Genomic DNA, 115343 nt, shown 5'->3' with positions numbered 1-115343 from the left:
AAGGTCGCGCCAACTGTGCTGACCGTTCATGACTCGAATCCGTTCAACAACAATCCGAGCTCGCGGATACAGCGGATTGGCGCGCTCAAGATTCTGCATTGCTTCGACCATCTTATCGTTCATACGACCGTTGCACGCGATCGCCTATTGGGCGTCGGTATCCCGAACGAGAAGATATCCGTTATCGCGCACGGATTGCTGACGGATCATATCGCCCGACCGGCCGACGAGCCTTCGGCCGGGGGCGGGCGCGTTCAAATACTCCTGTTCGGCAAGATAAAGCCCTACAAGGGCGTAGACGTCATGCTTCGCGCGCTTGCGCTGCTTCCTCGAGAGGTCAGGAGGCGTGGCGTGGTGAAGGTCGTGGGCTGGCCGGAAATGCCGATGGAGCCGCTGTTTGCGATGGTGAAGGATCTGCAGCTCGAAGAGCATGTCGAATTCGACTTGCGTTTCGTTCCGGAAGATGAAGTCACTTCGCTGGTCGCGCGCGCGGACATCCTGGCTTTTCCGTACCGGGATATCGACGCGTCGGGTGTGCTGATGCTGGCGATCGCAGCGGGACGTCCGATTGTCGCGTCGAACCTTGGAACGTTTTCGGAATGGCTGAGCGATCAGGCAGAAGGGACGCTCGTTCCTCCAGATGATCCCGTCGCATTGTGCCGGTCGCTCGAGCGCTTGATCAGCGATCCTGATTATCGAAACTCCAAGAGTCAAGGAATGCTGGATCTGCGCGACTCCGTGCCGACGTGGACCTCGATTGCACGCCTGACCGAGTCCGCCTATGCGAAGGCGGGCCAGCGTGTGGGCGCAGATGCCAGCGCCCAGGTTCTTGAGGCTTCACGAAACTGAAGGGGTCATCTGCCAGGTGGTCTGGCGGATCGACAGGATGCCCCAGAAAAAGCCCAGCGCCCAGGCGAAATGCATCACGACAGCGGCAGGCAGGGCAAGCAGTCCGCAGATTGAGCGATGCTTTCCTGCAATCATCATTGCGGTCAGTGCCAGGATCGCCAGATAGGCCGCCGGCAATGCCAACAGCGCTGGCGCCACTGGAGACAGCAGGATGGCGCAAACCGTCAGCGCAACATGAGTGGGCACCAGGAACTGACGAAGTCGCAACGATCCGGGATGCCGCCTCACGGTTCTCGACCGACCGCGGCCGTAGTTGAAGTATTGCTTCGCCAGGCTCAGAAAACCCGACCGGGGTCGATATGAAAGGCGGATGTCCGAATCCAGAAATATCCGGCCGCCGATTGCACGCAGCCTGCAGTCAAACTCTGCATCTTCATTGTGAGTGAAGGTTTCATCGTAACCACCGGCCCTGCGGAAAGCATCGATAGTCATCGCTGCATGATGTCCGTGATCGACAAAGCCGCTTTGCTTTCCGCCGCGATGTGCCGATCCGCCCGAGCCAACCTTTGTATCCGAGACCCAGGCGACGGCCTTTTGCAGACAGCCGTCACCACGCGAGTCCATGGGGACCACGACCGAATCGGCTTTGCGCTCGTCCAGAGTCTTGAGGAGGCTCGAAACATAATGTGCCGGATATTCGCAATGGGCGTCACACCGCACCAGGGCCTGCGCGTCCGCACCGTAGACCTGGACGGCCAGATTGACGCCGGCGCTCTGTAGCCGCTTGGGATTATGCAGCAAATTGACGCCGTCAATCTCTCTGGCGAGAGCGCGGACAATGTCAGGCGTCCCATCCGTGCTGCCACCATCTGCAACCACTATTGTGCGGTCTTCGAGGAGACTGTCCCGGGCCAGGTTACGGACAACCGTCTCGATGTGGGACGCCTCGTTCAAGACCGGTATGACGATCAGGACTTTTCTAGACACGGTTTAGCTGCCACTTGCGTCTTTTGTTCAATCCGTTGGCAGGCGCGGGAACGCGATTTGTTGATGCACGCCAAGGGACACGCAATAGTCGGCCAAAACAATGGCCAACTCGTGACCTCTTGACTTGGTCTCTTGGTGCCTTCGGCAAAATGAGCGGGTATCAAAATGAGCGAGTATGACGACTGAGGTGCCTTAAAACCGGCGATCTATTTTGCGTATCTGCTGTGTAGCCGATCGCCTGAAGATCGGAAGCGAACTCGAATGGGAGCTATAAGTGAGAGTTGCCGTTGCCGTCTTCGCCTCATTGCTTGCCGTATCTCATCCTGCATCGGCTGATCCGATGACGCTGGACTTTTCATGGCACGGGGCGCAGGGCTGCGTCACGCTCTTCCCAAATCCCGAGATCCGTCTGCGCAACGTTCCTGCGGGTGCCACGTTGATGTCACTCACGCTGGCGCAAGGCGCTCGGGAAATGGGAGGCCAGGACGTCCCGGTTCCCGCTAATGGCATTTTGCCATCTGGGAGGATCCGGACATACGGTCCTTGCAAGCCCGGTCTATATGAATGGACTGCCCTGGCGAAATCGTCGACTGGGCAGGTTCTGTCAGAAGCGCATCAAGCACAGTTCTATCCCGCGGGCGAACCCACAACGGGACAATAGTTCGCAGCAACGTCGCCGTGCCGTGACCGCTGCAGCCTGCATCTGCACAACACCCTTGTTACTCATCATCTCGAGTCCGAACGCGATGCAGCCGAATGCTTTGGAACCGCCACCGAGTTCCGGCTCCCTATCTGGTTCCGGGAGAGGATCTCGCGCATTGGAACGACGCGGCGGCTCGTCTGGTTGAAGTCTCTTTGCTGCGGAACGCGCTGACCTCAAACGATGCCCCGTATTCTTACGATGCCCTTGAGCGATGCGCGGTCTTGAAGCTGTCACTGAATTCCTCTTCATGCTTCAAATTGTTTCGAATCCGTAAGGCCGTTTTGAACGCGGTTGTCGTTGGCTGACGTACAAAGGGAGCAAGCAATCACCATGACCGTAATCAGCGGCACCGCCGGTGCAGACATCCTGTTTGGCGGCACCGGAAACGATGTTCTGACCGGAGGAGCAGGGGCGGACACGTTCGTCATCTCGAAAGGGTATGGCTCCGACACTGTCACTGACTTTCAGGCGGGGGCAGGCGGCGATGTGTTGCGGGTGCAGAATTACGGCTTTGCGACGTTCGCCAAATTCCTGGCCGCAGCCACGCAAGTGGGCTCCGATATAGTCGTAACTCTGTCCTCGACCGAAACCCTTACACTGCAGAATGTCGCGCTTTCGGCTTTGGTCGCAGACAATGTCGCGCTGGACAATCCGTTGCCGGCAAGCGGTACGGCGTGGAACTGGGCGGGCACTGTCCCCGCAGGTGGCACGCTGACGACCGGAGCAACAAATGACGGCATAGAGGCCGGCGGCACGGGCGTTATCCTTATCGGCGGAGCCGGGGATGACACCTACTACGTCTACGACCACAACACCAAGGTCGTCGAGCAGCCCGGAGAGGGTATCGATACGATCCGTGTCTGGAACATCAATGGATACAGCCTCGTCAATGCGCCGAACGTCGAGAACCTGATCCTGACGGATAGCGTTCCGTCTCCGGCCACCGGCAACGATCTCAACAACATCATTATCGGCAACGCCGGCGACAACATGATCGACGGCGGTCGGGGCAATGATGTGCTGACCGGTGGAGCCGGTCGCGACACCTTTGTCGTAGCCGCGGGCAACGGAAACGACATCGTCACCGACTTTCAGGCGGGCGCCGGCGGGGACATCCTGCAACTCAACAACACGGGCTTCAAGACCTTCGCCGATGTCACGGCGGCCATGAAGCAGGTCGGCACCGACCTTGTGCTGACGATCGCCGGCGGCGAAACCATTAGGCTCGAGAACACCAGCCTCCAGGATCTCACGCCCGCAAATGTAAACATCGTCAGTCCCCCGACCGGACTGGTCCAGACCTTCAACGACGACTTCAACGCGCTCTCCGCGGGGCAGGATCCCAGCCTGACGTGGCGCACAAGCTATGCCTGGAGCGGAGCAGCAGGCTACGGGCTAGCCGGCGAACAGGAGGTGTATGTCGATCCCAGCTTTTCAGGGCTGCCGACAACTCAGGCATCAACGTCGCTTGGGCTTAATCCGTTCTCGATTCAGGACGGCCATCTTGTCATCACGGCGCAGCCCTTGCCTGCGAGCGCCACGCCTTATACAGGCAATGCCATTTTCTCGTCGGGCATGATCTCGAGCCAGAACAGCTTTACCCAGACCTACGGCTATTTCGAGATGACGGCCACGCTACCCAGCACAACCGGCGCGTGGCCGGCGTTTTGGCTGTTGCCCAGCACTGCCAATAATCTCAATACCGAGATCGATGTTCTCGAAGCCTTTGGTCAGGATCCTAGCCAGGCCCACTGGGCCATTCACTCACCGTACGCGCCCGCGACGAATGGCGGTTGGGCAAATACAGCCAACCTGACCACCGGAGAACACACATTTGCGCTCAAATGGACGCCTTACGACCTGACGTTTTTCGTGGACGGGAAGGAGGTCGCACAGCAGGCCACACCCGCCGACATGAATACGGCGATGTACATGATCGCCAATCTCGCGATGGGCGGGAGCTGGCCGGGCAACGCCGCTCCAGGATCGACGGCGACGATGACCATCGATTCGATCAAGGCCTATCAGTTGCCGGAGTACACGCTTGCCAACTACGCTCTTCTCACGAGCGGCACCCCGACCAACACGATCGCGGGAAGCGCGGCTGCGGATACGCTGACCGGCACTTCCGGCAATGATCTGATCGGTGGCGCCGGAGGCGCCGATACCATGACCGGCGGCGCCGGCGACGATACCTACGTGGTGACCGATTCGACTGCGAAGGTTGTCGAGGCCTATGGCGGAGGCGTCGATACGGTGCGCTCCTCGGTGACGTACGCGCTTTCCAGCTACGTCGAGAATTTGACGCTCACCGGCTCGGTGGCAATCAACGCCACCGGCAATATCCAGTCCAACATCATCATCGGAAATTCCGCGGCGAACGTTATCACCGGCGGACTCGGTAATGATATTCTGACCGGCGGCGGCGGCGCGGATACCTTCGTAGTCAACTCTGGCGACGGTTCTGACATCATCACCGACTTCTCGCCGGGATCGGGCGCCGGACACGACGTTGTGCAGTTGAACGGCTTTGCCTTCACCTCATTCGCCGACGTGCAGGCGGCGATGAGCCAGGTCGGGGGCGACGTATATCTGAAGCTGACGAGCCAGGATACGCTGGTGTTCCGCAACACGACGATCTCGGCGTTCAGCAGCGACGATTTCCAGTTGCCCGCAACGCTCCCTGTCGGCGGGACAATTACGTCCTGGATCAGCGGAAAAGCGAGCAGCCGCATGGTCTACGGCACCGCGGCGAACGACAAGCTCACGGCGGTGAATATTGACGACACGCTCGTAGGCTGGAAAGGCGACGATACCTATGTCATCGGCAGCGCGAACCAGAAGATAGTCGAGAATGCGGGCGGCGGTATCGACAGCGTGGAGGCATGGACATCGTACACGCTGCCGGCCAATGTCGAAAATCTGACGCTGTTGATGGGCGGGCTCACCGGCGTCGGCAACCAAATGGCAAACCGCATGGTGGGCTCGAGCGGTGACGACATCCTCGATGGCGCCGGCGGGAATGACTGGCTCTCCGGAGGAGCCGGGAACGATACGTTCATTTACAATGCAGGCAGCGGCAACGATACGATCGCGGATTTCCACGTCTTCACGGGCGCGACTGCCGAACACGACAAGCTGATCCTGAAAGGCTATGACAGCGGCGCCTATTTGACCCATGTGAACGACGTGTGGACCGTTCACTACGCGGGTGGAGCAGATACGCTGCGCATTGCAAGCATCACCAGCTTGACATCGGCCGACTATTCATTCGTGTCCGCGACGAATGTGCCGATTGCCACGACGCCTATCAACGTGCCGACGATCTCGGTCACCAATGACAACGGTTCGATCGCGTCCGGCCTTACCAACTCAAATCACCTGATCCTGACAGGCCACGCGCAGGCAGGTCTGACCGTCGAGGTGTTCGACGGAGAAAATCAGATCGGCACGGCGATCGCCGACAACAATGGCACGTGGAGCTATGCTACGGGAACACTGATCGATGGGAGCCATGCGTTCGCGGCTGCCGCAACGGACGGCGCGGGCAATATCACTGCGCGCTCAGCCAGTGTAGACATCACGATCGACACGGTTGCCCCGACCGTCCCCACTGTCACGTCGTTCTCGCCCGACAGCAATATTGCTGACGACGGTGTCACCAACGTCAATCATGTAAATCTGGGCGGGACTGCTGAGGCAGGAGGCACGGTGCAGATCTTCGACGGTGCGACGCTGATCGGAACCACAGGCGCCGATGCCAATGGAGCCTGGTCATTTGCGACGGGAACCCTGGCGGACGGCAGCCACGTCTTTACGGCCAAGGCCGCGGATGCCGCCGGCAATCTGAGCGCGCCCTCGGCTGCTTTGAACGTAACGACGGATACGGTTGCACCAATTGCGCCGACCATCGTATCGGGCGCACCCGCGGCTTCGAACAGCATGATCATTTCCGGTACCGCGGAAGCCGGAAGCTCGGTGAAATTGTACGAAGGTTCGAGCTTGCTCGGCACAGGCGTGTCGGGGACCAATGGCGCCTGGAACATCACGACCGGGTCGCTTGCGCAAGGTCTACATAAGTTCACCGCGACCACAACTGATGTGGCTGGCAATTTGAGTGCGCTCTCGAACGCCTTCAGCCCGACAGTCGGTACGGTGATTGAAGCGGCCGGTATGACAACGCTCACCCAAGTGGGAAGCTACTTCTATCTGTCGACTGGCGGTTCATCGGTTCTGCTAAAGAATGGCGGAGCGGCGGTTGTCGCGGGGCAGCAGGGCTCATGGGTGCCGGTGGGTGCGGAAGCATCATCGAGCGGCTACCTTGTCGCCTGGAAGATTCCTTCCACCGGCCAATTTGCGATATGGAATGCCGACAGCAACGGCAACTACCTATCCAATTACCTGAACAAGGTATCCGGCACCGACTCGGCTCTTGAATCAAGCGAAACGCTCTTCCACCAGGATCTCAACGGGGATGGTGTGATTGGTCTTCCACCAGCGTCCCAGCCGGTTTCAGGCACGACGATCGAGGCGTCCGGCTCGACTAGCCTGGTTCTGGTCGGCAAGAATTATTTGCTCGACTCGATGGCCAGCGGCACTGGGCCGAGCTTGAAATCTGGTGGTGTCGCGGTTGTGTCCGGACAATTCGGCGTATGGACGCCGGTAGGCGTGGAGCAGACGTCCAGCGGTTATGACGTGGCCTGGAAGATTCCGGCCACCGGCGAACTCTGTGTGTGGACCACGGACGCCAATGGCAACTATTTATCGAACCTTCTGAACAAGGTGTCCCCGACCGACCCGACTCTTAAGGCGGTCGAGACGACTTTTTATCAGGACCTCAACGGCGATGGCGTCATCAATACGTCATCGACCACTCTCAAGATTTCCGGAAATGTCGTATTGAACCTGGACAAGATGACGCAGGCCGCAACGATCGACGCCGGCGCTACACTTGAATTGTCCGGTGCGGCTTCCGGGTCGATCACTTTCAAAGCGTCGACAGGCAATCTGGTGCTGGACCATGCGGCGCAATTTACGGGAACGCTGATCGGTCTGGCGGGTGACGGCACCGCTGCCAATTCCAACCATATCGATCTGAAGGACATCGCTTACGGATCGGGAACGTCGGCATCGTTTTCCGGCAACACGGCCGGTGGCGTGTTGACCGTGGTCGATGCTCAAAATCACACCGCACAGATTTCGTTGGTCGGTGACTACACGAAATCGACGTTCAATATCTCAAACGACGGAAAAGGCGGCACGCTGGTGATCGATCCTCCGAAAGCCAGCTTTGATTTCGCGCCGGTTCCGGCGTCGCAGCCTCCTGCGGCCGCTCCGGCCGTAACCGCGGCGCGCGTGGGAAACGAAGGATTTGTTTTCGAGCAATCTGCCACCTCGAAGGGCGCCTATGAATTCGTCAACGAGACGTCCCATGAATTGCTCAGGTCAGCGCCCCTCGTGGAGACCAGTCGCCCAGATGCCGACCTCGGCCTTCATCAGGTCGACCTCGTTCACGCGGCGGCCCCGATCGATGCCCATCTGGCGGAGTTGCACAACTTCATCCTTCGCTGAAGGTCTTTGCCTTCCGATAAGCGTTGCGCAACACGCGTTTCGCGAGTCTCCTTTTTTGCGCGAAGAAGGTGATGGCCATGAGATATGACGCATAGGCAAGCGCCAGCAGTGCAGCCAGCTCAGCCGGAGAATTTCCATCCAGCAACGAGATGGTCGAAATTCTGGTGATGGCCGCTGCGACGAGACAACCGATCCAATGCGGGCCAGTCGTTTCGATCAAGCTCCACGCTGTCACGGGGCCGGTGCGACCGATCGATATCGCGTAAAGCGGCAACACGATGGCGCAGTTCACCAGTGTATACGCCATGGCAATCCCGAGGGCGCCCCAGGGGAGGCCGATAACGAATGAGGTCACGTTGATCAGGGCGGTCCAAATGCCAAGCCTGAAGTACTCCTGGCCACGGCCTTGACTGAGAAACAGCCAGGCTGCCGTCGCGGTCGCGACCTGGATTAAGCCCGCGAGGCCAAGCCACGAAAAAATCGGGGCTGCACCCACCCAATGCTCTCCAAGGACAAATCTGAAGAGCGGCTTCGAGAGCAGGATGGCGAAGACAACGCCCGGCTGACATGCAAGCATGACCATGGAAAGGGCATCATCGTAGGTGCTCAGATATTCCTCCTTGTCGAAACGAAGCCGCGAAAGAAGAGGGACAATCACCTGGCCGATGGGGTTGTGCAGTTGAATGATCGGAAACAACAACAGCTTATAGGCGCGATCATATAGGCCGAGCTCTTCGCCGCCCCGGAATTTTCCGATGAGAATATTGTCCGCGTTTCTCGAGAAATAGTTGACCAGATTGAACCCGGATACGTGCAGGCCAAATCGCGCCATATGGCGAGCCTCTTTGTCCAAGTGGGGATATCCAGGACGATAGCCCGAACAGGCCCAGATCCCGACTGTCGAAAAGAGCGTCAGAACGAGTGTGGACAGGTAAAGCGCCCAATAATCTCTCAAGATGATCACGGCGATGATCCCTGACGCTACGGAAGCGGTTGTCGCTATGACATCCAGGATGGCCAAGGCCTTGAACCGGCTCTCTCTGGCAAGCAGCGCGGCGGGAACTGCTGGAAGGCCCGCAATGAAGCTGAGCCCGGCAATTGCGAGGGTGAGTTGCTCGAGCCTGGGCTCATTGTAGAGCAGAGCAATAGGATATGCGCTCAACGCAAGAACGAGAGCAGATGCCGCTGAGGCGAGCACCGACAGCCAGAACAGCGCATCGAGCTGGCCTTTGGCGATGTCCGGGCGCTGAACGATGGCCTGTCCAACTCCGAGGTCCTTGAAGAGCCCGAGGAACGTTGCTGTTGTCGCAGACATCGCAAGCAGGCCGAAGTCGGACGCTGCGAGATTTCGCGTCGCGACGATGGTCAAGAGAAAGCCGGCGCAGAGTTTCCAGGCTTGCGACCCGCCTGTTATCAGGATGTTCGTTGCGACCCGTGACTTGCTATCTCTGTCCAAACGAGCTCACCCGGCGATATCGAACGGCTCTTGCTCGGCCTTGCATCTGGCGGCAGCAAAAGCCGTCGGCCGGTCAATGACGATGGATTAAACCGTCGCAGGTTTTTAGCTTGGCTCTGGTACGAACGGAAGACACGATCGAGCCGTGCGGGGTGAGCAGGCTCTGAAAGCGTTTGTCGTTTGCGTATTTTAAGGATGCCCAAATCTGATCATGAACAACTGCTTTAAGTGCGCCGCTGGCAACGAAAGAGACGCGCGGTCACATCAATGCCCGCAGTTCGTCACATTTCAATTCGCGGTGCTCAGGTTCCCGCGCGATGATTTTGTGAGCACTGCCACCCGCGGAAGGCCAAGCCTGCCCGCGCGATGTTTGCGCGGCGGAAGTGATCCGATAAGCTTCGATCGATTGCAATTGCGCAGGTTCCGGGTTCCGAGACAAAGGATGGCATTCTATACCGTCGCATCACAGCAAGGAACCCGGTCTGGTGTTTCCTCACTCGCGGGACCTCTCCTCCTCCTTGCAATAGCCGTCATTCTCTCCGCGGTTTCGCGGCGCGCCGTCACGCATCTCGCGCGCTGGTCCGATATTTACGCGCTAGTGCTGGTTTGCGCGGCTTTCGCCGGCGCGATCGCCTTCAGTTCGGTTCGTTACCGGGACATCTCGCCGCCATTGCGGATCACCGCCTTCGCGATCGGAATGGCGATCTTCGTGCAGTTGCTGTTCGATTCATTGGGGCCCTTCGCCGGTCCCGCCAATATCCTGTTCGGCTCCGGCGAGAAGATTATGTTCTTCCGCTACGGCGCGGTGCTTGCGGTTGTGGCAGGCGGGGCTGCGATTTGGCGTCCCTCATTTCTACTGCCGCTGCTCTACTACTACCATGCGTGGCGCGAAATGGTGAGCGTCGTGTCCGGCATCTTCGTGACCGAGACCGATTATCTCGGCATGCTCGATATCGGTAACTTCGCCGTCCTTGGCGTGCTCGGCACGATCGTCCTCACCAACGCCTGGGCGATGGATCGCGTGCCGTGGCTGCGAACTCTGTTCGCTTCCGCAGATAATGTGAAGCAGCTTCGCGATCGCACTTATGGCTTGATCTGGGCGTGCGCCGTCGGGGCGCATCTCGGCAGCTATTTCTGGTCGGGAATCACAAAGCTGCAGGCTGGTTGCGAGAAGCCATGGACCTGGCTGCTCGCAAATCCCACACAGACCTCGATCCTGATGGGGCTCGAACGTGGCGACGCCCCGCTCGGCCTGTGGCCGGGCGCTTTGCAGACGATCTGGGACGCGATCGTCAGTAATCAGCTGCTCTTCAACGTCTTTGTGCTGGGCGCGCAGCTCCTGTCGCCGCTGGCTGCCGTCTCGACGCGCGCGTTGTCGTTCTTCTGCCTGCTATTCGACGTCTTTCACGTCGGCGTGTACTTCACGCTCGGGGCGCTGTTCTTCTTCTGGATTGCGGTCAACCTGTTCATCGTTGCCGCGGTACGCACGCTGCCGCGCGATGGATTCACCCCGGCGATGAAGGTGGTGATGGTCGTGACCGTCATATGCGGCCGATTCTTCTTCTACACCAACTTCCTCGGATGGCTGGATGGGCCGAAGCTGGCAAGCCCGCGGTTCTTTGTCGAGACCCGGGATGGTCGCCAGATTCTCGCACCATCGACCTATTTCGGCATCTATTCGTACATGATCGGAACCGGAACCATGTACATCCCCGAGAACCACTTTCGGGCTCGCATTGGCGGCAACAACCACGATCTTGCGACTTGGCACGACGCGACCACCTGCGGCCCAGAGATCCTTCCGCGTCAGGACACAGGGGTAGCCATGGAGGCCGTGGAAAAATTGGTCCGCGAGACGGATCGTTTTTTCCATGTCTATCCCTGGGTCAAGGACAACAACAGCTTCTATGCCTATCCGCACCACATGCTCGCTAATCCATGGCTGTACGGCGAATTCAACAAGCTGACCATGGACGATATTGTCGCCTATCACTATGTGGTGGATTCAGTATGCCTCGGCCTGGCGGAGGGCAAACTTGTGCGCGATGTTCGGAAGCGAACGGACTATCGAATTGACCCATGGCGATGACGAGATCTGGGTGGTCTACGACGGCGAATGCCCGCTATGCAGCCGCTATGTTCTGCTGTACCAGTTGCGGGAGCGTGGGCAGCGCGTTCACCTGATTGACGCGCGTTCGGAGCATCCAATCGTAGGCGATATTCGCGCGCGCAACCTCGATCTAAATGAGGGCATGGTGGTTCGCTGGCGTGGGCAGCATTACTATGGGGCCCAGGCAATGCATCTGCTGGCAACCCTTGCCGGTGAGGCGACTTTCTTCAACCGCCTTAATCGGCTCGTGTTCTCCCGGCCGCGCTTCGCAAGGGCACTTTATCCGGCGCTGGTGCGCGGAAGGAAGCTTCTCCTTCGGCTTCTCGGCCGCAAGCTGATCGGTGAGATCAATGTTCCAGAACAGCGGGTACCGATCGGTCTTTCCGAGGAAAACATCAAGCACAACGATGGAGCCCGGTGACGATTGGAGGAAGGCCTCAAGCGTGCCTCCTATGTACAGGAAGGGGTGGGTTAGGGTTGTCGCGTCGCGGCCTCGTACGCCGGGGAGAGGCGCATCAGACCGCAACTGACGAGATCGTCCGACGATTGGTAGATCCGGCTTTTCGGATAGATGAGCTCGAATGACCGATTCTGTGCGAGCCGCTCCGCGTAGCGTTGATACTCGACCGATCCGAGGTAGTAATTCCCCTCGCGGACCGCGATGGCGACCTTCTCGGTGAAGTCGTGGAGAAATTTGAAATGGAGCAGGACCCCTGTGACGTCGCCTGGCTTGCCGGGTGGGGCCATCAGGTGACCGGCGGCGATATAGCGGCGGCCGGGCAACCAGCGCGCGAGCGGCACTTTAGTCAGCAGCGGTGGTTGCCAGCGCGTGATGTTAACTACAGGCAGCAGCCGCGCCAGCCCGTATGGCTCAAGCAACTGTACGAGCGCGTCGTAAAGCGCAATCTTTGGCGGCATCGGCTCGTCATAGAACAGCCTCGCTCGCGCACCACCAACCAGGTAGTTGGTCGGAAAGCCGCGCCGACGGCGCTTCACATAGGTATCTGAATCGAAGTTGGGGCAGAACGCGACGAGGCTCTCACCGGCATGATAGCGCTCCGGGCCGCCGAGCCAGCGTGGATACATATCGACCATCTCCGCAGTCATGCAATCCGCGCCGGTGCTCTCCAGGTAGCGGCACAGCCGTCGAACGTCAAAAGTTTCGTAGCCGGGATAGACAAAGAGCTCGTCGGCGTCGAGCATCAGCACCCACCGTCCCGGCGCGAATTGGTCGAGCACAGCGCTGGTCCAACGCGCGCCACCACTTGATTCTGCAAACGGCTCGCGGACCTCGAACACGTGAATATCCGGCTGATCGAGCAGGAATTCTCGCGTGCCATCTTCCGAACGATCATCGATTGCGAGGAAACGTTCGATCCCTAGCCGACGATGGTGGCGCAGGAAATCGGGTAGTCGCAGCATCTCGTTGCGGAATTTGCCGACCGCCACGATCTCATCGGCACCGATATCGAGCGGCCGGGTATCAATCCGGTGAACAACCGGATCGGGCCGCTTCGGCCGCAATGGTGTTGGCATCGAGAGAGTTACAGCCGTTTGGTCTGTGCCCGTCGACTCTTGCAGTGTGTCCCGTGCGCTACTGCGGCGTGCCGCTGCTCTCGCCAGCAGTTCCATCTTGGATCCTCCAGTCAACCAAACACACATTGGCGCAATCTTAAGACAGGACACGACAAAGACGGCGAAGATAGGTGCCATCGACGGCAGTCATATCTTCAGCGAATTGATCTGCATTTCATAAGCCCATTGGCAAGGCCATCTGTGCGCTTCTTCTGCACAATAGAGAAATATCGGCCGGGGATTTCACAGGCGCCGGTTCCAGATCCGCCTCGCCGTTGTCATCAATCCCCGACAGCGTGAGTCACTGCTGATATAATGCTATTAGTTCATTGAGGAAATCGAGCCCAGGTGGCGTTCAGTGTGGAATGCGGCGTGCGCTGAGGTGGCGCGGGACAGACTTTCCGCTGACGGTTTCGAAGTGTTCGCAAGCCGGACTATGACCGGCGGTGCACCGACTGGGAAATCCCGACGGGACCACAATGGAACCGGTCGACGGGCAGACCGACGGCTCTATCGACGTGGAAAATATCATCCGTGGCACGCGCGACTAAACGAGCTTGAGGCTTATCCGGGGGCACGTCGCAATGCGACGAAATCCCCGGCATGCATGCCCACTGTCGCGCCAGTGATTGATTAGAGTGCGACTCGTGATTCAGGCAACGGCGGGGATGCCTCCGACTGTACTTGATCGAGCAGCGAGAGGTTCTGGCGAAGCAGATTGGTTAGCAGGCTCGCGAAATACGCCACCTGCATGACCACGGCGCTGACGACAAATGATAGCGCACCAGTCACCAAACCCTGCTCAGTGCCCAAATACCACGCTGGAACCAGGATTAGCATCGTTGCGGGAATGAGGACGAACGCGCGAAAGGTGCGTCCCAAAAGAAAACCCACCACGCCGCTTGCTATCAACAGGCTTGCTATCAACAGCAAGATCAAAATCCACCCTCCTGCATGTGCGCCAAGGATGTCCTGGACACGGGGCATCGTCGCATTTCAACCACAGAACTGCTGAAAAGATACCACTTTCTAACTGCGCCTGCTAGTCAATTTGTGAGTGTGCCACTTTCGCCGAAAATGGGCAGCGGCTTCACCTTCCAGGAACATCCTCAGCATCCCTAAAGCCGTCGGCACTACCACGCTGCAAAACGCAGACACGGCGAAAGACTTCTGATCAAACCGACTCGGGAGTAAAGGGCCTAGACGTCCTGCCTGCGGCGCTGCAGGATTGCGACCAACTCCTCGAGGCTCTGTTCGAAGTTCGCGGGCTGCAAAGATCCAGCGTCCGGCTCAGGCCGATGAGCCTGGACCAGATGCAAGTTTCCGCCGGCAGGGCTCGCCGGGTTTTCTGGCTTGCGGTCGTGAATGGATATGTCTTGAAACGAGCGCGTGATGTCGTAGTTCGTCCGTCGCCTTTCAGCCATTGGCGGTTCAGACGCGGCATGTCGCGTCCTGGTGCGTTCATCAGAAGATGATTGCTTGGGTCTGAGCGCGGGCGAAATGTACGGCTGTAATTGCAGGTACTCCGCGTGTCGCTTGCGCGAGATTAGCTCGCGCGTGCCATAGCCGGCAGCGAAGCCAATCGCGAGCAGAACAAATATGATAAGGAGCCCTGCCATCAAGCTATACGTGCGCTCTCACAATTACGCCCCAAAGCAAGCCTGCTGCCTCTATATCCCGTAATTGACTATTTGAAGGCACGTTGTTCGCGTGTCCGTCCTGGCCGCGCTCGTTCAGTATCTGTCCTGATGAATGATGTGGTAGCGCTGTCGATTGACAGGCGGTTCAATCTGGCCAGTATCGCAAGTAGCAAACCACGAAATGTTGAGATAGCCTATCTTGTTATTACAATCTCCAGGTTCCGCCGCCATGGCAGAAAGCGGCGCACAGAAGATCGGGGCCGTCAACGGCCTTCGTGGACTCGCCATTATGATGGTGATCGTCTTTCATCTGTTTGTTCCGTTCACATCCAGTACGCCATCGTTTCCCGGCGAGCTCGATCCCAATGGTCTCCTTGCCGTTATCGCGAAGCGCGGCTTCTTGGGCGTAAATATCTTTTTTGTGCTCTCTGGATTCGTTCTGTACCTTCCCTATCGCACGAAAAAGAAATCTATCAATCGGCTGGCGGACTTCCCGGATTTCTATTGGCATCGCGCTGCCCGGTTGCTTCCGCTTTACTATATCGTCGTCCTCGTGACGGTTGCACTCCATGCCAAGTCTCCCGCTGGATCGCACGGCTGGTATATGGAGCTTGGCGGACTCCTATCGACACTTTTCATTTTTGCGCCGCACGGGTTTATGCCCCCGTCCAATCCCGTGTTGTGGTCCGTCGGTGTTGAAATCTGGTTTAGCCTTTTGTTTCCGCTGCTGATGCTTCTGATCGCGCGGTGGAGCCTCGAAAGGCTGGCGCTGTTGAGCGTGGTCGTCTGCTCAGCCTTCGTGGTGGCCGGAAATCTTATCGCGGTCGATCGGATCGGTATATTTCGCCCGTTTGTGGGCGGCATCTTCGGGTCGTGCTACCAATTCATTTTCGGAATGTTGGTTTGCGATCTTTATGTCAAGTCCAGGGACAGCGCCTCGCTCAGGCAATTCCATTCGCGTGGGCTGCTGCCCGGGGGGCTGCTGATGATTGCCGCCATATTTCTCAAGGATCACGGCCCCTGGGCCGTGAGCATTCTCTATACGGCGATATTTTGCGCCGGGTTTTCCATGGTGTTGCTTGCGGTGCTGTGCGGGGCATGGTCGGCAAATCGTGTATTCGAAGCATGGGCAATTCAAGTCGTCGGATGCATGTGTTACAGCATCTATGCATGGCATTCGATCATCATGGTCGAAATGATCCCGCCGGATACTTCTTCGTTGAAAGACACGCTTCGATTGTCATTGCCGTATCTCGCAATAGTGATCGCGCTGAGCGCTTTGAGCTATCGCTATATTGAGTTTGGCCACCGGTGCGATTGGAGAGCTCTGTTCTTGTTGCGCAACTCCAAGTCTAACGAGCGCGCGGGCGAACAGGCGTCCGTTCGTGATCACGCCGACGCTAAGGCCGTTTCATCGTCCTGAAAGACCTTTGCTCTTGGGACACGTGGCGATCCGAGCGGCATATCGGGTCAGGGACGCGCCCTTGTTCACGCTGCGCGCTTTTGGCGCCATTTCGAGCTATCGCGACGCGTTTGCTATTCGGGTCCGATCCGCGGCGGAGCGCGCGGCGGATCAGCCTTCGCTCGCGCAGCTTGATGCTCGTCAGCAGGTAGGGTGACTATGGCGAGCGAAAGCCAGATGGCAGCCAATCGGCGGAATGCACGCAAGAGAACCGGGCCGCCCTCGCGCGGCGGCAAGAGACGCGTCAGCAAAAACGCTCTGAGGCATGGGCTATCCGTACCGTTCCGAGCGAACGCCGCGGAGGCCGGGCTGATCGAGGAGCTCGCCGAACAAATCGCTGGCCCGCGGCACGACCGCATCGCCCTTGAGTTGGCTCGCGCCGCGCGATCGCCGCCTTTGATCTCGCCCGTGTGTCCGCCAGGTCAAAACACAACTGATAAAGCACGCATCGGCGCTGGGATCGGCCGACCCGCCGCCGATCTTCACCTCAAGGAAAGAAGAATTGGGCTATGTCAAGTTCGCCCTTCGAACCAAATCTTTGCCCCCGCGACCGACACCACCAGATCCGTTGGCGAGGATGTCCTCTGACGAGGCCGAAGGCTCGGCCGAGGCTGTACGCCGAGCGCTGCCCGAGCTCGCTAGGCTGGACCGTTATGAAGCTCGCGCCATGGCCCGCCGCGATCGTGCAATTCGCGCGATGATCAACTCAAGCCCGATGATGCAGCTAGATTGAGAGGGAGTATTAAAATGATATACATCTTTAAGTAGATCTACTCACATTCGTGTGCAGAATGAAGCCAATTTTTCCGTGACCGCCTTACCGCGCCGAATATACGATCTATGACGTGTAGCACATGTGACGCTATGGTCCGAGCGTGCTGGCAGCCGGATAGCATGCGCCAAAGCATGGCGCCATCATGTTTCCTACACATTTCGATGCGCTTAGATGTACCCGCTTGGTTTGATGATTGTCGTGATCGTCGCGACCTTGCCTCTCCTGTCCTGGTCGGGCATTGCTTGGCGGAATGAACGAGATGACAACTTTACGGCCAGTGATCGTTACCGGTGCCGCCGGCTTTATCGGAATGCACGTTTGTGAACGGCTGTTGGCGCGTGGCGAACAGGTCGTCGGTATCGACTCATTCACGCCATATTACGATCCGGCCTTGAAACGTGCGCGGCTCGAAACGCTGAAGCACCGTCCTGGCTTCAGCTTCTCCGAGATCGACCTCGCAGACTTTGCCGCGGTGGCGCGCGTTTTCGACGAGGTCTCGCCCGATCGCGTTGTTCACCTTGCGGCTCAACCGGGGGTGCGTGCGTCGATCGACGATCCCATCACCAGCATCCGCGCCAATTGTGACGGCTTTGTCACTGTGCTCGAAGCCGGGCGGCGCCACGGTGTGGCGCATCTTGTCTACGCCTCGTCGAGTTCGGTGTATGGCGCCAACCGCACCTTGCCGTACTCGACCGAGCACTCGGTGAACCATCCGGTCAGCCTTTATGCGGCGAGCAAGCAGGCCAACGAGCTCATGGCCCATGCGTTTGCCCATGTTCATGGGCTTCCGGTGACCGGTCTTCGTTTCTTCACCGTCTACGGACCATGGGGCCGCCCGGACATGGCCGCCTATCTGTTCACGCGCGCGATCTTCGCGAATGAGCCGATCAATATTTTCAATAATGGCAATATGTGGCGCGACTTCACCTATGTCGACGACATCGTCGAAGGGGTGATCCGCACGCTCGACCGGCCTGCGGCGCCGAATCCCGAATGGGACGCCGAGCGGCCCGAGTGCTCGACGAGTTACGCGCCATATCGCGTCTACAACATCGGCAACAACAGGTCGGTCAATCTGATCGAATTCGTCGAGACGCTGGAGCAGATCATCGGCAAGCCGGCGATCCGCAAGCTTCTGCCGATGCAGGCCGGTGAGGTCCTGGAGACGCGCGCCGACATTCTCGCCCTCCAGCGCGACGTCGGCTTCGCGCCATCGATGCCGCTCGCGGACGGTCTAGGCCGCTTCGTCGAATGGTATCGACGGTATCACCATGTATAACCCCTCACATGAGTAGCTCGCACGTGTCTCAAAAGATAATCCCCCTGATCATGTGCGGCGGTGCCGGCACACGGCTGTGGCCGGCCTCGCGCGAGGTGCGGCCCAAGCAATTCCTGCCGCTGTTCGGCACCCGCTCGACCTTCCAGGACACGCTGCTGCGCGTCTCGGATAGCGCGCTGTTCGATCGTCCGATCGTCATCACCAATGCATCCTACCGTTTCATGGTGCTGGAGCAGCTGGCCGAGATCGGCATCGAGGCCGACGTGATCCTCGAACCGATGCGGCGCGACTCCGGGCCCGCGATCGCTGCGGGCGCGGTGTTCGCGCAGAACCGCGCCGCCGACGCGATCGTGCTCGCGCTCGCCGCCGACCATGTGGTGCAGGACAATGCCGCCTTCGTCGCCGCCTGCCGCGAAGGCCTCACGGCCGCGAGTGCCGGGCGCATCGTCACCTTCGGCGTCAAGCCGGAGCGGCCGGCAACCGAATACGGCTATATCAGCCCGGGCGAGGTGATCACCGGCGAGGTGCATGCGGTCGCGCGCTTCGTCGAGAAGCCTGACGCCGTGAAGGCTGCCGACTACGTCAACTCCGGCTATCTCTGGAACAGCGGCAACTTCATGTTCCCGGCCGCATTGCTGCTCGACGAATACCGCAGGGTCGACGCTGCGAGCGTGGAGGCGATCTCCGATGCGGTCGCCAATGCCGGCCGCGATCTCGGCTTCGTGACGCTGGAGCCGCAGGCGTTCGGCTCGGCCAAGGCGATTTCGATCGACTATGCGGTGATGGAGAAGACATCGCGCGCCGCGGTGGTGCCGGTGGCTTGCGGCTGGTCCGATGTCGGCTCCTGGCTTGCAGTGTGGGAGCTGTCGGAGAAGGACGCGCAAGGCAACGCCGCACACGGCGCCGCGGTGTTCGAAGATTCGCGCAACTGCAACGTCACCACCGATTCCGCGCTGGTCGCGCTCGAAGGCGTCGACGATCTCGTCGTGGTCGCGACCGCCGATGCGGTGCTGGTCTCGCGCCAGAAGGATGCCAACGGCCTGAAGCGCCTCGTAACCAAGCTCAAGGCGGTTGCCCCGAAAGTCACCGAGGAGCATCTCAAGGTGCATCGGCCCTGGGGCAGTTACCAATCGGTCGACAATGGCGAGCGTCATCAGGTCAAGCGCATCGTGGTCAAGCCCGGCGGGCGACTGTCGCTCCAGAAGCACCATCATCGGGCCGAGCACTGGATCGTGGTCCGCGGCGCTGCCCGGGTCACCGTCAACGAGACCGTGAAGACGGTGCACGAGAACGAGTCGATCTACATCCCGATGGGCGCGGTGCACCGGATGGAGAACCCCGGCAAGATCATGCTGGAGCTGATCGAGGTCCAGACCGGCAGCTATCTCGGGGAAGACGACATCATCCGGATTGAAGACGACTATCAGCGCTCCTGAAAGGCTTTCGAGCCGTATCTGGAACGCGCGGTGAAGGTTCATTCGGCCCGCGCAGCAACCTGCCCTAATGTTGGGCGTGCGGCCGGATAGAGAAATGGTCTAGGATGTTCAGCGGGACATCCGTCGTCAACGGAAAGAGTTTTTCATGCGAATCGCAATGATCGGCACGGGCTATGTGGGACTGGTGTCCGGAGCCTGCTTTGCGGATTTCGGTCACGACGTCACCTGCGTCGACAAGGACGAGAAGAAGATCGCGGCACTCCATCGCGGCGAGATCCCGATCTACGAGCCGGGGCTCGACGAGCTTGTCGCGACCAACGTCAAGGCCAAGCGGCTGGACTTCACCACGGATCTGTCGAAGCCGGTGGCGGACGCCGACGCCGTCTTCATCGCGGTCGGTACGCCGTCGCGTCGCGGCGACGGTCACACCGATCTTTTCCTACGTCTACGCCGCCGCGCGCGAGATCGCGCAATCGCTGTCCGGCTTCACTGTCGTGGTGACGAAATCGACCGTTCCGGTCGGCACCGGCGACGAGGTTGAGCGCATCATTCGCGAGACCAATCCCAAGGCCGACGTCGTGGTCGCCTCCAATCCCGAATTCCTGCGCGAGGGCGCCGCGATCCGCGACTTCAAATATCCCGATCGTGTCGTGGTCGGCACCTCCGACGAGCGCGGCCGCAAGGTGATGGGCGACGTCTATCGGCCGCTGTCGCTGAACCAGGCGCCACTGATGTTCACGGAGCGTCGCACCGCCGAGATGATCAAATACGCCGCGAACGCATTCCTCGCCACCAAGATCACCTTCATCAATGAGATCGCCGACCTTGCCGAGAAAGTCGGCGCCAACGTCCAGGAGGTCGCGCGCGGCATTGGCCTGGACAACCGCATCGGCACAAAATTCCTGCATGCCGCCCGGGCTTCGGCGGCTCGTGCTTCCCGAAGGACACCAAGGCGCTGATCAAGATCGCGCAGGACTATGATGTCAGCCTGCGCATCGTCGAATCCGTGCTGGCCGTCAACGAGAACCGCAAGCGCGCGATGGCGCGGAAAGTGAGTCGGGCGCTGGGCGGCTCGCTGCGCGGCAAGACTATCGCGGTGCTCGGCCTCACCTTCAAGCCCGACACCGACGACATGCGCGATGCGCCGTCGATCCCGCTCGTCACCGGCCGGCTTGACATGGGCGCCAAGGTACGAGCCTTCGATCCCGTCGGCATGGAGCAGGCCAAGCAGGAGCTGCCCAGCATCACCTATTGCGAGGATGCTTATTCCTGCGCGCAAGGCGCCGATGCGCTGGTCATCGTTACCGAATGGGTGCAGTTTCGTGCACTCGATCTCGACCGCTTGAAAGCGGAGATGGCGCAGCCGATCATCGTCGACCTCCGTAACATCTATCGCCCCGAAGAGATGGCCGCCGCCGGTTTCGTCTATGAGAGCATCGGGCGGTCGTCTCAGGCCTAAGGGTAGGCTGAGCTCCGCAACTTCGCGCTCGCCCTGTCCCGAGGCGAGCGCAGCATTCTTCAATGTGCGCTATGGTCCGCTCAAACAGGGCTGCTGCTGCCGCCATGGGGATGGTCATGACCGACGACACGCACACGATCCGCAGCGGCCGCCTCACCGCGACCATCAAGGCGCAAGGCGCCGAGCTGTGCTCGCTCAAGCATGATGCCGGCCTCGAATTCATCTGGCAGACGGGGCCGGCCTGGCCACGCCATGCGCCGCTGTTGTTTCCGATCGTGGGGCGCCTCGCCAACGACGAGCTGCGGCACCGCGGCAAGACGTACCGGCTGACCCAGCACGGCTTTGCGCGCGACAACCGCTTTGTGTGGGCGGAGCGCGGCGAAAGCCGCTGCGCGCTGATGCTAGGCGAGAGTGAGGCGACGCGCGCGCTCTATCCGTTCACGTTCCGGGTGACCGCAACCTATACGCTCGATGACGCCGGTCTCGACCTGGCGCTCACGATCGCCAACACCGGCGGGGAGACCTTGCCGGCGTCGCTCGGCGGTCACCCTGCCTTCAACTGGCCGCTCCAGCCGGAACTGCCGAAGGAAAGCTACGCGCTGACCTTCGCGAATGCGGAGTCATTTCCCGTTCGCCGTCTCGACGGCGGGTTGCTGCGCGCGGCAACGGAGCAGAGTCCGGTCAGGGGCACGGTGCTGCCCTTGTCCGAGTCCCTGTTCACCGATGACGCCATCATCTTCGACCGCATCAACAGCAGCTCGGTTCGGTACGCGGCCGGGCACAGCGCACCCACCGGGCCTTGGCTCAAAATGTCATGGCGCGGCTTTCGCGAACTCGGTATCTGGTCAAAGCCGTCGGGCGCGCCGTTCCTCTGCATCGAGCCCTGGCGTGGTTATGCAAGCCCCGCCGGCTTCGATGGCGAGTTCAGCGACAAGCCGGGCCTGATGCACATCGCGCCCGGTGCGGAAGAGCAATTGTCTTACCGGATCGAGGTCGGATCGTCCTGACGCCAAACGGCCTCAGCGGACGATTCAAGCGCCGGCGCTGCGGCCGTTCAGGACGACACTTGCCGCGGTCACGGCGTCTGTGCGCGCCGCGGTCTTGGTCGCTGAAGAGGACAGGCGGTGCGCGAGATCCTGTGCGCGCCGCTCGATGAGGTGCCAGGACGCAAGTGATACGAGATAGCTGAGAGCCGCGGTCAGCGCATAGGCCAGCAGCAGCGAGTTCAGCCCATCCGCCAGCGGCCAAATCGTGCGCAAGCCCCAGATCACGGCGAAATGCGAGAGATACATGGAGTACGAGTTGCGGCCCAGCGCCTCGAGCGGCCGCCAGTGGGCCGAGAAGCGGATGCAGCCGACGACGAGGGCGCCGATCACGAGGTTGATCATGAGATAGTTGAACTCGTGCGCTCCGGTCACCCGGTTGGTGACGAAGGAGAGCGCGATGAAGCCCGCGAACATCGCGGAATCGGATTTCGTGAAGCCGTCGCGGAGCGAAAAGAACAACGCGCAGCCGGTCAGGAAGACCGGGAGCTGATTCAGGAAGCTCAGATGAAGAGTGCCCCAGACGAACACTTCGTTGCCGGGCCCGTAATAGCCCAGGAAGGCCTCGTAAGCCCACGGCTTGAAGATGCAGACATTGATGAGATGCAGGACCATCGCGAGCGCGAGATAGAGGTTCCGGCGCGATCCGAAGGATATGATCACGAATGGGAAGATGAGATAAAACGTCATCTCCGCGGCGATCGACCAGTCGCCCGGCACGACGCTGTTGATGCTGTCCGGCCAGAAGCCGTGCAGGAACGTGGCGGTCAGGAACACCTGCAAGGGCCCGATTCCGTTGGGCGCGTCGTAGCTCGGGCCGGTGCCCTTGACGAGCAGGTAGAACGGGATCGCGAGCCAGAACAGCGGCGCAATGCGCAGGAACCGCCGGATGTAGAATTTGCGCGTCGGGTTCGTTTCCGTCGCGCGCTGCGTCCACATCAGGCACATCGTCATTGCGCTGACGAAGTAGAACACGTTGACGCCGACCCAGCCGCACATGAAGCTGAAATCGATCGCCCGGATGCCCGACGGAAACGACTGCGAGACGTGGATCGCCATCACGCCGGCGATGGCAAGACCGCGCAGGAAATCGAGGGTGTGCGAACGGCCGAAGGGCGTGGTTGCGCCGCTATCGGTTCGACCGGCAGCCAACCGGGCCTGCCCCTGCATCACATTGCTCCGTGCTTTCGCAATCGTCTCGCCTTGCGAAGCAGGACCATAAGGGTGCAAGCGCGGATCCCGAAGCCGAAGACTTTGTTTACGTTAACCAGCGGTTGAATCCGCGCCGCGATGTGCGGTTCTCGACGCCTTCGGGGCCCGTTTCCGGGATGTCGATATGCTAGATGAGAAGTGTGGGGCAATTCATACTTAATACGTCAATAACGTGACCATTATTGTTTGGGCATCACAACGCGCCTAGTATTCCAGCAGGCTATTCGGGGGGTCGAACAAGTCGTGAATGTTCGTTCACATGACGGCGCATCGCTCGGCGACCTGAATTTCCAGGTCGGATCACAAGCACACAGGACATCCAAGATCGTGGCTGATTCCGCATTTCAGGAAGTGCGTCCCGTCGGCCGCGAGCGGCTGATGGTCGTCGAAGACGATCCGGTGACGCGGACGATGCTGGTCGGCTATTTCAGCGAGAACAATTTCGACGTGGTTGGCGCCGGCTCCTGCGCGGAGTGCCGCCAGGCGCTGCGCGCACGCACCGATCTCGTCTTCCTCGACGTGCAATTGCCCGACGGCGACGGTTTCGAGCTCGCCAAGGAAATCCAGGCGACCAGCAACGCGGGCATCATCTTCGTGACCCGCCGCGACACCGACGTCGATCGCATCCTCGGCCTCGAGATCGCCGGCGACCACTATGTCACCAAGCCGATCAATCTGCGCGACCTGCTCGCGCGTGCGCGCAGCGTATTGCGGCGGCGCTCGCTCGACCGCAAGGTGGCACGCCACCACAATTCAATCGCCTTCGGCGACTGGATCATCGACCTGACGCGGCGCGAATTGCTCGGCAGCGACGGCAAGCCCGTGGCATTGACGCGCGCCGAGTTCGATCTGCTCGCCGCCCTCGTCGGCGCCGACGGCCGTCCGCTCAGCCGCGACTATCTGATCGAGGTCGTCAGCAACCGTCAGGCCGAGGTCGACATCCGCACCGTCGATGCGCTGGTGGCGCGGCTGCGCCGCAAGCTGGTCGGCAGCGGTTCGCCGGTGATCGCGACCGTCACCGGCGTCGGCTACAAGCTCGCACTCAGCGAGCGGCTTTAGGCGCGTGTACCTGAGCTGACGCAGTTCGCCGCGCAAGCGATGCTCCCTTGCACCGTTTGGTTCAGCCGTTGAAACCGACGACGAACCGAATGGCGAGGAACGCCGACAGGGCCAAGGCGGCGGTTGCGGAGATTGCGAACAAGACTCTCAAACTATTGTGCATGATCTCTATTCCGGTTCGGGCTCAAAAATAGCTATTCGTCCAATGGATATGTCCGAGAACAAGGAGGGGGCGGCGAGCACCTTTCGATCGACGCTGACGGGTTCGTCAGGCGTTAATCGGCTTGCTTGCGGCCAACGATGGTTCAACGTGATGCAACTCGTCTCCACTTCGCTTCGATGCGCGCCTTGATGAGGCCGATCCGGGCCTCATGCGCAGCCCAGTATGCTCGGCTTGCTGCTGTCGTACCTTGACGGTAGCGCGCATAAACCTCCTTAGGCTTAGTCTCCGCTTTCTGATTGCGGGCTGATTTCGTCGCCGGCGCAACCGCTAACGCCGTTGGGGCCGATGCTGAGGCTGGGATAGCCGCAGCTTCAGTTCGCCCGGCTGCCGAGTTCATGGCGAGAAGACGGTTGCGGGCGCGATTGCAATAGACTTGCGAACGCGGAGTCATCGACTCCTCGCCATGGCCTGCCCGATACTTCATCAGAGCGCGACAGAGGTCCCCGCCTGCGAGGCGCCATGCGCGGCTGAGATAAAGCACACCATAGTGGATATTGGTGGCCGGTTCCACGAGTTCTGCGCCATTTCCTCGAAAGCCGAGCATCGCAGCCGTTTCGGGCCGCACCTGCATGAGGCCGACTTCGCCGGCGCTGCCGATGATGGTCGGGTTGTATCCGCTTTCGACAAAGACGACGGCCTCTGCAATGTCCGCAGGCAGATCGGCCTTGGCAGTTTCACTTTCGATGATGTCTCGGATCGCGGCTCGGGATGTCGGCGTCTCTCCGGCGCCGAAGTCTGTATCGTGACCGGCAATTGCCGAGGTCGTCTCGGCTTCGTTTGCAGGGTTGTCTCGTGCATGCACGCACATCGATGCCAACCAAAGCGCGACGACCGCAACGTGCCTCCACGTCGCGTTGAGGTTAAGGCGTGCCGGATCCCACAACATGAGGTACGTCATATATCTTGCGAGTTAACAACCGATTTGCCGAGCGGTGGTTGCGGGCGGCCGAGGTCGGGAGGTGAGCCGTCTACCGCGCGCGGGCACTCTGATCAGTCGAGCTCTGTTGCGCAGCCCCGGTCAGCCGGTCGTCGAGCGCATAGAGCGTGCAGGCGGGCGACCATTTCATGCAGGCCGCGAGCGAATCGCGCTGGGCGTCGTCGACCGTTGTGCGCCCCGAACGCCAGCCGTAACCGCCATTGGGCGACACCGCAAAGGCCTTGTGCGGCATCGTGCTGGCGAGATAGCGCATGAACTCGCCTCTCGCGGCCTCATTGAGCTGGCTTGGCGGTGGCAGCGGATCGGGCGGGCTCAGGATGTCGCGGCCGCCGAGGGAGCGCTCGCGCAGGAACGCGTCGACGAACGGCGTCCATTGCGGCCGGCCCACCACTGAATAGAGATAATGGCCGTCCTCGCCGTAAGGCGGTGCCGCGATGAATTTCGCGCTGCCGCCGCCCGCGCGAAACCCGTCATAGAAGCGGCGCGCCAAATCAGGGCCGAAGAACAAATCGTTGGTCGCGTAGACCCAGAGCATCGGCACCCGCGAGGTCCTGCCGAAGCTGGCGAAGGCCTGCGCCAGCCCATCCGGATTGCAGACATCGTCATCGTCCCGCGAGCCGCGACCGCCGGCAAAGTTGATCGCGGCGACGAGTCCTGGCAGCGCCTGCGCGCTCAGCGCGACGGTGGCGAGCCCGCCGGCGGAATGGCCGGCCGCGATCATGCCTGTCGTCGTGACGTCGCTTCGCCGTGCCATCGCATCGATCGCGGCGCGCAAATCCGCGACCGCGACCGCCGCCGCCGGCAGGTAAGCGGCAGTTGCGCAAGCACCGACGCTGTCGACGCGACCGCCGGGTGAAGTGCCGTAACCGCGCCGCATCACGATCAGCGCGGCAAAGCCGCGCCGGGCGTATTCGAGCGCGATGCCGTAATATTTGTGCGCGGACATCGTCGCCCGGTCGTCGAAGCTGCGCGGCGAGCCGTGGCTGAGCAGCGCGAGCGGATAGCGCTTCGGCGCAGCCGGGCGGACCAGAAACGCCTCCAGCCCCTGCGGCCCGGCCTCCGCCATCGGGCTGCGAAGATCCTCGGTGTAAAATTCCGCGGCCAAGGCAAGCGACGACGTGCCGGCGAAGGCAAGCCAGGCGATCAGCAGAAGCAGCAGCTTGCGCGGAAGAACCATGAGACGATTCGAAGGGCTTCGATGCCGCCGACTATAGCATGGCCGCTTGGGGAACGGCTTGCCCATCGCGCGTGTTGTGGGTTGGCGGCGGCCCGGCCGATGCTATGGTAATCCGCAATCTCTGCGACAGGACGAGGATATTTCCAGTGGCTGATGTTCATCCCGCGGCGGGCAAGCAGGTCTCGCCGGACGCACTCACCAACATTCCGCGGCTCGTGACGGCCTATTTCGCCAACAGGCCGGATGCGGTGGTCCCCGCGCAACGGGTGGCGTTCGGCACCTCCGGCCACCGCGGCACCTCGCTGAAGAACAGCTTCAACGAGGGCCACATTCTCGCGACCACGCAGGCAATTTGTGACTACAGAAGGGAAAAGGGGCTGACCGGCCCGCTGTTCATCGGCATCGACACCCACGCGCTGGCCGAACCGGCGCTGGTCAGCGCCGTCGAGGTCTTTGCGGCCAACGGCGTCGACATCATGATCGACCGCGACGGCGGCTACACGCCGACGCCGGTGATCTCGCACGCCATCCTCACCTACAACAAAGGCCGCACATCGGGCCTCGCCGACGGCGTCGTGGTCACGCCCTCGCACAATCCGCCGGAGGATGGCGGCTACAAATACAATCCGCCGCATGGCGGGCCGGCCGATACCGATGTGACCGGCGTCGTCGAGAAGTGGGCCAACGCCTATCTCGCCGATGGGCTGAAAGGCGTCGTACGCATGGACTATGCCAAGGCGCGCAAGTCGGCGACCGTCCATGCCTATGACTTCATCACGCCCTATGTCGCCGATCTCGGCAACGTGGTCGATCTCGATCTCGTCAAGTCCGCCGGCATCAATATCGGCATCGATCCGCTCGGCGGCGCCGCCGTGCATTACTGGCATCCGATCATCGAACGCTACGGTCTGAAGGCCACGGTGGTGAACGAGGCGATCGATCCGACCTTCCGCTTCATGACGGTCGACTGGGATGGCAAGATCCGCATGGACTGCTCCTCGCCCTACGCGATGGCGAGCCTGATCGGCATGCGCGACCGCTTCGACGTCGCGTTCGCCAACGACACCGACGCCGACCGCCATGGCATCGTGACGCGCACGAACGGATTGATGAATCCGAACCACTATCTCGCGACCGCGATTGCGTACCTGTTCGCGCATCGTCCGAACTGGGGCAAGGACGCCGCGATCGGCAAGACGGTGGTGTCGAGCTCCATCATCGACCGCGTCGCCAAGAAGCTCGGCCGCAAGCTGGTCGAGACGCCGGTCGGCTTCAAATGGTTCGTCGATGGCCTCGTTGGCGGCGGCTTCGGCTTCGGCGGCGAGGAGAGTGCAGGGGCCTCGTTCCTGCGCCGCGACGGCACGGTGTGGACCACCGACAAGGACGGCATCATCCTCGGCTTGCTCGCCGCGGAGATCATGGCCAAGACTGGCCGCGATCCGAGCCAGCTGTTCGGCGACCTCACCGCCGAACTCGGCGTGCCCCATTACGCACGTATCGACGTCGCCGCGACCGTGCCCCAGAAGAACATCCTCAAGTCCGTCACGCCCGAGCAGCTCGGCCTCAAGGATCTCGCCGGCGACCCCGTCCGTGCAACACTCAGCAAGGCGCCCGGCAACGGCCAGCCCTTCGGCGGCATCAAGGTCGAGACCGACTTCGGCTGGTTCGCCGCGCGCCCCTCCGGAACGGAGGACGTCTACAAGATCTACGCCGAGAGTTTCCGCAGCACCGAGCACCTGAAGCGGATTCAGCGGGAAGCCCAGGTGGGGCTGGCGAAGGTGTTCGGGGCGTAACTGCCGAGGCGGGTGGCGCTTACCCCGGGAGCGCGCTGTCGCGCGGACGTTGCCGCACCGTCATGGCCGGGCTTGTCCCGGCCATCCACGTCTTTGGTGCTGCACGAAGAGCGTGGGATGCCCGGGACAAGCCCCGGGCATGACGAGTTTGCGGGGCGTCGTTCCCGAAATACGCATCCTGTATACCTAATCATGGCTAATGGTAATTAGGTAAGCATATTTCCGCCTTGAATCATTCGGCCTCCCAGTTATTGTATACATAACGTATTCATAAACCTTGGGAGTGAGACCGGTGACAAAACCCTTCCCCATGAACGCCTGGTACGCCGCCGCTTGGGACGCCGACGTCAAGCCGGCGCTGATGCCGCGGACGATCTGCGGCAAGCACGTCGTGATGTACCGCAAGGCCGATGGCAGCGTGACCGCGCTTGAGGACGCCTGCTGGCACCGCCTGGTGCCGCTGTCCAAGGGCCGGCTCGAAGGCGACACGGTCGTCTGCGGCTATCACGGCCTGAAGTACAATTCGCAAGGACGCTGTACCTTCATGCCCTCGCAGGAGACCATCAACCCGTCGGCCTGCGTCCGCGCCTATCCCGTGGTCGAGCGTCACCGCTACATCTGGCTCTGGATGGGCGACCCCGCGCTCGCCGATCCTGCGCTGGTGCCCGACATGCACTGGAATCACGATCCCGCCTGGGCCGGCGACGGCAAGACCATCCGCGTCAATTGCGACTACCGCCTCGTGCTCGACAATCTCATGGACCTGACCCACGAGACCTTCGTGCACGGCTCCTCCATCGGCAATGATGCGGTCGCCGAAGCGCCCTTCGACGTCACCCATGGCGAGAAGACAGTGACGGTGGCGCGCTGGATGCGCGGCATCGAGGCGCCGCCGTTCTGGGCCAAGCAGCTCGGCAAGCCCGGCCTGGTCGACCGCTGGCAGATCATCCGCTTCGAGGCGCCGTGTACGATCGCGATCGATGTCGGCGTGGCGCCGACCGGCACCGGCGCGCCGGAAGGCGACCGCTCGCAGGGTGTCAACGGCTTCGTGCTCAACACCATCACGCCCGAGACCGAAAAGACCTGCCGCTATTTCTGGGCTTTCGTCCGTAATTACCGCCTTGGTGAGCAGCGCATCACCACCGAGATCCGCGAAGGCGTCTCCGGCATCTTCCACGAGGACGAACTGATCCTCGAGGCGCAGCAGCGCGCGATGGACGAGAATCCCGATCGCGTCTTCTACAACCTCAACATCGACGCCGGCGCGATGTGGACGCGCAAGCTGATCGACAAGATGGTGGCCAAGGAAAACCCGCCGCAGCACCTCCAGGCCGCGGAGTAGTTGATATGGCCGAGCGCGAGGTCGACCGCTCCGTCTCGCAGACCGTGAAGGCGCAGCTTGCGCTGCGCGATCAGATTCTGTCCGGCTCGTTGCGTCCGGGCGAGCGCATCTCCGAGCTGCAGGCGGTGGAGACGACCGGCGCCTCGCGCACGCCGGTGCGCATGGCGCTGGTGCGGCTGGAGGAGGAAGGCCTGCTGGAGGCGATCCCCTCCGGAGGCTTCATGGTGAAAGCGTTCTCCGAGCGCGACATCTCCGATTCCATCGAGCTGCGCGGCACGCTGGAAGGCCTCGCCGCGCGCTTCGCCGCCGAGCGCGGTGTCTCCGCACGCGAGCTCGAGCCGTTGAAGGAGTGTCTGGCCGCGATCGACGAGTTGCTGCGCCAGGTGCCGATCTCGGTCGATGCGTTCTCGTCCTATGTCACGCTGAACGCGCGTTTCCATGCGCTGCTCACGGAATTGTCGCGCAGCCCGCCCTTGATCCGGCAGATCGACCGCGCCTCGGCGCTGCCGTTCGCCTCGCCAAGCGGCTTCGTGATGGCGCAATCCGCGCTGCCCGAGGCGCAGCAGATTTTGATCATCGGACAGGAACACCATCGTGTCGTGATCGACGCGATCGAGAACCGCGAAGGCGCCCGTGCCGAGGCCGTGATGCGCGAGCATGCGCGGCTCGCCGTGCGCAATTTGCGGCTCGCGCTGCGCAACCGCACCCATCTCGACCTGCTGCCGGCGCTGGCGCGGATCAGCTTCGCGGCAACCGAATAGGGGAGTGCCATGCGATTCATCGAAACCTGGACTCCGGCTACGCTGCTTGAAACGCGCGATCTCGCGCCCGGCATCCGTGAGTTCCTGATCAAGCCGGATCAGTTCGATGGCGCTGCTTATGCGCTCGGCAGTCATATCAACGTGACCGTGACCATCAACGGCCAGCCCGAGACGCGGTCCTATTCGCTGGTCGGCGAGGTCTCGTCGCGTGGCTTGCGGATCGCGGTGCGCCGCGCCGAGGATTCCCGCGGTGGCTCGCGCTACATGTGGCAGCTCGCGCCAGGTGCGCGGCTCGATATCACGCAACCGTCGTCGTTGCTCGCGGTCGACTGGACGCGTGAAAACTATTGCCTGATCGCCGGCGGCATCGGCATCACGCCGATCCTCGGCGCCGCGCAAGCGCTGGCGCGACGCGGCGCTGATGTCACGCTGCATTATGCCGTGCGCTCGCGCGGCGAGGCCGCCTATCTCGACGAGCTCGCTGCCATGCTCGGCCAACGCCTGGTCGTTCATGCTGGCGACGAAGGCCGCCGGCTCGACCTCGACGCGCTGTTCGCGTCATTGCCGCGGGGCGCACTGACGCTGTTCTGCGGCCCGATGCGGATGCTGGATGCCGCGCGCCACGCCTGGATCGGTGCCGGCCATCCGCTCACCGACCTCCGCTACGAGACCTTTGGTTCGAGCGGATCGCTGCCCACCGAAATGTTTCGCGTGCGCTTGAAGGACTCCGGCGTCGAGATCGAAATCCCCCGCGAGCGCTCGATGCTGGACGTGCTCAACGCCGCCGGCCATGAGGTGATGTTCGACTGCAAGCGCGGCGAGTGCGGCCTGTGCGCCATCGATGTGGTCGAGGTCGAGGGCGAGATCGACCATCGCGACGTCTTCTTCAGCGACCATCAGAAGGAGAGCAACCAGAAGATCTGCGCCTGCGTCTCGCGCGCCCGTGGCATCATCACCGTGGACACGCTGCTGCGGGTGGACGCGGTCTGACCAAACGAGGCGTGGACTCATAAATTCGGCATGTCCGCTCTTAAAGGCAACCTTAAAGCCGACGTGGCCGCATGTCGGCCTTGGGCCTCCAACGGAAGTCGCCAACCCATCTGCGATCAAACGACACTTGGTCGACTGATCCCGATTCACTGGTCCAAGCCTACCTAAGTATGGTCACTTCATACCTGCGCGCGATGGCGGCGACCAAGGGCTGGTGTTACCAATACATCCAGAGTGAAAAAGCAACGGAACCGGCCCTGCGAGCCGGCAGTTGCGGGACAAGGCCGGCGGCGTAACGCCCGCCGGCCCTTCTCCCGATCTAGCGGCGCTTTGCCGCTCAACTGATGCTTACTGCCACAGTTGGTGCAGAGAGTACGCCATGAGAAACATCGCCGATCTCCTAATGCGGTTCTGGCAGGGCAGCCAACCCGCGTCCAATACTCAGGTTGCGGCTATGGCTGAAAACCGAGATCGATCCAGCATGGCTGATTTTGTCCGGATCCTGCAGGCCTACGATCAAGCCCAGTAGGGCAGGAGTTAGGGGCGACCGCGCAATCAGGGTCATAAGCCGTCGATGACGACCAAGCGGGGCGACTTCCGCTTTACCCTCCGAAGCCGTGTTTATGAGTACAGGCCCTACGCCGCGTAGGTCGCCCGACGTTTCTTCGGGTCGAGCAGCGCCAGAACCTGCTCGGCCGGCACCGGCCGGCCGATGAGATAGCCCTGCACTTCGTCGCACTGGGTCTGGCGCAGATATTCGAGCTGGTCGGCGGTCTCGACGCCTTCCGCGACCACGCCGATGCGCAGGTCTCGCGCGAGCGAGATCACCGACTTCACGATCGCGGCGCAGTCCGGCTGCACCAGCATGTCGCGGATGAAGGACTGGTCGATCTTGATACGGCTGAACGGCAGCTTGCGCAGGTAAGTCAGCGACGAGAAGCCCGTCCCGAAATCGTCGAGCGCCACCGTGACGCCGAGCTGCAGCAGTGCATTCAGGACCGACGCGGCCGAGCCGTATTTCGACAGCAGCATCGATTCCGTGATCTCGATCTCGAGCCGGTGTGGGGCGATCTTCGCGTCTGCAAGCGCCTGCACGATGATCTGAAGGATGCCGTTGTTGTGAAACTGCGCGGCGGAGAAATTCACGGCGACGCGGATTTCCTCCGGCCAGTCCGCCAGCGTCGCGCAGGCGCGCCGGATCACCCATTCGCCGATCTCGTGGATCAGCCCGGTCTCCTCCGCAATCGGAATGAATTCGCTGGGCGGAATCAATCCGCGTTGCGGGTGCTGCCAGCGCAGCAGCGCCTCGAAGCCGGTGATCCGGTTGTCGCCGAGATCGAGGAACGGCTGGAACACCAGGAACAGCTCGTCACGCGCGATGGCACCCGCCAGGTCCGATTGCAGCGCCTTGCGATCGCGGGACGAGCGGTCGTCGGCTTCCTCGAAGAAGCAGACCGTGCCCGGCCCAGCCTTCTTGGCGCGATAGAGTGCGGCGTCGGCATTCTTCATGACGTCGAGCGGCGTGTTGCCGTCCCGCGGCGCCAGCACGATGCCGACGCTGGTCGCGCCGGCGATCTGGCGGCCCTCGATCGGGAACGGCTCGGCAAAAGCCGCGACGAAGCGCTCGGCGATTTCGAGCGCATCCTCCGGCCGCGCCAGATTGGCCATCACCAGCGCGAACTCGTCGCCGCCGATGCGCGCGACGTGCTCGGCCGCGCGGGTGCAGCGTTGCAGCCGGCTTGCGACCTGGACCAGGAATTCGTCGCCGGCCGGGTGGCCGAACTTGTCGTTGACCTCCTTGAAACGATCGAGGTCGAGCAGAAGCACCGCGAATTCCTCGCCGGATAGAGCCAGTCGCTTCAGCGCGGAATCGAGCGTCTCGTTGAAGGCGAAGCGGTTGGGCAGTTGCGTCAGCGGGTCTTGCCGGACCGTGCGCTCGGCCTCGATCTGCCGGATCACGCGCCGCGCGAACGAGAACGAATTGACGAACACGGCACGCAGCAGCACGGTCCCGTAGACCACCACCAGGATGGCCATCAGCACATAGGCCGGATCGCCGTCCCGGCCGAGGCAGATGGCGATGCCGACGAAAAGGGGGGCCGTGAAGGCGATGGCCGCGATCGGGATCGTGGCGAACGCGAGCGCGCCGCCGGCCAGCATGCCCGAGCAGAGGCAGGTGATGACGAGCTGGCCGCCGGTCGAAGCATTCGCGAAGAAGGCGACCGGAACGATGCTCCAGACGGCACCGAGAATGAAGGCATTGCGCGCCAGCCGATGCATCGCCCGCCGCGAGACGAATTGCGGTTTTGTGATGCGGCGCGAGGCGTGGGATTGCAGGCCAAATGCGATCGCAGCGCTCGCCACGATGACTGCCCAGATCAACGCCAGCTTCCAGTCCGGCGAATGCCACAGCGCGATGGCGAGCACGGCGGCGTTGCAGGCATTGGCGAGCATGATGCCGACGGAATAGCCGAGCACGAGCGACATCTGTTCGGCGCGGATATGGCCGGCGACGGCTTCGTCGGTTGCGGGTCCGCCAAAGGCGGACAGATCGCCGGCGAACAGCCGCGCGAGATAGGAGGTTAGTTGGGTCCGCATTCCAGAGCCCGCAGCAGCATCGGCCGTTCGTCCGGCTCGGAACGGAGAATTCGCCGCAAACCTTTGACGAAATATGAATTATCCCTGCCGGCCAGCGTCTCCGCGACCACTTCTGCGTGTCCGAGCCGTACTATCGATAACAAATCGATACAAATGCGCGCCGCCGGCGTTACCGTGGTCGCGGCAGGCCTATCGCATATGGCTGAAGAGCTTGAGGTGCTGAAGCTTCCACAGCGTCATGGCCGGGCTTGTTCCGGCCATCCACGCCTTGCCCCGCGACACCGTGGATGCCCGGGACAAGCCAGGACAAGCCCGGGCATGACGACCACTTGTGAAATGTTCAAATGCGATTGCCGCGGGTGATCGCGGCACGGTCACCGTCCCAGCTGCTTCGGGTCGTAATAGAATCGTTCTTCGATCAGCTTGTCGCCGTGCCAGGTCTGCCACGCAATCTCTTCCAGCGTGCGGATAGTTCCTTCGGCGTTGGTGAAGCTGAAGGTCCAGCGCGTGGCGACAGTGTCGCCTTCGATCAGGCTCGGTCCGATGCGAACGGCTCTGACCTCCTTGGACGCCGCGAGCACGCCGCGCTCCTTGGCGACGAGCTTGTCACGCCCGACCGTCGGCGCGGCGCTGTTCTCAAAGGTGGCGGCGTCGGGCGTATAGAACTGCTCGATCGCGCCGACGAAATCTCCAGCCTCCAGCCGCTGTGCAAAGGCTTCGACGATATCACGGCTCGGCATGGCGCACCTCTCGATAAAACCGACTGATAGTCGGTAAATACCGACCGATAGTCGAAAAGTCAACTGGCCGCCCTCATCCGTTTCGACTAGAGCAGACACATGGCGAAACAGGCGGAGCGGCGGGCTGCGACCTCGGAGGCGATCCTGACGGCGGCGCGCCGCCTGTTCGGGACGCAAGGATTTGCCGCGACGACGATGGATGAGATCGCCGAGGCCGCCGGCGTCGCCAAGGGCGCGGTCTACCATCACTTCAAGACCAAGGAAGCGGTGTTCGAAGCGGTGTTCGACCAGGTCTCGCACGACCTCGTTGCCGAGATCGACAGCACCGCGCGGGCCGAGAAGGACGTGCTGGCCGCAATGGTCGCCGGCACCCAGCATTATTTTGCCGCGACTGCCAAAGGCCCGACCGGCCAGATCATCCTGCGCGACGGCCCGGCCGTGCTCGGCTGGGAGCGCTGGCGCGAGATCGACGCGCAGCATTTCGGCGGCAAGCTGCCGCGCGCGATTGCTGCCGCAATGGACGCGGGCCTGATCGCACGGCAGCCGGTCGAGCCGCTGGCGCGGCTGCTGCTCGGCGCGGTGACGGAGGCCGCGGTTGCCTGCGCCGGACGCGCGGATATCGCAAGGGCGGGAACGGAATATGCCCGTGCGTTCAAGTCGCTGGTCGAGGCGCTGCGCCTGCGCGAATGATTATGCGCAGTCCACCGGTCTTCCGCCACGGCCTCCGGCTCATCATTCCGGCATTCCGGCCTTGCGCAGCCCGCTCTTAAACCGCAGGTGAAATTTCAGGAACGCGGCGTTACCGTCGGGCAGGTAGTCCCATTGCGCGATCGTCCGGGTGCGGGTGCTTTCCAGGGCGAGGTACTGGGCCAGCGTCGCGCGTGCTTCTGCGTCGTGGCCCGTCAAAGCAAGCTCTGAGGTCAGTCCGGCAAGAATAGTCGGCATTTGGGGCGACGCGGCTGCCGCGCGACGCAGCCACATCAAGGCCTCTTCATCCTGCTCCAGCATGAAGTAAGCCCACCCCTTCATCAGCAGGAAAACCGATGTCTGGGGGTCGCGCGGGCTCAAGCGAATCCCGCGGTTGGCATATTCGAGCATCTTCTCGGGATGGGCGAGAAAGAAGTGCTGCAGGGCCAAAATACGGTATGCGCCGGCATAGGTGGGGTTCAGCGCCAAACAACGTTCCGCGGCGGCAACGCCGTCCGGGACGCGGTGTTGACCCTCCAGCACCGTGGCCTTCGCGCAATGGGCCGCGTAGTAGTCGGGATCGATCTCCATAGCGCGGCCGAGCAAGCCATTCGCGCGCTCGAGATCGGCTTGAGGGTTGGAGCTTTGAACCCGGGACACGCGCATGCCGTAAAACGTCGCAAGCTGGACCAGCGCGCGAAGGTTGCGGGGATCGATTGTCAGCGCCCGCTCACACCATTGGTAGCCTGGCATCCCGGCGGCAGCCGGACGATACGAGGCCGCCTCGCACTGCATCGCCAAATCTTCCGCGTCGAGGTTCGACGCACCTGCAGTTGTCGAGCGCCGGGTTTCTGCCTGAACCAGTTCGCCATGAAGCGTGCTCGCCAGGCGCGTGACGATTTCGTCCTGCGTCCGCAGAATATCGGCGCGATGGACATCGAAGCGGTCCGACCAAAGCGTTTTCAGGGTCTGCGTGTCTTTCAGACTGGCGCTGATGCGTACCAATTCCTCGCTTCGCTGCACGCTGCCTTCCAGCGCGTATCGGACGTCCAAGTCGACACCCAACTGCTTGATGTCGGCCGGGTTGCCCCTGAGCGTAAGTGCGCTACTTGCAGCGACGACGGTCGCACCGCGCAGTCGCGATAGCGCGGTGGTCAATTCGCTGGTAATGATGTCACCGAGATAATCCTGCGCCGGGTCGGCGTTCAAATTGGCAAACGGAAGCACGATCAGCGACAGGCGCGGGAGCTCGGCAGTGTGACGCGACCAGCTCGCGGCGTAGTACAGGCCCGCCGCGGCCAGCGCGAGGAGGCCAGTCAGCAGCGCCATTCGCCATCGTCTCTGAAAGATGTTTCCCTTCACCAGGGTCAAGTCGGGCGCCGGTTGTACCGCTGGATCGTCGCGCTCCGGTGTCACGGGTCCGGTAAAGACGTAGCCGCGCTTCGACACGGTCTTGATGGCCGTCTGTTCGGTATCCCCCAGCGCCGTACGGGCTTCGCTGATGCAGCGCGTCAGCGAATCCTCGGTCACGATCACGTTGGGCCAGATCTTGGACAATAGCTCGTCCTTGGTGACGAGGCGGCCGGCGTGGGTGATCAGGTGCTGCAGCAAGGCAAAGCTCTTCGGCCGCAAGGCTATCTCGACATCGCCGCGGCGCAGGCATCCCTGCGAAACATCGAGCGTGAATTCGCCGATCTTGTACCGCTCCCTCGACATTCGGACTTCCAGTCCTTCCGGCTGACAGGGGCCAGCAGCGCGCAATCCCATTTCGGCATTGCTTCGGCAATTTTTCAGCGTTTCTTCGGGACGCACAAGCCCTCCCGAGCGTCAAATGACTCGGGTCGGCGCGCTGCCGGCAATTATCCCATCGGGAGAACGCATGAACCGATCGCATGTCACAAGGCAGAAATCCCGCCTGATCGCCGGGGCCGGCATGGCGTTCGTATTGCTCCTGACCTCGGGCGCGATCGCCGCTCCTCAGCTGGTCCTGGTCAATGCCAAGGTCTTCACGGCGGACCCGGCTTTCCCATACGCGCAGGCTCTCGCGATCGAGGACGGTCGCGTTCTCGCCGTGGGAAGCAATGAGCAGGTTCGCGGGCTAATCGGGCCCAAGACCCGGATAATTGATGTTGGCGGCCGCCTTGTCACGCCGGGTTTGGTCGAGGCGCACGTTCATCTTGGCAACGAACTGCCCACGCCGCCACTGGCAGTGCCGAACCTGCCATTCCCCGGTCCGACCGGAGAGCAGGCCCTGGCCGCAGTTGAACAGGCAGCCAGAACGCGTACCGACTGGATCTGTGCCTATGTCGGTCCGCTGGTCGCTCGGGACCCGCGCAACTGGCGCAAGGCGCTTGACATGGTGGCGCCCAACACGCCCGTGTTCCTCAAGGGTTTCTGGGGACACACCAGCATCGTCAACAGCGAGGGGCTGCGCAGGCTGGGCATCACCGAAAGCATCACGGATCCGCTGGGCGGCTGGTGGGGGCGGGACGAAAACGGTCGCCTCGACGGGCGGGCCTACGAGGCCGCAGAGACGATCACGCCGCGCATACGACCGCTGACGCCGGAATACCTGGCCACGGTCTTCGGCGCCGCGCAGCAGCGTTATGCGCGCTGGGGCGTCACCTCGATCCATCTGATGAACAACGACAAGTCGCTGGATGCGACACTGGCCGGACTTGCGGCGGCGAAACCAGCTCAGAAATGGACAGTCTATTCCTGGGGCGCCTGGCAAACGCCGGCGGAGCATATTCCGGACGCATGGGCCGTGATCGACGCAGCCGTAAAACAGGCGCCCGACAAGGTGCGTGTGGAAGGACCGAAATGGATGCTGGACGGCACCCCGATCGAACAGAACTCGCATCAGCGCAACGCCTACGGCAATCGGCCAGACTGGCGTGGCCGATCGAACTTCACCGATGCGCAGCTACGCGAAATTCTGAAGCTTGCCCTGGAACGGCCGACGCAAATTGCATTGCACGTAGTCGGCGACGCCGAGACCGACCGGATGCTGAAGATGATGGAACAGCTTGCGCCGGCTTCCGTCTGGCGGGCGAAGCGCGTCCGTATCGAGCATGGCGACGGCATTCAGCCCGACATGATCGAGAAAGTGGTGCAGTTCGGCCTCGTCGTGATCCAGAACCCGACCCACCTCGCACTGCCGATGCCCGGCGAAACGCTGGCGAGCGAGCATATGTTACTGAAGAGCTTTATTGCCGCTGGCATTCCCCTGGCGCTCGGGTCCGACGGCGGTCCGAAGGAACAAAACCCCTTTCTCAATCTGATGCTGGCGACATTGCACTCGGGCGAACCCGCCGAGGCGTTGACGCGCGAAGCCGCGCTGACGGCCTACACCGCTGGCGGAGCCTATATTGAAGGCCAGGATCAGCGCAAAGGACGGATCGCGCCGGGGCTCGCCGCAGACATCGCGGTGCTATCCCAGGATGTACTGACCGTTCCAACACTGCAACTACCCGCAACGACCAGTTTGTTGACGATCGTCGATGGCGAGGTAATTTTGGCGGATGCATTGTTCACGTCGTCAAACTAGCCCGCCTTGCTTTCTGTCAGCAGCTCGACCTCTTCAACACAGTCGGCCACTTGCGTTGATTTCGTGAGGTTCGCCTTGTCTGCTAATGGGATGGTCCGGCCGTGCTCCGGCCCTGCCAGCACGACAAGCTGGCAAGGGGCGCCCAAGACAGGAGCACGCCATGTCTCAGAAACTCAGCTCAGCGATCGCCGTGATAGGCATCGATATCGGCAAGAACTCGTTCCACATCGTGGGCCACGATCAGCGCGGCGCAATCGTGCTGCGGCAGAAGTGGTCACGCGGCCAGGTAGAAGCACGGCTCGCCAACCTGCCTCCATGCTTAATCGGTATGGAGGCCTGCGTCGGCGCGCATCATCTCAGTCGCAAGCTCCAAATGCTCGGCCACGACGCCCGTCTGATGCCCGCGAAATACGTGCGCCCCTATTCGAAGGGACAGAAGAATGACTTCCGTGATGCGGAAGCCATCGCCGAGGCTGTCCAACGCCCGACCATGAAGTTCGTCGCGACCAAGACCGCCGACCAGCTCGACCTGCAGGGGCTGCACCGCGTGCGCGAGCGATTGGTCGGCCAGCGTACCGGCGTCATCAATCAGATCCGTGCGTTCCTGCTGGAGCGGGGCATCGCCGTGCGGCAAGGCCTGCGTTCGCTGCGGTCCGAGTTGCCGGGTATCCTCGCGACGCGCACCGATGTCCTCGCGCCTCGCATGTTGCGCATCATCGAGGACCTGGCAGGAGACTGGCGCCGACTGGACGCGCGCATTGAGGACCTCTCCAGCGAGATCGAAGCATTGGCTCGTCAAGACAAAGGCTGCGAGCGACTGATGACGGTCCCGGGCATCGGCCCGATCATCTCGAGCGCGATGGTAGCCGCGATCGGCACTGGAGACGTGTTCTCGAAAGGCCGCGACTTCGGCGCCTGGCTTGGACTGGTGCCGAAGCAGATATCGACAGGCGACCGCACGATCCTCGGCAAGATATCAAGGCGCGGCAATCGCTACCTGCGCGTTCTGTTCGTGCAAGCCGCGTGGGTTGTGCTGGTCAAGGTCAAGTGTTGGGAGCGCTATGGCCTCAAATCTTGGATCGAAGCCGCCAAGAAACGATTGCACCACAACGTGCTGGCGATTGCGCTCGCCAACAAGCTCGCCCGCATCGCCTGGGCGGTTCTCAACAAGGGGCGCGCCTTCGAGTGCGTCAAGACAGATGAGGTGGCGTCCCGACCTGCTTGATCCTCGCGCCGTGCTCGGGGCCGTCAAGGCGCAGCCTGGCAGCGGTCGAGCAAGCCGTCAGGACAGCACGACGGCCGGCCTTGACGGCCCTTGCGCGCGGCGCGTCTGCGCGCGCAGGCCGGGACGAAGGAACGACCGCCAGGCACGAACAAAGGAACAGTGCGAAGTGAGGAGCTATCGATGACGTAACCAACATCCCTTACCCGCCGAGGTCTGCGAGAGGATGAGACGACGATGGAGAATCGGTCTTCCCGGCGCATGCGAACACTGGTGACCCGAATGGCCCCTTCGAGGCCTGTCCGCTAATTAGCTCGAATGCGCGCTGATATCCATGATGGCCCGGAGCACAACACGCTCCAATCAGAGGCCGGATACATTGATGCAAGACCGCATCTGCCAGGTTGACGAAACCTCTTGCAACGCGCGGCCGGGAGTGCCGGTTTGGCGCAAGCCTTGTCACGTCCGTTTGCCCCGATCAGCAGACCATTCAGGAGCCAAGCCGAACTTCACCGTCGCGCCACTAGGAGAAACGCACGCTCAAGTCGACCGAAGCTCCTTGACGAGCTTCGGGCGACCGATGTCTCTTTTGGGTCGAAAAGCGAAATGGCTGGAATAGTCCGCTTAAGTCTGCTTCACCCTTGGAAGCAGACATGTCACGTTTATGAGTACAGGCCCTGGCAAACTATGACCGCAAACCCCTCCCTCGTGCCGTCCGATCCCGAATTCGACTACATCATCGTCGGCGCCGGCTCCGCCGGCTGCGTGCTCGCTAACCGGCTGTCCGCGAACGGCAAGCACAGCGTCCTGTTGCTCGAGGCCGGCCCGAAGGATTCCAACATCTGGATCCACGTGCCGCTCGGCTACGGAAAACTGTTCAAGGAGAAGACCGTCAACTGGATGTACCAGACCGAGCCGGAGCCCGAGCTCAAGGGACGTCAGGTGTTCCAGCCGCGCGGCAAGACGCTGGGCGGATCGAGCTCGATCAACGGCCTGCTCTATGTCCGCGGACAGCACGAGGACTATGACCGCTGGCGCCAGCTCGGCAACACCGGCTGGGGCTATGACGACGTGCTGCCCTATTTCAAGAAGGCGGAGAACCAGTCGCGCGGCGCCGACCAGTACCACGGCAGCGACGGCCCGCTGCCGGTATCCAACATGGTCGTGACCGACCCGCTGTCGAAGGCCTTCATCGATGCCGCGGTCGAGACCGGCTTGCCCTACAATCCCGACTTCAACGGCGCCACGCAGGAAGGCGTCGGCCTGTTCCAGACCACGACGCGCAACGGCCGCCGCGCCTCGACATCGGTGGCCTATCTCGGTCCGGCGAAGACCCGCGGTAATCTCAAGATCGAAACCTCCGCGCTTGGTCAGCGCGTCCTCTTCGAGGGCCGCCGCGCGGTCGGCGTCGAATACCGGCAAGGCGCTACCGTGCGCCGCGCCCGCGCGCGCAGGGAAGTCGTGTTGTCGAGCGGCGCCTACAACTCGCCGCAGCTTCTTCAGCTCTCCGGCGTCGGCCCCGCCGATCTCTTGCGCAAACATGGCATCGATGTCGTGCTGGACGCGAAAGGTGTCGGCCACGATCTGCAGGACCATATGCAGGTCCGCATCGTGATGCGCTGCTCGCAGAAGATCACGCTGAATGACACCATCAATCACCCGCTCCGCCGCACGATGGCAGGCGCACGCTATGCGCTGTTCCGGAAAGGTTGGCTGACCATCGCGGCCGGCACAGCCGGCGCGTTCTTCAAGACCAGCCCGCGGCTCGCCTCGCCGGACATCCAGGTCCACTTCCTGCCGTTCTCGACCGACAAGATGGGCGAGAAGCTGCATGATTTTTCCGGCTTCACCGCCTCGGTGTGCCAGCTCCGTCCCGAGAGCCGCGGCAGCCTGCGCATCAAGAGCGCAGACCCGACGGTGCCGCCGGAAATCCGCATCAACTACATGTCCACCGAGACCGATCGCACCACCAATGTCGAAGGCCTCAAGATCCTGCGCAAGTTCCTGAACGCGCCGGCGATGAAGCCGTTCGTGGTCGACGAGGTCGATCCCGGTGCGAAGGTTTCCACGGATGCGGAGCTGCTGGATTACTGCCGTGAGCGCGGCAGCACCATCTACCATCCGACCTCGACCTGCCGTATGGGCAACGACGCGCTCGCGGTCGTCGACCAGCGGCTGAAGGTGAGGGGGCTCGAGGGCCTGCGCGTCGTCGACGGCTCGATCATGCCCGATCTCGTGTCGGGGAACACCAACGCGCCGATCATCATGATCGCCGAAAAGGCCTCCGACATGATATTGGAGGATGCGCGGTAGAGCATGATCCGGACCCGAACGGCCGCGTTGGCGCAAAGTGGGAACCGGTTTTCCGATAGGATCATGCTCAAAGAGAACAACGCGCTTCGAAAGGATAAGGGCTTGGCTATTCGACTACGGATCGGCACGCGCAAGAGCGCGATGGCGCTGGCACAGACGGAAGAGATCGCGCGCCGCCTGACCGCCGCCGTGCCCGATATCGAGGTCGAGATCGTCAAGTTCGACACCACGGGCGATCTCGACCAGACCAGCAAGCTCCTGCCGCATGGCGGCAAGGGCGGCGCTTTCGTGGCGCAGATCCGCGCCGCCGTGCTGTCGGGCGAGCTACAGGCGGCGATGCATTCGCTGAAGGACATGCCGGGCAACGAGGACACGCCGGGTCTCGTCATCGGCGCTACGCTGTCGCGCGATCCGGCGAGCGATGCGCTGGTGCTGCGCGACGGCGTAACGCTGGAAGCGCTGCGCCAGTCGCGCGGCAAGGGTTTCAAGATCGGCACCAATGCCGTGCGGCGCGCGGCCTATGCGCGGCGATTGTTTCCGGATGTCGAGGTCATCCATTTCCGCGGTGCCGCCGACACGCGCGTCCGAAAGCTCGACAATGGCGAGAAACAGCGCCTGCCGGACGGCGGCGCCGTCGGACCGGCGGACGCGTTGATCATGGCGCGTTCGGGTCTCGATCGCGTCGGCCTTTCGCATCGCGTCGCCTACGAGTTCACCGCTGCGGAGATGCTGCCCGCGGCAGGGCAGGGCATCGTCGCGGTTGAATGCGCGGCGCAGGATTGGCAGACCCGAAGCATCCTCGCATCGATCGACGACCCCGCCGCGCATGCCTCTGCCGACGCCGAGCGCGAGGTGCTGTGGGTGCTCAACGGCCACTGCAATTCGCCGATCGCAGGGTTCTCGACCATCGCAGGCGATCAGATGTCGCTTAGCGCATCCGTGCTCGACCTCTCCGGCAACACCATCATCGAGGCCTCAGGCGCCGGTCCCGCGAACCGCCCGCGCGAGCTTGGCCGTGCCGTCGGGCTCGAGCTGCTGGCGAAAGGTGCGGCGGAGATCATCGAGCGCAGCCGGCCAGGGTAAGCCCGCCGCGAGGGCACATCGGCGCGATCATGGAATCGTGCGCCTGTTTTGCCCGACATGTCAAACGTCCTGCGCTGCACGGCTCGCGCCATGCCAGACGAAATTCCTCAATGATTTCTACTTTGCATGGGGTTGTTTTCGCGTTTTTTGTTTTTCCACCCCCTGAAGGTCGTCATGCCCGGGCTTGTCCCGGGCACCCACGTTCTTCGTACCGCGTAGTGAGGCGTGGATGGCCGGGACAAGCCCGGCCATGACGATGTGGAGGCTTCCGCGCCCCAAGCGCCCGCCTTCACCCTCGCACGCGCTTCAGCATTTGATCGACATGGGCGATCGGCGTTTCCGGCTGGATGCCGTGGCCGAGATTGAAGATCAGGCGGCCTTGGGCGAAGTTCGCCAGCACGTTGTCGACCGCGCGGTCGAGCGCGGCGCCGCCGGTGATCAGCACCAGCGGATCCAGATTGCCCTGCACCGCGACGCGCGTCTGTACGCGCTCGCGGATGAAGGACGGCTCCGCGGTCCAGTCGATGCTGACCGCGTTCACGCCGGTCGCCTCGACATAATCAGGCAATTGCGCGCCGGCGCCGCGGGGAAACCCGATGATTTTTGCGTCCGGTACCTTCGCGCGCACACCCTCGACGATGCGCCGCGTCGGCTCGACCGACCAGCGTGCGAACTCGGCCGGCGGCAGCACGCCGGCCCAAGTGTCGAAGATCTGCAAGGCGTCGGCGCCGGCCGCGAGTTGCGCCAGCAGATACTGAATCGAATTCTCGACCAGCACGTCGATGATTTTCGCGAACGCTTCCGGGTGCCGATAGGCCATCATCCGCGCCGGCGCCTGATCCGGCGTGCCCTGGCCTGCGACCATGTAGGTCGCCACCGTCCACGGCGCGCCGCAGAAGCCGATCAGCGCGATCTTGGGATCGAGCGTGCCCCGCACGATCCGCAGCGCCTCGAACACCGGTTCGAGCTTGCCGAAATCGGCGTGGGGCGCCAGCGTGGCGACCTTGCCGGGATCATCCAGCGGCTCAAGCCGCGGACCTTCGCCGACCTCGAAGCGCACGGAGCGGCCGAGCGCGTAGGGGATCACGAGGATGTCCGAGAAGATGATCGCCGCATCAAAGCCGAACCGTCGGATCGGTTGCAGCGTCACTTCGGCCGCGAGTTCCGGTGTGAAGCAGAGATCGAGGAAGCCCCCGGCCTTGGCGCGCAACTCGCGATATTCGGGCAGATAGCGGCCGGCTTGCCGCATCATCCATACTGGCGGGGTGGTTTGCCGCCGGCCGGAGAGCACGTCGATGAAAGGTTTCGTCGCAGACTGGGGCACGAACTGTCCTGATGCAGATTGAGGTTCCTGATACACCGCCGAAGGCCCGAGCGGAACAGGGGAACCAGCGCAATTGCCCCGCGTTGACCAGCCAGCGGAGGAGGATTCCATGGCTAAGACGTTCAATCCCGCTCCTCATGACAAGCACGCCGATGATCCGCGCAAGGCGCACGCCGCCGACCGCGAGGCCCACGCCAAGCTCGATGCTGGCTTGATCGATACATTTCCTGCGTCCGATCCCGTCAGCGCCGTCCAGCCGACGCCGTCGAAGGCCGACGCGGAAGCGGACAGCCCGTCCCTGTGGGACAAGGTTAAGGGCGTCTTCAGCTAGGGCCAGGCGCGCCGATTCCCGATAGGTTTGATAACGCATCGTTAGCGATCTGCGGACGCTCTCCTCCGTAGGAGTACGGGAAATCCCGCTTATGCTTGCGAATCTCCGCAGGCGTTTCAAGGTTGAATAACAGAAGCGGCGGAAGTTCCGGCGATCGGAGATTCCTGTCGCATGAACGTCGCCTCTCAGAGAGCCAGTTGGAGCCGCCTGCCGTTACGTGCGGCGGCGTTCGTCGTGCTGACCTGCGCGACGATCCTCGGCGTCAGTGGTTGGCGTGAGTGGGCGGCGCGCGACGCGGTCCTCAAGGGCGCCGAGACGGAGATGGCGAACGTCGCCCGGTCGCTGACGCAGCACGCCGAGGACAGCCTCGACCTCTTGGATTCCGGTGTCGTCGGCGTTGTCAGCCGGCTGGAGATGGACGGTGCCGACCCCACCACGATCGCGAAGCTCAGAAACCTCCTGGAGGTACGCAAGAAGTCGATGGATCGCGTCCACAGCCTTGCCATCATCGACGATCAGGGCAATTGGCTGACCTCGCCGGGGACGATCGGATCGACGTTCAGCGACGACGCGTTTTTCCGTCATCACCAGCTCGCGCCGAAGCGCGAGGCCTATATCGGTCGCCCCGTGAAGAGCCTGCTGGACGGTCAGTGGGTCGTCACCCTGTCGCGCCGCTTTAACAAGCAGGACGGCAGTTTCGGCGGCGTCGTGCTCGCGACCATCAGCGCCAGCTATCTCTCCCATTTCTATGAGCAGTTCGAGATCGGCCGCAACAGCTCGCTGGCGCTCGTGCACGGCGACGGCATGATCATCGCCCGCAACCCGAGCAACGACAAATTCGTCGGGCGCAGCGTCGCCGACACGCCGCTATTCCGCGATGCGAGCCTGCAACGTGCCGGCGGAGCCTATCATTTCAAGTCGCTGCTGGATGGCGCCGAGCGCGTCAGCTTTTTCAAGCGCAGCGTCCGCTACCCGCTGCTCCTGCTTGCCACCGTCGACAAGGAAGAACTGCTCGCGCCCTGGCGCGCGGCGGCGATCTCCCGCATGCTCTACGTGCTCGCGCTGGTCATTCTGATCGCAATCATCGGGTCCGTGCTGGTGCATCAGTTGCAGCGGGGCCAGCGCATGGCGGCCGCGCTGGTCGAGAAGGAAGCCCATTTCCGCCTGCTTGCCGAGGGCTCCAGCGACATGGTGACCCGCATCGGGCTCGACGAACGGCTGCGCTATGTCTCGCCCTCGTCGGTCCGCGTCGTCGGCTGGCGCGCCAATCAAATGATCGGGACGCTCGCGCTCGCAGGCGTCAACCCGGATGATCTGCCGCACGTCCAGTCGATCGTCGACGCCATGAAGCGCGGCGACACGGAGGAGGCGCGCGTCACCTACCGTAACGCGCACCGGCAGAATGGCGAAGTCTGGCTCGAATCGACCATGCGCGTGACGCGCAAGGACAATGGCAACGTCGACGGCGTGGTCGCAATCTCGCGCGACATCACCGAGCAGAAGAAGCTGGAGACCAGGCTCGAGACGCTCGCGATCGAAGACAGCCTCACCGGGCTTGCCAATCGCCGCCGCCTCGACGAGCGCCTGAAGGAGGAATGGGCGCGCGCCTATCGCGACCGCTCGAGCCTCGCTTTGCTGATGATCGACGTCGATCACTTCAAGGCCTACAACGACGAATACGGCCATCCCGCGGGCGACGCCTGCCTGCGCGTGATCGCCAAGATCATCGCAGCCGAGATGCAGCGCGGCGGCGATCTGGCTGCGCGCTACGGCGGCGAGGAATTCGCCATGCTGCTGCCGAACACCGATGCCGCGGGTTGCGCGAGCATTGGCGAGCGGATCCGCCGGGCGATCCGCGAGGCCGGCCTCGTCCACACCTCAAATCACGCGGCGGGCTATGTCACGGCTTCGCTTGGCGGCGCGGCCTGCCGGCCGGCGCTGGAACGCACGGCAGGAGTCGGGTCGCTCATCGAGGCTGCCGATCAGGCGCTCTACATCGCGAAGCAGGCCGGGCGCGACCGCCTGATGATGTCGGGCGAGGTGACCAGCCTGCTGCCGAAGGCGTCAGGATTTTAGCGTATCGCTTCAATAGTGCGGCGGGCGCTCGTTGGCGGCGCCGGGCGCATTCGCCTCGGCCTCCTGAAGCCGTTCACCGAGTTGCACGAGCTGCCGCGTCAGCGCGTCGATCTGCTTCCATTGCGCGGTGATGGTCTGGTTCAGCGTCTCGATGGTATCGTCCTGATAGGCCAGCCGCGCCTCCAGCGTGTCGATGCGCTCGCTGAGCGTCTTGATCTCATTCGTCACGTGTTGCGTCCTTGTCCCGTTCGCGCAAGCCATGTTCGCGCAGGCCATGTTCGAGCAAGCCATGGCCGAGCGCCACGCGCTCGTCGAACACGAAGCATTCGCCGCGCCAACGGCTTTGCGCCTCCGGCACCTGCTCCAGATATCTGAGAATGCCGCCCTTGAGGTGATAGACCTCTGCAAAGCCGCGCGCGAGCAGATGCGCGCTCGCTTTTTCGCAGCGGATACCGCCGGTGCAGAACATCGCGATCCTGCGGTGCCTGGCGGGATCGAGCCGTTGTGCCGCAAAGTCCTTGAACTGGCCAAAGCTCCTGAGGCCGGGATCGACCGCGCCCTCGAACGTGCCCATGGTCACTTCGAAGGCGTTGCGGGTGTCGAGCAGCAGCGTATCGGGCGCCGCGATCAGCGCGTTCCATTCGGCGGCATCGACATAGGTGCCGACCCGGCGCGTCGGATCGGCGGCCTCGTCCCCAAGCGTGACGATCTCCTTCTTCAGCCGCACCTTGAGCCGGCCGAACGGCATCGCCTCACTGGTCGAGAACTTCATTTCGAGATTGTCGAGCCTGCCGCCGAATAGGTCGCCGTGCGCGAGCTCGTGGGCGAACGCGTCGATCGTGTCGGGTGCGCCTGCGATCGTGCCGTTGATCCCCTCCCGGGCCAGCAGCACGCTCCCCTTGAGCTCAAGGCGAGCGCAGAACGCGCGCAGCGGCTCGCGCAGCTCGCGGTAATCGGGCAGGGCGGCGAATTGATAGAAGGCGGCGACCTTGTAGACCATGGCGCCCGTTTAGCAGGCGGCCAGCGCTCAGAAAACCCGCATGGTCCTTCGGCTCTATACGCCCAGCGGATGGCAGCCATTTCCCTGGTATGCCAGCATTGCCCCAGCGGGCCGGAATGTGCCATCTAGGCCCGGTTCCGAGACGGCGATACGCGCGCCCAAAGACTTAGCCTACGAGCCCAAGAGAGCAAGAATTCGCATGAGAAACTTCCATTTTCCCGGCAGGTCCACGGTCCACGCCACCAACGCGATGGTCGCGACCTCGCATCCGCAGGCAAGCTTCGCCGCGATCGAGGTGCTGCGCGAGGGCGGCACGGCGGTGGATGCGGCGGTGGCGGGCTCGGCGTTGCTCGGCGTGATCGAGCCGCAATCGACCGGCATCGGCGGTGACTGCTTTGCGCTGATCCAGCCCCGCGGCGAGGGCAAGATCGTTGCCTATAACGGCTCCGGCCGCGCCCCGAAGGCCGCGAACGCCGACTGGTATCTGGAGCGCAAGATCAATTCCGTGCCGCTGACCTCGGCGCACGCGGTCTCGATCCCCGGCGTGATCGACGCCTTTGCGACCGTTTTGCGCGATCACGGCAAGTTCGGCTTCGACCGGCTGCTTCAGCCCGCGATCAAGGCAGCTGAGGAAGGCTATGTCGTCGCGCCCCGCATCGCCTTCGACTGGAAGAACCAGTTCGAGAAGCTGAAGAACGGCACCAACACCGAGCGTTACCTCCTGCCGCACGGCAAGCCACCGGTGGCCGGCGACGTCATCCGCCAGGCTGAGCTCGGCAAGACGCTGCGGGCGATCGCCAAGGACGGCCGCGACGCCTTCTACAAGGGTGCGATCGCGGAGGACATGGTCGAGACCCTGCGTGGAATCGGCGGCCTGCATACGCTCGACGATTTCGCCGCGCACACCACCGAGGTGACCACGCCGATCGGCACCATGTACAAGGGCCATGACGTTTGGCAATGCCCGCCGAACGGACCCGGCCTCACCATGCTGTTGATGCTCAACATCCTGTCGCGGTTCGACCTGACGAAGTATGCGCCCCTCAGTGTCGAGCGCTTCCATCTCGAGGCCGAGGCCGCGCGCATCGCCTACATGCATCGCGAGCTGCATGTCGCCGATCCCGAGCACATGAAGATCGAGGTCGCCAGGATCCTCGCCAAGGAGTTCTGCGACGAGCACATCGCGAAGATCCGCATGGATGGCATGCTCGACCTGCCGAACGTCGCGCCGCCGATGAACCCCTCGACCATCTACATCACGGTCGTGGACAAGGATCGCAACGTCTGCTCGTTCATCAATTCGATCGCGCATTCCTTCGGCTCGGCGATCGTCTCGAACAAGACCGGCGTGCTGCTCCAGAACCGCGCCGGCGGTTTCCGCATCCAGCCGGGCCACCCGAACAGCATCGCCGGCGGCAAGCGCCCCCTGCACACGATCATGCCGAGCCTTCTCACCAAGGGCGGCCGCTCCGTGATGCCGTTCGCGGTGATGGGCGGCCAGTATCAGCCGGTCGGCCAGGCCCATGTCGTGACCAACATCCTCGACTATGGCTGCGACGTGCAGGAGGCGATCGACATGCCGCGCGGCCTGCACTACGAGGGCCAGTATCAGCTCGAGGACAGCGTGCCGGCTGATATTGTCGAGGGCCTGAAGAAGCTCGGCCACAAGACCACCAGCGTGGTCGGCCCGCTCGGCGGCGCCCAGGCGATCTGGATCGACTGGGACAAGGGTACGCTGACCGGCGGTTCCGACCCGCGCAAGGACGGCTGCGCGCTCGGCTATTGAGCCCGGGGATGCGCGAGCAAAGCAGTCTCGCATGATCAGAAAAAATTGACGGCGAATGAAGCGTCGTTTCTGGCGCCGCTTCATTTCATTCGGAACGGAGCTCATGGTCCCAAGTTAAGGGGGCGATGAGCGGTGCAGGCGTGCGCTGCTCTCCCGAAAGCGGCGGAGGCCGTCATGCACGACAATCCGAGTTCCAAAGATTCCGGCTTCGACCGGCGCGCCTTCATTGCCGGCGCGGCCGGTAGCGCGCTCGTTCCGCTCACCGCCCGCGCGGCCACGGAAGGCGTGAGCTCGGCGGCCGTGCCGGATCCGGCGCTGCCCGTCGATGTCACGCTGCGGGTGAACGGCAAGGACAAGCGCCTTCGGCTCGACGCGCGCACGACCGTGCTCGATGCGCTGCGCGAGCATATGGGCCTCATCGGCAGCAAGAAGGGCTGCGATCACGGCCAGTGCGGCGCCTGCACCGTGTTGATCGACGACCGGCGCGTGGTGTCGTGCCTGACGCTGGCACTGGCGGCGGAAGGCCAGGACATCACCACCATCGAGGGGCTCGCCACCGACGACCGTCTTCACCCGATGCAGCAGGCCTTCATTGACAACGATGCATTCCAGTGCGGCTACTGCACGCCCGGACAGATCATGTCAGCGGTAGCCTGCGTGAAGGAGGGCCACGCGGGCAGCGATGCCGACATCCGCGAATATATGAGCGGAAATATCTGCCGCTGCGCGGCCTATCCCAATATCGTCTCGGCCGTGAAGCAGGCCGCGCCCGAGATCATGAAAGGCTAGGCGCATGCGATCCTTCCTGTATCAGAGGGCGACAGACCCGGGCATGGCCGTGCAGGCGCTCAGCGCAGCCGCCGCGGCCAACAATCCAATGACCCAGGCCGCCGCACAGCCGCTCGCCGGCGGCACCACGCTCATCGATCTGATGAAGCTGGATGTGATGCGGCCCGCAGCGATCGTCGATATCAATCCATTGGCGCAGGGTTGGTCCGGTATTGAGCCGGGTGGTGAAAATTTGCGGCTCGGTGCGCTCGCAAAAATGTCCGATGTTGCTGCGCATGCTGACATTCAGCGCCAATATCCGGTGATCGCCAATTCATTGAAGCTTGCCGCCAGCGCCCAGTTGCGCAACATGGCGACCCTCGGCGGCAATGTGATGCAGAGGACGCGCTGCAGCTATTTTCGCGATATCTCCTATGAGAACTGCAACAAGCGCAATCCCGGCTCCGGCTGCGCCGCGATGGAGGGGTTCAACCGCATGCATGCGGTGCTCGGCACCTCCGATCAGTGCATTGCGACCTATCCCGGCGACTTTGCCCAGGCCCTGATTGCGCTGGACGCGATGGTCGAGATCACCGGGAAAGCCGGCACCCGCAGCATGCCGTTCGCGCAGTTGCACAAGGCGCCCGCCAGTTCGCCCGAAATCGAGACGACGCTTCGGCCTGGCGAGCTCATCTCGGGATTTACCGTCTCGGGCCGCTGGCCTCGGTCGGTCTATCTCAAGGTGCGCGACCGGCAGTCTTATGAGTTCGCGCTGTCGTCGGCGGCGATCGCGCTGGACGTGCGGAATGGCGTGATCGATGACGCGCGCGTGGCACTTGGCGGTGTTGCCACCGTGCCTTGGCGCGCGCGTGAGGCGGAGGCGCTGTTGAAGGGGCAGAGATTCGACGATGACCTGGCCCGGCGTGTCGCGGATGCTGCTTTCGCAGGCGCCAGCGGGCGGCAGCATAACAGCTTCAAGATCGCACTCGGCAAGCGCGTGGTGGCGCGCGCGCTGCAACAGGCCGTAACGATGGAGATCTGATCATGACCGCTGCCGCTCCCGAGCCGAAGGCGAACATGGGCCGGCCCGTGCCGCGCTATGATGCAGTCTCAAAAGTCACGGGGCGTGCGACCTATGCCTCCGATATGCCGCTGGCCAATCCGGCCTATGCGTTCCTGGTCACGAGCGCCATCGCCAAGGGGCGCGTCGACAGCTTTGATCTTGATGACGCCAGCCGTGTCCGCGGCCTGATCGACGTCGTCACGCATGAAAATGCGCCGAAGCTGAAGGACTCGAAGCTCTTCAGCAATGGCGGCTATGCGGCGACCACGATTCAACCGATGAAGTCAGCCGACATCGCGCATGATGGTCAGATCGTTGCGGTGGTCATCGCCGAGAGCTACGAGGCCGCGCGCGAAGCCGCAAACCGCGTCAAGGTGAATTACACGGCGGTGATGCCCAGTGCGACGTTCGACTCGCCGGGAACAACGACGGCCGCTGCCAAGGGCCAGAATGCGCAGTTCAAGGAGGACCCGAAGGTCGGCGACTTCGCCCGGGCGTTCGATGCGGCCGAGGTCAAGCTCACGGCCTCCTACGACACGCCAACGCAGCACCACAATCCGATGGAGCTGTTTGCGACGAGCTGCGCCTGGATGGGCGACAATCTCGTGATCTACGAGCCGAGCCAGTACGTCTACGGCCTGAAGAACGGCGTCGCCGAGCAGCTCGGCATCGACGCCGACAAGGTGCGTGTGGTCAATCCCTATGTCGGCGGCGGCTTCGGTTCGCGCGGCTCGATGACGCCGCGGACCGCCATCATCGCCGGGATTGCGAAGCGCCTGAACCGGCCGATCAAGCTGGTGCCGACGCGCGACCAGGGCTTCACGATCACGACCCATCGCGCCGAGACGCGGCATCAGATCAAGCTAGGCGCCGGCCGCGATGGCAAACTCATTGCGCTGAGGCACGAGGGCGCCGAGGTGTCCTCGCGTCCCGATGCATACTGCGTGGGCGGCACCAAGACCACCACGCGGCTCTATGCCTGCCCGAATGTCGACAGCTTGGTGTCGATCGTGCGCGCCGACCGCAACACGCCGGGCTTCATGCGTTCGCCGCCGGAGGTGCCGTATCTGTTCGCGCTGGAAAGCGCGATGGACGAGCTCGCTGTCAAGCTGGACATGGATCCGGTCGAGCTCCGCCGTATCAACGACACCACCAACGAGCCGATCGGCGGCAAGCCCTACACCTCGCGGTCGCTGATGGCCTGCTTCGATGAAGCCGCCAGGGCGTTCGGCTGGGCGCAGCGCTCGAGGGCGCCGAAGTCGATGGCGGAAGGCGATTGGCTGATCGGCTATGGCTGCGCCGCCACCTGCTATCCGACGCAGATGGGACCGTCTGCGGCGCGCGTGCGCCTGCAGCGCGACGGCCGCACCCGCGTCGAGATCGCGGGCCACGAGATCGGCACCGGCGCTTACACCATCATCGCACAGACCGCAGCAGAACGACTTGGCGTACCGCTGGAGAAGGTCGCGGTCTTCATCGGCGACAGCGATCTGCCGCCGGCGCCGGTCGCGGGCGGCTCGAACTCGACGGCCAGCACCTGTTCGGTGGTGATGATGGTCTGCGACAAGGTCCGCCAGCGGCTGTTCAGGGCGGTGATGCCGAACGAAAGCCTGACCGACAAGGCCAAGGAGACCGTAGGCATCGGTCAAACTCCGGCGACGCGGGCAGCGAAAAGCGATCAGCCGTTGAATCTGGAAAAGGCGTTCGATGCGCTTGGCGTCGGCATCGTCGAGGAATATGGCGAGTGGAAGCCGGAAGGGGCACCGCTCGATTCCTTCCAGGCGATGCACAGCGGTCACGTGCGGCTGGTCGGCGGCAGCAGCATGGAGGACAAGATCGCCTACGCCTTCGGCGCCGAATTCGTGGAGGTCAGGGTCAACCGTTTCACGCACGAGATCCGCGCGCCGCGCCTGGTCGGCGCTTTCGCGTGCGGGCGCATCATGAATCCGCGTACGGCCCGCAGCCAGCTCATGGGCGGCCTGATCTGGGGCATGTCCTCGGCGCTGCTGGAGGCCACCGAGATCGACGAGCGCACCGCGCGCTACGTTAACGACAATTTTGCCGATTATCTCGTGCCCGTGAACGCGGACGTCCCAGGCGTCGAGGTCATCCTGCTCTCCGAACAGGATGATCACATCAACCCGGCGGGCGCGAAGGGTCTTGGCGAACTCGCCAATGTCGGCACCAACGCCGCGATCTGCAACGCCATCTATCACGCCACGGGACAACGCATCCGCAAGCTACCGGTCCGGCTCGAAAATATCGAGGTCTGAGGGGTGGAAACGGCTACTGCGTTGCGCTAGACACCTCCCGCCTCAAACGGAAGGTGTCTTATGCAGCGTTTCCAGCGCGCGCTCCTCGCCCTGATGTCGGCACTCGCGATCACCATGATCGGCAGCGTGTCGCATTTCGTTTCCACCACGGCCTCGGCCCAGACCGCAGGAAAGACCATGACCACAACTTCAGGCTTGCAGATCATCGACAGCGTCGCCGGCACTGGTGCCTCGCCAAAGCCCGGCCAGATCTGCGTGATGCACTACACCGGCTGGCTCTACGAGAACGGCCAGAAGGGCAAGAAATTCGACTCGTCCGTCGATCGCAATGAGCCGTTCGAGTTTCCGATTGGCAAGGGTCGCGTCATCGCGGGCTGGGACGAGGGCGTTGCTTCCATGAAGGTCGGCGGCAAGCGTACGCTGATCATTCCGGCGCAGCTCGGCTACGGCGCTCGCGGCGCCGGCGGCGTGATCCCGCCGAACGCGACGCTGATGTTCGACGTGGAATTGCTCGCGGTGAAGTGATCGCGCAAACAAAAAGACCGGCCTCACGGCCGGTCTTTTCGCATTCAGTACTTACCGCGTTATTCGGCCGCGCGCTTCGCGGCGGCTGCGGCGCGATCCGTCGCATCCTTCGCGGCGTCCTTGGCGTCACCCATCGCCTGCTGGCCCCTTGCCCTTCAACGTCTGATGGTTACGAGAGTTCCGATTTTGGTATGGCTTGATGCCGCGGCTTTGGTTAGCTTGCCGCGCACGGAACCAACAGAAAGCAAGACCAATGGCCGGCCATGACCATACGCATTCGCACCATGCACACGATCACGACGATCGCTGGAAACATGACGGTGTGCGCGTTGTTCCCGGCAACCAGCTCGATCCCAACGTGCCGTCGACGGCGGGCATGGACCGCAAGGCCGCGATCAATTTCGCGCGCGTCGGTGCGCAGAAATTGTGGGCGGGCACCGTGAGCATCAAGCCCGACGCCAAGACCGGCGCGCATCACCATGGCCATCTCGAAAGCATCATCTATGTGGTGAAGGGCAAGGCGCGCATGCGCTGGGGCGAAAACCTCCAGTTCACTGCGGAAGCCGGCCCCGGCGATTTCATCTACGTGCCGCCTTATGTGCCGCATCAGGAGATCAACGCCAGCCCCGATGAAGTGCTGGAATGCGTGCTGGTGCGCAGCGACGGCGAGGCGGTGGCGATCAATCTCGACATCGAGCCGGTCGAGAAGCCCGAGACGGTGCTGTGGATCGATCCCATCCACCGGGATCCGAACGAAAAGGCATGAAAAAATAGTTCGCCGGGCCTGTCGGATCGCGGCGGGCCTGTTCGTCCTCGGACCGGACCCCATTCCAAGAGGAGCATTTGTCCATGTCCAAGGTCGTACCCTGCCTGTGGTTCAATGGCGACGCCGAGGAAGCCGCGAATTTCTACGTCTCGCTCGTGCCGAATTCGGAGATCACGCACGTTCAGCGCAACGTCACCGACAGCCCGTCCGGCAAGGAGGGCTCCGTACTCGTCGTCGAGTTCACGGTGGCCGGGCAGCCCCTGGTCGCGCTCAATGGCGGGATGAAGATGGAGTACACCCACGCGCTCTCGCTGATGATCCATTGCGACGATCAGGCCCAGCTCGACAGCGTCTGGAACGCTTTCCTCGCCCATGGCGGCAAGGAGCAGCAGTGCGGCTGGCTCAATGACCGCTACGGCGTGTCCTGGCAGGTCGTGCCGAAAGTGATGTTCGAATTTCTCTCGAGCCCGGACAGGGCTGCGGCCGGTCGTGCGATGCAGGCCATGATGAAGATGGTGAAGCTCGATGTCGAAAGCTTGCGCCGCGCCTTCGAGGGCAGGTCGGCGGCGTGAGACCATGAGCTCGCACCACACACTCGCTGTCATCGCCCGGCCTCGACCGGGCGATCCAGTATCCCAGAGACGGCGCCGTGATACGAAAGAAGCCGCGGCGTACTGGATGCCCGCCTGCGCGGGCATGACATCGGTGGCTCCGCCTTAGTCTAATAATTGATCCGCAACCCCACGCCGCCGTGGATGGTGTTGCCCACCGGCTGCGGGCCGAGCGTGCCGTTGGCGAAGAGGTCGACGATCCATCCCTTGGACACGCGGAAGCCGAGGCGGCCGCCATATTCGAACCAGCCCTGGTTACCCATCGTCGGCACCACCATGCCGTCGCCGGTCACGGTGGCGACGATGCCGCTGTGGCCGGCGAACGACTGCACCCAGCCGCCATTGACGTTGGCCTCGATGTTGCTGCCGTAGAGATGGGTCCACTGGCCGCCGATCTTGACCAGGCTGGTGCGGTCGGTGCCGGTCGCAAGGGTGGCGTCGAACGGATTGAACGCGACCGCGCTGTCGGCATAGCCGGACACGCGCTGCCAGAGTTGCCAGACCTCGATCGAGGCCGCGACCTCGTCACGCGGTGACACGCGGCTCATCCAGCCGGCGCGGCCATACACGGCATAGTTAGAGGCGTTGGTCGAACTCGTCACGTTCACCGGGCCGAGACTGGTGTTGTAGCTGCGGGTGTAGCGTGCCTTTTCCCAAGGCGTCAGGATCGTGCCGATATCGAAGAACGGGCGCGACGAGCCCCAATCGGTGAAGTCATAGCGCAGCGCGAAGGCGCCGATCGGCGCGCTGGTGATGTTGTAGCCGCCCTCGCTGTATTGCGTGTAGGCGATGCCGGCGAGCAGCGACAGATTGTTGGTCAGCTCCTTGCGGCCGTGGATGCCGGCCGAGAACGAGCCGGCCGAGCCGAACGCGCTGATGCAGTCGCTGCAATTGACCTGCTCGTTGACGCCGAGCAGCACTGTGCCGAGCACCCGGTTGGTGATCATCTGGTTGAAGCGTTGATTGGCGAGGCCGCCGATCGAATTGCCGCTGGAATCGGCGCCGGTCGGCGTCGGACTCGGCGACGGATACGGGCTCGGCGACGACGAAGGATAGGGACTTGGCGTCGGCGGCGGGCTGTAGGTCGGCGCCGGTGTCGGCGAATATGTCGGTGACGGGTTAGGCGTCGGCTCGCCGCACTCGGATTCGCAAGTCGCCTGGGCTGCGGCCGGCCGAACCCCGAGCGCGGCAAGCGCAAGAATAGCAGTGGCGATGAGCGCGCCGGCGAGGATGACGCGCCTGAAGTGGAGTTTCGCCATCATCAGCGCCCGCACAGCATGCCGTCATCTTGGACGGCGGGCGCGATGGTCGGCGAGGCGTCTGCGTATTGGTTGACCGAGCACAGCCCGGCACTCGCGGCGCAGGTCGCGGCGAACGTCCACGGCGGCGTGTTGGTCTTGGTGATGCTGACCTTGCCGCCGGTCGAGGTGATGACCGCGGTGTCGCCGGGCTGGGTGAGTTGCACGCACTGGAAGCTCAATGTGCAGACGCTGGCCGCGCCGTCCTGAAGCACGACGACGGAGCGGCCGCGCTGGGAGAGGATGTCGAGGGTGGTGCCGCGCACGCCGATGGTCGCGAGCGGCGTCGTGATCTTGTAGGCGGTCTTCTCCGAATGTCCGGTGACGAAACGGAATGCGCCGGTGGTCATGCGGATAGCGACGTCGCGATAGCTATGCTCGTCGTTGAAGACGGTACGATCGAGCTTCAGCGTCGCGCTCGGGCCGAGCGACAAATTGGTGCTGTCCGCCATCACGAAGCGTGCCGCGCTGTCGGCGCCGGTGCGCACGGTCTCGTCGCGCAGCATGCTGTCGCCGACATTGATCGGCGTCGCGGACGCGGCCACGCGCACCACTTCGTTCTGGATCACGACGGCTTCGCCGACGCGCGTCTGCGCCTGGGCGCCAAACGCCGCGCACAATACGGCCGAGAGCAGTGTGGAGAAAAGCCAGAAACGAAAATTCATGTCGCAACCGATCGATGTGTCCCTGATCGTACCGGATCACGCGTGCTTGCGATGTGGCGAAATTATCACAAGCGGCGCGGGACGTGCGCTATGCTTAGTGACAGTTGCGGCGGAATGCGTTCAATGAAAAGTACCGTCTTTATTTTTCTCCGCGGTGAAGCAGATTTGACACGCAAAACATCTCCACAAAAGCCGCTTGAATTGCCTGCGGTTCCAAAAGTGTCGCGGAGCGCAGTGATTGCTGTCGCGATTTTCCTGGTCGCGCATCTCGCGCTGCTGATCGGTCTCACCACGCCGGAAAAATTCGTCTTCGACGAGGTGCATTATGTGCCGGCCGCGCGGCAGATGCTTGGCCCCGCGGCGTCGCAGCCGGTGCTCAATCCGATGCATCCGCCGCTGGCGAAAGAGCTGATCGCGGCATCGATCGCGGCCTTCGGCGACAACGCGCTCGGCTGGCGCTATCCGGCGACGCTGTTCGGTGCGCTCGCGATCGTGGCGATCTATCTGTGCGGCCTCGCGCTGTTCGCCGCGCAGGGGCCTGCAATCGCCGCAGCGCTGATCGCGGCCTTCAACCAGATGATCTACGTGCAGGCGCGCATCGCGATGCTCGACATTTTTGCGCTCGGCTTCGGCCTGCTCGCGACGGCGGCCTTCATGCACGGCTCTCGAAGGGAACGGCCGCATGCGCTGTTTGCGCTCGCAGGCGCGTTGTTCGGTTTCGCCGCCGCCTGCAAGTGGAGCGGATTGTTTCCGCTCGGCGTCTGCATCGTCATCGTCGCGGTGATCCGCCTGATGCAGGGCTGGCACACACTGTTTGCCGACGCGAAGCCGGGTGACTGGTATCGGCCCGACCTCTGGCCTGATCTCAGGACGCATCATGTCGCGCTCTGCTTCGCCGTCCTGCCGGCGGCGACATATCTTGCGGCCTTCGTCCCGCTCTATGGATTGTCGCTGTCGGACCTGATCGAGGCGCAGCGCCGGATATTTGCCGACAACACCACCACCGCGATCGCCGGCCATACCTATATGAGCTCTTGGCCGTCCTGGCCGCTCCTCATGCGCCCGGTGTGGTTCCTGTTCGACAAGACCGCGGAGGACCACGTCTCTGCGATCGTCTTGCTCGGCAACCCCGTGGTACTGTGGCCGGCGTTGCTCGCGCTCGCCGTGGTGCTGCGCGACTTCATCGTGACGCGGCGGTGGGATGCGTTCCTGATCGCGGCGTTCTATTTCGGCCCCTGGCTCGCCTGGGCGCTGCTGCCGCGCACGCTCGGCTTCATCTATTACTATCTGCCGGCCGCAACCGCAGCCTCGCTTGCGCTCGTCTATGTCCTGCGCAGGGACGGCCTGCCGCGCTGGCTGCTATGGGCCTATGTCGGCGTCGCGGCCATTGGCTTCGTGGTCATGCTGCCGGTCTCGGCCGCCTTCATTGGGACCTCGATGCAGACCTTCAACCGGCTGATGTTGTTCCAGAATTGGATCTAGTGCCCGCTGGCGTGCATAGCAGCCGCAGAATCCTGTTGCCTGAATCAATCAGGGCGTGTGGACTGGGCACGTATCGTCTGAATCGGAGAGCCATCAGGTGGAGGAGCGCATCGTCAGGCCGGACCATTCCAATGCGGACTGGCTACGCGCCGTCGTCGACACCGCGGTCGACGGCGTGATCCTGATCGACGCGAAGGGCTGCGTCCTGATGTTCAATCCGGCCTGCGAAGACCTGTTCGGCTATCCCGCGAGCGAGGTCATCGGCCGGAATGTCAAGGTTCTGATGCCGTCGTCCTATAGCAATGCCCATGATGGTTTCCTGCAAAACTATCACAGTAGCGGCGAGCGGAAGATCATCGGCATTGGCCGCGAGGTCGTGGGGCAGCGCAAGGACGGTACGACATTCCTGATGCATCTTTCGGTCGGCGAGGCCAAGCAGGCCACGGGCGAGTCGATCTTCGTCGGCATCGTTCATGACCTCACCGAGCGCGAAAGGGTCGAGCGCGAGCTGCGCGAAAGTGCGGCACGGCTGCGTGCGGTGGTCGATACGGCGGTCGACGGCGTGATCCTGATCGATTCCGACGGCATCATCCTGAAATTCAATCCGGCCTGCGAAAAGCTGTTCAAATATGAGGCCGACGAGGTTCTTGGAGAAAACGTCCGGATGCTGATGCCGGAGCCCTACCGTTCCGAGCACGACGGGTATGTCCGCAATTTCATCACCACCGGCGAGAAGAAGATCATCGGCATCGGCCGCGAGGTGACAGGGCAGCGCAAGGACGGCACGACCTTCCCGATGGATCTTTCGGTCGGCGAGGCCGGGCAGGACGGCTCGTCCATCTTCGTCGGCATGATCCACGACCTGACCGAGCGCAAGCGCACCGAGGCGCAGCTCATGCAGGCGCAGAAGATGGAGGCGGTCGGGCAGCTCTCCGGCGGCATCTCGCACGATTTCAACAATCTTCTCACCGTGATCGTCGGCAACGCCGAATATCTCAGCGAACAGTTGGTGTCGCGAGCGGATTTGAAGCGGCTCGCCGACGATATCTGTAGCGCCGGCGAACGCGGCGCGGAGCTGACGCAACGCCTGCTCGCCTTCAGCCGCAAGCAGTTGCTGCGGCCGGTCGAGACCGAATGCAACAAGCTCGTCGAATCCATGCACAAGCTGCTGCGGCGGACTCTTCGCGAGGATATCGATATCTCCACGCATTCCGATTCCGAACTCCGGTACGCCTTCGCCGATCCGGTGCAGATCGAATCGGCAATCCTCAACCTCGCGCTCAACGCCCAGGACGCGATGGTGTCCGGTGGACACCTGACCCTCTCGACGGCGAACGCCTCGATCGATGCCGGCGATCACAATGCGCATCCGGAGGTCGGGCCCGGCGAGTACGTCGTGATCGCCGTGACCGACGACGGCACGGGCATGCTGAAGCGGGTGCGGGAACGGGCGTTCGAGCCCTTCTTCACCACCAAGGAGGTCGGCAAGGGCAGCGGGCTGGGGCTCAGCATGGTCTACGGCTTCGCCAAGCAATCCAACGGCCATGTCACCATCTACAGCGAGCCGGGTCTGGGAACGACGGTGCGGATCTATCTTCCGGCCGCGGCGGCGAAGACGCAGGGCGTGCCGCTGGCGGTCGACAAAAAGGTGGCGCTGAGCGGTTCCGAAACGGTGCTGATCGTCGAGGATGATCCGTTCGTCCGGTCCTATGCGGTCATGAGTCTCGAGAGCCTGGGCTACAAGGTCATCTCCGCCGTCGACGGCAAGGAGGCCTTGCAGAAGCTCGAGGCTGCGCCGCACGTCGATCTCCTGTTCACCGATGTCGTCATGCCGGGGGGCATCAGCGGCTGGGAGTTGGCGGGCCTCGCGCGCAAGGTCAGGCCCGAGCTACACGTGCTGCTGACGTCCGGCTATGCCCTGGAAACGCTGGCGGCGAACGGCCACGTCCGGCAGGGTGCTCTGATCCTGGAAAAACCCTATCGCAAGGCGGAGCTTGCGTGTCTGTTGCGGGAGGCTCTCTCCGCGCCGGTGCCGGTCTGAACGGCGCTCACCGCCTGCCGCACGAGCGGCAAGCGGGAGGTGGTCGTCAGATCACTTTGATGCCGTCTTGGTGTCCATGTTCACGACCTGGACGCGGCGGTTGATCGGATCGGCGCCGTTGGCGGTGTCCTTCAGCTTGGTCTTGCCATAGCCGACGGTGACCAAATCGGTGCCGGTGAGGCCGTAGTTCTGCACCAGATACTTCTTGATGGTGTCGGCGCGACGTTCGGAGAGCCCTTGATTGTACTCTTCGGTGCCTATCGCATCGGTGTGGCCGGCGACCACGAAGGTCGAGCCCTTGAGAGACGGATCGGATAGCGCCTTGCCGAGCGCCTGCACCGACGGCACCGACGTCTTGGCGATGTCAGCCGAGTTGTAGTCGAACTGGATCTCCAGATCGATCTTCGGCTTGGTCGCCGCGAGCTCGGCGATCTGCTCGCGCTCGCCCGTCGACAGCGACCGGGTCGAGCGGTTGCGCACGGTGTTCAGAAACGTCGATTCCTTGGCCTGCACCGCCGGATCGGCCTGCGGACCAGCGGAGAGGCCACGGGTCACCGGCTTCGGCTTCAACGCGTCCAGGATCTGGTTGGCGGAGACGTTGTTGTCGCCGGCCAATGCCAGCCCTGCCGTCATCGACAGCGCTACCGAGAGAGCAATCGCCCTCAGTCCAAAAAACTTATCAAAACGGGTCATTGTCGTATCCTCGCTGTTACGCCTGATGGCGATTTGATGCTGCGAGCATAGGGAAGGTTCAAAAGCCCTGATGTGATCCTCGTCACGGTGGAAACAATAAGTTCCGGGCGTGATCTTAATGCCGGGCGGGACGGCCGCCAAGGCATCTCGGCCGACCATGCCGTTAGGCGAGGCGTGGATCCGGAGCATGAGTTCCGGGCTACGCCGCCCGCCACCCTCGGGGAAGGGGCCACGGAACGGCACACCTGGTTGTGCAGTTCATCTCCGTGGCTTGCAGAAAGCCGTGGACATTGATCGTCGCAAAGCCGTCGCGTGACGGCCCGTCTACGAACAAGTTTTCGGCCAGATGCGCGCCTAGCAGAATCCATCGTTCGACCACAGCAAGCGAACAGGAGCCAGTTCCATCCAGTGCCGAGGCCAAGTGACTACCAGTTCTATCGCAGTGGCCCGCCGGATCGGACAGTGTCCCTGAGCTCCATGCCCATCTATGTCGGCGCGGCCATGATCGCGATGGCGATCCTGCTGTCGACGCTGATCACGGGTCTCACCTCCCGTTATGTCGGGCTCGAGGGTCCGGCCGACGAGAATATGTGGCTGGTCGACCGCCTCACCGGCAGCGTCTATCGCTGCCAGGCGGAGGGGCGGGGCAAGGCCTCGTGCGAGCCGGACGTCGCGACCGGCAGCGTCGGCGACCGGTCCAAAGCCCCGAAGGATGGCCGTTAGAGCCCTTCGCCTTCGCACCGCAGCAAGAAAATTGTCTTCTCCACGAAACGTCTTCGCTAGAGAATACGTAGTTGCGAAGGCCGGCATGACGCCGGTTTCGTTTTACGGAGGAGACTTTTCGATGAAGATTTTGCTCACAGCCGCAGCCTTTGTCGCGTTCGCCGTTTCCCCAGCATCCGCCGCGATGATGGCGTGCACCAGTGATAACATGATGAAGAGCGCCGCCATGATGGGCGGAACAGCCGATACGCCGGCCAAGACGGCCATGAACAAGGAAATGGCCATGGCCAACACCGACATGAGCAACGGCAAGATGAAGAGCGCCTGCATGCATTACATGAAGGCGCAGAAGGCGATGTCGATGAAGTAGGCGCGAGGCGCGCCCCATTCGACCGCGCTGTCAGCAGATGGCAGCGCGGTTTTTCTTTGTCTGCTCGCTGGCCGGCTTCCTTGCCTTCTTCTTTTTCTTGGCGCGAATCTCGCTACATTGCATTCCGCAATGTCCCGCGCACCCAAGCCGCTTCCGCTCACCACGACACAGGCCCGGCAGGTCTGGCTGCATGCCCAGCGGCTGGACGCGCGAGCGCCGTTCGGGGAGGGTGCGCAGGCCGTCGCAGACGCGATCGCCCATCTCGGCTATGTGCAGATCGACACCATCAATGTGATCGAGCGCTCCCACCACCATATCCTGTTCAGCCGCATCCCGTCCTACCGCCGCGCCGATCTGCGTCATGCCCAGACCAACGATAGAAGCGTGTTCGAGTACTGGACCCATGCGCTGTCTTACGTGCCTGCGAGCGACTTCCGCTTCTTTCTGCCAGCGATGCGCGAGCACCGCCGCGAGGGGCACAAATGGTTTGCGTCGGTGACGCCGGCCGACATGCGCAAGGTGATGCGGCTGGTGCGCGCCGGCCCGCTGACGATCCGCGACATCGAGGACGACGTGCTCACCGAGAAGGAGCATCTGTGGCAGAGCCGCAAGCCGTCGAAGCGGGCGTTGCAGCTCGCCTTCTATACCGGCGTCGTGACCGTCAGCGAGCGTCAAGGCATGCTCAAGACCTACGAGCTGATGATGCGCCATTTCGGCTGGGACACGCTGCCTAAGCCGGCGCCGGCGAAGGAGATCACGACCTATCTGCTCGATCGCGCGCTGCGGTCGCAAGGCGTGGTGAGCCTTGACTCGATCTGCCATCTCGACGCGCCGAGCAAGAAGCCGGTCGCGGGCCTGATCGCCGCGCGCGTCCGCCGCGGCGAGCTCGTGCCTGTGACGATCGACGGCGCCGGCAAGCAGGAGCATTGGGCGCGGCCGTCGGCGCTGGAGCTGGGCGAGGTGTCGCCGGATCTCGTCCACATCCTCTCGCCGTTCGATCCCCTGATCATCCAGCGCAAGCGCACCAACCTCATCTTGGGTTACAACCATTTGTTCGAAGCCTACGTGCCGAAGGCCAAGCGCAAGCTCGGCTACTTTGCGCTTCCCGTGCTGGTCGGCGACGAGATCGTCGCCGCGCTCGACCTCAAGACCGACCGGCAGAGCAAGAAACTGTTGATGCAGAAATGGACCTGGGTCGGGCAGGGGAAGAAGACGGCGGGGCGCAAGGAGCTCAAGCAGAAAATCGAGGGTGAGCTCGACCGCTTCGAGCGGTTTCAACTGGCGGAGTGATCGTGGATCGCAATCGCTCCTGAACTTGTAGGGTGGGCAAAGCGGAGAGGCTGGGCAAGTATTCATTGCGGCGGCCGCGTCGTAGAACATCGTTCTTATCGCGTGGGCCCAAGGCGACTTTGATGGAATTTCCTGACTGCCTCCTCGTACAACAACGGATAATTTTCTACAGCATTGAAGATGCATTGGATACTTGCCCAGCCTCGGAGCGTGCCCACCACCTCGTCGGTGGAGGAATTTGGTGGGCACGGCGCTAAGGCGCCTTTGCCCACCCTACCAGACCATCGACCCAAACGCCGAACACAATCCCCACCGCATAGGCCACCAAATTCCACAGCGAGAAGATGCGCGCTAAAAGCAGTGCGCCCGCGGTGGTGAGCCGGAACGCGTCGAGTCAGGGCGAATGCACCAGCCGGGAGAATTCGACGACGATCGCAATCGCCGCCGCGATAGAAGCCAGCTGGCTTCGCGGCAGGCGCGGCAGCAAAGCGCCGACCAGCAGCAACACCATCGTCGCCCACAGCAGCGAGCCGCCATACTTCACGACGAAGGCGGGAAGGCCGAGGAGAAAACCGTACCGGCGCAGGGATAGCCCGCAGGCGATCACGACAAGGGCGAGCGCGGCGCGGATCAGGGATGTCCGTAGCGGCGCAACAGGTTTATCCGGCTGCGCCCCGCGCATTGCTCGCTCCATTGACTCTTTCGCGGCGATGCTCAAAACCGACCCCAGCCCATAAAAGCAATAACCCCGGGGGGAAAGCCATGAGCCAGACCACGACCTTTGCCGGTTCTGCCGGCGGCGCCAAGAACACCGATAAAACTGCAATCGAGACCTCCACCGTCCGCGCCATCTCCTGGCGCCTGATTCCGTTCCTGGTGCTGGCCTACTTTTTCTCCTATCTCGACCGCGTCAATCTCGGCTTTGCCGCGCTGACCATGAATGCGGAGCTGAAGTTCACGCCGCTGATCTTCTCCTGGGGCGCGGGCATTTTCTTCATCGGCTATTTCATCTTCGAGGTGCCGAGCAATCTGGCGCTGGAAAAGTTCGGCGCCAGCCGCTGGATCGCGCGCATCATGGTGACCTGGGGCATCATCTCGGCGCTGATGGCGACGGTTTCGGGCGAATGGAGCTTCTACATCCTGCGCTTCCTGCTCGGCGTGGCCGAGGCCGGCTTCTTTCCCGGCATCATCCTCTATCTCACCTATTGGTACCCGGCCGAATATCGCGCCCGCTTCCTTGCCGCCTTCGCCATCGCCGTGCCGGTCTCGACCGTGATCGGCGCGCCGGTCTCGGGCCTGTTGCTCGGGCTGGACGGCGTGATGGGCCTGAAGGGCTGGCAGTGGCTCTTCATCATCGAGGGCATTCCCTCGGTGCTGCTCGGCATCGTCACCTGGTTCTACCTCACCGACAGGCCGGAGAAGGCGGACTGGCTCTCGGCCGAGCAGAAGGCCTGGCTTAAGACGAGGCTCGATTCCGAGATCGCCGCCAAGCAGGCGGTGAAGCACCTTACTCTCGGCGAGGCGCTGTCCTCACCGAAGGTGATCACGCTAAGCTTGGTTTATTTCGGCTTCGTCGGCGCGCTCTACGGCATGCAGTTCTGGCTGCCGCAGATCGTCAAAGCCTTCGGCCTCACCAACGCCCAGACCGGCTTTGTCACCGCGATCCCTTACCTGTTCGGCACCATCGCCATGATCCTGTGGGCGCGGCATTCGGACGCCACGCGCGAGCGCGTGATGCATGTCGGCGCACCGCTGCTGCTCACCGCCGTCGCACTTGGCGCCTCCAGCTACCTCACCGATCCCATCATGACGATGGCGGTGCTGACGGTCGCCGCGATCGGCGTGTTCTGCTGCTTCGGCGTGTTCTGGACCTTGCCGACCGCCTGGCTCTCGGGCACGGCCGCCGCCGGCGCCATCGCGCTGATCAACTCCATCGGCAACCTCGCGGGCTTCGGCGGCCCTTACCTGATCGGCTGGGTCAAGGAAGCCACGGGCCAGACCTCGACGGGGTTGCTGGTACTCGCGGTCCTGCCGCTGATCGCCGGCATCCTCGTGTTTGCGGGCGGTCACGAGAGCAAGCACGAGTTCGCCGAACAGGGGCGGTGAGCCTACGTAGCCCTGGCGAAAGCCAGGGCCGGTATCCTGCGGCTTTTGTTAGGACACGCGGGCAGACGGCTTAGCCGTCGGCAGCTGTTCTTTGCGAACCGGCCAGCCCGAGAAAGACGAGCATGGCGCGGTTAAGACGTACTACGTCCTCATCATCAAGGCGCCCAATACACGTTGCGACCTTGGATTTCGGGACCGTCGTGATCTTGTCCACCATGAGCCGTGAAGGAGCTCGAAGGCCGTTGCCGTCGTTCGGCTCAACCTGCAGCCGGAATAGAGGCGCTTCGATTCTATCGGTCGTGAAGGCACAAATGGTGATTGAGTCCGTGGCGTCAAAGCTGTCGTCCTGCACGATGACGACGGGGCGCGGCTTGCCCGCGTAGTCCTTGCCGCCAGCCACTGTCCAGATATCGCCCCGCTTCATTCGTCCGCCCAATCGGAAACGGCATCAATGAAGGCTTGATCCTCGGGTTCATGAGCGCTGGTTGCGACCGCAAGAGATTGGCGATGGGCTTCAGATCGGAAGGATGCCGAGCGGACATCCGGTACCCAAATCTGGATCGGCCGCAGCCCTTGTGCGCGCAGCCGATCGCGGTGCGCTCGCACTTTCACACGGGACGACTTGGCCTTTGAGGAAGTGGGCATCTGGACTCCATCGGTTACATGTAACCTTAACATTGGAGCCCGGCGCCTCGCCAGCGGGACCCGCCCTACCTTTCCTAGTACCCCAACGATCACGCATTCCTGATGACTGACGATTATTGACTTTTATCAGTGATTAGTCGACATTCCTCACAACGCAGCCGCAGGGGTGTCCTCCGATGTTCGTCCGGTCAGTTTTGTCGAGCTATTCCAAGCTTTTGGCAGGTGTATCGTTGGCCTTGATGGCCGCTGCGCTGGCCGGATGCAACGATACCGTGGCCCAGAAGGCCGAGCCGCCGCGGCCGGTTCTGGTCGCCACCGCCCATTACGACGCCGAAACGCCGGAGCGCAGCTTCGTCGGCACCGTCAGGCCCCGGATCGAGAGCGATCTCGGCTTCCGTGTCGCCGGCAAGGTCGCAAAGCGCCTGGTCGAAGTCGGCCAGACCGTCGAAATCGGCCAGCCGCTCGCGACCCTCGATGAGGTCGATCTGAAGCTCCAGGCCGAGCAGTCCGTGGCCGAGCAGACCGCTGCGACCGGCGTGCTGGCCCAGGCCGCCGCCGCCGAGCAGCGTGCCAAGGATCTGAAGGCCAAGGGCTGGACCACCGACGCGCAGATGGATTCGAGCCGCGCTTCCGCCGACGAGGCCCGTGCGCGCCTGAACCGGGCCGAGCGCTCGGTCGAACTGACCAACAATTCGCTTTCCTACGCGACGCTCAACGCCGACGCCCGTGGCGTCGTCACCGCAACGCTGATCGAGCCCGGCCAGGTGGTCACCGCGGGCCAGGCTTCGATCCGCGTCGCCCGCTTTGCCGAGAAGGAAGCGGTCGTCGCGATCCCTGAGACGCTGGTCGGACGTGCCAAATCGGGCGCCGCCAGCGTCACCCTTTGGTCGGAGCCGGGCAGGAAATATGCGGCGAAGCTGCGCGAGATCGCGCCCACCGCGGATTCCGCCACGCGCACCTATCTCGCAAAATTCTCGCTGCCCGAAGCCGACGACAACGTCGCGCTCGGCATGACCGCGACGTTGACGCTGTCGGATGCTGCGACCGAACGCGTCGCGCGGCTGCCGCTGTCGGCGCTGTTCAATGAAGGCGGCAAGCCCTCCTTCTACGTCGTCGACGACAACGGTGCGGTCACGCTGAAGCCGGTGACGGTGAAGTCCTACGAGAGCAACGACGTCGTCATCACCAGCGGTGTGGAAGAGGGCGCCAAAATCGTCGCCCTCGGCGTGCAGAAACTTGATCCGAGCCAGAAGGTGCGGATCGTGTCGTCGCTGTCTTTCTAATTAGCGGAGCATGATCCGGAAAAGTGTGCAGCGATTTTCCGATCGAGAACATGCTCAAACAATAAAGAGTTTCGTCGTTGCGAGGTGAGTTTCGGCCCTAGCGCAAATGCGAAAGGCTGAAGCGGCGAAGCGATCCAGAATCTGCCCAGCCCCCTGGATTGCTTCGCTGCCTCGCATTGACGGGTTGAACAGAGCGGCTGTCGTTTTTTTGGCAATTGGATCGTCTTACGGAGAGTGCGATGAAGCGCTTCAATCTTTCGGCCTGGGCCGTCAGCCATCCGACGCTGGTCCTGTTCCTGATGATCGTGCTCGGCGCCGCCGGCTTCTTCTCCTATCAGAAGCTCGGGCGTGCCGAGGATCCGTTCTTCACGGTGAAGGTGGTCAACATCTCGGTGATCTGGCCGGGCGCGACCGCGCAGGAGATGCAGACCCAGGTCGCCGATCCCATCGAGAAGAAGATCCAGGAGCTGCCTTACTTCGAGAAGGTGCAGACCTATTCCAAGCCCGCTTTCGCCGCGCTCCAGGTGACCTTCCGTGACTCGACGCCGCCGAAGGACGTGCCGTATCTCTTCTATCTGCTGCGCAAGAAGCTCGCCGACGTGCAGGGCCAGCTGCCATCGGGCGTTCTGGGGCCTGTCGTCAACGACGAGTTCTCCGACGTCGATTCCATCCTCTACATGATGACCGGCGACGGCGCCGACTACGCCCAGCTCAAGAAGGTCTCGGAGGGTTTTCGTCAGCGCCTCCTGAAGGTGCCCGGCGTGACCAAAGTCGACGTCTACGGCAACCAGGACGAACGCATCTTCGTCGAATTCTCGCACGCCAAGCTCGCCACGCTCGGCATCACCCCGCAGGCGCTGTTCGATTCGCTTGCCAAGCAGAACAACGTGACCCCTGCCGGCACGGTCGAGACCTCGTCGCAGCGCGTGCCGCTGCGCGTCACCGGCGCGCTCGACGGCGCCAAGGCGGTGGCCGAGACCCCGGTCGAGAGCAACGGCCGCGTGTTCCGCTTGGGTGATATCGCCACCGTCACCCACGGATATGTCGATCCGCCGAGCTTCATCGTGCGCCAGGAAGGCAAGTCCGCGATTGGTATCGGCGTCGTCACCGCCAAGGGCGCCAACATTCTCGACCTCGGCAAGGAGGTCGAGAAGGCGACGGCTGAATTCATGAAGGCGGTGCCGCAGGGGGTCGACGTTCGCCTCATCGCCGACCAGCCCAAGGTGGTCGAGCATGCCGTCGGCGAGTTCGTGCACTCCTTCATGGAAGCGCTGGTGATCGTGCTGTTCGTGTCGTTCCTGGCGCTCGGCTGGCGCACCGGCATCGTGGTCGCGCTGTCGGTGCCGCTGGTGCTCGGCATCGTCTTCATCGTCATGAACACGATGTCGCTCGACCTGCACCGCATCACGCTCGGCGCGTTGATCATCGCGCTCGGCCTGCTCGTCGACGACGCCATCATCGCGGTCGAGATGATGGTGGTGAAGATGGAGCAGGGCTGGGACCGGTATCGTGCGGCGTCGTTTGCCTGGGAATCCACTGCGTTTCCGATGCTCACGGGAACGCTGGTCACGGCCGCTGGCTTCCTCCCCATCGGCTTTGCCAATTCCGCGGTCGGCGAATATGCCGGCAGCATCTTCTGGATCGTGGCGATCGCGCTGGTCGCCTCCTGGTTCGTGGCGGTGATTTTCACGCCCTATATCGGCGTCAAGCTGCTGCCTGATATCAAGGTGCATCACAATCACGATCCGCACGCGGTCTACGAGACCCGCATGTACCGCGGCCTGCGCGCCATCGTGCAATGGTGCGTCAATCACCGCATCACCGTGGTGGTCGCGACCGTCGGCATCTTCGTGGTCTCGATCGTCGGCTTCGGCCATGTCCAGCAGCAGTTCTTCCCGCTGTCGGAGCGGCCCGAGCTGTTCCTCCAGCTCCGCCTGCCCGAGGGCACCGCCTTCAACGTTACCGAGAAGGCGGTGAAGAAGGCCGAGACGCTTTTGAAGGACGACAAGGACATCGAGACCTATACGGCCTATGTCGGTCAGGGTTCGCCGCGCTTCTGGCTCGGCCTCAGTCCTCAGCTACCGAACGAGGCCTTCGCCGAGATCGTCATCGTCGCCAAGGGCGTCGAGGAGCGCGAGCGCGTCAAGGCCAAGATCGAGAACGCGGTCGCCGACGGCATGCTGACCGAGGCGCGCGTGCGCGTCGACCGCTTCAACTTCGGTCCGCCGGTCGGCTTCCCCGTGCAGTTCCGCGTAATCGGCCCCGACGCCAACAAGGTGCGCGAGATCGCCTATCAGGTCCGTGACGTCATGCGGGAGAACAAGAGTGTCAAGGACGTCCAACTCGACTGGAACGAGCAGTCGCCGTACCTCAAGCTCGTCGTCGACCAGGACCGCGCCCGCGCCATGGGCCTGACCCCGCAGGACGTCTCGCAGGCACTATCCATGCTGATCTCGGGCGCACAGGTCACGACCGTCCGCGACGGCATCGAGAAGGTCAGCGTGGTCGCGCGTGCGATCCCGTCCGAACGCCTCGACCTCGGCGGCGTCGGCGATCTCACCATCACCTCGCGCAACGGTGTCGCGGTGCCGCTCCAGCAGATCGCCAAGATCGAATACGCCCACGAGGAGCCGATCATGTGGCGGCGCAACCGCGACATGGCGATCACCGTGCGCTCCGACGTCGTCGACGGCGTGCAGGCGCCCGACGTCACCAATCAGATCACCCCGAAGCTCCAGGCCATCAAGAACTATCTCGAGCCAGCCTACCGGATCGAGCCGGGCGGTGCGTTCGAGGAATCCGCCAAGGGCAATGCCTCGATCTTCATCCTCTTCCCGCTGATGGTCATGGTGATGCTCACGCTGTTGATGTTCCAGCTTCAGAGCTTCTCCCGCCTGATCCTGGTGTTTTTGACCGCGCCGCTCGGCATCGTCGGCGCCTCCTTGGGGCTCAACGTCGCCAACGCCCCGTTCGGCTTCGTGGCGCTGCTCGGCCTGATCGCGCTCGCCGGCATGATTATGCGCAACGCGGTCATCCTGGTCGATCAGATCGAGACCGACGTCTCCCACGGCCTGACCCGGCGCGAGGCGATCGTGGAGGCCACCGTCCGCCGTGCGCGTCCGGTGGTGCTGACGGCGCTCGCCGCCATCCTCGCCATGATCCCGCTGTCGCGCTCGGCCTTCTGGGGCCCGATGGCGATCACCATCATGGGCGGTTTGTTCGTTGCGACCTTCCTCACACTCTTGTATCTGCCGGGTCTCTATGCCTTGTGGTTCCGCAAGAGCCTGGATGAGGCCGGTTCTGCCGAGCGACCTACCGCGCTGCAGCATGGGAGTGATGACCAGCCGGCAATACCGCTTGCTGAAGCGGCTGAATAAATGAAAAGTGCTGACTGACGAGTCCTGACAAATGACACTGGTTGCGGAGCATATCGAAGGCGACACCCGGGATCGTATCCTCGAGGTGGCCGAACGGCTGTTCCGCCAGATCGGCTATCAGAAGACTACGGTCGGAGACATTGCCAAGGAGCTCAGGATGAGCCCCGCGAACGTGTATCGCTTCTTCGAATCGAAGAAGGCGATCCATCAGGCGGTGGCCCGCTCGCTGATGGGCGAGGTCGAGCTGGAAGCGCAGCGGATCGTCGCCAGGCCCGGTCCGGTGCTGGACCGCTTCCGCGAGCTGCTCACCACCATCCATCGCATGAACACCGAACGCTATGTCGGCGACAACAAGCTGCACGAGATGGTCGAGATCGCGATGCAGGAGGACTGGGAGGTCTGCGTCGCCCACATGGAGCTCATCACCACGGCGATCGGGCAGATGATCGCTCAAGGCGCCGCCTCCGGCGAGTTCGAGGCGCCGGACCTGGAGCTTGCCTCAATGTGCGCCTGCACCGCCATGATGCGTTTCTTCCATCCCCAGATGATCGCCCAGTGCGCCACCAAGCCGGGTCCGACCATCGACCAGATGATCGATTTCGTCATTGCGGGATTGTCGCCGCGTCACTGACGGGCGCCGGAATTCTCCTATAAGCAGGCCGACGTAGCCCGGATGGAGCGAAGCGCAATCCGGGATGGTTCAGCCTTGCGCGGCGGTCCCGGATTACGCTTCGCTCCATCCGGGCTACCAGGACCAGGAAAAACCAGCGTGACCGACAAAGACCTGTACTTCTACGAGCCCTCCAAGGGCCACGGCCTCAAGCACGATCCCTTCAACGCCATCATCGCGCCGCGGCCGATCGGCTGGATTTCGTCGCGCAACACCAACGGTCACGTCAACCTCGCGCCCTACAGCTTCTTCAACGCCTTCTGCTACGTGCCGCCGATCATCGGCTTCTCCTCCACCAACTGGAAGGACACGGTCGAGAACATCCAGCAGTCCGGGGAGTTCGTCTGGAATCTCGCCACGATGGATTTGGCCAAGCACATGAATGCGACGGCGGCGCATGTCGCGCCCGAGGTCGACGAGTTCGAGGTCGCCGGCCTGACCGCCGTTTCGGGCAAGCTCGTCAACGTGCCGCGGGTCGGCGAAAGCCCGGTCGCCTTCGAGTGCAAGGTGTCCGACATCGTCCGCCTCAAGGGCGCCGACGGCAAGGAAGCCGACGCCTGGCTGACGCTCGGCGAGGTCGTCGCCGTCCACATCGACAAGGCCATGATCAAGGACGGCGTCTACCAGACCGCCGCCGCCCGCCCGATTGTGCGCGCCGGCCGCCGTGGCGACTATTTCGAGATCAGGCCGGAGAACATGTTCGAGATGGTCCGGCCGGATTAAGCCCCGCCTTTCTGCACATTGCGTAGCCCGGATGAAGCGCAGCGAAATCCGGGTCTTTCTCGCCCGCAACGTTTCCCGGATTACGCTGCGCTCCAGCCGGGCTACGGCACTATGCCGCTCGCTCGATTTCGTCATTCCGGGTCCACGCTTCGCGTGCCCCGGAATGACGGTGTGAGGCATTCGGTCCGCTCGTCCCCCCCGGAACTGCCACCGCACCCCGGCCGTTATGACCTGGGGCCGCGCGGCCGCGTCAATTCGCTTCTTTTTGCGGGCGAAGTGTTCGCCAGTCTCCGCCACTTTCCGCTAAAATGCCTGATATCCGCGCCGATGCATGAGGTCAGCCATGAGCTTCCGCCGCGACACTATCACCAAGCCGATCTTCTCCTGGGCGCGCGGCGTGTTGCCGGCGATGTCCGGCACCGAGCGCGAGGCGCTGGAGGCCGGTGACGTCTGGTGGGACGCCGATCTCTTCACCGGCAATCCCGACTGGTCGAAATTGCTGGGCATCGCGCCAGCGACTTTGACCGATGAGGAGCGGGCCTTCCTCAACGGTCCCGTCGACGAGCTCTGCGCCATGCTGGACGAGTGGAAGATTTTCTGGGAATGGCGCGACCTGCCGCAGGACGTCTGGGCCTTCGTCAAGCGCGAGAAATTCTTCGGCATGATCATTCCGAAGGAATTTGGCGGCCTCGGCTTCTCGCCCTATGCGCATTCGGAAGTCGTGCGCAAGATCTCGACCCGCTCGATCGCCGCCGCGGTCACGGTGATGGTGCCGAACTCGCTCGGGCCCGGCGAGCTTCTGATGCGCTTCGGCACGAGGGAGCAGCAGGAGCGGTGGCTGCCGCGCCTGGCCGACGGCCGCGATATCCCCTGCTTTGGTCTCACCAGCCCGGAAGCCGGCTCGGATGCCGCCTCGATGGTTGACACCGGCATCATCTGCAAGGGCATCCTCGAGGGCCGCGAGGTGCTGGGCTTAAGACTCAACTGGCACAAGCGCTATATCACGCTCGGTCCCGTCGCGACGCTGCTCGGCCTCGCCTTCAAGGCCTATGATCCCGATCATCTCGTGGGCAACGAGGAGGAGCTCGGCATCAGCGTGGCGCTGATCCCGACCAGCTTGCCCGGCGTCGAGATCGGCCAGCGCCATCTGCCGTCGATGCAGGTGTTTCAAAACGGTCCGAACCGGGGTCGCGACGTCTTCATTCCGCTCGACTACGTCATCGGCGGTCAAGAGCGGCTGGGGCAGGGCTGGAAGATGCTGATGACGGCGCTCGCCGCCGGTCGCGGCATTTCGCTGCCGTCGTTGTCGGCCGCAGGAGCCGCCTATGCCGCCCGCACCACCGGCGCCTATGCCCGCATTCGCGAGCAGTTCGGCATCTCGATCTCCAAGTTCGAAGGTGTCGAGGAGCCGCTCGCACGCATCGTTGCAACCGCCTATCAGCTCGACGCGGCGCGGCGGCTGACCTGCGCGGCACTGAACGCCGGCGTTCATCCCGCTGTCATCTCCGGCATCATGAAGCTGCACGCGACCGAGCGGATGCGGACCGCCGTGGACGATGCCATGGACATCCATGGCGGCAAGGCCGTGATCGACGGGCCGCAAAACTATCTCGGCAATCTGCACCGCGCCGGTCCGGTCGGCATCACGGTCGAAGGCGCCAACATCCTGACCCGCAACCTCATCGTGTTCGGGCAGGGCGCCATTCGCGCGCACCCCTATTTGCTCCAGGAGATGAATGCGCTCGCCGACGCCGACCGCGAGCGTGGGCTCACCGCCTTCGACAAGACGTTCTGGAAACATGTCGGCCATAGCTTCCGGACGCTGTTCCGGGCGTTCGGCCGAAGCTGGACCTTTGGCGTGTTCGCGCCGGCGCCAGCCGCGGGCGAGGCGACGCCATTCTATCGCCAGCTCTCGCGCTATTCGGCAGCGTTTGCACTCTGCGCCGACATGGCGCTGCTCACGCTCGGCGGCGCGCTCAAGCGCAAGGAGATGCTGTCGGCGCGCTTCGGCGATATCCTCTCCGAGCTCTATCTGCTCTCGGCGGCGCTGAAGCGCTGGCAGGACGAGGGCCGGCAGAAGGAGGACTTTGCCGCGCTGGAATGGTGCATGGCGAAGGGCTTCAGGACCATCGAGAACCGGCTGGCCGAGATCCTCGCCAACCTGCCGAACCGCTTCGTCGCCGGTTTCCTCAAGCTCGTGGTCCAGCCCTTCGGCGCCCGCGTGCTCGGCCCAAGCGATCGCGTCGTGCACCAATGTGCAAGCCTCGTGCTCGAGCCATCAGCCGCGCGCGACCGCCTCGCGCCCGATCTCGCTTATGTCGACGATGACGGCGGCTTTGCCCGGCTGGAGCGTGCGTTCAAGCTGGTCGCAGGCACCGATGCCATCGCCAAGCGCATGCGCGCGGCGCACATAAGTGACTGGAAGGACGCGGTGGCCAAGGGCATGATCACCCAGGCCGAAGGCGAGCAACTTGCGGAGGCTCGCGAAGCTGTCACAAAAGTAATCGAGGTCGACGATTTTGCGCCGGAGGCGCTGTCGCCGATTTACAAGAAAACCGCCGGCGTGCATCAGTTCTTCCAGGAACTCGGTGAACAGAGGGCGGCGAGCTGATGGCACGACCGGTTTTCATCGTCGATGGCAGCCGGACGCCGTTTCTGAAGGCGCGCTCGGGGCCCGGCCCGTTCACACCGGTCGATCTCGCCGTGCAATGCGGCCGGCCTCTGCTGGCGCGCCAGCCGTTTGCGCCTGCCGCCTTCGACCAGGTCATCCTCGGCTGCGTCAACGTGATCGCGGACGAGATGAACCCGGCCCGCGTCGCCGCGCTCAGGCTCGGAATGGGCGAGGACATGGTCGCCTTCACGGTGCAAATCAATTGCGGCTCCGGTATGCAATCGATCGATACCGCCTACCGCTACATCCGCGAAGGCCATGCCGACATGATCCTCGCCGGCGGCACCGAGGCTTTGAGCCACGCGCCGCTGGTCTGGCCGAATTCCGGCGTGCGCTGGTTCGCTGGCCTTGCCACCGCCAAGGGCATGGCGGCGAAGTTAGCGGCTGCCTTCAAATTGCGGCCGGGCTATCTCAAGCCGATCATCGGGCTGGAGCGCGGGCTGACCGACCCCATCACGGACTTGAACATGGGCCAGACCGCGGAGCTTGTCGGCCATCTCTTCGGCATCACCCGCGCGCAGTCTGATGCCTACGCTGCCGAGAGCCATCGTCGCCTTGCGCACGCGCAGGCGGAAGGATATCTCAAGGGCGAGGTCGAAACCGCGTTCTCCCGCGACGGCAAGTTCTTCGACCATGATGACGGCGTGCGGCCGGACTCTTCGTCCGAGACGCTCGCGAAACTGAAGCCGGTGTTCGAGCGCCCCTGGGGCCAGGTCACCGCCGGCAATTCCTCGCAGATCACCGATGGTGCCTCTTGGGTGATCCTCGCTTCCGACGAAGCGGTCGCCAAGCACAGATTGACACCGAAGGCTGCTATCGTCGACAGCAACTGGGCTGCGCTCGATCCGAGCATCATGGGGCTCGGCCCGGTGATGTCCGCAACGCCACTGCTCAAGCGCAACAACCTCACCATCAAGGACGTCGAGACCTGGGAACTGAACGAAGCCTTCGCCACGCAAGTGCTCGGCTGCCTTGCAGTCTGGAATGACGACAAATTCTGCCGCGAGATACTCGGACTCGACGGTGCCGCAGGCGAGATCGATCGTGACAGGCTCAACGTTGACGGCGGCGCGATCTCGCTCGGCCATCCCGTCGGCACCTCCGGCAATCGCATCGTGCTGCATCTCGTCAATGCGATGAAGCGGCTCGGCACGCGGCGCGGGGTTGCGACCGAATGCATCGGGGGCGGACTCGGCGGCGCCATGCTGATCGAGGCGGTGTGACTATGGATTCGAAGATCATGACAGCGCTTGGCGACCGCGTGCTGGCGCTTGGGCCTCAGCCCGCGGCTGACAGTCCTTACCACCACTTCAAGTTGACGCGCGACGCCGATGGCGTCGCCTGGCTGTTGTTTGACCGCGCCGATGCCAGCGCCAACACCCTGTCTTCGGACGTGATGGAAGAGTTCGATGCGGTGCTCGCCGCGATCGAGACCGAGCGCTCCGCCGGCCTCGTGATCCGCTCGGCAAAACCGTCGGGCTTCATTGCCGGGGCCGACGTCAATGAATTCCGCGGCGTCAGCGATCCCGCGATGGTGGAAACACGCATCCGCGCCGCGCATGCCGTAGTCGATCATCTGGAGGCGTTGCGACTGCCGACGGTCGCGGTTATTCACGGGTTTTGTCTCGGCGGCGGCCTTGAGGTCGCGCTCGCCTGTCAGTCGCGCATCGCCATCGACGGCGCGCGTTTCGGCTTCCCGGAGGTGATGCTGGGCCTGCATCCCGGTCTCGGCGGCACCGCGCGCTTTACTGCACTGGTCAATCCGACCCAGTCGATGGCGCTGATGCTGACCGGCCGCACCATCGATGCGCGCCGCGCCAAATCGCTCGGCCTTGTCGATACCGTGACGCAGGAGCGGCACGTCCAGAACGCGGTGAAGGATGCGCTGTTCGGCCGGCTGAAGCGGGCTCGGCCGGGGTTTCTTACCCGCGCAGCCTACTTCGGACCGGTGCGGGGGCTCCTCGCCAAGCGCATGCGCTCGGAGGCGGCGAAAGCCGCATCGCGCGAGCATTATCCCGCGCCTTACGCGCTGATCGATCTCTGGGAGACCCATGGCGGCAGCAAGGCCGCGATGCTCAGGGCCGAGCAGGCGTCGTTCGCAAAACTGATGGTGACGCCGACCGCGCAGAACTTGATCCGCGTGTTCTTCCTGCGCGAGCAGATGAAGAAGGCCGCGGGCAGCGGCAACACGGTCAAGCAGGTTCACGTCATCGGCGCCGGCGCCATGGGCGGCGACATCGCGGCGTGGTGCGCAGGGCAGGGGCTGCGCGTCTCGCTCGCCGACATGAAGCCGGAGCCGATCGCGGGTGCAGTGAAACGCGCGGCTGAGCTCTACGGCAAGATCATCCGAAAACCTACCGATGTCCGTGACGCACTCGATCGCCTCATCCCCGACATGGACGGCGAAGGCGTTGGCAATGCCGATCTCATCATCGAGGCGGTGCCGGAAAAGCTCGAGCTGAAGCAGAAGGTCTATGCCGGTCTCGAGCCGAAGATGAAACCGGGCGCGATTCTGGCGACCAACACCTCGAGCATTCCGCTCCAGGATTTGCGCACGACGCTGGCGCGGCCGGAGCGGCTGGTCGGCCTGCACTTCTTCAATCCGGTGTCGCGGCTGCAACTGGTCGAGGTCGTCAACCATGACGGAAACGATCCGCAGGTGCTGAAGGAGGCGCTCGCCTTCGTCGGCGCGATCGACCGCCTGCCGCTGTCCGTGAAGAGTTCGCCCGGCTTCCTCGTCAACCGCGCGCTGACGCCCTACATGCTGGAGGCGATGGTGATGCTGGACGAGAAGACGGACCAGCGGTTGATCGACGCGGCGGCCGAACAGTTCGGCATGCCGATGGGGCCGATCGAGCTTGCCGATCAGGTCGGGCTCGATATTTGCCTCGACGTCGGGGACATGCTGCGCACCAGGTTCGGCGATCTGCTGCCGCCGACGCCGGCCTGGCTGCGCGACAAAGTCGCCAAGGGTGAGCTCGGTCGCAAGACCGGCAAAGGCTTTTATGTCTGGAAGGATGGCAAGGCGGAGAAGGCGCCACTGCCGGAAACCGGACCGCGCGTTACCGATCAGATGATCGACCGGCTGATCTTGCCGATGTCCAACGTCTGCGTCGCGGCTCTTCGGGAAGGCATCGTTGACGATCCCGATGCGGTCGACGGCGCCATGATTTTCGGCACCGGCTACGCGCCGTTCCGTGGCGGCCCGCTGAACTATGCGCGCACACGTGGGGTGGAGAACACCGTCGCTGCCCTGCGCACACTGGCCGAACGATTCGGCGGCCGGTTCGCGCCCGATCCAGGCTGGAATAATTTCAAGTGAGAGGCAAATGACTGAAAAGGGCGACACCGGGCCAAGCGGCGATCTCTGCATCCGCACGCTGGCGATGCCGGCCGATACCAATGCGAACGGCGACATCTTCGGCGGCTGGCTGCTCAGCCAGATGGATGTCGGCGGCGGCGTGTTCGCCTCGAAGGTCGCGAAGTCGCGCACCGTGACGGTCGCGATCGAGGCGATGAATTTTCGCAAGGCCGTCTATGTCGGCGATCTCGTCTCGGTCTACGCCAACCTCGTGCGTGTGGGGCGCACCTCGCTCACCGTGCATCTCGAAGCCTGGGCATTGCGGCGCAGGGAAGCGCATCCGTTCCTCGTCACCGACGGCAATTTCACCTACGTCTCGATCGACGACCACGGCCGTCCGCAGGCGATCAGCCAGACCGATACGCGGATCGCGACCTAATTGCGCGCGGCGCATGACCGCGCGGCGTTGCGTCCGCAGCCGTCGCGTCTTCGCCAAGATCAAGTCATAAAACGGATGAGGTCCCGGCGTACTCAATTGCCCGTCGATTCGGGGTGGAAACCGGCTGATTTATCCAAGGAACCTTTGGGTAGGGATGCCGTTATTTGCCCGCACTGAGGAATCCACGGACCATGCCGGACAGCTACATCATCGAAGTCAATTCGCAGACCGCAGGTATTGTCGTTCGTTCCCAGGGAGGCTACTACTGCTTCTTCGCCTCGTCCCGCCGCTTCAACCGCCTCGAAGGCCAGCTCTTCCGCAACGCCCGCGAAGCCGAGCGCGCCGCGCGCAAGCTGGTTAACGGTGATGTGACGGAAGCGGCGTAGTCGGCTCACCTGCCATTCCGGAGCGCGCGTAGCGCGGTTCGGAATCTCTCGTCACGAACACAGCTGCCCTCCCTTCTCCCCTTGTGGGAGAAGGTGGCGCGAAGCGCCGGATGAGGGGTTGCCCCCGCAAACTCAAGGGAAGAGATTCACGCGCGGAGAGAGACCCCTCACCCGCCTCGCTTCGCGAGGCACCCTCTCCCACAAGGGGCCCACAAGGGGAGAGGGGAAGAGCCGTGATCACAACTTCGTCGCCGCGCGCGAGAGCAGCTTCCAGTCGTCGCCCTGCTTCTGCCAGTTCATCAGGATGTGAAGGTTGGTCGGCACTTTTTTCCCATCGGCTGCCATTTCCTGTTCCGCGACCCAGTGGAAACGCACGATCGCGGCGGGGCCGACGACCTTGATGGTCGGGTCCTGATATTCGATCGACAAGAATTTCGATTTGCCGTCGGTGGCGTTGGTGATGAAGGTCGCCTTGTCCTCGACCTTGCCGCTGGAATGGCTGTAGCTCACCTCGTCGGCGCAGAGCGCGCCGAGCGCCTTGGGATCGGCCGCGATCTGAGCCAGGCGGAAGGCCTCGACTTTTTTCGCCACGGCCTGTTCGTCCGCAGAGGCTGCCAGTGCCGGGGCCGTCAAAGCAAGCGCCGAGACGGCAAGAGTCGAGAGAGCCAGGCTTGAGAGAGCCAGGTCGCGTCGGTTGATCATCGTTTCCTCCTTTTTGATCTTGCGCCGAGTGTTGCAGCCGCGCGCGACTTTGTCGAGCGTCACGTCATCGGCATGTGCATGCGTTATTGCGCGATCGATGCCGTATTGATACGTCTCGCGCATTGATGCAGCACGCATTTGGGAAAGTACGGAAATGATCGAAGCCAAGGGCAGGGCGATGGGCAAGGCATTGCTGTTCGACATCGACGGCACGCTGGCCGATACCGATGCTCTTCACCGCGAGGCTTTCAACCGGGTGTTTGGACCGCGCGGTCATGTGGTCGATGATGCGCGTTTCAAGAGGGAGATACAGGGCTTTTCCAATGCGTCGATCGGGGCGCGATTTCTGCCGGCGGAATCGCCGGAATCCCGCGCGGCCGTCATGGACGAGAAGGAAGAGACTTTTCGCAATTTGGTCGCTGGCCGGATCGAGCCGCTGCCGGGCTTGCTGGCGCTGCTCGACCGCGCGGATGCGGCCGGCATTCCCATGGCCGCGGTCACCAACGCGCCGCGTTTGAACGCCGAGCTGCTGCTGTCGGGCCTCGGCATCACGCATCGTTTCAAGGCGATCGTGATCGGCGACGAGCTGCCGCACGGCAAGCCGCACCCGCTGCCCTATCAGGAAGGGCTGCGCTTCGTCGGCGCCAGCGCGGCAGCCTCGATTGCCTTCGAGGACTCGCGCTCCGGCGTGCAATCAGCCGCGGCGGCCGGCATTCCGACTATTGGCATGCGCACGACCCTTGCCCACGCCGATCTTGTTGGTGCCGGCGCGATCGCTTCCGCGAGCGCTTATGACGATCCGGACCTGCTCGCGCGCCTCGCCACCGCCATGGCGTGGTGAGGACCTGGTCCATTAACCGTGATCGGCTCTTGCATTGACCGATGGCGCGAACCGCCGCACCATGCGTCTTCCTGATTTGAGGCACTCGCCGTGACCGGACTGACCCATCGCCAAGCCGAAATCCTCAACATCGCGCGCGCCTCCGGCCGGGTGATGGTCGAAGAGCTCGCGCGCCGGTTCGAGGTCTCGGCCCAGACCATCCGCAAGGATCTCAACGATCTCTGCGAGCGCCGCTCGCTGACCCGCATCCATGGCGGCGCCATCATCGCCTCCGGCGTGGAAAACCTCGCCTATGAGGCGCGGCGCTTCGTCGCCGCCGACGAGAAGAAGGCGATCGGCGCCGCCGCTGCCTCGCTGATCCCGAACGGCTGCTCGCTGTTCATCAATATCGGCACCACGACGGAGGAGGTCGCGAGCGCGCTCACCTCGCACGAGGACCTCCTCGTCATCACCAACAATCTCAACGTGGCCATGCTGCTCTACCGCCATCCCCGCATCGAGGTGGTGGTCGCCGGCGGCACGGTGCGGCGCGCCGACGGCGCCGTGGTCGGCTCGACCGCGACGCAGCTGATCGGCCAGTTCAAGGTCGACTACGCCATCATCGGCGCCTCCGCGATCGACGAGGAGGGCGCGCTGCTCGACTTCGACTATCGCGAGGTGCAGGTAGCCCAGGCCATCATCGCCAACGCCCGCAGCGTCATGCTGGTCGCGGACTCGACCAAGCTTCGGCGCAGCGCACCGGTGCGGATCGCCCATATCAGCCAGATCCAGACCTTCGTGACCGACCAGGAGCTGCCCGAGCGCCTGGCCACCATCTGCCACAGCAAGGGCATCGAGGTGATGGCGGCAATGCCGAAGGCGGCGGGGGATGTCGACGACGCTCAGGCCGATGCGCAAGATGCGGCGCCTGAGGCCGCGCCGGTGGTGCGGCTGCGGTAGAGCATGATCTGGAAAAGTGCGAAGCGGTTTTCCGAAAAGATCATGCTCAAACAACAACCTAAAGCGCGATGATGATTCATCCTCATCTCATCGCGCTTTTGGATTTTATGCGTCGTCCCACGGGTTGAGCAGCGGGACGCCGAATGCCGCTAAATCCTTCACATTGCGCGTGACGAGCGTGAGGTTGTTTGCGAGCGCGGTCGCGGCAAAGAAGCCGTCCATGACGGACAGCGCGACGCCGCTTCTGCGGCTCTGCGCCATCAGGTCGCCCCAGCGTTCGGCCACCGCGTGATCGATCGGCAGGATGCGGCCGGCAAACCGTGTTGGCAGATTGTGGGCGAGCCAGGCGGCCAACGCCGTGCGCCGGCGGCCGTCTTCCATCAGCGCGATGCCGCGCCGAAGCTCGGCGATCGAGGCGACGCTGATGAACGCGCGGTCCTCGTCGACGGTGTCCAACCAGGCCAGAACTTTCGAATCGGGCGCCGGCCGCTGAACTTCCGACAACACGTTGGTGTCGAGCAGTAGGTTCACGGCATCTCGTCGCGCGGCGCGTCGTGCACGCGCTCAAGCTCAAGGTCGGCACCGCGCAACGGCGACGCCAACAGGAATTCGGCCAAAGTGCCTTTGCGCGCGGTCTTGCGCGCCCATTCCTCGGCGGAAACGACCACCGCATTGGGCTTGCCGTGTCGGGTGATGATTTGGGGACCGGCTTGCGCACGGTCGATCACCTCGGACAGGCGTGCCTTGGCGTTGGCAAGCGTCCACGAGTCAGTTGCTGGCGAGCGGGGTGCAGTGCTGTGTTCTGTCATGCAAGGTAGGACCAATATGACTATTATGACTATATTGACCGCTGATGACTATTCAAGGGCAATATTGCCTTCCGGAATTGCTTATTGAGCTGCCTATTTCTACCGCCATTGCCCACAAGGAAAGTTCCGCTTTCACTTCCTTCCGCCTCTCTTTCATCTTGCTTTCGTTTTTCGGTGTGATCTAATCAAAAACGAAAGTAACCGCTCGATGGAACGGGCGGCCGCCGGGAGATGCGTCTGTTGGACCGTATTTTCGACCTCGCCATCATTGGAGGCGGTGTTAACGGCTGCGGCATCGCGCGTGACGCGGTGGGCCGCGGCAACACGGTTTTCCTGTGCGAAATGAACGATCTGGCGAGCGGGACGTCGTCCTGGTCGACCAAGCTCGTGCATGGCGGCCTGCGCTATCTCGAATATTACGAGTTTCGGCTGGTCCGCGAGGCGCTGATCGAGCGCGAGATTCTCTGGGGCATCGCGCCCCACATCATCCGGCCCCTGCGTTTCGTTTTGCCGCATCATGCGGGCCTGCGCCCGGCCTGGCTGCTGCGCCTTGGCCTCTTTCTCTACGATCACATCGGTGGCCGCCATCTGTTACCGGCGACCCGTTCGGTCGATCTCAGGCGCGACGAGGTTGGCCGTCCGCTGATCCCTAATCGCTATACCCGCGCGTTCGAGTATTCCGACTGCTTCGTCGATGACGCCCGCCTCGTCGTGCTGAATGCGCGCGATGCCGCCGACAAAGGCGCCGAGATCCGCACCCGCACTCGCGCCACCGACATCCGCCAGGCCGACGGCGTCTGGACCGTCAGCATGATCGACACGCTGACCGGCGCGCGCTCGTCGATCCAGGCCCGCGCGCTGGTCAATGCCGGCGGCCCCTGGGTTGAGGACGTGCTCGGCCGCGGCGCCGGCGTCAATGCCAAGGCCAAGGTGCGCCTGGTGCAGGGCTCGCACATCGTGGTGAAAAAGCTCTACGACCACGACCGCGCCTACATGTTCCAGAACGCCGACGGCCGCATCATCTTCGTCATTCCCTACCAGGACGACTTCACGCTGATCGGCACAACCGACCGCGACTATGACGGCGATCCGTCCAAGGTGAAGGCGACGGCCGAGGAGATCCAGTATCTCTGCACCGCCGCAAGCGAATATCTGGCCAAGCCTGTCACGCCCGACGACGTGGTCTGGACCTATTCCGGCGTGCGCCCGCTCTATGACGACGGAGCCAGCGAAGCCAAGGCCGCGACCCGCGACTACGTGTTCGAGCTCGACATGCCCGGTGGCGTGCCGCTGCTGTCGATCTATGGCGGCAAGATCACGACCTATCGCCGCCTCGCCGAAGAGGCGTTGGAGCGGCTCGCGCCCCATCTTCGCAGCGCGAAAGCGCGTGAGGGCTGGACCGGCAAGTGGCCGCTGCCCGGCGGCGACATGGATGTGTCAGCGGTTGACGGCCTGATCGCGGAACTTCAGCGCGGCTATCCCTTCCTCAGCCACGAGCATGCGCGGCGCCTGGCGCGCGCTTATGGCACCCGCGCGATCAAGCTGCTGGGTGATGCGAAATCGGCCGCCGATCTCGGCCAGTCCTTCGGCGCCACGCTCACCGAGCGCGAGGTCCGCTACCTCATGGCCAATGAATGGGCCGTGACTGCGCAGGACATCGTCTGGCGCCGTTCCAAGCTCGGCCTGCGACTATCTGCCGACGAGGTCGCAGCCCTGGACGACTGGATTGCAACCCACGGTGTGCCGCAAAGTCCCCTGTTGGAAGCAGGAGGACGCTCATGAGCGTGACGCTCGATCACGTGACCCGAACCGTCGACGGGGTCCCGCACATCCGCGACGTCTCGCTGACGCTCGAGAGCGGCACGCTGAACGTGCTGCTCGGGCCGACGCTGTCCGGCAAGACCTCGATCATGCGACTGCTCGCCGGCCTCGACAAGCCGACCACGGGGAAGGTGCTGGTCAACGGCAAGGACGTCACCGGCGCGGACGTGCGCCAGCGTTCGGTCGCGATGGTCTACCAGCAGTTCATCAACTACCCCTCGCTCACGGTCTATGAGAACATTGCCTCGCCGCTGCGCGTGCAGGGCAAGCCGCGTGAGGAGATCGAGAGGCGCGTGGCGGAAGCCGCGAGGCTGCTCAGACTCGAGCCGTTCCTGAAGCGCACGCCGCTCCAGCTCTCCGGCGGCCAGCAGCAGCGCACCGCGATAGCGCGCGCGCTGGTGAAGGGCGCCGATCTCGTGCTGCTCGACGAGCCGCTCGCCAATCTCGATTACAAGCTGCGCGAGGAGCTGCGTACCGAGCTGCCGCGCATCTTCGAGGCCTCGGGCGCGATCTTCGTCTATGCCACCACCGAGCCGACCGAGGCGCTGCTGCTCGGCGGCAACACGGTGTGCATGTGGAAGGGCCAGGCGCTCCAGATCGGCGAGACCGCCAACGTCTACCGCCGGCCGCAGACGCTGCGCGTCGCGCAGGTGTTCTCCGATCCGCCGCTCAATCTTGTCGGCATCGAGAAGAAGAACGGGCAGGTCGCCTATGCCGGCGGCACGGCCTCGCCCGCCTCGGGCCTCTATTCGTCGCTCGCCGACGGCGCCTATCGCGTCGGCTTTCGCGCGCACCAGCTCGCGCTCGCCAACGGTCAGGCCGATCGCCACGCCTTCCATGCCACAGTGACGGTGACCGAGATCACCGGTTCGGAGAGTTTCGTGCATTTGACCCGCGACGGTTCGAACTGGGTTGCGGTGCTGCACGGCGTGCACGAGTTCGAGCCCGGCCAGACCATCGACGCCGTGCTCGACCCCAACGACGTCTTCGTGTTCGACGCGGCCGACCGCCTGGTCGCCGCGCCCGACCCCCTAGCGAAAAATATGTGAGGGGATGCGCCATGGCCCGCATTGACCTCGTCGATCTCGCGCACTCCTACGGCGGCAATGACGCGCCGCCGGACAGCTTTGCCCTCAAGCCGGTGACCATGACTTGGCGGCAGGGCGGCGCCTATGCGCTGCTCGGGCCGTCCGGCTGCGGCAAGACCACGCTGCTCAATGTTATCTCCGGCATCATCACGCCCTCGCGGGGGGAAATCCTGTTCGACGGCGAGGACATCACACCGCTGTCAACCCAGAAGCGCAACATCGCCCAGGTGTTTCAGTTTCCGGTGATCTACGACACCATGACGGTAGGACAGAACCTGGCGTTTCCGCTGAAGAACCGCGGCGTGCCGAAGGCCGAGATCGACAGGCGCGTCGCCGAAATCGGCCGCCTGCTCGATCTTGAACCCTATCTGAACCGCAAGGCGACGCGGCTCACGGCTGATGCCAAGCAGAAGATCTCGCTCGGCCGCGGCCTCGTCCGCTCAGACGTCGCGGCTGTCTTGTTCGACGAGCCGTTGACCGTGATCGATCCCGAGCTGAAATGGCAGCTTCGCTCGAAGCTGAAGGCGCTGCATCGCGAGCTCGACCTTACGATGATCTACGTCACCCACGACCAGACCGAGGCGCTGACCTTCGCCGACACCGTGGTCGTCATGCATGACGGCCGCGTGGTACAGAGCGGCACGCCGGCCGAACTGTTCGACAAGCCGGCGCACACCTTTGTCGGCTATTTCATTGGCTCGCCTGGCATGAACATCATTCCGGCCGAGGTGAGCGGCCGCGAGGCGCGGATCGACGGCCATGTCATCGCGCTCAACCGCAGCTACGACAAATTGCCGGCGGGCGCCAAGATCGAGATCGGCGTGCGTCCGGAATTCGTCGAAGCCGTGGCGCCGGCGCCCGACCTGCTCACCGCGAAGATCGAGCGCATCGACGATCTCGGCCGCATCCGTTTTGCGCGTGCGCGCCTCGGTGACGCAAAACTCGCGGCGCGCGCGCCGGCTGGCTTCACCAGCTCGGACGGCACGGCCGGGCTGAAATTCGATCCGTCGCATGTCCACGTCTATGCCGACAGCCTTCTGGTGGAGGGAACCACCTGATGGACAAGACCGTCAACCAAAAAGCCTGGTTCCTGGTGCTGCCGGTGTTCCTGGTCGTCGCTTTCTCGGCGGTGCTGCCGCTGATGACGGTAGTGAACTATTCGATGCAGGACACCTTCGGCAACAACCAGTTCTTCTGGAACGGTGTCGGCTGGTTCAAGGAGTTGCTCGATCCCTCGACCGATCTCGGCGGCCGCTTCCTGGCGTCGCTCGGGCGCAACCTGTTCTTCTCGCTGGTGATCCTCGCCATCGAGGTGCCGCTCGGCATCGTCGTCGCGCTGTCGATGCCGCGCCAGGGCTGGACGGTGGCGGCCTGCCTCGTCATCCTCGCGCTGCCGTTGCTGATTCCGTGGAACGTGGTCGGCACGATCTGGCAGATTTTCGGCCGGCCCGACATCGGCCTGCTCGGCTACGTGCTCAATGCGATCGGCATCGACTACAACTACGTCTCCAACGCCGTCGATGCCTGGGTCACCGTCATCGTGATGGACGTCTGGCACTGGACCAGCCTGGTCGCGCTGCTCTGCTATGCCGGCCTGAAGTCGATCCCCGAGGCCTATTACCAGGCAGCGCAGATCGACGGCGCCTCGCGCTGGGCGGTGTTCAAGGCGATCCAGCTGCCGAAGATGAACCGCGTGCTCCTGATTGCGGTGCTGCTACGCTTCATGGATTCGTTCATGATCTACACCGAGCCGTTCGTGGTGACGGGTGGCGGACCCGGCAACTCGACGACCTTCGTGTCGATCGAGCTCGTCAAGATCGCCCTCGGCCAGTTCGACCTCGGCAAGGCCGCCGCACTGTCGCTCGTCTACAATCTGATCATCCTGATCGTCTGCTGGATCTTCTATACGGTCATGACCAATGCGGGCGCGGAGCGTAAGCCGCAGGAAGGAGCCGTGTGATGCACTCGATCCCCGGCCGCCGCGTCATCATGGCGCTGTTTTTGATCTTCCTACTGTTGCCGATCTACTGGCTCGTCAACATGAGCTTCAAGACCAACGCCGAGATCGTCTCGACGATGACGCTGTGGCCGCACGCACCGACGCTCCAGCACTACAAGCGCATCTTCACCGACGAGAGCTGGTATTCCGGCTACATCAACTCGCTGGAATATGTCGTCCTCAACACCATCATCTCGATCTCGGTGGCCCTGCCTGCGGCCTACGCCTTCTCGCGCTACCGCTTCCTCGGCGACAAGCATCTGTTCTTCTGGCTGCTGTCGAACCGCATGGCGCCGGCCGCGGTCTACGCGCTGCCGTTCTTCAATCTCTATTCGGCAATCGGGTTGTTCGATACGCCCTGGGCGGTCGCGCTCGCGCACTGCATCTTCAACGTGCCGCTGGCGGTGTGGATCCTCGAAGGCTTCGTCTCGGGCGTGCCACGCGAGATCGACGAGACCGCCTTCCTCGACGGCTATTCCTTCCCGCGCTTCTTCATCAAGATCCTGGTCCCGCTGATCGCGAGCGGCATCGGCGTCGCCGCGTTCTTCTGCTTCATGTTCTCCTGGGTCGAGCTGCTGCTCGCGCGCACGCTGACCTCGGTGCAGACCAAGCCGATCGCGGCGATCATGACGCGCACCGTATCGGCGGCCGGCATGGACTGGGGGCTGTTGGCTGCCGCCGGCGTGCTCACCATCATTCCGGGCGCGCTCGTGATCTGGTTCGTCCGCAACTACATCGCGCGCGGTTTCGCGCTTGGCCGGGTCTAGGAGGCGACAATGGAATCCATCGCATGGATGGCCTGGACGTTGCCCACAGCGATCTTCTTTATCGCGCTCGCCTGCACGCTTGCGGTGATGACCTGGCTTGCCGCAATCTATCCCGAGGCCGAACGCGTCGGCGTGCTGCGCATCCCGACCACGCGCGGCGACCGGCTATTCGTTTCGCTGATCACGGCCGCGGTCATCCACCTCTTGTGGATCGCCTTCATCGGCACCGACGCGCTTGCCACGCTGCCGATCGGCGAGGAGGGCTTGGAGATTTCGCGCCTGTGGCTCGCATCAGGAATTTCGCTTGTCACGGCCGTGCTCATTTTTCGCACGGTCTAGCTCGCGAAGGGACGGCCAGATCCGGGACCAACCCGGGCCTGTATAAAGTTTGTCGCTGCAACGGAGGAACAACATGCGACGTTCAAGGAGAAGGAAAGGTCCATTGACCAAGAGCAGTTTTCTGACCATGTCGAGCACGGCCGCGCTCCTGGCGGTGTCGTTCGCCGTCTCGGCGCCGGTCCGCGCCGCTGACGATGCCGCGATCCAGAAGTGGATCGCCGAATTCCAGCCTTCGACGCTGTCGAAGGACGAGCAGAAGAAGGAGCTGGAGTGGTTCGCCAAGGCCGCCGAACCTTTCAAGGGCATGGAGATCAACGTCGTCTCCGAGACCATCGCGACCCACGAATACGAGTCGCAGACACTCGCCAAGGCGTTCACCGAGCTGACCGGCATCAAGCTCAAGCACGACATCATTCAGGAAGGTGACGTCGTCGAGAAGCTTCAGACCCAGATGCAGTCCGGCAAGAACGTCTATGACGGCTGGATCAACGATAGCGACCTGATCGGCACGCACTTCCGCTACGGCCAGACCATCGCGCTGTCGGATTACATGACCGGCGAGGGCAAGGATGTCACCGACCCCAAGCTCGACGTCAACGACTTCATCGGCAAGTCGTTCGGCACGGCGCCGGATGGCAAGCTCTACCAGCTGCCCGACCAGCAGTTCGCCAACCTCTATTGGTTCCGCTACGACTGGTTCACCAACCCCGACTACAAGGCGAAGTTCAAGGCCAAGTATGGCTACGAGCTCGGCGTTCCCGTGAACTGGTCGGCCTATGAAGACATCGCCGAGTTCTTCACGAACGACATCAAGGAGATCAACGGCGTCAAGGTCTACGGCCATATGGACTATGGCAAGAAGGACCCTTCGCTCGGATGGCGTTTCACCGACGCCTGGCTGTCGATGGCCGGCAACGGTGACAAGGGCATTCCGAACGGTCTGCCGGTCGACGAGTGGGGCATCCGCATGGAAGGCTGCCGTCCGGTCGGCTCCTCGGTCGAACGTGGTGGCGACACCAACGGTCCGGCCGCAGTCTACTCGATCACGAAGTATCTGGAGTGGATGAAGAAGTATGCTCCGCCGCAGGCCCAGGGCATGACCTTCTCCGAGTCTGGTCCGGTGCCGGCACAGGGTAACATCGCCCAGCAGATGTTCTGGTACACCGCCTTCACCGCCGACATGGTGAAGCCCGGCATTGCCGTGATGAACGCGGACGGTACGCCGAAGTGGCGTATGGCTCCGTCGCCGCACGGTTCGTACTGGAAGGAAGGCATGAAGCTCGGCTATCAGGACGCGGGCTCGCTCACGCTTCTGAAGTCGACCCCGGCGGACCGCCGCAAGGCGGCCTGGCTCTATCTCCAGTTCATCGTCTCCAAGACGGTGTCGCTGAAGAAGAGCCATGTCGGTCTCACCTTCGTCCGTGAATCCGACATCTGGGACAAGTCGTTCACCGAGCGTGCGCCGAAGCTCGGCGGCCTGATCGAGTTCTACCGCTCGCCCGCGCGCGTGCAGTGGACCCCGACCGGCAACAACGTGCCCGACTATCCGAAGCTCGCGCAGCTGTGGTGGCAGAACATCGGCGATGCGTCGTCCGGTTCGAAGACGCCGCAAGCTGCGATGGATGCACTTGCAGCCGCCCAGGACTCCGTCATGGAGCGTCTGGAGAAGTCGGGCGTGCAGGGCGCCTGCGGTCCGAAGCTGCACAAGAAGGAGTCGGCCGAGTTCTGGTTCGCCAGGGCCCAGAAGGACGGCACCATCGCGCCGCAGCGCAAGCTCGCCAACGAGAAGCCGAAGGGCGAAACAGTCGACTACGACACGCTGATCAAGTCGTGGCCGGCAACGCCCCCGAAGCGCGCCTCGCTGCAGTAGGGTACGACTCATAAGGACGACGAAAGGCCGGGAGCAATCCCGGCCTTTTTCCTTTTGTTGGACTGCACGCTCATCCACACCGTCATTGCGAGCGCAGCGCTCCCGCTTGACTCCCTGTCACGTGGAATTCATAGTTGGCATAATGCGATTGAATTAATCGTATTGCGATTGTTTTCGCAGAAGCCGCTTGGGCCAGCGTCGGCCCTTCCCGGAGGCTGTTGATGGCATTGATCGAGGCGTTCAAGCAGTTGCTGGGCGACAAGGCCGTGCTGACTCGCGAGGAGGATCTCGCGGGCCTCACCGAGGATTGGCGTGGCCGCTATCGCGCGCCCGCGCTCTGTGCGGTCCTGCCATCCAGCACGGAGCAGGTTGCGGCCATCGTCCGTCTCTGCGTCGCGCACCAAACGCCGGTGCTGCCACAGGGCGGTAACACCAGCCTGTGCGGTGGCGCGACCCCGTCCGGGCAAGGCAAGCGGCCGGTCGTCGTCGCGCTGACGCGCATGCGGCGAATCCGCTCGATCGATCCGGTCAACAACACGATGGTGGTCGATGCGGGCTGCGTGCTTGCCGCGATCCAGGAAGCCGCCGCCTCGGCAGGCCGGTTGTACCCCGTCAGCCTGGGCGCCGAGGGCTCGTGCCAGATCGGCGGCAACATCGGCACCAATGCCGGCGGCACCGGCGTGCTCCGCTATGGCAATACGCGGGACAACGTGCTCGGCCTCGAAGTCGTGCTTCCGGACGGCGCGATCTGGGACGGCCTCTACGCGTTGCGCAAGAACAACACCGGCTACGACCTCAAGCATCTCTTCATCGGCTCCGAGGGCACCCTCGGCATCATCACCGGCGCGGTGCTGAAGCTGCATCCGCTGCCGACGGCGGAGGCCGTCGCCTGGCTTGCGGTCGACAGTCCGCAGCAGGCGCTCGACGTGCTCGGCCTGTTTCAGGCCGCCTGCAATTCACGGCTCTCCGCCTTCGAGCTGATGAATGCGAAGCAGATCCAGCTCGTGCTCGAGCAGGTGCCGGGCCGGCGCTGTCCGGTCGCGGAGATCGACAGCTGGCACGTCCTCGTCGAATTGTCCGACACCGGCGATGCCGCGGCGCTCGCGGCAACGATGCAAATGGTGCTCGAACAGGCGCTCGAGGCCGGGCTGGTCAGCGACGGTGTCGTCGCCGCGAGCGAGGCGCAGCGCAAGGCGATGTGGCTGGTGCGTCACAGCGTTTCGGAAGCCAACAAGAAAGCCGGCGTGGGCCTGACGTCGGACACCGCGGTCCCGGTGTCGACCGTGCCGGCCTTCATCGATCAGGCGATGGCGGCCGTGCGCGCGATCGTGCCGGATCTGCCGTTCGTGATCGTCGGCCACATGGGCGACGGCAACATTCATCTCATTCCCTTCTTCAGCTTTGCCGAATGGGACGCCGTGCTGGAGCGCGACGCCGTTGCGCTGCGAATCCGCCGGGCCATGAACGATGTCGCAAGCTCCCTGCGCGGCACCTTCAGCGCCGAGCACGGCGTCGGGCGCACGCTGACCGACGAGATGTCCCGCTACAAGCCGCCGGTCGAGCTCACACTGATGCGGGCGGTGAAACAGGCGTTCGATCCATCCGGTCTTTTCAATCCCGGCCGCGTTCTGCCGCAGACATCCGCGGCCGATGCGGCCGCAGCTTCGCCGCCCATCGCAACATCGTAGAGAGGGGACTGACATGACCAACGCACCGAAGATCATCACTTCGCGACGTCGCCTGCTGCTCGGTGCGGGAGCCGGCGCCGTCGCGCTCGCCGCGCCCTCGGTCTGGTCGCCGTCCCGCGCCGCGGGCAAGCGCATCGTCGTGCGCGACGACGGCGGCATCTACACCAAGGCCTATGGCGCGGTGTACTACCGGCCCTTCACCGAGGCGACGGGGATCGAGGTCGTCGGCGTGCAGGCCAACGCCGAGCCGGTCGCTCAGATCAAGACCATGGTCGACACCAAGAGCTACACTTGGGACATGGCCAAGATCAGCTGGCCCGCGATCCAGCTCTTGACCACCGGCGGCAAGCAATATCTCGAGAAGCACGGCCTCGAATCCGAGCCTGTCATCAAGTCGATTCCCGCCGAATACGCCTCGCCCTATGGCGTTGCGACCAACGTCTACACCACGGTGCTCGCCTATCGTTCCGACGCCTTCAAGGGCCGCAAGGCGCCGCAATCCTGGGCCGACTTCTGGAACGTGAAGGACTTTCCCGGCCGCCGCTCGGTGCGCAAGCATCCGTTCGACACGATCGAGGAGGCGCTGATGGGCGCGGGCGTGCCGACCGCGCAGGTCTACCCTTGCGATCTCGACAAGGCGTTCGCATCCCTCGACAAGATCAAGTCGTCGGTCGCGGTGTGGTGGACCAGCGGCGCGCAGGTCGAGCAGATGCTGACCTCCGGCGAGGTCGATATGCTTCCGACCTGGGTGTCGCGTGCCCAGTCCGCGCAGGCGGCGGGCGCACCGGTCGAGATCATCTGGAACCAGGGAGTCTGGGGCGCCGACAACTGGTCGATCCTCGCCGGCACGCCGAATGCGGATGCCTGCCGCGAATTCATCAAGTTCGCGTCCGATCCGAAGCGCCAGGCCGCGCTGGTCGAGTATTTTCCGGCCGGCCTCACCCAGCCGGAGGCCTTCAACTACGTCAAGCCGGACGTCGCCAGGAACTGTCCGACCTATCCCGACAACATCAAGGCCGGGCTGAAGATCGACGCGAAATACTGGTACGACAACCAGGCCGCTGTGATCGAGCGCTTCAACAGCTGGATACTGGCTTGACCGGATCGAAGGGATCGGAGCGGCCCATGGTCTCGTCGAGCCTGCGGATTCACGAGCTGTGCAAACGCTATGGCGACTTCGTCGCGCTGGCGCCGACCAGCCTCGAGGTCGCCAGGGGCGAATTCCTCACTTTGCTCGGTCCGTCGGGATCGGGCAAGACGACGCTGCTCAGCCTGATCGCGGGGCTCGCCCATCCCGACGAGGGGCGTATCCTGATCGACGATGCCGACATCACGCACAGTCCGGCCTACGCGCGCGACATCGGCGTTGTGTTCCAGAACTACGCGCTGTTTCCGCACATGACGGTCGAGGACAACATCGCGTTTCCGCTGAAGATGCGGAAGGTGGCCGACGCGGAAGCGCGTCGGCGCGCGGCCGAGGCGCTGGAGACGGTACGTCTGCCGCACGTGGCCAAGCGCTATCCGCGCGAGCTGTCCGGCGGCCAGCAGCAGCGCATCGCGCTGGCGCGCTGCATCGTCTATCGCCCCGCGATCATCCTGATGGACGAGCCTCTCGGCGCGCTCGACAAGAAGCTGCGCGACCAGATGCAACTCGAGATCAAACGCATCCATCGCGCGCTCGGCACCACGATCGTCTACGTCACCCACGACCAGGAAGAGGCGATGACGATGTCGGATCGCATCTGCCTTATGAATGCAGGCGCGATCGAGCAGCTCGGCACGCCGGAAGATCTCTATTTCCGTCCGCGCTCGGTGTTCGTCGCCGACTTCCTCGGCGAGTCCAACCTGTTCAGCGCCACCGTGCGCGGCGTCGACGGCGATGGGCTCGACATCGTCCTGGCCGAGCAGGCCGCGCCGTCGCGCGCGGTCGGCAACGGCAGCAGTTTCGCCGCGGGCGAACCAATCAAGGTCATGGTCCGGCCGCAGAATCTGGTGGTCGGCGAGGCGGGCGGCGGAGGCCGGCTCGCCGGCCGGCTCGTGGACGTGATGATCAGCGGCAGCCTGACGCGGCTCTACATCGCGCCCGAGACGGCCGGCATGCCGCAACTCGTTGTCGCGCATCCGACCCGCAGCGGTTCGACGCCCTACGAGATCGGACAGCGGCTCTTGCTCGGATGGAATGCGGCGGATGCCGTCGCCATCCGCGACGGGATGGGGATCTGAGCTTGGCCGGGCTGCGTGCGAAATCGCGGAGGTTAGACTGGACGCGGGCTGCGATGGGTGCGCCGCTCGTCGTGCTGCTCGTGCTCTTCCTGGTCTATCCCGTCGGCCAGTTGCTGCTGCTCAGCGTCTACGGCGACAGCGGCTTCACGCTGGCGCAATACCGCCAGCTCTTCGCCTCGTCGGTCTATGTCGATGTCCTGCTCATCACCTTGAAGATTTCGCTGGTCACGACGCTGGTCTGTGTCGTGACGGGGTATCCGATCGCCTATCTGATCTCGATGGTGGACAAGGAGCGCAAGGCGACGCTGCTGTTCTGGGTGCTGCTGTCGTTCTGGACCAGCTTCCTGGTCCGGGCCTTCGCCTGGATCGTGCTGCTCGGGCGCAACGGCGTCATCAACAAGCTCCTGATCTCGCTCGGCATCATCTCGAGCCCTGCGAGCCTGCTCTACAATTTCGGCAGCGTCCTCGTCGGCATGGTGAATGCGCTGCTGCCGCTCGCCGTACTGACGATGCTCTCGGTGATGGAGAACATCGACCGCAACCTGCCGCGTGCGGCGGCCACGCTCGGGGCGCGTCCGGGCATGGCGTTCTGGAAGATCTATTTTCCGCTGTCGCTGCCAGGCGTCGCCGCCGCAGGGATCATGGTGTTCGTTACCGCGATCGGCTTCTTCATCGTGCCCGCGCTGCTCGGCGGACGCCGCGAGACCATGATTACGCAGCTCATCATCGACCAGATCCAGCAGACCATGAACTGGGGCTTTGCCGGCGCGATCTCGGTGCTGCTCCTGATTGTCGTGCTCGTGGTCTTTGCCGCCTACGACCGGCTGCTCGGCCTGTCGACGATGACGGGCGCGACCGCCGCGCGCAATGCTGTGCCCTCGCGTCTCTCGGGCCCGATTCAGAAGGCCGGCGACGCCATCCTGACCCTGCTGGGCGAGGGCTCCGATTTCGTCCTGCGCCTGCTGCCGTCGCGCCGTCGCGGCCGCGGGTCGGATCAGCCGGGCCTGGGCTTGCAGGCTTTCGCCTGGACCATGCTCCTGATCATCAGCGCGCCGACTATCCTGATGATTCCGCTGTCGTTCGGCAGCGGCGGCCTCAACTGGCCACCCCAGGGCTTTACCCTGCACTGGTACGAGACCGTGCTGCACTCGCCGGTGTGGACCCAGGCGTTGCTGCGTTCGCTGCTGGTCGGTGTCGGGACGGGACTGCTCGCGATGCTGATCGGAACGCCGGCGGCGTTCCTGCTGGTGCGCAGCGACATTCCCGGCAAGGCGGCGTGGCTCGCCTTCATCCTGTCGCCGATCGTCGTGCCGCGCATGATCATCGCGGTCGGCCTGTTCTATCTCTTCGCCCGCATCGGCCTGATCGGCAGCACCGTCGGCCTCATTCTCGGACATACCGTCGTCGCGGTGCCCTACGTGGTGATGACCATGATGGCCGTGCTGCGCAACTACGACACCCGGCTCGACCACGCCGCGCAAAGTCTCGGCGCGGGTCCGGCCGCGACGCTGCGTTACGTCACCTTTCCGATTCTGGGTGCGGGGATGATGTCCTCGTTCCTGTTCGCCTTCGCGACCTCATTCGACGAGCTCACCATCGCGCTGTTCGCGACCGGCGGCCTGAATGCCACGCTGCCAAAGCAGTTCTGGGACGAGGTGACGCTTCAGGTTTCGCCCGCGATCGCCGCCGTCTCCACCTGCCTGTTCGTCTTCATGGGGCTCTTGATCTTCGTCGCCGAACGCCTGCGCCGCCGCGCTGCCGCAAGGTAGTCGTCCCGCGCTCCAACAGAGGTTCTTGCCATGCTCACTGCCAATCGTCTCCGCGGCCTGTTTCCGGCCATCCCGACCCCGGTCAAGGCCGACGACACCATCGACGCCGCTGCGGTCTCGGCGCTGTTCGCCTGGCTCAACAAGCAGGGCATCGACGGCGTGGTGCCGCTCGGCGGCACCGGCGAGTACGGCGCGCTGGCGCGGGCCGAGCGGATCCGGATGGCGGGGCTGTCGGTGCAGGCCATGGCGGGGAAGGGCCCGGTCATCGCCGGTGTCCTGGATACCGGCTTCCACGATGCGCTCCAGGCAGGCCGTGAATTTGCCGCCGAAGGCGTGGACGGCCTCCTGGTTCTTACGCCATATTATACCAACCCGACTCAGGCTGGCATCCGCGACTATTTCCTGCGCTATGCCGATGCGTCGCCCGTGCCCATCCTGATCTATGAAATCCCTTACCGCACCCGGATCGCGATCGAGCCCAAGATCCTGCATGAGCTCTCCGGGCATCCCAACATTATCGGCATGAAGGCCTGCAACCTCGACATGTATCATTTCCTCCAGGTCGTGGCCGGCGTCGACGAGAGTTTTGCAGTGCTGAGCGGCGAAGACAGCCTGTTTCCGCTTCATCTCGCGGCCGGCGCGAAGGGAGGCATCATCGTGACCGCGTGCCTGCTGCCGCGCGCCTGGCGCCAGGTTTTCGAGACGGCCACGGCGGGCAAGACAGCGGAGGCATTGAGCATCCATCGCCGCCTGATCCCGCTGATGAACATGGCGTTCGCCGAAACCAATCCGGGCCCGATGAAGGCGGTGATGGATCTGGTCGGCGTCGACGCGCCGCGCATGCTGGCGCCGCTGGTCCAGCCGGCGCCGGCGCTGGTCGCTGCGCTCCGCGCCGAACTCGGCCGGCAACTGGCGATCTCGGAGGGCATCGCGTGAGAGGAAGGTCGCATGGTGCGTAGCAGCCGCGACGGCACCGGCCGCGCCGCGAAGACAAAGGCCGCCAAAACCGGCGAGAAGAATGCGGAGAAGGGCGCCGAGCCGCGCTCGTCCCTGTTCGTCGGCTCGACCGAGAAGGCGTTCCAGGTCCTGCATGCCTTCGACGGGCCGCAGCGCTACATGACGCTCGCCGACATCGCGCGCGCCGCCGGTCTCGACCGCAGCGCCGCCCAGCGCCTCGTCTACACGCTCGAGACGCTCGGCTATCTCAAGCGGATCGAGGGCACGCGCAACTACGGCCTCACCTCGAAGGTGCTCCAGTTTTCGCACAGCTATCTCAAGGCCAACGATCTGATCGACCGGGCTTCGCCCTATCTGCTCGACATCAGCCGCAATCTCGGCGAGACCTGCAATCTGCACGAGCTCGACGGCCACGAGATCGTGTTCGTGGCGCGCTTTCCGGGCCAGCACCTCATCAACATCGATATCGTGATCGGCAGCCGGCTGCCGACCTTTTTCACGGCCTCCGGCACCGCGATCCTGTCGGCGCTGCCCGAGGAAGAGCGCCTCGATCTGCTCAAGCGGACGCCGCTCGCGCCGTTGACGCCGTTCACGGTGATCGATCCGAAAGCGCTGCTGGAGCGCGTTCGCGTCGCGGCCCGGCGCGGCTATGCTGTGATCATGAACGAGACCGTCATGGGCGACATTTCGGTCGCGGCCCCCATCATCGACGAGCACGGCCGTGCGGTCGCCGCGATCAACATCTCGGTGCCGACGACGCGCTGGACCCGGGAGCGTGCCGAGGCCGAGCTGGCGCAGCACGTCCATGTCGCCGCAACCTCGATCTCCAAGTCGAAGTTCAACCGCTACGCAGCCTGATACGATAGAGACGCGCATAGAAAAAAGGCCGGGAGCGATCCCGGCCTTTTTCTTCTTCGTCTCTCCCCGCAAGCGGGGGCAGGGAGAAGAAATTACTCCGCCGCTTCAGCCGCCTCCCGCGTCGGATAGTCCGTATATCCCTTGGCGCCGCCGCCGTAGAACGTGTTCTTGTCCCACTCGTTCAGCGCCGCGCCATTCTTCAGCCGCTCGACCAGGTCGGGGTTGGAGATGAACGGCTTGCCGAACGCGATCAGATCGGCCGCGCCGGCGTCGAGCACCTTGGTCGCGAGGTCGAAATCGTAGCCGTTGTTGGCGACATAGGCGCCGGAGAAGCGCTTGCGCAGGCCCGCATAGTCGAACGGCGCGATGTCGCGCGGGCCACCGGTGGCGCCCTCGACGACATGGAGATAGACGAGCTTCAGGGCGCTGAGCCCGTCGACGATATGATCGTACAAGGCTTGCGGGTTGGAGTCCGAGATGTCGTTGGCCGGCGTCACCGGCGAGATGCGGATGCCGGTGCGGTCGGCGCCGGCCTCGGCCACCACGGCCTTGGAGACCTCCAGCATCAGCCGCGCGCGATTCTCGATGGAGCCGCCATAGGCGTCGGTGCGCTTGTTGGTGCCGTCCTTGGCGAACTGCTCGAGCAGATAGCCGTTGGCACCGTGGATCTCGACGCCGTCGAAGCCGGCCTCCAGCGCATTGCGCGTCGCGCGCTTGAAGTCATCGATGATGCCTGGAATTTCGGAGAGTGCGAGCGCGCGGGGCTCGGAGACGTCGGCGAAAGTGCCGTTGACGAAGGTCTTGCCCTTGGCGCGGATCGCGCTCGGTGCCACCGGGGCTGCGCCATCGGCCTGAAGCGCGACGTGCGAGATGCGGCCGACATGCCAGAGCTGGATGAAGATTTTTCCGCCGCGCTCGTGGACGCGGTCGGTGACCTTGCGCCAGCCGGCGACCTGCTCCTTCGTGTAGATGCCTGGCGTGTCCTGGTAGCCCTGGCCCTGCTGCGAGACCTGGCTCGCTTCGGTGATCAGCAGGCCGGCGGAGGCACGCTGGCCATAATAGTCGGCGGCAAGTGGGCTCGGTACGAACGTGCCTGGCGCGGCCCGGTTGCGCGTCAGCGGCGCCATCACGAAACGGTTCGCAAGCGTGATCGGGCCGAGCTTGCAGGTCTCAAACAATTTCGTCGGACGGCTCATGGGATTGCTTCCAGGCGGTGAGAGGTCCGGAACACTTGTGCATCGCGGCAATTAGCGCAAGGGAGGAGCCATACGGAAAGTGCAGGCGAGCTGCGCGCAGCGTCCCGCCTAGCATAATTCATATGCAATTTGGGCCGTGGCACCGGATTTCCGCTGCCACGGCCCCGCATCTCAGTTCGCGCCGAGGAAGTCGCGCTTTCCGATCTCGACGCCATTGTGACGCAAAATGCCATGGGCGGTCGTGGCGTGGAAATAGAAGTTCGGCAGCGAGAACGCGCTCAAGAATTGCTGGCCCTTCATGGTGATGGATTTGTCGGGGCCGGCCGGGAAGGTAACGTCCTTGGTATCGGCGCCCTCGAATTGCTCCGGCTTGAACGATTTCACGTAGTCGATCGTCTTGGCCAGCCGCTGCTTCAATTCCGCAAAGCTCGTCTCGGTATCGGCGGTCGAGGGCACCTCGCTATGCGTCAGCCGCGCACAGCCCTTGGTGGCGAAATCGCTGACGAGCTGGATCTGCTTTCCCAGCGGCAGCATGTCCGGGAAGAGGCGGGAGCCGAGCAGGACGCCGGGGTCGACCTTTTTGGCCGCGCAATGCGCTTCTGCCTTGGTGAGCAGTCCGGTGAGGCTGTTCAGCATTTGCAAATAGGCGGGGACGACGGCGTCGTGGAAGGACATGTGATGCTCGCTCTCATGATGGGAAATCTCAGGAGAAACCTGAGCCCCAGACATGGGCGCGCCACGGAAAAATACAATTGCCGAAGCTGCTTATGCAGGCAAAAAATTCTACCGGATCGTCGCTGCCGGCTGCGCCTGTGCCGTGGCGCCGCGCATGCGCGCGAGCAACTCGGCGGTCGGCCAGGAATCGGCGGGCAGGCCGTATTTGACCTGCATCGCCTTCACGGCTGCCCGGCTCTGCTGGCCCAGCACGCCGTCGACCTTGCCGACATTGAAGCCTGCCCGGACCAGGAGCTGCTGCAACTCCTTGAGCTCGTTGAACGGCAGTTGCGCCACCGGTTGGGCCGGCTTGCGCATCGGGGCCGCGCCCGCGATGCGCGAGGCGAGATAGCCCGCGGTGGTCGAATAGATCAGCGAGTTATTCCACTCGGTGTAAGCCGCGAAATTCGGATAGGCCATGAATGCAGGTCCCGTCCGTCCCATCGGCAGCAGCACGGAGGCCGCGAGATTGTCGTTCGGCAGCGGCCGTCCGTCCGGATAGGTGACACCGAGCTGCGCCCATTTCGAGCGCGGCTGCTGCACCGTGAGATCGGTCTGATCCCACGGCAGGTTTTGCGGCACCTTGATCTCTTCCAGCCACGGCTCGCCGCGCCGCCACTTCAAGCCGTTGGCGATGTAGTTCGCGGTCGAGCCGATCACGTCCGGTTCGCTACGCAACAGGTCGCGCCGTCCATCGCCGTCATAGTCGACGGCATAGTTGACATAGTGCACCGGCAAAAACTGTGTCTGGCCGAGCTCGCCGGCCCAGGAGCCGATCATCTCGTCGGGTGCAAGATCGCCGCGGTCGATGACCTTCAGCGCGGCGATGGTCTCGTTCACGAACATCTCCGAGCGGCGGCAGTCATAGGCGAGCGACACCAGCGATTTCAGTGTCGGCAAATTGCCCATGTTGGCGCCGAAATCGCTCTCGAGGCCCCAGAACGCCGCGATCACCGCCGGCGGCACGCCATATTCCTTTTCGGCGCGCGCGAACGCCGCCGCATGGGTCTTGATGTGCTGCTGGCCGTTCTGCATGCGATAGGGCGCGGCCATGCGGCCGGCAAATTCGGTGAAGAGCTGGCCGAACACGCGCTGGCCGCGGTCGCGGTTGACGATGCCCTGGTCGTAGACGAGGTAGGGCGAGGTCTCCGCGATCGTGTGCTGCGACACACCGGCGGCAACCGCCTGGCTTTTCACGTCTGCCACGAAGCGATCGAAGCTCGCCCCATTGTGGCACGACGCCGCGCGCGGCGAGGGCGCGGCCGGCCTAGGTGCGGCCTGCGGTTTGACGGGCGGTGGCTGGAATTGAGCGGAAGCGGTTGCGGAGAATGCGAGCAGAGTGGCGGCCGCGATTGCAAATCGGGTCTGGAGCATGAGCTTTCCGGCAGAGGGATGACCAGCGTGAAATCTCCCGCAGTTTAGGTGAAGTGCTGGCCTCAAGCCATCCTTTCGACGTCCTTCAGGCCTGCTCATCCCGTCCGTAATCGTCCATTGCCCACCGGCGGCGCGGGCCGTGCCGGCCGACGGCGGGTACTCATTAACCCGCAGATGTCCAGACTCAAGGGCCAAGCGGAAATGTGCCGCTCGATCAGAGCATCACTGTTCTTGACCCAGAACAGACATTGCGGGAACGCACGGATGTGCAGCCCGATGGCGGGTTGCTATTCCATCCAACGTGGGGTGGGCAGATTTTTCTTACGTAGGAAGTCCGGGTTGAACAGCTTGGATTGATAGCGCTGCCCGCCATCCGCGAGGATGGTCACGATGGTCTTGCCCGGACCGAGGTCGCGCGCAAGTTGCATGGCTCCAACGATGTTGATGGCGCTCGACCCACCAAGCACAAGTCCTTCATGCTCGATCAGGTCGAATAGAACGGGCAACGCTTCCTCGTCCGTGATCTGATACGCCGCGTCAATTGGCGTGCCTTCCAGGTTCCTTGTCACACGCACTTGTCCTATGCCTTCGGTGATCGAGTCTCCTTCGGTCGTCAGCTCGCCCTTGGTGAACCAGTCATAGAGCGCGGCCCCCATGGGGTCGCTGAGCGCAATCCTGACGGCTGGATTTCGCTCCTTGAGAGCTCGCGCGACCCCACCCAAAGTCCCGCCACTGCCGACGGCACAGGTAAAGCCATCGATTTTTCCGCCCGTTTGCTCCCAAATCTCAGGTCCTGTCGTGCGGTAGTGGCCCTCGCGATTGGCAACGTTGTCGAACTGGTTGGCCCAGAACGCACCGAGTTCTTCGGCGAGCTGGCCGGAATAGCGAGCGTAATGACCGGGATTTGAATAGGGAACCGCGGGGACCAGTCGCAGGTCCGCACCACATAACCGCAACATATCCTTCTTTTCCTGACTTTGCGTGTCGGGCATCACGATCACGCTTCGATAACCGCGTGCATTAGCCACGAGCGCAATGCCGATGCCGACATTTCCGGCCGTGCCTTCGACAATGACACCGCCCGGTCCGAGCTTGCCGCTCTGCTCAGCATCATTGATCATGGCGAGGGCCGCACGATCCTTGATCGAGCCACCAGGATTAAGAAATTCAGCCTTGCCGTAGATCTCGCAGCTTGTGGCCTCCGACGCCATTCGCAACCTGATCAATGGCGTATTGCCGATGGAGTCTAAAAATCCCGTTCGCACGCCGTTCATAGCCTGCCCACCTTCGCGATTCCGCAACTTTAGGCTGTTCAGTGGGCAATTCCGTTCTCTAGTTCGGGCGATTTAGGCAACGACTTTGGCGTCCAGACCGCCTAATCGGCAATTGTATTCCCGAGCGGTGTTTCGTTTCCGCTTGTGTGCCCACTTCGGACCCAGACGCTTCCTACGCGGTCATGGAAATGTGGCGTAGTGCAACTCAAGGAACGGAGGCTAAGATGAAGTGCCTGCGCGTTTACTCGACAGCCGACGGCGAGTCCCACTTCGATGAGGTCGAAATCCCGACAACATCTCGACAGGTTCACCCCAATGCCGCTGCATTTCGAAGTGTCGGCGAAGTACGTGGCGTCAGGCATCCGTTTCACGCACATTCCGGCGGGTGCGCGACAGGTAGATTGGCATACGGTCCCGGAGCGCGTACTGACAGTGAGGCTTGATGGATCGGCAGAATACCAAACAAGTGATGGAGATGAGCGGCTCGTACCGGCCGGTAGCTTCGTCTTGTTTGAGGACGTTGATGGCAAGGGACACAAATCGCTACATTCGCCGGAAGAACAGACAGTTCTCTGGATTAGTCTGCCGCAGGGTCTCGAAAACACTTGACGCCGAGTGGCAAAATCAGCGGTCCGGTTTAGCTTACTCTATGACCGTTCTTGACCCAACTCGGACCTTCGGTGAGGTCCGCGATTGCGCTGCTATCGGGGGCGCAGCGGGCCTCATACGCGCCCTGACCGCAGCGCGGTTGTTTCCCGGAATGGCGCAAGGGCAGGCTGCGGCGCCGACAATTCCTGGCAATACATCCGATCGATCTTGCGCTGCATGAGCGCATAACAACCGCATGCAACGCTCTCGAGCCGCGCCCGGTCGATCTCTACAAACCCGCGCCGGTCGGACGGAACGGCGCCGGCCGCGCGCAGCTTGCTCATCGTCAGGGTCACTGTTGTCCGCCGCACCCCAAGCAACTGCGCAAGCGCCTCCTGCGTCACCGGAAGGAGATCATCGGGAACGCGGTCGTGGAGCTGCAGAAGCCACCGCGCCATGCGGCCATCCACCAGGTGCAGCGCGTTGCAGGCGGCAACGTGCTGGAGCTGCAACATCAGCGCGCGGACGTGAACCTGCACGACATTCCTGATGGCCGCGCTTTGCGCATAGGCAGCCCGAAACTTGGCGGCGGAGATCTGCGATGCCGTGCCGGCCACGCGAGCAACCGCGGTCACGGATGAAAGCGATGGGCCGAGCACGGAAAACGAGGCCAAAGCGCCTTCCCGCCCCATCAATGTGGTTGCGACCGTTTGCCCGTCTGGCATATCGAGCATAAAGGCGATTGCGCCGCTATGGGGAAAGTAAACCGGGTCGAGCTCATCGCCCGACCGCACCAAGACGGCATCGGGTTCGAACGAGACCGTCCGGAAGTGGGGCGTGAGCAAGCCGAGATCCGCCGGTGGCAACGCCGCCAGCAGCCGATTGCCGATGCTAGTGCCGTGGACGGTCGCGATGCTTTCTGGTGAACGAGCGGTCAATGAACGACGGTCTCCATCTATCTTTCTTTAACGACTATCCGAAATACGAATTGCCGAACGAAAACTATCCAAACAGAGCCCTTAGGAGAGATCAAGTACGGACAATTGCGGGATCGAACCGGCATCTGTTCGCCGCGCAAACAGGATCTTGAATGCGGTTAATGATTCTTTGCACTCAGCGGGTGCTGACGAGTTGATCGACCAGTGATGGTTGCGATAGCGCGTGAGGGATGTCGTCTGTGGAAACGGCGCGAGAGCGATCCATCATGGCGGTAGCCCCGCCGATGACTGCCGGCGACGAATTTGTCTCGTGCCGGAGCAGCGTGCGCCCCACGGACTGGATAAGAGAAGCTCGCGCTTTCGAATCCGCTAAACGCTAACGTGTGTTTTGTACAACAACGCGGTAAGGTTTAGCGGTACCAGGCGCGTCGCGGCGCGGTTCCAGTTCGATCAAGGTCGAGCAAAAATCCGGGCGCGTCGCCTCGACGCAGTCTTTGGCCCCTTGCCGCGTCGAGGGGGACATCACTACCTGCACCGCGGCAGGGACTCGTCCTTGGGACAATAGGGCATCGCCATGAACTATCTTCGTACCGCAATGCTTCTCGCAGGCCTCACCGCCCTGTTCATGGGTGTGGGCTATCTGATCGGCGGTGCCTCCGGTGCCATGATCGCGCTGGTCATTGCGGCGGCGACCAATCTCCTCACCTATTGGAACTCCGACCGCATGGTGCTCTCGATGTACGGCGCCCGTGAGGTCGACCGCGCCAGCGCGCCGGAACTGGTCGGCCTCGTCGCCGAGCTTGCGGGCCGCGCCGGCCTGCCGATGCCGCGCGTGTTCCTGATGGACGAGCCGCAGCCCAACGCGTTCGCGACCGGCCGCAATCCCGACAATGCCGCGGTCGCCGTCACCACCGGCTTGATGCACCAGCTCAGCCGCGAGGAGCTCGCCGGCGTCATCGCCCACGAGCTTGCGCATATCAAGCATCACGACACGCTCCTGATGACGATCACCGCGACCATCGCCGGCGCGATCTCCATGCTCGCCCAGTTCGGCATGTTCTTCGGGGGCAACCGCGACAACAACAGCGGCCCCGGCATCGTCGGGTCGATCCTGATGATGATCCTGGCACCGCTTGGCGCCTTGCTGGTGCAGATGGCGATCAGTCGGACCCGCGAATACGCCGCCGACAATTTCGGCGCGCGCATCGCCGGCCAGCCGATGTGGCTGGCATCGGCGCTGGTCAAGATCGAGAGGGCCGCGCATCAGGTGCCGAATGTCGAGGCCGAGCGAAATCCTGCGACCGCGCACATGTTCATCATCAACCCGCTGTCTGGCCATGGCGTGGACAATCTCTTCGCCACCCATCCCTCGACGCAGAACCGCATCGCGGCGCTTCAGCAACTCGCGGCCGAACTCGGCGCGCATGCCGCGCCATCAGTCGGCGCCAATGAAAACTATCCGCCGCAAAGCCCGTGGGGCCGCTCGTCCTGGCGCGGGCCTTCTTCACGTGGTCCTTGGGGTTGATGCAGAACCTGCCGGAATTTGAACGCTTTGTGACCTGGTGCACACAGGTTGGTCGCCGCCGGTGTTAACACCCCTGCGAAACCATTCCTTCGAAAGGGGATGCGTGGCCGGTCCGTCGCCGGCCGCCGTCGAAGATGACCAAAGCTGCCGTGCCATTGCTGATCGTCCTGGGCGTGCTCATCGGCCTGTCCACGCACATGGTCGTCAATTGCGGCGACGAGGACGACCCCGACATCTGCTCGGCCGTGATCGGCTTCTCGCCGTTGCGCGGTTCGCTGATCGCTTTCGCCTATGAGGGGCGCGGACGGATCGCGCTGCGTCATGGCGACTGGCGGCGGGCGATCGCCGATTTCGACGAGGCCATCCACCTCAATCCCAACCGCGCCTCGCTCTATCGCGACCGCGCTCTCGCGCGCCGGGAGCATGGCGAACTGGAGCTCGCCATCGAGGACTATGACGAAGCGATCGCGCATGATCCCAAGCTTGCCGCGCCCTACCACCAGCGCGGTCTTGCGCTCGCCGCCAAGGGCGATCTCGACCGCGCCATCCTGAGCTACAACACGGCGATCCGTCTCGGCCCATCGGATGCGCAGGCCCGTCTCGACCGCGGCCTCGCGTTCCTCGCCCGCGGCCAGGCCGATGACGCGCGCGCCGATTTCGAAGCAGCTCTAGCGCTGCCGGCCGGCAAGGACGGCCGCACCCGTGACGCGGCCCGCGCGAAGCTCGCCGAGCTCACGAGCGCCGAGCCGACCCCGGTCTCCGCGCCGCGGCGGTGAAGATCTTACCCTCTCCCCTTGTGGGAGAGGGTGGCTCGCCGCGTAGCGGCGAGACGGGTGAGGGGTATCTCTCCGCGTGTGAAGCTCGTGCAGTAGAGCTTGCGGAAATAACCCCTCATCCGGCGCTTCGCGCCACCTTCTCCTTCAAGGGGAGAAGGAAGAAAGCGCCGCGACTACTTCGCCTTCTTTGCTTTCGCCGGCTTGGCCTTCGCAGCCTTCTTCACCGGCTTCTCCTTCGCCGGCTTCGCTACGACGGGCGTGCTCGCCGCGATTCGCATCGAGCGGGCATAGCTGTCGGCGACGTTGTCGGCGGACATCTGGAGGCGCTTGGCGGCCGCGGTAGCCTGTTCGATGGTGGCCTTGGCCATCGTCTTGAAGCGGGCGCTCGTGTCCTTGCCCTTGGCCTTGGCCGCCAGCGCGTTGAAGCGATCCCGCCGCTCCTTGGCGCGGGTCATCAGGCTCGTATGCGCTTGTCTGGCCAGTTGCCGGATCACGACATCCAGGTCGGCGTCCGCCATGTTCTTCCATCCTCTTCGAAACAGTCACCAAATCGATGCGCGGGACTATGCAGATCAGGCCCCACCTTGGCAATTCCCGGCCGGGCGCCATCCGCATCTTCCGGTTTACAACATCAAAAGGGCCGCGCTGGTTGCGCGGCCCTGGACATGCTTTGGCGCAGGAGCGCTCTTTGTTTTACTTCAACGAGGCGACCGGTCCGCTCGAAGCAGCCTGCGGGTCGGGGTCGAAGCCGAAGACGCCGACCAGATATTTGTAGTAGTCCGGCATCTTCTCCTTGAGCGTTTCGCGGGACTTGGGGTCGTGGAATTCGCTCTTTCCGGCCAGGAAGATGCTGGCGGTGACGGCAAAGAACTCCATGTGATTCTTCAGCGCATAGGCCTCCTTGGGCAGGAGGTCCTTGGATTTGGCATAGGCGTAGTAGGCCCTGACGCCCTTGTTGTCGTAGCCATCGGGCAGCAGCCGGGCGTGATAGGCGTGCAACAGCTCGTGCAGCAGCACAGCCTCCTTCTCGTAACGCATCATGTCCGGCCGCAGCATGATGACGCCAAGCCCCGAATCGACCGCGAGATCGACGGCATTCGGATTGGTCCATTGCTGCTTGTTATGGTCCCACACCGTCAGCATCCGCGGGACGCGGCGCTCCACGTTCGGGGCAACCCGGCCGTAACACGCGGTTGCGGCGCCTTCGTCGAGGCAGGCCAGTTCGCTGGCGACGATCGGGACGGTATGGAAGAAGCGCAGCACGCGCGGCGAGAGGCCGGCCGCTTCGACCACGTCGATCTGGCGCTTCAGATTGTCGGTGAGCTTGTCGACATCCTTGCGGTCGCTGTTCTCCGACAGGTCGAACATGTAGCCGCGGTAGCTCTGGAACCCCGGCGGCAACGGCGGCGCCGTTGCGTCGGCTTCGAGCGGCCCGGCATTGGATGGATTGGCGCAGAGCGCGCCGATAATCGTCGCGGTCAGCAGCAGCGCAACGCGCATGATGAACCCCCTGATGTCACTTCGCCCGGCAGAATAGGCCGCCGTTGTTTGCGAAAAGTGAGTGGGGCGAGACTAAGGCGCCGATGTTGAGGCGTGCTTAATTGTTCGCTGCAGACCGCAGGGCGCGGATTAGGCGCGGGTTAACCAAGGAAGGCGTGGATCGGCCCTGCGCTCCGGCGTAACATCAGGGACGGGCACGATGCCCCACATCAGCAGCCGGAGGAGGATGCCATGTATGCCGCCATCCGTCAGGCCAAGGCAAAAAGCGGGAGCGCGGAAGAGCTGGCGCGCCGCATCAAAGACGGCGCCGTTCCAATCATCAGCGACGTCGACGGCTTCAGGGCCTATTACGTGGTCTATGCCGGCGACGACACGGTGACCGCGATCTCCATCTTCGACAAGTTCGAGCAGGCGGAGGAGGCGAACCGGCGCGCGATCGCCTGGATCGAGAAGGATCTGGGCCCGCTGCTCGCCGGACACGCGAGCGCCGCCGCGGGCCCGGTGATCGTGCATACGCTGGCGTAGCGGTCGGTCGCCACACATTCAGCTGTCATCGCCCGGCTTGACCGGGCGATCCAGTACTCCGAGACGGCCGTGATGGAGCCGAGACGCTGCGGCGTACTGGATACCCCGCCTTCGCGGGGGATGACGGCTGAGAGTGGGGCGCACCCGTCCGCACGCCTGCAGCCGTTCTCACAACTCCCGTGCATTCGAGAACGCGAACGAGCTCACCCGCCTTGTCGTCTCGTCCAGGATCAGCGTGCGGGTGATCGGCGGCTCGGCGCGCTGGGCGCAGTTTTCGCGTTCGCAGAGGCGGCAGTTGACGCCGATCGGCGTGCCCTCGGTCTTCTCCAGGTCCATGCCGGAGGCGTAGACGAGGCGCGCGGCGTGACGCATCTCGCATCCGAGGCCGATGGCGAAGCGCGGCTGCGGCAGCGGGTGCGGTGCCACCGGCCGGCGCACCATCTGCGCGATCGAGAAATAGCGCGTGCCGTCGGGCAGCTCGATCACCTGCTTCAGCAGGCGATCCGGCGTGTCGAAGGTCGAATGCACGTTCCATAACGGGCAAGTGCCGCCGAACTTGGAGAACGGGAAGGTGCCGGACGAAAAGCGCTTCGACACGTTGCCGGCATTGTCGACGCGCAGCAGGAAGAACGGAATGCCGCGCGCGTTCGGCCGCTGCAAGGTGGTGAGCCGATGGCAGACCTGCTCGAAGCCGGAATTGAAGCGCTGCGCCAGCAGGTGGATGTCGTAGTTCAGCGCTTCGGCAGCGGCCAGGAACGCCGGGTAGGGCATCATCACCGCGGCGGCAAAGTAGTTGCCGAGCGTGATGCGGAACAGGCGCCGCGGTGTGTCGTCGAGCGGACCGGCGCGGCCGATGATGGTCTCCAGATGCTGTGCGCATTCGCCAAGCCCGAGCTGGAAGGCGAGCTGGAACGCGCGGCCGGGCGGATCGACCAGCTCGGAGATCAGCAGCTGGCGACGGTGGCGATCGAAGCGCCGCAAGGTCTCCCGCATCACGTCGACCGGCATGATGCGGGTCTGGATCGAATGCTTTTCGCGCAATCGCGCCGCGAGCGCGGCATAGAGCCCTTCGGCCGGCACGTTCAATTCGTCGCGCAAGGTTTCGGCGGCCTGCTCGAGCTCCGGAAAATAGTTGCGGTTGGCCTCGATCAACTCGCGCACGCGTTCGACCGGATTGGCCTCATAGCGCGTGCCGACGTCGCGGTCGGCCATCTGCGCCGCCGCCAGCGTCTCGCCCTGGCGCGCCTCGGCATAGGCGGCGTAGAGCCGTTGCAGCGCGTGGGTGACGCCGGGGCAGAGCTCGGCGAGGTCGCGCAGCTCCTGCTTCGGCACGTCGATCTGGCGGAACAGGGGATCGGAAAAGATCTCATTCAGCTCGGCGAAGAAGCGGTCCTCGTCGGCGGTCGCGAGGTCGCGCAGATCGAGGTCATAGGTCTCGGCGAGTCGCAGCAGGATCTGGGCCGTCACCGGGCGCTGGTTGCGCTCGATCAGGTTGACGTAGCTCGGCGAGATCCCAAGCCCTTCGGCGATCTGGGTCTGCGACAGCCCCAATTGCTGCCGGATCCGCCGGAAGCGCGGCCCGACAAACAGTTTTTTCCCGGATTCGGCGGGCATCAGCGGCTCTCCCCTTTGCCTCTCCCCGCGCGCGGAGAGAGCCCCTCACCCCGACCCTCTCCCCGTAAGAACGGGGAGAGGGAGAAAACAGCGGAATCGGCGGGCATTTTCACGTCTCCGGAACCGTTAAGGGCAGTCTCCCTGCCCTATAAATTTACAAAATTTACAAAATAACATCTATTACATGTACTGATGTTACATGACATCACCATTCGAATACAAGCCCTCTGTACGAACTTCGCTTTCTCGCGTTTAGCTCTCACCACGCATTTTGCAATGCACTGTCAAGATTGTCGAAGAAAAGCAGCTCGTACTGAAGGGATCACGGACATGAACTTCCAACCGCGCGGGATCAGCGACCCAGCCATTCAGGGATCGGGGTCGTATCAGAGCGGGGTTGAGGCGGCCGAAGCGCTCCTCAAGACCCAGCCGACCTGGAACGGCGTCACCGCCGAAGCCGTGGCGCGCATGCGTCTGCAGAACCGCTTCAAGACCGGCCTGGACGTCGCCCGGTACACCGCGGCGCTGATGCGCGCCGACATGGCCGCCTATGACGCCGATCCGACCAAGTACACCCAGTCGCTCGGTTGCTGGCATGGCTTCATCGCGCAGCAGAAGCTGATTTCGGTCAAGAAGCATTTCGGCTCGACCGATCGCCGCTACCTCTATCTCTCCGGCTGGATGATCGCAGCCCTTCGCTCCGAGTTCGGACCGCTTCCCGATCAGTCGATGCACGAGAAGACCTCGGTGCCGGCGCTGATCGAAGAGCTCTACACCTTCCTCCGTCAGGCGGACTCCCGTGAGCTCAACGACGTCTTCCGCGCCCTCGACGCCGCTCGCAAGGCGGGCGACCAGGCCAAGGAAAAGGCGTTGATCGAAAAGATCGACAACTTCCAGACCCATGTCGTGCCCGTCATCGCCGACATCGATGCCGGCTTCGGCAATGCCGAGGCGACCTACCTGCTCGCCAAGAAGATGATCGAGGCAGGTGCGTGCGCCCTGCAGATCGAAAATCAGGTTTCCGACGAAAAGCAGTGCGGCCACCAGGACGGCAAGGTGACTGTGCCGCACGAGGTGTTCCTGGCGAAGATCCGGGCCTGCCGCCATGCCTTCCTCGAACTGGGCGTCGAAGACGGCATCATCGTGACCCGCACCGACTCGCTGGGTGCCGGTCTCACGCAGCAGATCGCTGTCAGCCACAAGCCCGGCGACCTCGGCGATCTCTACAACAGCTTCCTGGATTGCGAGGAAGTGACGGCCGCCAACGCCAGGAATGGCGATGTCATCATCAACCGCAACGGCAAGATGATGCGTCCGAAGCGGCTTGCCAGCAATCTCTACCAGTTCCGTCCCGGCACCGGCGAAGATCGCTGCGTGCTCGACAGCATCACCTCGCTGCAGAACGGTGCCGACCTGTTGTGGATCGAGACCGAGAAGCCGCATATCGAGCAAATCGCCAAGATGGTCGACCGCATTCGCGAGGTCGTTCCGAACGCGAAGCTGGCCTACAACAACTCGCCCTCGTTCAACTGGACGCTCAACTTCCGTTGGCAGGTCTACGACGCGATGAAGGAAGCCGGCGAGGATGTCAGCAGGTACAATCGGGCCGACCTGATGAAGCCGGAATACGACGATACGCCGCTGGCCATTGAAGCCGACGAGCGCATCCGCACCTTCCAGGCCGATTCAGCCAAGCGTGCTGGCATCTTCCACCATCTGATCACGTTGCCGACCTATCACACGGCAGCTCTGTCGACTGATAATCTCGCCAGGGAGTATTTCGGCGAGCAGGGCATGCTGGGCTATGTGAAGAATGTTCAGCGCCAGGAGATCCGCCAGGGCATCGCCTGCGCCAAGCATCAGAACATGGCGGGCTCCGATATCGGCGACGAGCACAAGGAATATTTCGCCGGCGAGGCTGCCCTGAAGGCGGGCGGCGCCGACAATACGATGAACCAGTTCGGCTAACCGGGCCACAGGAGACTGATAATGACCAAAGGCAGCAATTTCTGGGTGATCGGCGGCGAGTTCGGCTCGATGAACTTCCACAAGCTCGTGGAAGGCTCGGCCCAGGTGCAGGGTCCGTTCAAGACCCGCAAGGAAGCCGAGGATGCCTGGCGCTCGGTCTCGGAAGAGAACCGCCACAAGGCCGGCGTCCGCTTTTCGATCGTGGAAGAGCCGTCGCGGGTCTCGGCCTGACGGCTGCCTCACTTATCAAGAAACGTCCAAGGACGGATGGTCCCATCCGGCGCAAGCCGGGTGGGATCGTCTGTTTTTGGCACAGGTAAACCGCCTGTGGGCGCCGTAAGTATCTGGAATTATGGGCCCTTTGCGGACGTTGTGGTTGCTGATAGGTTAATGGAGGTGAGTGAGGACGAGGCCGACAATGTCAGAGCCCGAGACCAGCGGGACCCATCCCAGCCAGCCGCGCCCGGTGCGGCTGCGCGACGCGCTGCTGCGCGCGCGGATCGAGGCCGCCGACCGCACCGGCGTGGTTGTCGACCTGCGCGATGCCGAGGTGGCGCGGCTGGAAATACTGAACGACGCGCTCGATCCTCTGTTCGCTCAGGTGCCCGACCAGATCGACCTGTTCGACCGCGGCATCAGCCAGGGCGATACGCCACGGCTGTGGATCGACGTCGTCGCCCACATCGTGATGGGTCGCGACAAACGGATGTACCGATTCGTCCAGGACACGCGTTTCGGCCGCATCGTGCTTGCCGAATCGCACGACACCTCCGTGATCGTCGAGGCCGTCACCGACTTTGTCGCGCGCCGCATGATCGAGCGCGAGCACGCGATGGTGGTCCTGCCCGAGCCGAAACCTGCGATAGCGCAGCCGCCGCGCCGTTCGCGCGTCTGGCCGTTCGTGCTCGGCTTCATCCTCGGCGCCGCCGCCTTGTTTGGCGTCGCCGTGCTCGCGGTCCTGCGGAGCTGGTGATTATACGCACCGTCATTCCGGGACGTGCGGAGCACGAACCCGGAATCTCGAGATTCCGGGTTCGGCTCTTTGAGCCGCCCCGGAATAACAGCGTGGCATCAAATCAGCCGCGTCCGCTTGATCTGCCGGATATGCAATCCATGATCCAGGCTCCGCACGATCTGCTCGCAGCGCCAGCCGGCATTGTCCTTCTCGATCGCGAACAGATTATACGCCGCCTCCGGATAGCGTCCGTGCGCGATCGCGGAGGCCGACGGGACGCCGATCGCGGGAATGTTGCCGTTGGGGCCTTCGAACCACATCGTGGAATGAACGTGGTCGTGCCCGTGCAGGATCAGCTCGACGCCGTGGCGCTTGATCAGTGCCAGCAGATCGGCCGAATCCGTCATCCGCTTCTGGCGCGCGTCGGACTTCAGGGGGTGATGCACCAGCAGCACGCGAAAGACGTCCTCGGCCGCGAACTGCGCGAGCACCTGTTCGAAGGCAGCAAGCTGTTCGCGCCCGAGCGTGCCCGTCGCCATCAACGGCAGGGTCGGCACGGCGGTGGACAGGCTGATCAACGCCAAGGGGCCGCGTCGGCGAACAGCGGGGAAAGCCGCGGCACCCGGCGCGTCGCCGGCGATGTAATGCAGGAACGTCTCGCCGAAGCGGTGCGACGTCGCGCTGACATAGGCGTCGTGATTGCCGGGGATGGCGGTGACGCGGTCGGGTGGACCGACGCCTTCGAGCCAGGCCAGCGCCGGCGCGAACTCGGCCTCCAGCGCCAGATTGACGAGATCGCCGGTCACGGCGATGTGGTCGGGCGCTTGCGCCTTTATGTCAGCGACCAGCACGTCGAGCACGTCGCGGCGCTGGTACTTGTGACGGTTGCGCGTCCAGTTGATGTAGCCGAGCGCGCGCTTGCCCGCGAGCTCCAACAGCCGCGGCCGCGGCAATGGCGGCAAATGCGGGTCGGACAGATGGGCGAGCGTGAAGGGGGCCATGGCGCGC

97 protein-coding genes and 2 pseudogenes (1 of these 99 running past the window's edge) are annotated in these 115343 nt (G+C 63.3%); 67 read left to right on the top strand and 32 right to left on the bottom strand.

Annotated elements, in window-relative coordinates; translation table 11 throughout:
* A protein-coding gene (locus IVB18_RS38305) for a glycosyltransferase (RefSeq protein ID WP_247985427.1) crosses the window boundary here: on the top strand, positions 1–849 show its 3' portion. 348 nt of this gene lie to the left of the window's left edge; the window shows 849 of its 1197 coding nt (coding positions 349–1197); its start codon lies beyond the left edge, outside the window; its stop codon occupies positions 847–849.
* Here IVB18_RS38305 and IVB18_RS38300 read toward each other — a convergent pair.
* Positions 838–1836, bottom strand: coding sequence for a glycosyltransferase family 2 protein (locus IVB18_RS38300; RefSeq protein ID WP_247985426.1), 999 nt, complete (start codon positions 1834–1836; stop codon positions 838–840). The two genes, IVB18_RS38305 and IVB18_RS38300, sit on opposite strands and share 12 nt — an antisense overlap.
* Positions 1837–2869: 1033 nt before the next feature.
* On the opposite strand from IVB18_RS38300, the gene IVB18_RS38295 reads away from it, so the two are divergent.
* The gene (locus IVB18_RS38295) at positions 2870–8110 is read left to right on the top strand and encodes an Ig-like domain-containing protein (protein WP_247985425.1); all 5241 of its coding nucleotides are present in this window, start codon (positions 2870–2872) and stop codon (positions 8108–8110) included.
* On the opposite strand, the gene IVB18_RS38290 is transcribed toward IVB18_RS38295, so the two are convergent.
* Positions 8097–9566, bottom strand: coding sequence for a lipopolysaccharide biosynthesis protein (locus tag IVB18_RS38290; protein ID WP_256476578.1), 1470 nt, complete (start codon positions 9564–9566; stop codon positions 8097–8099). The genes IVB18_RS38295 and IVB18_RS38290 overlap by 14 nt on opposite strands.
* Positions 9567–10008: 442 nt before the next feature.
* On the opposite strand from IVB18_RS38290, the gene IVB18_RS38285 reads away from it, so the two are divergent.
* Positions 10009–11655: a hypothetical protein gene (locus IVB18_RS38285; RefSeq protein WP_247985423.1), complete on the top strand. Its 1647-nt coding sequence runs from the start codon at positions 10009–10011 to the stop codon at positions 11653–11655.
* On the top strand, positions 11612–12097 hold the full coding sequence (locus IVB18_RS38280) for a DCC1-like thiol-disulfide oxidoreductase family protein (protein WP_247991827.1): 486 nt from the start codon (positions 11612–11614) through the stop codon (positions 12095–12097). Before IVB18_RS38285 ends, IVB18_RS38280 begins: the two co-directional genes overlap by 44 nt.
* Positions 12098–12147: 50 nt before the next feature.
* On the opposite strand, the gene IVB18_RS38275 is transcribed toward IVB18_RS38280, so the two are convergent.
* The 3 genes from IVB18_RS38275 to IVB18_RS38265 all read right to left on the bottom strand — a co-directional run bounded on the left by IVB18_RS38275 (position 12148) and on the right by IVB18_RS38265 (position 14870).
* Complete coding sequence (locus tag IVB18_RS38275) at positions 12148–13308, bottom strand: glycosyltransferase family 2 protein (protein ID WP_247985422.1); 1161 nt, start codon at positions 13306–13308, stop codon at positions 12148–12150.
* Between the two features lie 576 nt (positions 13309–13884).
* Positions 13885–14190, bottom strand: a complete 306-nt coding sequence (locus IVB18_RS38270; protein ID WP_247985421.1) for a hypothetical protein — start codon at positions 14188–14190, stop codon at positions 13885–13887.
* 260 nt (positions 14191–14450) lie between these two features.
* Positions 14451–14870, bottom strand: coding sequence for a hypothetical protein (locus tag IVB18_RS38265; RefSeq protein WP_247985420.1), 420 nt, complete (start codon positions 14868–14870; stop codon positions 14451–14453).
* A 250-nt stretch (positions 14871–15120) separates the two neighbouring features.
* On the opposite strand from IVB18_RS38265, the gene IVB18_RS38260 reads away from it, so the two are divergent.
* The 6 genes and pseudogenes from IVB18_RS38260 to IVB18_RS38240 all read left to right on the top strand — a co-directional run bounded on the left by IVB18_RS38260 (position 15121) and on the right by IVB18_RS38240 (position 22309).
* Positions 15121–16314, top strand: coding sequence for an acyltransferase (locus IVB18_RS38260; RefSeq protein WP_247985419.1), 1194 nt, complete (start codon positions 15121–15123; stop codon positions 16312–16314).
* Between the two features lie 61 nt (positions 16315–16375).
* Positions 16376–16510, top strand: a complete 135-nt coding sequence (locus IVB18_RS51740; RefSeq protein WP_256476575.1) for a hypothetical protein — start codon at positions 16376–16378, stop codon at positions 16508–16510.
* An 877-nt stretch (positions 16511–17387) separates the two neighbouring features.
* Positions 17388–18407, top strand: a complete 1020-nt coding sequence (locus IVB18_RS38255; RefSeq protein WP_247985418.1) for an NAD-dependent epimerase/dehydratase family protein — start codon at positions 17388–17390, stop codon at positions 18405–18407.
* Between the two features lie 23 nt (positions 18408–18430).
* Positions 18431–19843, top strand: coding sequence for a mannose-1-phosphate guanylyltransferase/mannose-6-phosphate isomerase (locus IVB18_RS38250; protein WP_247985417.1), 1413 nt, complete (start codon positions 18431–18433; stop codon positions 19841–19843).
* Between the two features lie 145 nt (positions 19844–19988).
* Positions 19989–21302, top strand: a pseudogene (locus tag IVB18_RS38245) (UDP-glucose/GDP-mannose dehydrogenase family protein).
* Between the two features lie 116 nt (positions 21303–21418).
* Positions 21419–22309 carry an aldose 1-epimerase family protein gene (locus IVB18_RS38240; protein ID WP_247985416.1) on the top strand — a complete coding sequence of 297 codons (891 nt, stop codon included), beginning with the start codon at positions 21419–21421 and terminating at the stop codon, positions 22307–22309.
* Between the two features lie 24 nt (positions 22310–22333).
* Here IVB18_RS38240 and IVB18_RS38235 read toward each other — a convergent pair whose 3' ends face one another.
* On the bottom strand, positions 22334–23515 hold the full coding sequence (locus IVB18_RS38235; RefSeq protein ID WP_247985415.1) for an acyltransferase: 1182 nt from the start codon (positions 23513–23515) through the stop codon (positions 22334–22336).
* A 285-nt stretch (positions 23516–23800) separates the two neighbouring features.
* On the opposite strand from IVB18_RS38235, the gene IVB18_RS38230 reads away from it, so the two are divergent.
* The gene (locus IVB18_RS38230; RefSeq protein ID WP_247985414.1) at positions 23801–24616 is read left to right on the top strand and encodes a response regulator transcription factor; all 816 of its coding nucleotides are present in this window, start codon (positions 23801–23803) and stop codon (positions 24614–24616) included.
* Positions 24617–24921: 305 nt separating this feature from the next.
* Here the strand turns inward: IVB18_RS38230 and IVB18_RS38225 are convergent, their stop codons facing one another.
* Together IVB18_RS38225 and IVB18_RS38220 are read right to left on the bottom strand one after the other, a co-directional pair.
* Positions 24922–25725, bottom strand: coding sequence for a transglycosylase SLT domain-containing protein (locus tag IVB18_RS38225; RefSeq protein WP_247985413.1), 804 nt, complete (start codon positions 25723–25725; stop codon positions 24922–24924).
* 82 nt (positions 25726–25807) lie between these two features.
* Positions 25808–26953 (bottom strand): dienelactone hydrolase, encoded by a 1146-nt coding sequence (locus IVB18_RS38220; RefSeq protein WP_247985412.1) that lies wholly within the window; start codon positions 26951–26953, stop codon positions 25808–25810.
* Between the two features lie 146 nt (positions 26954–27099).
* On the opposite strand from IVB18_RS38220, the gene pgm reads away from it, so the two are divergent.
* The 5 genes from pgm (at position 27100) to IVB18_RS38195 (ending at position 32368) form a co-directional block, all read left to right on the top strand.
* A complete protein-coding gene (gene pgm, locus IVB18_RS38215) occupies positions 27100–28746 on the top strand; it encodes a phosphoglucomutase (alpha-D-glucose-1,6-bisphosphate-dependent) (RefSeq protein WP_247985411.1) in 1647 nt (548 codons plus the stop codon).
* Positions 28747–29038: 292 nt separating this feature from the next.
* The gene (locus tag IVB18_RS38210) at positions 29039–30088 is read left to right on the top strand and encodes an aromatic ring-hydroxylating dioxygenase subunit alpha (protein WP_247985410.1); all 1050 of its coding nucleotides are present in this window, start codon (positions 29039–29041) and stop codon (positions 30086–30088) included.
* Between the two features lie 5 nt (positions 30089–30093).
* Positions 30094–30849, top strand: a complete 756-nt coding sequence (locus tag IVB18_RS38205; protein ID WP_247985409.1) for a GntR family transcriptional regulator — start codon at positions 30094–30096, stop codon at positions 30847–30849.
* 9 nt (positions 30850–30858) lie between these two features.
* A complete protein-coding gene (locus IVB18_RS38200; protein ID WP_247985408.1) occupies positions 30859–31839 on the top strand; it encodes a PDR/VanB family oxidoreductase in 981 nt (326 codons plus the stop codon).
* A gap of 379 nt (positions 31840–32218) precedes the next feature.
* On the top strand, positions 32219–32368 hold the full coding sequence (locus IVB18_RS38195; RefSeq protein WP_247388580.1) for a hypothetical protein: 150 nt from the start codon (positions 32219–32221) through the stop codon (positions 32366–32368).
* Between the two features lie 107 nt (positions 32369–32475).
* Here the strand turns inward: IVB18_RS38195 and IVB18_RS38190 are convergent, their stop codons facing one another.
* The gene (locus tag IVB18_RS38190) at positions 32476–34437 is read right to left on the bottom strand and encodes an EAL domain-containing protein (RefSeq protein WP_247985407.1); all 1962 of its coding nucleotides are present in this window, start codon (positions 34435–34437) and stop codon (positions 32476–32478) included.
* A gap of 374 nt (positions 34438–34811) precedes the next feature.
* Complete coding sequence (locus IVB18_RS38185) at positions 34812–35177, bottom strand: nuclear transport factor 2 family protein (RefSeq protein WP_247985406.1); 366 nt, start codon at positions 35175–35177, stop codon at positions 34812–34814.
* Between the two features lie 99 nt (positions 35178–35276).
* Between IVB18_RS38185 and IVB18_RS38180 the strand changes: the two genes are divergently transcribed.
* Positions 35277–35867, top strand: a complete 591-nt coding sequence (locus IVB18_RS38180) for a TetR/AcrR family transcriptional regulator (RefSeq protein WP_247985405.1) — start codon at positions 35277–35279, stop codon at positions 35865–35867.
* Positions 35868–35909: 42 nt separating this feature from the next.
* Here the strand turns inward: IVB18_RS38180 and IVB18_RS38175 are convergent, their stop codons facing one another.
* Positions 35910–37676: a winged helix-turn-helix domain-containing protein gene (locus tag IVB18_RS38175; protein ID WP_247985404.1), complete on the bottom strand. Its 1767-nt coding sequence runs from the start codon at positions 37674–37676 to the stop codon at positions 35910–35912.
* Positions 37677–37695: 19 nt separating this feature from the next.
* Between IVB18_RS38175 and IVB18_RS38170 the strand changes: the two genes are divergently transcribed.
* The 4 genes from IVB18_RS38170 (at position 37696) to hemC (ending at position 44032) form a co-directional block, all read left to right on the top strand.
* Complete coding sequence (locus IVB18_RS38170) at positions 37696–39414, top strand: amidohydrolase family protein (RefSeq protein ID WP_247985403.1); 1719 nt, start codon at positions 37696–37698, stop codon at positions 39412–39414.
* A gap of 160 nt (positions 39415–39574) precedes the next feature.
* The gene (locus tag IVB18_RS38165) at positions 39575–40639 is read left to right on the top strand and encodes an IS110 family transposase (protein ID WP_247985402.1); all 1065 of its coding nucleotides are present in this window, start codon (positions 39575–39577) and stop codon (positions 40637–40639) included.
* Between the two features lie 684 nt (positions 40640–41323).
* Complete coding sequence (locus IVB18_RS38160; protein WP_247985401.1) at positions 41324–42949, top strand: choline dehydrogenase; 1626 nt, start codon at positions 41324–41326, stop codon at positions 42947–42949.
* Between the two features lie 102 nt (positions 42950–43051).
* Positions 43052–44032: a hydroxymethylbilane synthase gene (hemC, locus tag IVB18_RS38155; protein WP_247985400.1), complete on the top strand. Its 981-nt coding sequence runs from the start codon at positions 43052–43054 to the stop codon at positions 44030–44032.
* A gap of 289 nt (positions 44033–44321) precedes the next feature.
* On the opposite strand, the gene hemE is transcribed toward hemC, so the two are convergent.
* Positions 44322–45356, bottom strand: a complete 1035-nt coding sequence (hemE, locus tag IVB18_RS38150; RefSeq protein ID WP_247985399.1) for a uroporphyrinogen decarboxylase — start codon at positions 45354–45356, stop codon at positions 44322–44324.
* A 109-nt stretch (positions 45357–45465) separates the two neighbouring features.
* On the opposite strand from hemE, the gene IVB18_RS38145 reads away from it, so the two are divergent.
* Together IVB18_RS38145 and IVB18_RS38140 are read left to right on the top strand one after the other, a co-directional pair.
* Positions 45466–45687, top strand: coding sequence for a hypothetical protein (locus IVB18_RS38145; RefSeq protein ID WP_247985398.1), 222 nt, complete (start codon positions 45466–45468; stop codon positions 45685–45687).
* Positions 45688–45858: 171 nt separating this feature from the next.
* On the top strand, positions 45859–47763 hold the full coding sequence (locus IVB18_RS38140) for a diguanylate cyclase (RefSeq protein WP_247985397.1): 1905 nt from the start codon (positions 45859–45861) through the stop codon (positions 47761–47763).
* 9 nt (positions 47764–47772) lie between these two features.
* Here IVB18_RS38140 and IVB18_RS38135 read toward each other — a convergent pair whose 3' ends face one another.
* Positions 47773–47991: a SlyX family protein gene (locus tag IVB18_RS38135; protein ID WP_247985396.1), complete on the bottom strand. Its 219-nt coding sequence runs from the start codon at positions 47989–47991 to the stop codon at positions 47773–47775.
* Positions 47981–48763, bottom strand: coding sequence for a rhodanese-related sulfurtransferase (locus tag IVB18_RS38130; RefSeq protein ID WP_247985395.1), 783 nt, complete (start codon positions 48761–48763; stop codon positions 47981–47983). The genes IVB18_RS38135 and IVB18_RS38130 overlap by 11 nt, the downstream gene beginning before the upstream one ends.
* Positions 48764–48962: 199 nt before the next feature.
* Here IVB18_RS38130 and ggt point away from each other — a divergent pair, with 199 nt between their 5' ends.
* The 7 genes from ggt (at position 48963) to IVB18_RS38095 (ending at position 56516) form a co-directional block, all read left to right on the top strand.
* Complete coding sequence (gene ggt, locus IVB18_RS38125) at positions 48963–50549, top strand: gamma-glutamyltransferase (RefSeq protein ID WP_247985394.1); 1587 nt, start codon at positions 48963–48965, stop codon at positions 50547–50549.
* Between the two features lie 174 nt (positions 50550–50723).
* Complete coding sequence (locus IVB18_RS38120) at positions 50724–51338, top strand: (2Fe-2S)-binding protein (RefSeq protein ID WP_247985393.1); 615 nt, start codon at positions 50724–50726, stop codon at positions 51336–51338.
* A gap of 4 nt (positions 51339–51342) precedes the next feature.
* Entirely contained in the window at positions 51343–52359 is a 1017-nt protein-coding gene (locus IVB18_RS38115) for a xanthine dehydrogenase family protein subunit M (protein ID WP_247985392.1), read from the top strand.
* Positions 52360–52361: 2 nt separating this feature from the next.
* Positions 52362–54653: a xanthine dehydrogenase family protein molybdopterin-binding subunit gene (locus IVB18_RS38110; RefSeq protein ID WP_247985391.1), complete on the top strand. Its 2292-nt coding sequence runs from the start codon at positions 52362–52364 to the stop codon at positions 54651–54653.
* 60 nt (positions 54654–54713) lie between these two features.
* A complete protein-coding gene (locus IVB18_RS38105) occupies positions 54714–55178 on the top strand; it encodes an FKBP-type peptidyl-prolyl cis-trans isomerase (RefSeq protein ID WP_247985390.1) in 465 nt (154 codons plus the stop codon).
* A 253-nt stretch (positions 55179–55431) separates the two neighbouring features.
* On the top strand, positions 55432–55944 hold the full coding sequence (locus IVB18_RS38100) for a cupin domain-containing protein (RefSeq protein ID WP_247985389.1): 513 nt from the start codon (positions 55432–55434) through the stop codon (positions 55942–55944).
* Positions 55945–56027: 83 nt separating this feature from the next.
* Positions 56028–56516 (top strand): VOC family protein, encoded by a 489-nt coding sequence (locus IVB18_RS38095; RefSeq protein ID WP_247985388.1) that lies wholly within the window; start codon positions 56028–56030, stop codon positions 56514–56516.
* A 149-nt stretch (positions 56517–56665) separates the two neighbouring features.
* Here the strand turns inward: IVB18_RS38095 and IVB18_RS38090 are convergent, their stop codons facing one another.
* Together IVB18_RS38090 and IVB18_RS38085 are read right to left on the bottom strand one after the other, a co-directional pair.
* Complete coding sequence (locus IVB18_RS38090) at positions 56666–57814, bottom strand: hypothetical protein (protein WP_247985387.1); 1149 nt, start codon at positions 57812–57814, stop codon at positions 56666–56668.
* Between the two features lie 2 nt (positions 57815–57816).
* Complete coding sequence (locus IVB18_RS38085; RefSeq protein WP_247985386.1) at positions 57817–58518, bottom strand: FecR family protein; 702 nt, start codon at positions 58516–58518, stop codon at positions 57817–57819.
* Positions 58519–58569: 51 nt separating this feature from the next.
* Here IVB18_RS38085 and IVB18_RS38080 point away from each other — a divergent pair, with 51 nt between their 5' ends.
* Both IVB18_RS38080 and IVB18_RS38075 read left to right on the top strand, forming a co-directional pair.
* Entirely contained in the window at positions 58570–60000 is a 1431-nt protein-coding gene (locus IVB18_RS38080) for a phospholipid carrier-dependent glycosyltransferase (RefSeq protein WP_247985385.1), read from the top strand.
* A 97-nt stretch (positions 60001–60097) separates the two neighbouring features.
* Positions 60098–62041 carry a PAS domain S-box protein gene (locus IVB18_RS38075; protein WP_247985384.1) on the top strand — a complete coding sequence of 648 codons (1944 nt, stop codon included), beginning with the start codon at positions 60098–60100 and terminating at the stop codon, positions 62039–62041.
* A 51-nt stretch (positions 62042–62092) separates the two neighbouring features.
* Here IVB18_RS38075 and IVB18_RS38070 read toward each other — a convergent pair whose 3' ends face one another.
* Entirely contained in the window at positions 62093–62734 is a 642-nt protein-coding gene (locus IVB18_RS38070) for an OmpA family protein (protein WP_247985383.1), read from the bottom strand.
* 477 nt (positions 62735–63211) lie between these two features.
* Here IVB18_RS38070 and IVB18_RS38065 point away from each other — a divergent pair, with 477 nt between their 5' ends.
* The 3 genes from IVB18_RS38065 (at position 63212) to IVB18_RS38055 (ending at position 65117) form a co-directional block, all read left to right on the top strand.
* Entirely contained in the window at positions 63212–63457 is a 246-nt protein-coding gene (locus IVB18_RS38065; RefSeq protein ID WP_247991826.1) for a hypothetical protein, read from the top strand.
* A gap of 121 nt (positions 63458–63578) precedes the next feature.
* Entirely contained in the window at positions 63579–63827 is a 249-nt protein-coding gene (locus tag IVB18_RS38060; protein ID WP_247991825.1) for a hypothetical protein, read from the top strand.
* Between the two features lie 129 nt (positions 63828–63956).
* Positions 63957–65117, top strand: coding sequence for a crosslink repair DNA glycosylase YcaQ family protein (locus IVB18_RS38055; protein ID WP_247985382.1), 1161 nt, complete (start codon positions 63957–63959; stop codon positions 65115–65117).
* A 253-nt stretch (positions 65118–65370) separates the two neighbouring features.
* Here the strand turns inward: IVB18_RS38055 and IVB18_RS38050 are convergent.
* Positions 65371–65799: pseudogene (locus tag IVB18_RS38050) on the bottom strand (DUF2809 domain-containing protein).
* Positions 65800–65879: 80 nt separating this feature from the next.
* Between IVB18_RS38050 and IVB18_RS38045 the strand changes: the two are divergent.
* Positions 65880–67223, top strand: a complete 1344-nt coding sequence (locus tag IVB18_RS38045; protein WP_247985381.1) for an MFS transporter — start codon at positions 65880–65882, stop codon at positions 67221–67223.
* 70 nt (positions 67224–67293) lie between these two features.
* Here the strand turns inward: IVB18_RS38045 and IVB18_RS38040 are convergent, their stop codons facing one another.
* Together IVB18_RS38040 and IVB18_RS38035 are read right to left on the bottom strand one after the other, a co-directional pair.
* Positions 67294–67647 carry a type II toxin-antitoxin system PemK/MazF family toxin gene (locus IVB18_RS38040; RefSeq protein ID WP_247985380.1) on the bottom strand — a complete coding sequence of 118 codons (354 nt, stop codon included), beginning with the start codon at positions 67645–67647 and terminating at the stop codon, positions 67294–67296.
* Entirely contained in the window at positions 67644–67868 is a 225-nt protein-coding gene (locus IVB18_RS38035) for an antitoxin MazE family protein (protein ID WP_247985379.1), read from the bottom strand. Before IVB18_RS38035 ends, IVB18_RS38040 begins: the two co-directional genes overlap by 4 nt.
* A 176-nt stretch (positions 67869–68044) precedes the next feature.
* Between IVB18_RS38035 and IVB18_RS38030 the strand changes: the two genes are divergently transcribed.
* From IVB18_RS38030 to IVB18_RS37990, 9 genes are all read left to right on the top strand, one after another.
* Positions 68045–69151 (top strand): efflux RND transporter periplasmic adaptor subunit, encoded by a 1107-nt coding sequence (locus IVB18_RS38030; protein ID WP_247985378.1) that lies wholly within the window; start codon positions 68045–68047, stop codon positions 69149–69151.
* Positions 69152–69390: 239 nt separating this feature from the next.
* Positions 69391–72528: an efflux RND transporter permease subunit gene (locus IVB18_RS38025; RefSeq protein ID WP_247985377.1), complete on the top strand. Its 3138-nt coding sequence runs from the start codon at positions 69391–69393 to the stop codon at positions 72526–72528.
* A gap of 31 nt (positions 72529–72559) precedes the next feature.
* Positions 72560–73159 (top strand): TetR/AcrR family transcriptional regulator, encoded by a 600-nt coding sequence (locus tag IVB18_RS38020; RefSeq protein WP_247985376.1) that lies wholly within the window; start codon positions 72560–72562, stop codon positions 73157–73159.
* A 138-nt stretch (positions 73160–73297) separates the two neighbouring features.
* A complete protein-coding gene (locus IVB18_RS38015) occupies positions 73298–73921 on the top strand; it encodes a flavin reductase family protein (protein ID WP_247985375.1) in 624 nt (207 codons plus the stop codon).
* Between the two features lie 343 nt (positions 73922–74264).
* Positions 74265–76532 (top strand): acyl-CoA dehydrogenase, encoded by a 2268-nt coding sequence (locus tag IVB18_RS38010; RefSeq protein WP_247985374.1) that lies wholly within the window; start codon positions 74265–74267, stop codon positions 76530–76532.
* Positions 76532–77815: an acetyl-CoA C-acetyltransferase gene (locus IVB18_RS38005; protein WP_247985373.1), complete on the top strand. Its 1284-nt coding sequence runs from the start codon at positions 76532–76534 to the stop codon at positions 77813–77815. Before IVB18_RS38010 ends, IVB18_RS38005 begins: the two co-directional genes overlap by 1 nt.
* A gap of 2 nt (positions 77816–77817) precedes the next feature.
* Positions 77818–79914, top strand: coding sequence for a 3-hydroxyacyl-CoA dehydrogenase NAD-binding domain-containing protein (locus IVB18_RS38000; protein ID WP_247985372.1), 2097 nt, complete (start codon positions 77818–77820; stop codon positions 79912–79914).
* Positions 79915–79921: 7 nt separating this feature from the next.
* Complete coding sequence (locus tag IVB18_RS37995) at positions 79922–80332, top strand: acyl-CoA thioesterase (RefSeq protein WP_247985371.1); 411 nt, start codon at positions 79922–79924, stop codon at positions 80330–80332.
* Positions 80333–80523: 191 nt separating this feature from the next.
* A complete protein-coding gene (locus IVB18_RS37990) occupies positions 80524–80718 on the top strand; it encodes a hypothetical protein (protein ID WP_247985370.1) in 195 nt (64 codons plus the stop codon).
* A gap of 237 nt (positions 80719–80955) precedes the next feature.
* On the opposite strand, the gene IVB18_RS37985 is transcribed toward IVB18_RS37990, so the two are convergent.
* On the bottom strand, positions 80956–81420 hold the full coding sequence (locus IVB18_RS37985; RefSeq protein ID WP_346732681.1) for a nuclear transport factor 2 family protein: 465 nt from the start codon (positions 81418–81420) through the stop codon (positions 80956–80958).
* A gap of 154 nt (positions 81421–81574) precedes the next feature.
* Here IVB18_RS37985 and IVB18_RS37980 point away from each other — a divergent pair, with 154 nt between their 5' ends.
* Together IVB18_RS37980 and IVB18_RS37975 are read left to right on the top strand one after the other, a co-directional pair.
* Positions 81575–82261: an HAD-IA family hydrolase gene (locus IVB18_RS37980; RefSeq protein WP_247985369.1), complete on the top strand. Its 687-nt coding sequence runs from the start codon at positions 81575–81577 to the stop codon at positions 82259–82261.
* Positions 82262–82351: 90 nt separating this feature from the next.
* Positions 82352–83200, top strand: a complete 849-nt coding sequence (locus IVB18_RS37975; protein WP_247985368.1) for a DeoR/GlpR family DNA-binding transcription regulator — start codon at positions 82352–82354, stop codon at positions 83198–83200.
* 105 nt (positions 83201–83305) lie between these two features.
* Here IVB18_RS37975 and IVB18_RS37970 read toward each other — a convergent pair whose 3' ends face one another.
* Both IVB18_RS37970 and IVB18_RS37965 read right to left on the bottom strand, forming a co-directional pair.
* A complete protein-coding gene (locus IVB18_RS37970; RefSeq protein ID WP_247985367.1) occupies positions 83306–83731 on the bottom strand; it encodes a type II toxin-antitoxin system VapC family toxin in 426 nt (141 codons plus the stop codon).
* Positions 83728–84009, bottom strand: coding sequence for a type II toxin-antitoxin system Phd/YefM family antitoxin (locus tag IVB18_RS37965; RefSeq protein WP_247985366.1), 282 nt, complete (start codon positions 84007–84009; stop codon positions 83728–83730). Before IVB18_RS37965 ends, IVB18_RS37970 begins: the two co-directional genes overlap by 4 nt.
* 231 nt (positions 84010–84240) lie before the next feature.
* On the opposite strand from IVB18_RS37965, the gene glpD reads away from it, so the two are divergent.
* From glpD to IVB18_RS37900, 13 genes are all read left to right on the top strand, one after another.
* Entirely contained in the window at positions 84241–85791 is a 1551-nt protein-coding gene (glpD, locus tag IVB18_RS37960; RefSeq protein WP_247985365.1) for a glycerol-3-phosphate dehydrogenase, read from the top strand.
* Complete coding sequence (locus tag IVB18_RS37955; RefSeq protein ID WP_247985364.1) at positions 85788–86879, top strand: ABC transporter ATP-binding protein; 1092 nt, start codon at positions 85788–85790, stop codon at positions 86877–86879. The genes glpD and IVB18_RS37955 overlap by 4 nt, the downstream gene beginning before the upstream one ends.
* 11 nt (positions 86880–86890) lie before the next feature.
* Positions 86891–87976: an ABC transporter ATP-binding protein gene (locus IVB18_RS37950; RefSeq protein WP_247985363.1), complete on the top strand. Its 1086-nt coding sequence runs from the start codon at positions 86891–86893 to the stop codon at positions 87974–87976.
* On the top strand, positions 87976–88878 hold the full coding sequence (locus tag IVB18_RS37945; protein ID WP_247985362.1) for a sugar ABC transporter permease: 903 nt from the start codon (positions 87976–87978) through the stop codon (positions 88876–88878). Before IVB18_RS37950 ends, IVB18_RS37945 begins: the two co-directional genes overlap by 1 nt.
* The gene (locus IVB18_RS37940) at positions 88878–89684 is read left to right on the top strand and encodes a carbohydrate ABC transporter permease (protein WP_247985361.1); all 807 of its coding nucleotides are present in this window, start codon (positions 88878–88880) and stop codon (positions 89682–89684) included. Before IVB18_RS37945 ends, IVB18_RS37940 begins: the two co-directional genes overlap by 1 nt.
* Before the next feature lie 9 nt (positions 89685–89693).
* Entirely contained in the window at positions 89694–90023 is a 330-nt protein-coding gene (locus IVB18_RS37935; protein ID WP_247985360.1) for a DUF2160 domain-containing protein, read from the top strand.
* A 127-nt stretch (positions 90024–90150) separates the two neighbouring features.
* On the top strand, positions 90151–91893 hold the full coding sequence (locus IVB18_RS37930) for an ABC transporter substrate-binding protein (protein WP_247991823.1): 1743 nt from the start codon (positions 90151–90153) through the stop codon (positions 91891–91893).
* A gap of 221 nt (positions 91894–92114) precedes the next feature.
* On the top strand, positions 92115–93581 hold the full coding sequence (locus IVB18_RS37925; RefSeq protein WP_247985359.1) for an FAD-binding oxidoreductase: 1467 nt from the start codon (positions 92115–92117) through the stop codon (positions 93579–93581).
* Between the two features lie 13 nt (positions 93582–93594).
* Positions 93595–94680 carry an ABC transporter substrate-binding protein gene (locus IVB18_RS37920; RefSeq protein WP_247985358.1) on the top strand — a complete coding sequence of 362 codons (1086 nt, stop codon included), beginning with the start codon at positions 93595–93597 and terminating at the stop codon, positions 94678–94680.
* Positions 94677–95804: an ABC transporter ATP-binding protein gene (locus IVB18_RS37915; RefSeq protein ID WP_346732576.1), complete on the top strand. Its 1128-nt coding sequence runs from the start codon at positions 94677–94679 to the stop codon at positions 95802–95804. The genes IVB18_RS37920 and IVB18_RS37915 overlap by 4 nt, the downstream gene beginning before the upstream one ends.
* A gap of 53 nt (positions 95805–95857) precedes the next feature.
* The gene (locus IVB18_RS37910) at positions 95858–97573 is read left to right on the top strand and encodes an ABC transporter permease subunit (protein WP_247985357.1); all 1716 of its coding nucleotides are present in this window, start codon (positions 95858–95860) and stop codon (positions 97571–97573) included.
* 30 nt (positions 97574–97603) lie between these two features.
* Positions 97604–98509 carry a 4-hydroxy-tetrahydrodipicolinate synthase gene (dapA, locus tag IVB18_RS37905; RefSeq protein WP_247985356.1) on the top strand — a complete coding sequence of 302 codons (906 nt, stop codon included), beginning with the start codon at positions 97604–97606 and terminating at the stop codon, positions 98507–98509.
* Positions 98510–98521: 12 nt separating this feature from the next.
* Positions 98522–99388 carry an IclR family transcriptional regulator C-terminal domain-containing protein gene (locus IVB18_RS37900; RefSeq protein WP_247985355.1) on the top strand — a complete coding sequence of 289 codons (867 nt, stop codon included), beginning with the start codon at positions 98522–98524 and terminating at the stop codon, positions 99386–99388.
* A gap of 92 nt (positions 99389–99480) precedes the next feature.
* Here the strand turns inward: IVB18_RS37900 and IVB18_RS37895 are convergent, their stop codons facing one another.
* The 4 genes from IVB18_RS37895 to IVB18_RS37880 form a co-directional block, all read right to left on the bottom strand.
* Positions 99481–100584 carry an alkene reductase gene (locus tag IVB18_RS37895; protein WP_247985354.1) on the bottom strand — a complete coding sequence of 368 codons (1104 nt, stop codon included), beginning with the start codon at positions 100582–100584 and terminating at the stop codon, positions 99481–99483.
* A gap of 171 nt (positions 100585–100755) precedes the next feature.
* The gene (locus IVB18_RS37890) at positions 100756–101259 is read right to left on the bottom strand and encodes a DUF1993 domain-containing protein (protein WP_247985353.1); all 504 of its coding nucleotides are present in this window, start codon (positions 101257–101259) and stop codon (positions 100756–100758) included.
* A gap of 108 nt (positions 101260–101367) precedes the next feature.
* Entirely contained in the window at positions 101368–102672 is a 1305-nt protein-coding gene (locus IVB18_RS37885; protein WP_247985352.1) for a lytic murein transglycosylase, read from the bottom strand.
* Between the two features lie 287 nt (positions 102673–102959).
* The gene (locus IVB18_RS37880) at positions 102960–103946 is read right to left on the bottom strand and encodes a cysteine synthase A (protein WP_247985351.1); all 987 of its coding nucleotides are present in this window, start codon (positions 103944–103946) and stop codon (positions 102960–102962) included.
* A 315-nt stretch (positions 103947–104261) separates the two neighbouring features.
* On the opposite strand from IVB18_RS37880, the gene IVB18_RS37875 reads away from it, so the two are divergent.
* Positions 104262–104555: a hypothetical protein gene (locus IVB18_RS37875; RefSeq protein WP_247985350.1), complete on the top strand. Its 294-nt coding sequence runs from the start codon at positions 104262–104264 to the stop codon at positions 104553–104555.
* A gap of 113 nt (positions 104556–104668) precedes the next feature.
* On the opposite strand, the gene IVB18_RS37870 is transcribed toward IVB18_RS37875, so the two are convergent.
* Positions 104669–105472, bottom strand: coding sequence for a Crp/Fnr family transcriptional regulator (locus IVB18_RS37870; RefSeq protein WP_247985349.1), 804 nt, complete (start codon positions 105470–105472; stop codon positions 104669–104671).
* Between the two features lie 574 nt (positions 105473–106046).
* Between IVB18_RS37870 and htpX the strand changes: the two genes are divergently transcribed.
* Together htpX and IVB18_RS37860 are read left to right on the top strand one after the other, a co-directional pair.
* The gene (gene htpX / locus IVB18_RS37865) at positions 106047–106997 is read left to right on the top strand and encodes a zinc metalloprotease HtpX (protein WP_247985348.1); all 951 of its coding nucleotides are present in this window, start codon (positions 106047–106049) and stop codon (positions 106995–106997) included.
* A 134-nt stretch (positions 106998–107131) separates the two neighbouring features.
* Entirely contained in the window at positions 107132–107773 is a 642-nt protein-coding gene (locus IVB18_RS37860; protein WP_247985347.1) for a tetratricopeptide repeat protein, read from the top strand.
* Positions 107774–107946: 173 nt separating this feature from the next.
* Here the strand turns inward: IVB18_RS37860 and IVB18_RS37855 are convergent, their stop codons facing one another.
* Together IVB18_RS37855 and IVB18_RS37850 are read right to left on the bottom strand one after the other, a co-directional pair.
* On the bottom strand, positions 107947–108291 hold the full coding sequence (locus IVB18_RS37855; protein WP_247985346.1) for a hypothetical protein: 345 nt from the start codon (positions 108289–108291) through the stop codon (positions 107947–107949).
* A 175-nt stretch (positions 108292–108466) separates the two neighbouring features.
* Positions 108467–109273: a hypothetical protein gene (locus tag IVB18_RS37850; protein WP_247985345.1), complete on the bottom strand. Its 807-nt coding sequence runs from the start codon at positions 109271–109273 to the stop codon at positions 108467–108469.
* A 231-nt stretch (positions 109274–109504) separates the two neighbouring features.
* Between IVB18_RS37850 and IVB18_RS37845 the strand changes: the two genes are divergently transcribed.
* The gene (locus IVB18_RS37845; RefSeq protein WP_014497428.1) at positions 109505–109798 is read left to right on the top strand and encodes an antibiotic biosynthesis monooxygenase; all 294 of its coding nucleotides are present in this window, start codon (positions 109505–109507) and stop codon (positions 109796–109798) included.
* A gap of 168 nt (positions 109799–109966) precedes the next feature.
* On the opposite strand, the gene IVB18_RS37840 is transcribed toward IVB18_RS37845, so the two are convergent.
* Complete coding sequence (locus tag IVB18_RS37840) at positions 109967–111412, bottom strand: short-chain fatty acyl-CoA regulator family protein (RefSeq protein WP_247985344.1); 1446 nt, start codon at positions 111410–111412, stop codon at positions 109967–109969.
* A gap of 330 nt (positions 111413–111742) precedes the next feature.
* Between IVB18_RS37840 and IVB18_RS37835 the strand changes: the two genes are divergently transcribed.
* The 3 genes from IVB18_RS37835 to IVB18_RS37825 all read left to right on the top strand — a co-directional run bounded on the left by IVB18_RS37835 (position 111743) and on the right by IVB18_RS37825 (position 114353).
* Entirely contained in the window at positions 111743–113380 is a 1638-nt protein-coding gene (locus IVB18_RS37835; RefSeq protein ID WP_247985343.1) for an isocitrate lyase, read from the top strand.
* A gap of 21 nt (positions 113381–113401) precedes the next feature.
* On the top strand, positions 113402–113611 hold the full coding sequence (locus IVB18_RS37830; protein WP_008137787.1) for a hypothetical protein: 210 nt from the start codon (positions 113402–113404) through the stop codon (positions 113609–113611).
* A gap of 187 nt (positions 113612–113798) precedes the next feature.
* Positions 113799–114353 carry a hypothetical protein gene (locus tag IVB18_RS37825; protein ID WP_247985342.1) on the top strand — a complete coding sequence of 185 codons (555 nt, stop codon included), beginning with the start codon at positions 113799–113801 and terminating at the stop codon, positions 114351–114353.
* A gap of 98 nt (positions 114354–114451) precedes the next feature.
* Here the strand turns inward: IVB18_RS37825 and IVB18_RS37820 are convergent, their stop codons facing one another.
* On the bottom strand, positions 114452–115336 hold the full coding sequence (locus IVB18_RS37820; RefSeq protein WP_247985341.1) for a metallophosphoesterase: 885 nt from the start codon (positions 115334–115336) through the stop codon (positions 114452–114454).
* Positions 115337–115343: the final 7 nt, after the last annotated feature.

Origin of the sequence: Bradyrhizobium sp. 186 (assembly GCF_023101685.1) — a bacterium.
Classification (GTDB): Bacteria; Pseudomonadota; Alphaproteobacteria; order Rhizobiales; family Xanthobacteraceae; genus Bradyrhizobium.
Note: the sequence above shows the minus strand (reverse complement) of the source record. Positions and strands in the feature narration are given on the sequence as shown.

Coding starts and splice junctions, on each gene's coding strand:
- IVB18_RS37940 (WP_247985361.1), top strand. CDS start 88,878: ATGCACTCGATCCCCGGCCGCCGCGTCATCATGGCGCTGTTTTTGATC.
- IVB18_RS37930 (WP_247991823.1), top strand. CDS start 90,151: ATGTCGAGCACGGCCGCGCTCCTGGCGGTGTCGTTCGCCGTCTCGGCG.
- IVB18_RS38195 (WP_247388580.1), top strand. CDS start 32,219: ATGAGAAACATCGCCGATCTCCTAATGCGGTTCTGGCAGGGCAGCCAA.
- ggt (WP_247985394.1), top strand. CDS start 48,963: ATGAGAAACTTCCATTTTCCCGGCAGGTCCACGGTCCACGCCACCAAC.
- IVB18_RS37820 (WP_247985341.1), bottom strand. CDS start 115,336: ATGGCCCCCTTCACGCTCGCCCATCTGTCCGACCCGCATTTGCCGCCA.
- IVB18_RS38255 (WP_247985418.1), top strand. CDS start 17,388: ATGACAACTTTACGGCCAGTGATCGTTACCGGTGCCGCCGGCTTTATC.
- IVB18_RS38090 (WP_247985387.1), bottom strand. CDS start 57,814: ATGGCGAAACTCCACTTCAGGCGCGTCATCCTCGCCGGCGCGCTCATC.
- IVB18_RS38205 (WP_247985409.1), top strand. CDS start 30,094: ATGGCCGAGCGCGAGGTCGACCGCTCCGTCTCGCAGACCGTGAAGGCG.
- IVB18_RS38265 (WP_247985420.1), bottom strand. CDS start 14,870: ATGGCAGGGCTCCTTATCATATTTGTTCTGCTCGCGATTGGCTTCGCT.
- IVB18_RS38225 (WP_247985413.1), bottom strand. CDS start 25,725: ATGTTGTGGGATCCGGCACGCCTTAACCTCAACGCGACGTGGAGGCAC.
- IVB18_RS38200 (WP_247985408.1), top strand. CDS start 30,859: ATGCGATTCATCGAAACCTGGACTCCGGCTACGCTGCTTGAAACGCGC.
- IVB18_RS38080 (WP_247985385.1), top strand. CDS start 58,570: ATGTGGCGAAATTATCACAAGCGGCGCGGGACGTGCGCTATGCTTAGT.
- IVB18_RS37945 (WP_247985362.1), top strand. CDS start 87,976: ATGGACAAGACCGTCAACCAAAAAGCCTGGTTCCTGGTGCTGCCGGTG.
- IVB18_RS38060 (WP_247991825.1), top strand. CDS start 63,579: ATGAAGATTTTGCTCACAGCCGCAGCCTTTGTCGCGTTCGCCGTTTCC.
- IVB18_RS38220 (WP_247985412.1), bottom strand. CDS start 26,953: ATGGTTCTTCCGCGCAAGCTGCTGCTTCTGCTGATCGCCTGGCTTGCC.
- IVB18_RS38070 (WP_247985383.1), bottom strand. CDS start 62,734: ATGACCCGTTTTGATAAGTTTTTTGGACTGAGGGCGATTGCTCTCTCG.
- IVB18_RS38025 (WP_247985377.1), top strand. CDS start 69,391: ATGAAGCGCTTCAATCTTTCGGCCTGGGCCGTCAGCCATCCGACGCTG.
- IVB18_RS38185 (WP_247985406.1), bottom strand. CDS start 35,177: ATGCCGAGCCGTGATATCGTCGAAGCCTTTGCACAGCGGCTGGAGGCT.
- IVB18_RS38045 (WP_247985381.1), top strand. CDS start 65,880: ATGAGCCAGACCACGACCTTTGCCGGTTCTGCCGGCGGCGCCAAGAAC.
- IVB18_RS38235 (WP_247985415.1), bottom strand. CDS start 23,515: ATGCAGGGGCAGGCCCGGTTGGCTGCCGGTCGAACCGATAGCGGCGCA.
- IVB18_RS38145 (WP_247985398.1), top strand. CDS start 45,466: ATGGCTAAGACGTTCAATCCCGCTCCTCATGACAAGCACGCCGATGAT.
- IVB18_RS38005 (WP_247985373.1), top strand. CDS start 76,532: ATGGCACGACCGGTTTTCATCGTCGATGGCAGCCGGACGCCGTTTCTG.
- IVB18_RS37855 (WP_247985346.1), bottom strand. CDS start 108,291: ATGGCGGACGCCGACCTGGATGTCGTGATCCGGCAACTGGCCAGACAA.
- IVB18_RS38030 (WP_247985378.1), top strand. CDS start 68,045: ATGTTCGTCCGGTCAGTTTTGTCGAGCTATTCCAAGCTTTTGGCAGGT.
- IVB18_RS38110 (WP_247985391.1), top strand. CDS start 52,362: ATGACCGCTGCCGCTCCCGAGCCGAAGGCGAACATGGGCCGGCCCGTG.
- IVB18_RS38170 (WP_247985403.1), top strand. CDS start 37,696: ATGACTCGGGTCGGCGCGCTGCCGGCAATTATCCCATCGGGAGAACGC.
- IVB18_RS38190 (WP_247985407.1), bottom strand. CDS start 34,437: ATGCGGACCCAACTAACCTCCTATCTCGCGCGGCTGTTCGCCGGCGAT.
- IVB18_RS38275 (WP_247985422.1), bottom strand. CDS start 13,308: ATGGAACTGCTGGCGAGAGCAGCGGCACGCCGCAGTAGCGCACGGGAC.
- IVB18_RS38035 (WP_247985379.1), bottom strand. CDS start 67,868: ATGCCCACTTCCTCAAAGGCCAAGTCGTCCCGTGTGAAAGTGCGAGCG.
- IVB18_RS37860 (WP_247985347.1), top strand. CDS start 107,132: ATGACCAAAGCTGCCGTGCCATTGCTGATCGTCCTGGGCGTGCTCATC.
- IVB18_RS38260 (WP_247985419.1), top strand. CDS start 15,121: ATGGCAGAAAGCGGCGCACAGAAGATCGGGGCCGTCAACGGCCTTCGT.
- htpX (WP_247985348.1), top strand. CDS start 106,047: ATGAACTATCTTCGTACCGCAATGCTTCTCGCAGGCCTCACCGCCCTG.
- dapA (WP_247985356.1), top strand. CDS start 97,604: ATGCTCACTGCCAATCGTCTCCGCGGCCTGTTTCCGGCCATCCCGACC.
- IVB18_RS37980 (WP_247985369.1), top strand. CDS start 81,575: ATGATCGAAGCCAAGGGCAGGGCGATGGGCAAGGCATTGCTGTTCGAC.
- IVB18_RS37900 (WP_247985355.1), top strand. CDS start 98,522: ATGGTGCGTAGCAGCCGCGACGGCACCGGCCGCGCCGCGAAGACAAAG.
- IVB18_RS38280 (WP_247991827.1), top strand. CDS start 11,612: ATGTTCGGAAGCGAACGGACTATCGAATTGACCCATGGCGATGACGAG.
- IVB18_RS38100 (WP_247985389.1), top strand. CDS start 55,432: ATGGCCGGCCATGACCATACGCATTCGCACCATGCACACGATCACGAC.
- IVB18_RS38065 (WP_247991826.1), top strand. CDS start 63,212: ATGCCCATCTATGTCGGCGCGGCCATGATCGCGATGGCGATCCTGCTG.
- IVB18_RS38055 (WP_247985382.1), top strand. CDS start 63,957: ATGTCCCGCGCACCCAAGCCGCTTCCGCTCACCACGACACAGGCCCGG.
- IVB18_RS37950 (WP_247985363.1), top strand. CDS start 86,891: ATGGCCCGCATTGACCTCGTCGATCTCGCGCACTCCTACGGCGGCAAT.
- IVB18_RS37830 (WP_008137787.1), top strand. CDS start 113,402: ATGACCAAAGGCAGCAATTTCTGGGTGATCGGCGGCGAGTTCGGCTCG.
- IVB18_RS37880 (WP_247985351.1), bottom strand. CDS start 103,946: ATGAACGGCGTGCGAACGGGATTTTTAGACTCCATCGGCAATACGCCA.
- IVB18_RS37985 (WP_346732681.1), bottom strand. CDS start 81,420: ATGATCAACCGACGCGACCTGGCTCTCTCAAGCCTGGCTCTCTCGACT.
- IVB18_RS38010 (WP_247985374.1), top strand. CDS start 74,265: ATGAGCTTCCGCCGCGACACTATCACCAAGCCGATCTTCTCCTGGGCG.
- IVB18_RS38160 (WP_247985401.1), top strand. CDS start 41,324: ATGACCGCAAACCCCTCCCTCGTGCCGTCCGATCCCGAATTCGACTAC.
- IVB18_RS38115 (WP_247985392.1), top strand. CDS start 51,343: ATGCGATCCTTCCTGTATCAGAGGGCGACAGACCCGGGCATGGCCGTG.
- IVB18_RS37925 (WP_247985359.1), top strand. CDS start 92,115: ATGGCATTGATCGAGGCGTTCAAGCAGTTGCTGGGCGACAAGGCCGTG.
- IVB18_RS37910 (WP_247985357.1), top strand. CDS start 95,858: ATGGGTGCGCCGCTCGTCGTGCTGCTCGTGCTCTTCCTGGTCTATCCC.
- IVB18_RS38285 (WP_247985423.1), top strand. CDS start 10,009: ATGGCATTCTATACCGTCGCATCACAGCAAGGAACCCGGTCTGGTGTT.
- IVB18_RS37995 (WP_247985371.1), top strand. CDS start 79,922: ATGACTGAAAAGGGCGACACCGGGCCAAGCGGCGATCTCTGCATCCGC.
- IVB18_RS38085 (WP_247985386.1), bottom strand. CDS start 58,518: ATGAATTTTCGTTTCTGGCTTTTCTCCACACTGCTCTCGGCCGTATTG.
- glpD (WP_247985365.1), top strand. CDS start 84,241: ATGCGTCTGTTGGACCGTATTTTCGACCTCGCCATCATTGGAGGCGGT.
- IVB18_RS38140 (WP_247985397.1), top strand. CDS start 45,859: ATGAACGTCGCCTCTCAGAGAGCCAGTTGGAGCCGCCTGCCGTTACGT.
- IVB18_RS37990 (WP_247985370.1), top strand. CDS start 80,524: ATGCCGGACAGCTACATCATCGAAGTCAATTCGCAGACCGCAGGTATT.
- IVB18_RS38240 (WP_247985416.1), top strand. CDS start 21,419: ATGACCGACGACACGCACACGATCCGCAGCGGCCGCCTCACCGCGACC.
- IVB18_RS37895 (WP_247985354.1), bottom strand. CDS start 100,584: ATGAGCCGTCCGACGAAATTGTTTGAGACCTGCAAGCTCGGCCCGATC.
- IVB18_RS38020 (WP_247985376.1), top strand. CDS start 72,560: ATGACACTGGTTGCGGAGCATATCGAAGGCGACACCCGGGATCGTATC.
- IVB18_RS37875 (WP_247985350.1), top strand. CDS start 104,262: ATGCCGCTGCATTTCGAAGTGTCGGCGAAGTACGTGGCGTCAGGCATC.
- IVB18_RS37845 (WP_014497428.1), top strand. CDS start 109,505: ATGTATGCCGCCATCCGTCAGGCCAAGGCAAAAAGCGGGAGCGCGGAA.
- IVB18_RS38165 (WP_247985402.1), top strand. CDS start 39,575: ATGTCTCAGAAACTCAGCTCAGCGATCGCCGTGATAGGCATCGATATC.
- IVB18_RS37835 (WP_247985343.1), top strand. CDS start 111,743: ATGAACTTCCAACCGCGCGGGATCAGCGACCCAGCCATTCAGGGATCG.
- IVB18_RS37885 (WP_247985352.1), bottom strand. CDS start 102,672: ATGCTCCAGACCCGATTTGCAATCGCGGCCGCCACTCTGCTCGCATTC.
- IVB18_RS38120 (WP_247985393.1), top strand. CDS start 50,724: ATGCACGACAATCCGAGTTCCAAAGATTCCGGCTTCGACCGGCGCGCC.
- IVB18_RS37825 (WP_247985342.1), top strand. CDS start 113,799: ATGTCAGAGCCCGAGACCAGCGGGACCCATCCCAGCCAGCCGCGCCCG.
- IVB18_RS37840 (WP_247985344.1), bottom strand. CDS start 111,412: ATGCCCGCCGAATCCGGGAAAAAACTGTTTGTCGGGCCGCGCTTCCGG.
- IVB18_RS37965 (WP_247985366.1), bottom strand. CDS start 84,009: ATGACAGAACACAGCACTGCACCCCGCTCGCCAGCAACTGACTCGTGG.
- IVB18_RS38000 (WP_247985372.1), top strand. CDS start 77,818: ATGGATTCGAAGATCATGACAGCGCTTGGCGACCGCGTGCTGGCGCTT.
- IVB18_RS38040 (WP_247985380.1), bottom strand. CDS start 67,647: ATGAAGCGGGGCGATATCTGGACAGTGGCTGGCGGCAAGGACTACGCG.
- IVB18_RS37955 (WP_247985364.1), top strand. CDS start 85,788: ATGAGCGTGACGCTCGATCACGTGACCCGAACCGTCGACGGGGTCCCG.
- IVB18_RS37890 (WP_247985353.1), bottom strand. CDS start 101,259: ATGTCCTTCCACGACGCCGTCGTCCCCGCCTATTTGCAAATGCTGAAC.
- IVB18_RS37935 (WP_247985360.1), top strand. CDS start 89,694: ATGGAATCCATCGCATGGATGGCCTGGACGTTGCCCACAGCGATCTTC.
- IVB18_RS38295 (WP_247985425.1), top strand. CDS start 2,870: ATGACCGTAATCAGCGGCACCGCCGGTGCAGACATCCTGTTTGGCGGC.
- IVB18_RS38130 (WP_247985395.1), bottom strand. CDS start 48,763: ATGGTCTACAAGGTCGCCGCCTTCTATCAATTCGCCGCCCTGCCCGAT.
- IVB18_RS38095 (WP_247985388.1), top strand. CDS start 56,028: ATGTCCAAGGTCGTACCCTGCCTGTGGTTCAATGGCGACGCCGAGGAA.
- IVB18_RS38180 (WP_247985405.1), top strand. CDS start 35,277: ATGGCGAAACAGGCGGAGCGGCGGGCTGCGACCTCGGAGGCGATCCTG.
- IVB18_RS37850 (WP_247985345.1), bottom strand. CDS start 109,273: ATGCGCGTTGCGCTGCTGCTGACCGCGACGATTATCGGCGCGCTCTGC.
- IVB18_RS38105 (WP_247985390.1), top strand. CDS start 54,714: ATGCAGCGTTTCCAGCGCGCGCTCCTCGCCCTGATGTCGGCACTCGCG.
- IVB18_RS37920 (WP_247985358.1), top strand. CDS start 93,595: ATGACCAACGCACCGAAGATCATCACTTCGCGACGTCGCCTGCTGCTC.